Consider the following 105,917-nt stretch of genomic DNA (forward strand, 5'->3'; position numbering starts at 1 on the left):
TGCCACTGCCGCGCGGCTCGACCTGACAGCCAGTCAGGCGCTTCGCCACGCGGCAGTGGCAGCGCCCTTCCTGATTGTCATGCCGCCTACGTGTAATAGATCAGAGGGTCCTTAATGGCTGGCGCCGGACCCTCATACCCCCATTCCCAAGGAAAACCATGGCCAAGATCCTGATCAGCGGCGGCGAGCCGCTCCATGGCGAGGTCGGCATTTCCGGCGCCAAGAACGCTGTGCTGCCGATTCTCGCTTCCTGTCTGCTGGCCGACGAGCCGGTGGCGATCAGCAATGTGCCGCACCTGCACGACGTCACCACCTTCATCGAGTTGCTCGGTCGGATGGGCGTGCAGCTGGTGCTGGACGACCGCATGAAGATGCACGTCGATCCTCGCTCGATCGAGCATTGCGTGGCGCCCTACGACCTGGTGCGTACCATGCGCGCGTCGATTCTGGTGCTGGGGCCGTTGGTGGCGCGCTTCGGCCATGCCGAGGTCTCGCTGCCCGGCGGCTGCGCGATCGGTTCGCGTCCGGTCGACCAGCACATCCGCGGCCTGCAGGCGCTGGGTGCCGAGGTGAGCGTGGAGAACGGCTACATCAAGGCCAAGGCCAATCGTCTGAAGGGCGCGCGCATCGTGATGGACATGGTCACCGTCACTGGTACCGAGAACATCATGATGGCGGCAGTCCTGGCCCAGGGCACCAGCATCATCGAGAACGCCGCACAGGAGCCCGAGGTGGTCGACCTGGCCAACTGCCTGATCGCCATGGGTGCGCAGATCGAAGGCGCTGGCACCTCCACCATGATTATTCAGGGCGTCGAGCGTCTGCACGGCGCCGAGTACGAAGTACTGCCGGACCGCATCGAAACGGGCACCTTCCTGGTCGGTGCGGCGATGACTGGCGGCAAGGTGCGAGCTCGCAACGCGCGCGCCAATACGCTCGATTCCGTGCTGGCCAAGCTGGAAGAGGCTGGCGCACACATCTCCACCGGTCCGGACTGGATTGAGCTGGACATGCAGGGCCGGCGGCCGAAGGCGGTCAATATCACCACCGCGCCGTATCCGGCGTTCCCCACTGACATGCAGGCGCAGTTCACCGCGCTGAACTGCGTGGCCGAGGGCGTGGGCATCATCACTGAGACGGTGTTCGAGAACCGCTTCATGCACGCGCATGAGCTGCAGCGCCTGGGGGCGGATATCCGCCTTGAAGGCAACACCGCCATCATCCAGGGCGTGGCGAAGATGAGCGGTGCGCCGATCATGGCCACCGACCTGCGCGCTTCCGCGTGCCTGGTGCTGGCCGGCCTGGTGGCGGAAGGCGACACCACCGTTGACCGCGTGTATCACATCGATCGCGGCTACGAGAACATCGAAGAGAAGTTGGGCGTGCTCGGCGCGAAGATCCGCCGTCTGCCGTCGTAAGCAGCGAGGCGGTAAGAAGTAAGTCGACGCTTCGCGTCTCGAGTAAGGCCGCGGGCGTGCGGCCTTACTTCTTTACAGCCTGTGCGGTAGGCAACTTACCAGCCCGCAAAGCGGGCGCTCACTGGCCCTTGTAGCTCACCAGCTGCAGAGTGAGATTGCCGCCCTCGCTCTGCGCCAGTTTCACTGGCACCGGATATTTCTGCGGGACATACCAGGCGCTGAAAGCCTTGTCGGAATGGCTGCGCTCCACGCGTTGTGCTTTGAAGCTGCCCGCCGGTACTTGCACGTTGTCGCTGCCGGCCACCTTGAACTCCTGATTTTCCACATTGCGCCTCACCGCCACCGGCAGGGTGACGGCCTGCTTGCCGCCGCGCAACGCGAGGCCGATGGCGTAGGGAGTGGTATTGCGATCGACCAGGCCCGGTGTGGCGGCATAGGTATCCGCGCCCTTGCCCTCATCGACCGAGACCTGGTTGGTCGACCAGTTCACTTCGGTATGCCGCTGCTTCACTTTGAAGGCGTTCACGCGGGAATCGTAGGCGACGGTTTCCGGCGCGTTGTTGTTCCAGCGAAAGCGAGTGGTCTCGCTGGAGTTGGCTCCGAGGGCGGCGGCCAGCCCGGAGGTGCCGTGGGTCTGGTTGCTGTATTCCCATTGCCCGCTGCCTGCCGGCTTGAGGCTGACCACGGCTTCGCCAATGACTTGTCCGCCTTGCAGCACTTGATAGGTCGCAGTGAACGGCGAGGGCGTCGCGGCGAAGACTGCGGTGGTGGAAACGGCCAGTGCGAGACCGGCGATGAACTTGCGCGCGGGAGTGAAGGTAGCCATGGCGCCGCAGTCTACGCGACGCGGCTGAACGCGGAGAAGGCACATGGATGTGCCTGGCTTTGAGGAGCGAGGAACGCGGAGAAGGCACATGCATGTGCCTGGCTTTGAGGAGCGAGGAACGCGGAGAGGGCACATGGATGTGCCCGGCTTTGAGGAGCGAGGAACACCTCGTTGAAGGTATTCGATCAGCGCGTCAACGTATGGCCGCTGAGGCGTAGCGGCGCGGCCAGGCGTTGGCCGTCCAGCTCGACGCCATCCGGCGCGGCCAAGGCTAGTCGACCTGCAGCAATCAGCCGGGTAACGGCCGGGAGCAGGCGATGCTCCTGTACCAGCAGGCGCTGGGCGAGGCTGTGCTCATCGTCGCCGGCAAGCACGTCGATGCGTGCTTGCGCGATCACTGGTCCACCGTCCAGTTCCGCGGTGACGTAGTGGACGCTGACGCCATGTTCGCTGTCACCCGCTTCCAGGGCGCGCCGATGGGTGTGCAGACCGCGATACTTCGGCAGCAGGGAGGGATGGATGTTGATCATCCGCCCGACCCAGGGCTTCAGTGCATCCCCATCGATGATGCGCATGAAGCCGGCGAGTACCAGCAGGTCGGCGCCGCTGGCATTGAGGCGGGCGAATAGTTCGAAGTCGTAGTCGCGACGGGTGGGGAAGTCACGCGGATTCAACACGAAGCTGGGAATGCCCGCTCTTTTGGCCAGCTCAAGCGCACCAGCGCTGGCCTTGTCGCTGCCTACGGCCACGAACTCCACTGGCAGCTCGCCCGCATCGCGCGCAGCGATCAGCGCTTGCAGATTGCTGCCGCGTCCGGAGGCGAGTACGGCGATGCGTAGAGGTGAGGGCATGCTGTGTAGCGGGTCGTCTTCTGTGCCGTCATCCCGGCGCAGGCCGGGATCCAGTGCCGTGGTGCGGGTTTCGCGAATGAATGATGCGGGTGGCTGAGGCGCTTGAAGCGCCTCAATCGATATGCACGCGCTCTTCGCCCTTGGCTGGAACCACTTCGCCGATCACCGAGCTGGCCAGGCCATGCTTTGCCAGCAGCGCAGAGGCTGCCGGCGCCGCGTCGCGCGACAGGATCACGGTGAAGCCCACGCCGCAGTTGAAGGTGCGCCACATTTCTTCGCGTGCCACATTGCCTTCGCGCATCAGCCACTCGAACACCGGCGGCAGCACGATGGCCGAGGCGTCGAGCGTGATACCGAGCGAGTCGGGCACCACGCGGATGATGTTTTCCTTCAGGCCACCACCGGTGATGTGAGCCATGCCATGTACCGGTGCGGACTTCAGCAGTTCCAACATCGGCTTCACGTAGATGGTGGTCGGCGCCATCAGCGCATCGGCCAGCGTCACGCCACCAAGATCGAGATCCAGCGGACGGCCGGCGCGATCCAGAATCTTGCGGATCAGCGAATAGCCGTTGGAATGCGGGCCGGACGAGGCCACGCCGAGAATCACGTCGCCCGCCACGATGGCGTCGCCGCTGAGCAGCTGCGACTTCTCGACCGCGCCGACAGTAAAGCCGGCCAGGTCGTATTCGCCCGGCGGATACATATCGGGCATTTCCGCCGTCTCGCCGCCGATCAGCGCGCAGCCAGCCAGTTCGCAGCCCTTGGCGATGCCGCCGACGACGGCGACCGTGGTGTCAACGTCCAACTTGCCGGTGGCGAAGTAGTCGAGGAAGAACAGCGGCTCGGCGCCTTGCACCAGCACGTCGTTGACGCACATGCCGACCAGGTCGATGCCGATGGTGTCGTGCCGGCCCAGCTGCTGAGCGAGCTTGAGCTTGGTGCCCACGCCGTCGGTACCGGAAACCAGCACCGGCTCCTTATAGCGACCGGACAGATCGAACAGGCCGCCGAAACCGCCCAGGCCGCCCATCACTTCCGGGCGGAAGGTGCGCTTGACCAGGGGCTTGATGCGTTCGACCACGGCATTGCCCGCGTCGATATCGACACCGGCTGCGCGGTAGGTGAGAGCGTCGGACATGGCGGAAACCGGCGTGGAGAAACGCGTAATGATAGACGCTAGGGGACGGATTGGGCAGACTTCGGCCAGTTTTCCCTTGATGCCTCCGAGCTTATGCGCCTGTCACGCCTGCTGATCGTCGGCTTTCTGTTGGCTCTCTTGCTCCCTGGTGCGCATGCCCAGGGCCAGGTTTCGCCCTACACGGTGATCGTGCCGGTGAACGATACCAGCGAGGCACAGCGCGACGAGGCGTTCGGCGTGGCGCTCAGCCAGGTGCTGGCCCGCACCGCCGGTGGCCAAGACCTGCGTAGCAAGCCTGGCTACGCCGACGCCCTGAAAGGCGCGCCGGGCATCGTGCAGCAGTACCAATACCAGCGCGGCACGGCCGGAACTGGCCTGAGCCTGCAGGTCACTTTCGATCAGGGTGCGGTGCAACGCATGATTGCCCAGATGGGCGTGGCCGGCACGACCGGCAAGCCGCCCGTGCTGCTGTTGGTGCGCGACGAGGATGGCAGCGTGCTGACCAAGGATGCGCTGGAGCCCCTTGCCCAAGCCATGGTGGCGCGCGGCTACAACGTGGTGCTGGCCGATCCGGGCAAGGCCACGGAGGCACCCACGGTGGCTTCGGCCGACCTCGAGCAGATCTTCAATCTGGCGCGCCAGTACAAGACCGGCCTGGTTCTGCTTGGCCAGCTGCATGGCGACGGTGCGGATTGGAATCTGGTCTCCGGCGGTCCGCAGCAACGCTGGAGTGGTGTGGGTACCAGCAGCGCGACCCTGTTCGCCGATGCCGGCAATGCGCTGGCCGATCGCCTTGGCAAGCAGCTCAACGTGATCGGCTCAGGCAATATCGACGGCAAGCTATGGGTGAGCGGTGTGAATTCCGCCATGGATTACGCCAACCTGCTGGCCACCTTGCGTGCCGATCCCATGGTTCGTCAGGTGGTGACGTTGAGCGCGCAGGGTGATGGCATGTTGCTCGGCATGAAGACCGGCCTGCCATTGAACGCGCTGGCCAACAATCTCGCCGCGGGTGGCCGTCTGCTGGCAGGTGACGCCCACGCGGGTGCCGACGCCAGTCTGCGCTGGGTGCATTGAGGCCGGGCGCAGACACCCGGAGCCCGCGGTGATGCCTGCCACGCCACGCTCTCCCTGGCGTCACCTGCCCAACGCCATCTCGCTGTTGCGGATGGTGCTGGCGCTACCGATCGGTTGGGCCATCCTTGCTATGCAACCGCGCATGGCCTTGGGGTTGATCGCGGTAGCCGGCATTTCCGATGGACTAGATGGTTTTATCGCGCGTCGCTACCACTGGCAGAGCCGGCTGGGCGGCATCCTGGATGCGTTGGCGGATAAATTGCTGCTGGTCGCCTGCTTTCTGCTGTTGGCTTGGGTCGGTATGGCGCCGTGGTGGCTGGCGCTGTTGGTATGTGGGCGCGATGTGGTGATCGTGGCCGGCGCGCTGGCGTGGCGGCTGTTCATCGGTCCGATCCGTCCGGAGCCGAGCTCGCTTTCGAAGGCCTGCACCTTGCTGCAGATCGTGTATCTGCTGGCGGTGCTGGTCGCCGCCAGTGGCTGGCCATCGCCGCCGCTCGCGCCGCTGGCGATGCTTGCTGCGGTGCTGTGCATCGCCAGCGGTCTGGACTACGTGCTGCGTTGGTCGCGGCGGGCTTGGGTGACATGGCACGCGCGCGACCCGGATAGCCCGCGCTGACAGCGCCCCCCTGCATGGGTCACACTTGCATGTGGCCCAGCCCGCCCCGGCAGCTGCCCCTGGCCCCGCCCCGACGAGCCGTGACGATGACTCAAGATTCCTCCCGCCGCTGGCAGATGCTCGCGATCACCGCAGGCATCCTCTACGTGCTCTGGCTGCTGGCGCCGGTGCTGATGCCCTTCGCATTCGCCGCGACGATGGCCTACCTGGGCGACCCGCTCGCCGATCGCCTCGAGCGCATCGGTATGGGCCGCACGCTGGCGGTGAGCGTGGTGTTCATCGTGCTGGTGCTGGTCACGGTGGGCGCGCTGCTGCTGCTGATTCCGCTGATCTCGCGTCAGGTCGACAACCTGGTGCAGAGCTTGCCGCACTACGTGGACTGGGTGCGCAACATTGCCTTGCCTTGGCTGGAGGCCAAGCTGCGCCTGGATCCCTCCGCTTTCGATACCGACCGTTTGATGGCCGACATCAAAGACCACATCGGCTCGATCGGTAGCGTGGCCTCGTCGGTGCTGGGCAAGCTCACCCGTTCCAGCATCGGCGTGGTGATGTGGATGACCAACCTGGTGTTGATCCCCGTGGTGGCGTTCTACCTGCTGCGCGACTGGGACCGATTGGTGGCGTGGATCGACGACATGCTGCCGCGCTCGATCGAGCCGACCATTGCCCACCTTGCACACGAATCGGACCTTGTGCTCGGCGCTTTCGTGCGCGGTCAGCTGCTGGTAATGCTGGCGCTGGGCATTTTCTACGGTGCCTGCCTGACCTTCGTCGGCCTGTCGGTGGGACCGTTGATCGGCATGGTCGCTGGGCTGCTCAGTTTCGTGCCGTACCTGGGTTTCATCGTCGGCTTCGGTTCGGCCATCATCGCCGCGCTGGTGCAGTACGGCGACTGGAGTCATCTATTGATGGTGGTGGGCGTGTTCACCATTGGCCAGCTGCTGGAAGGCTACGTGCTGGTGCCGCGCCTGGTGGGCGAGAAGATCGGCCTGCACCCGGTGGCGGTGATCTTCGCCGTGCTGGCCGGGGGGTACTTGTTCGGTTTTCTGGGCGTTCTGCTGGCGCTGCCGGCCGCATCGGTGATCCTGGTGGTGCTGCGCTATCTGACGCAGCGCTATCGCCATAGCCGGTTGTACATGGAAGAGGGCAGGCAGGATCCGGTGATCGCCGATGCATACGTCACAGTCGCTACGGATGAGGGCACAGTCGAGGCGAATGGGGCGATGAATCGTCCGACGGACAAGGGCGACAAGCATCAGTCATGATTCCTCAGCTTCCTCTCGCGCTGCGCTGGCCGCGCCGCCAGCGCTTTGAACATTTCCACGCCGGCGCCAACGCGGCGACGGTAGCCGCCGTACAACGGCTGGCGACCACGCCCGGGACTGCCTGGCTTTATCTCAGTGGCCCGGCCGGCAGCGGTAAGAGCCACCTTTTGATGGCGGCCTGCCAGGCGGCCAGCGAAGCCGGGCGCACCGTGCAATACCTGCCGTTAGCCAGCATCGCCAACCGGGCTGCTGCCATCCGCGGTGTGGCTGGCAGCGAGTTTCTCGCGCTGGATGATCTCGGTGCCATCGCGGGCGACCGCGAAGCGGAGCACGCGCTGTTCGATGTGTACAACCAGGCCAGGGCCGAAGGTTCGGCTTTGCTGTTCGCCGCGGAAGCGACGCCCCTTCAACTAGGTTTGGTTTTGCCCGATCTGCGCTCGCGCTTGGGCGCGTGCCAGCAGGCCGTGCTGAAGCCACTGGATGACGCCGAGCGGCGGGATGTGTTGAAAGGCCAGGCCACGGCGCGCGGCATCGAACTGGACGACACCGTGCTCGACTGGCTGTTCGCTCGCTATGCGCGCGATCTGGGCGCGCTGCTCCATCTGCTCGACAAACTCGATCTGGCCTCGCTGGCTGCGCAACGCAGGATCACGGTGCCGTTTCTGCGCGGATTTCTACGCGATGCGGGCGAAACGCCGCCGGTTTGACGATTCCGTGCGATCGTCGTTCTGAAACGAAGAAGGCGCCCAAGGGCGCCTTCTCTATATCCCGCGATGGGGGCTGACTCAGGCCTTCAACAGCGCTGGTGTGGCCTGCGCACCGATGGCGTCCACCATCGCCTGCGCCACGTTCAGATTGCCGGCGACGATGTTGCCGCTGGCCGGGATGCCGTCGCGGCCGGCGAAGTCGCAATAGCGTCCGCCCGCCTCGCGCACCAGCAACACACCGGCAGCCATGTCCCACGGCTTCAGGCCGATCTCGAAGTAGCCGTCGTAGCGCGCGGCGGCCACATAGGCCAGGTCCAGTGCGGCCGAGCCGGAGCGGCGAATGTCCTCAGCCTGGCCGAGCAGGGCGCGGGTCATGTTGAGCTGCGATTCGAGATGACCGCGCTGGCGGTAAGGGAAGCCGGTGGCGATGATCGCGCCGCCGAGGTTCTCGCGTTTGCCGACGCGGAGGCGGCGGTCGTTGAGATAGGCGCCGTCACCCTTGCTCGCGGTGAACAGCTCGTCGCGCAGCGGATCGAACACCACGGCGTACACCGGCTCACCCTTGTCGAGCAAGGCGATGGACACGGAGAAGTGCGGGATGCCGCGCAGGTAATTGTGCGTGCCGTCGAGCGGATCGATCACCCACTGCAGCGGGCCCTTGCCGATGGCGCCGCTTTCCTCAGCGAGGATGGCGTGGGTCGGGTAGGCGCGGCGAAGCTCCTTGATGATCTCGGCTTCGGCCAGCTTGTCGACTTCGGAGGCGAAATCCATGCGTTGTTTTTCGACGACGTTGAGTCCGTCGATGCGGTTCATATAGCGCAGGATGATGTTTCCTGCGGCGCGCGCGGCGCGCACCGCGACGTTGACGGCGGGTCTTGGCATGGCTTCGGCTTTAGAAAAGAACGGGATGCGGCGCGGGATTCTAGCAGAGGGCGGCCGCAGGACGAAGCCAGCGCCTGGCGAGTCCACTATCCTTGCCGGCCAAACCCTGTCGGATCCGTCGCATGACCACCGCTGAAGACCTAGCCTCCCGCATTCGCTATGTCCTGGTGCGCACCTCGCACCCGGGCAACATCGGTAGCGCGGCGCGGGCCATGCGGACCATGGGTTTCACGCGGATGGACCTGGTGGCGCCGCACCGTTTCCCCGATCGCGAGGCCTCGGCCCTGGCGGCCGGCGCCGACGACGTGCTGGAAAGCGCGGGCGTGCATGAGGGGCTGATCGATGGCCTGGCCGGCTGCAGCCTGGCGTTGGGCTTGTCGGCTCGCCGTCGCGGAGTGGACCTGCCGGAGATCTCCCCGCGCGAAGCCGCCAGTCGCGCACTGGCCGCCGCCGCGCGTGGCGAGCAGGTGGCACTGGTGTTCGGCAACGAGCGCACGGGTCTGGAGAACGAGGAGCTGGCGCGCTGTCACGCCATGGTTCGTATCCCCAGCGTGGACGATTTCAGCTCATTGAATCTGTCCCAGGCCGTGCAGGTGATGGCCTACGAGTTGCGTGTGGCCTTGCTCGGTGGCGAGACGCCGGAACCGCCGGTACGTGCCGATGTGGAGCCGCCGGCCGATGCCGCGCAGATGGAGCGTTTCTACGAACACCTGGCCCAGACGTTGGATGACATCGACTTCCACAAAGGCCGCGCGCCGACCACGATCATGTTGCGCCTACGCAAGCTGTTTCAGCGTGCGCAGATGGATGAGCGCGAACTGCGCATGCTGCACGGGATTCTGGCGGACGCGCAGCGGATGGCGATGTTGGCGCGGCGGGATTAGTTGTTGCGCCAGGGATGGGCGGTGTCGCAAGGGCTTACCCCCTCCCAGCCTCCCCCTGCAAGCAAGGGGAGGAGCCAAAGCTTGCGATACCCTGCTCCCTCCCTCCCTTGCTTGCGACGCGAAGCTAGTCCCGTGGGACAGGGGAGGGCTGGGGAGGGGTAACGCTCTTGCGATAACCCTTCAACTATTCACTGCTCGTCGTCAGCCAGATCAATCCGTCGCGCCGGTGTAATCAGCAGCTTGTCGATGCGCGCCCCATCGAGATCCACCACTTCGAAACGGATGCCTTGCCAGGCGAACACTTCGCCGGTCTGAGGGATGTGGCCGAGCGCGGCCATCACCATGCCGGCGGCGGTGCGGTATTCGTGTTCCTGTTCGCCCGGCAGATGGTCCACATGCAGCAGTTCGCGCAAGTCGTCGGTCGAGATCGAGCCGTCGACCAGCCAGCTACCATCCTCGCGCGCCACGATCGGCGACGTTTCCTCTCGCCCTTGCCCCAGCTGCGTGGCGCCAATCACGGCAGCGAGCAGGTCGTTGATGGTGACCAGGCCTTCGATGTCGCCGTATTCATTCACCACCAGGGCCATCTGCGTTTCGGCGTCGCGGAATTCTTCCAGCAGGTCCAGCGCCCGCGCCGCGGCTGGCACGAACAGCGGCTTGGCCATGCGGCCGAACAGATCTGGCGAGCCGCGCCTGAAATTGCGCAGCAGGTTCTTTACCTCCACCACGCCGGCTACGTCGCTTTCGTCGCCGCGGTATACCGGATAGCGCGAATAGGGCGTGTCGCGCAGGATTTCGTCGTTATCTTCCTGCGTGGCGGACATGTCCAGCCACGCAATGCGTGTGCGCGGCGTCATCACGCTGTCCACGGTGCGGTCACCCAGGCGCAGTACACGATTGACCATGTTGCGCTCGTCGGCATCCAGCAGGCCCTGTTCGGCGCTTTCGGCCACCAGCAGGCGGATTTCTTCCTCGGTCACGGTGCTGCTGCCGCGTTTTCTCACACGCAACAGGCGCAGCAACAGGTCACTGGAGAGGTTGAGCAGCCACACAAAGGGAGCGGTGATGCGCGATAGCACCAGCATGGGCATGGCGACATAGCCGGCCAAGCGCTCCGGTGCCGACAAGGCCAGCCGCTTCGGCACCAGTTCGCCGATCACGATCTGTACGAAGGAAATCAACGCGAAACCGAGCACGAAGCCAAGTAGCTTGGCGTAGGGTTCCAGCCAAGCGGCGCGTTCACCGTGAATGACCTCGGCGAAATGGTCGCCCAGGGCGTCGCCGGCCAAGGAGCCGGTGATCAGGATCACCAGGGTCATGCCCACTTGTACGGTGGACAGGAAATGTTCGGGGGCTTCAGCGTGTCGCAGCGCAACACGGGCGCTGCGGCTGGTCTTGGCCATCTGCTTGAGGCGGCTCTTGCGCGAGGCCACCAGCGCCATCTCCGAGAGCGCAAAGAAGCCGTTGAACAGGGCGAGCACGAAGACAATCGCGATCTCAGTCAGCATCCGTGTCTCAGGGGGCAAAGGAGGGGCATAGCGCCCAGTGTAAGGCCTGAAGGTCTGTTCGATGGCCTCGGAAGAGACTGGAATCGCTACGTGGACGCGGCGCGGCCAGCCATCGATGACTTTGAGGTTTTCTGGGGGGGGCTCCCTGGTCAACGTGGCTTGGTGCGGTGCGGTGGGGTGGGGCGCTCCTGTAACATAGCCGTCATTTGGCTCATTCCCCCAGGCACTCTCCGCATGTTTTCACTGCAAACGATCTTCGGCAAAGGCGACAAGTTCTATGGCCTGCTTGAGCAAAGCGCTGAGGCCGCGAAGGAAAGTGCACGGGCACTGCATGAGCTGCTCACCCACACCGATCATGCCCCAGTGATGGCGGCGTTCGCCTCGGCGCGCGCGAGAGAGAAGGCGCTGGCGGGACAGATCAGCGAGGAGCTGGTGAACACGTTTGTCACCGCGCTGGACCGCGAGGACATCGAAGCGCTGAATTCAGCGCTGTACAAAATCCCCAAGACCATCGAGAAGTTCGCCGAGCGCTACGAGATCGTCGCTTCGCGTGTCAGCGACATCGACTTCGCCCAGCGCGCGCTGGTGCTGGAGCGCGCCACCGCGGTGGTGTCGGAGATGATCGGCGAGTTGCGCCTCGGTTTGCGCATCGATCCGGTGAAAAAGCTGCAGGACCGTTTGCAGACGCTGGAATCCGAAGGCGACCGCATGCTGCTGTCGCCGTACCGCACGCTGTATGTGGAAGGCAACGACGCCATGCGCGCGATGCTGGCGAAGGATCTGTTCGAGCTGCTCGAAAAAGCCATCGACAAATGCCGCGACGTCGGCAACATCGTTTATTCCATCGTGCTGAAAAACTCCTGAGGTCGCCGCGATGAGCATGGTTGTCGCGGTGGTGCTGATCGCACTCGTCTTCACCTATATCAATGGTTTCCACGACACCGCCAACTCCATCGCCACGGTGGTGGCGACCAAGGTGCTCACACCCAGCCAGGCGGTGCTGCTGGCGGCGGTGACCAACCTGATCGGCGCGCTGTGGGGCACGGCGGTGGCCAAGACGATCGCCGCCGGCCTGCTCGACACCCATGTGGTCGCCGCCGGTCCGCAGCTGCTGATCTGCGCTCTGGGCGCAGCCACGGTGTGGAATCTCATCACCTGGTGGCTGGGCCTGCCGTCCAGTTCCAGTCACGCCCTGGTCGGTGCACTGGTGGGTGCGGCCATCGCCGCTTCGGGCGACAACTTCCACTCGATCATCTGGATGCAGGGTGGCGATCATTGGTGGCTAGGCAAGGGTGTGATACCGAAAGTGATCGTGCCGATGGTGGTGTCGCCACTGCTCGGCTTCGTGATGGGCTTTCTGCTGATGGGCGCGCTATACGCGCTGCTCAGCTGGTTCTCCCATCGCGAAGGCTTCCTGCGCCGGTTCGGGCGCACGCCGTTCGTCAACAGCTTCTTCGGCAAGGCTCAGATCGCATCGGCCAGCGCCATGGGCCTGGCCCATGGCATGAACGACGCGCAGAAGAGCATGGGCATCATCGCGCTGGCGCTCGCTGGTGCGACGGCGGCCGGTCAGTTCGACCAACTGCCGGATTGGTTGGGCTTTCTGCGCATCGCGGGATCGAGCGATGGCGGTTTCAACGTGCCTGCCTGGGTGGCGGTCGTGTGTGCGTTGACCATGGCGGCCGGTACGGCCGGCGGTGGCTGGCGCATCATCAAGACGCTGGGCCACAAGATGGTCAAGCTGCATCCGATCAACGGTTTTGCTGCCGAAGGCAGTTCGGCGGCGGTGATCCTCGCCGCCTCGGCGTTCGGCGTGCCGGTGTCCACCACACACAACGTGTCCGCCTCGATCATGGGCGTAGGTGCGGCCAAGCGCTGGAACGCCATCCGCTGGTCGGTGGTGGAGCGCATGGTGTGGGCATGGATTCTGACCCTGCCGGTCACCGCGCTACTGGCCTACGGTGCGGTGCGCCTGGCTGCGCAGTGGTTCTGACGCCAGCGATAGGTTGGGGCGGTCACCCCGTCCCACGCATCTGAGAGACCCACGCATCTGAGAGACAGCGTTCTCAGAGGTCGTCGCCACCCGCGGCGACGACGCGTTCCAGCTGATCGCCCAGGGTGCCCAGTTCATTGATCAGCCGCCTGAGTTCGGCGGTATTGAGCAGTTCGTAAGGGCGGTTCTCGCAGAGATGCAGATAGGGCGAGCCGTCCAGATCGGCCACTGCCAGGAAGCCGGTGCGCTGCTCCCAGTTGAAACGCAGGCAGCGGCGTGCATCCGAGCCGGCCAACGGGCCGATAGGCGTGGAGATGCGCAGATAGCGCCCCCCCGTTTCGTCCTCCAGCTCGGTCAGGTAGATACCCTGGTGGCGTCCGTGCGGCAGCTGCAGATCGAAGCTGATCAGATAAGGGTCGTTGTGACGCAGCTCGTGCATGCTGCCGATGTGGGAACGCACGGCTTCGAAGTGACGCATGATGCGACTCCCATAATTATGAGCGCGCCCCATAGTCCGCACTCCCGCGCGAGGACAGGCTCCAAGGTCGATCCTTCGCTACTCTGCCACGACTTTGTGTCAACGTCTCGCCATGAACGAAGCCCAAGCCCGTATTTACGCCGCTATCGCGGCCATTCCGCCCGGCCGGGTCGCCAGCTATGGAGCAATCGCCGCCCGCGCCGGCCTTCCGGGGCGGGCACGGCTGGTCGGGCGCCTGTTGGGCGAAGTGCCCGACGGCATGGAGCTACCCTGGTTTCGGGTGTTGCGGGCCAGCGGGGAGGTTGCCCTGCCGGCCGGGAGTCGGGGCTTTCGCGAGCAATGCCGGCTGCTACGGGCCGAAGGCGTGGAGGTGAAGAACGGCCGGGTGCCGCTCTCCCGCTTTGGGCTGGACGCGGATGTCGATCGGGCGCTGTGGGGTATGCCGGGATCTTGAGTTTGCTGCCCCTTTCCCCTCTGGGGTGAGGGGCGGGTGCTCGCGACATCCTCTCCAACGCACATCTATCGGAGACAAGACGTACCCGATGGATCGCACTTCACCTGCAGGTAAGTCGATGCGCATTTGCTAGCATTCCGCAGATGCCTTCCACGCCCCTCGACATTCTCAACAGCATCTTCGGTTACACCAGTTTCCGCGGCCCGCAGCAAGCCATCGTCGAGCACGTGACGGAGGGTGGCGACGCGCTGGTGTTGATGCCGACCGGCGGCGGCAAATCGCTATGCTTCCAGATTCCCGCACTGCTGCGGCAGGGCACGGGCATCGTGGTGTCGCCGTTGATTGCGTTGATGCAGGATCAGGTCGACGCGTTGCGCGAAGCCGGCGTGGCGGCGGCCTACCTCAATTCCAGCCTGAGTGCGGAAGCCCAGCGCAACGTCGAGCGCCAATTGCTGGCCGGCGAACTGAATATGCTCTATGTGGCGCCCGAACGATTGCTCACTGCGCGCTTCCTGAGCCTGCTGGAGCAGACCGAGGTCGCGTTGTTCGCCATCGACGAAGCGCACTGCGTATCGCAATGGGGACACGACTTCCGTCCGGAATATCGCGAACTGGCCGTGCTGCACCAGCGCTTTTCGCAAGTGCCGCGCATTGCGCTCACGGCCACGGCCGATCCACGCACGCGCGAGGAGATCGTCGAGCGGCTTGCGCTGCAGGACGCGCGCCAGTTCGTGTCGAGCTTCGACCGCCCCAACATCCGCTACCGCGTCGGCTTGCGCCACAACGCGCGGCGGCAATTGATGGATTTTCTCGAAGGGCATCGCGGCGACGCGGGTATCGTGTATTGCCTGAGTCGCAAAAAAGTGGACGAGACAGCGGCGGCGCTGGCGGAGGCGGGCATGGAAGCGCTGCCCTATCACGCCGGGCTGGATGCGGCGACGCGCGCAGCCAACCAGCAACGCTTCCTGCGCGAAGACGGCGTGGTGATGGTGGCCACGGTGGCGTTCGGCATGGGCATCGACAAGCCCGATGTGCGCTTCGTGGCGCACCTGGACTTGCCGCGCAGCATGGAAGGCTATTACCAGGAAACCGGTCGTGGTGGCCGCGACGGCCTGCCGGCCGAGGCGTGGATGATCTACGGCCTGTCCGACGTGGTGACCATGAGCCAGATGATCGCCCAGTCCGAATCGGCCGATGAGCGCAAGCGCATCGAGCGGCAGAAACTGGAGCTATTGCTGGCTTATGCCGAGGCCACGCGCTGCCGGCGCGAGCTGCTGCTTGCGGCGTTCGGCGAGAACTACCACGGCCCTTGCGGCCACTGCGACAACTGCGTGGAGCCGCCCAAGACCTGGGACGCCACCGTGCCAGCGCAGAAGGCCTTGTCGGCGGTTTATCGCAGCGGCCAGCGTTTCGGCTCGGGCCATGTGATCGACATCCTGCGTGGCATCGACAGCGAGCGCATGACGCAGCTGGGGCATGATCGCCTCACCACCTTCGGCATCGGCGCCGACATGGACGACAAACAGTGGCGCTCGGTGTTCCGCCAGCTGCTGGCGGCCGGCCTGCTGGAAGCAGATGCCGAGGGCTTTGGCACATTGCGTCTCACCAAGGCCAGCCGTGATGTGCTGGTTGGCAACCAGCCGGTACGCCTTCGCGAAGACGTGCGTCCGGAGCGTCGCTCGCGCCGCCGTCGCGACAGCCAGATAGTGACCGGCAGCAGCCTTGGCATCGAGGCATACGAACAGCCGCTGTGGGACGCTTTGCGTGCACTGCGCTCGCAACTGGCCAAGCAGCACGGCGTGCCGGCCTATGTGATTTTCCACGACGCCACCTTGTTGGCGATGCTGCGTGCCCTGCCATCCAATGAAGATGAGCTGGCCTCCGTCAGCGGCGTGGGCGAGGCCAAGCTGAAGCGTTACGGGCGCGATTTCCTCGCCGTGATTAACGCGCAGGAATGAGCTTGGCGTCGGGCGCACGCTTGTGCTGATCGCCCGATGCACTTACAACGAGAGTTAGGGATGCCCTGATCTATTCAACGTAGGCATCCCTCGTGTAGCGCGTGACCAGCGTCGGATGACGGCGGTTTGCGTTCTCCCTATGCGTCGATCTAGGCGCACGGACTTCCTCTCAGCCGTTCAAGGACCGTTGCCATGCATGACGCCCCGCTTATCGCAACTGTAGTCGGCGGCATCGTGCTCGCCTTCGTGTTTGCGGCCATGGCGCATCGGCTGAAGCTGCCGATCCTGGCGGGCTATCTGCTTGCTGGCGTGGTCGCCGGGCCGTTCACGCCCGGCTTCGTGGCAGACGGACCACTGGCGCATCAGCTGGCCGAGCTTGGCGTGGTGTTGCTGATGTTTGGGGTGGGCCTGCATTTCTCGCTGAAGGATCTGCTGTCAGTGAAGGCCGTCGCGATCCCTGGCGCGCTTGGGCAGATGGCGGTGGCGACCCTGCTTGGCATGTTGCTGGCGTGGATGCTGGGCTGGCCGTTTGCGCAAGGCTTCGTGTTTGGCCTGGCCTTGTCGGTGGCCAGCACGGTGGTGCTGTTGCGCGCGCTGGACGAACGCCGCTTGATGGATACTGAACGCGGCCGCGTCGCTGTGGGCTGGTTGATTGTCGAGGACCTGGCCATGGTGTTGGCGCTGGTGTTGCTGCCGGCCATCGGTGCTTCCACCGCCGGTGATAGCGGCGCAGCGCTGTCGTTCGGCCAGATCGCCAGCACGGTGGGTTTGACCTTGGGCAAGGTGATGCTGTTCATCGCCCTGATGCTGGTGGTCGGCAAGCGGCTGATTCCCTGGATATTGAAGAACGTCGCGCATTCCGGTTCGCGCGAGTTGTTTCGCCTGGCCGTGCTCGCCATCGCGCTGGGTGTGGCTTTTGGAGCGGCTGGATTGTTCGGAGTGTCGTTCGAGTTGGGCGCCTTCTTCGCCGGCATGATGATGGGCGAATCCAAGTTGGCGCATGACGCCGCGGAAGAAACGCTACCGCTGCGGGATGCATTCGCGGTGTTGTTCTTTGTTTCCATCGGCATGTTGCTCAACTACCACATCTTGATCACCCATCCGCTGGTGGTGCTGGCGGCGTTGCTGATTATCCTGGTGGGCAAGTCGTTGGCAGCGCTGGGCATCGTGCGTGCCTTCGGTCATCCCATGCGCACCGCCGTGACCATCGCGGTCAGCCTGGCGCAGATCGGCGAGTTCTCCTTCATTCTGATTGGCGCCGGCGTGGCGCAGAATCTGGTGTCCCAGGAGGCGCAGGATGTTCTGCTTGCCGCGGCGATACTTTCCATCTTGATCAACCCCTTTCTGTTCAAGCTGCTCGACCGCGCCAAGCCCTGGCTGGATGCTTACGATGCGAGGCGCCAGCCCGCTGCTGAAGGCATGGCCGTGGGTGCTGCTCCCGTGGCGATGGGCGATCTGATCTCAGACGATGTGATCTGGCCGGTCAGCGGCTTGCGTGATCACGTGGTGGTTGCCGGTTACGGCCGTCTGGGCCAGCTTCTGGGTGAGGCCGTGCACGCGCGAGGCGACGCGTTGTTGGTGCTGGAGGAAGAAAAGGATCACGTCGAAGCTCTGCGACAGAACGGTATCGAAACCATCGTCGGCAATGCCTCGAGCGACGAGGTGCTGGCGGCGGCGAATCTTCCGCAGGCGCGCGTGCTGATGGTGACGGTGCCCCAGGCTTTTGAGAGCGGCGAAGTGGTGCGCGCGGCGCGGTTGTTGAATCCGAACCTCCGGATCATCGCTCGCGCCGATTCGGAAGAATGCCGCGAACACTTGCAACAACAAGGTGCGGATCTGGTGGTGCTTGGCGAGCGCGAATTGGCGCGCGCGATGGTCGATGGCTTGCGCCCCATCAGTGGCGACAGCCCTGCCTGAAAAGATCAGCCAGCCAGGCGCCAGCGGGTCGCCGGCTCGCCCGACACCCGGGAGTGGGCCAGCGCCAGTTCCGGCACATAACGCCAATCAGCGATTCGCGCTGGCAGTCGCGCATGCGGCCAGTTGAGACGCAGCGCTTCCAGCGCGGATTCGGCGCTGTCATGTCGATCGACTTCCTGCATGTCGAGCATGCTGCGCCAGCGACGACCATGGCGAACGATGCGGAACATGCCTATCTTGGCGGAGTAAACGTATTGGGCGAGCACGGCGGGGAACTTCAGGGGACGGTACCCGGAAAGCATGCGATCGGCAGATGACCGGATCGTGATCGGCTTGAGACGAGTTTGTGGCGGCGGGCTCGATCCAGGCGAGCATCCCCTGTTAGAGCCTGTGGTCAGCGATGCGACTGGTCGGGAAAGCTCCCTCGTGCGGCGGCATCCTTGAGCGTGTCAGGCAGGCGCCAGTGCAGCAGTTCGCCACCGCTCAGCGCCCACAGGTCGGCGCCGTTCCATGAGAACGCCAGCGCATGCAGTTCGCCGCGCTCCGGTGCGCTGAGCCGTACCGGCGTTTGCGCTTTGGCGATATCCCACAGCACGACCTTGGGGCCGCGCGGTTTGATGCCGTTGGAGCCGATGGCCAGCAGGCGTCCGTTGGCGGAACGTGCGGCGGCTTGCAGCGTGTCGGCGCGGCCGAGCAGGGCGGACAGGCGCACACGGCCGTCTTTCAGGTCGACCACGTGCATACCGACGAAACGGTCGCTGCGGTTTGTGGCGCCGTCGAGCTTGGGCGGCATGCTGCCGTCGTCGGTCAGCATGAGCACGAAGCCGCTGGCGATCCAGCCGGCCTCCGGCGAACCCAGCGGCGTGGGCACCCAAGCCGCCGCGCCGCCTGCGTCGTTGCGGTCGGGCGTGCCGAAGCGCTGGGGCAGGGGCAGGGCACGCAGTACGTGGCCGTTGGCAGCATCCAGTTCGGCGATGCCGGGCTGGTCTTCGGTCCAGAAGGTCTTGGAGCCACGCCAACGTACGGGCCAGATATCGGTATTCCCCTTCATCCGCACATTCATCATGGACTGGCGAGCGGACGAGACCGCCAGCTGGAACGACCAGGTGCCGCCGGCAGCGGGCGGCGGCGTGGCCGGTCGCATCACGATCAGTCGTTCGCCGCCGAGCTTGCTGGCGTCCGCTTTGTCGCGATCGAACAGTGGCGCGGAGCGATGATCGAAGATCACGGGCAGCTGATCGTCAGCCAGTTCCCAACGCCAGTTGTTGATACGGTTGTCAGTGTCGGGCAGGCCCAGGGTGTAGCTGGCGAGCTGGCGCGTCGCCACGTCGTAAGCGTGCATCTGCGTTGCATCGTCACGCGTGGTATTGCTGGCGAACCACACGGTGTGCCCATCCGCACTGAGCGCAAGCTGGCGGGCGCTTTGGTCGCCGCGCCAAACGCTTTCCACTTTCCACTCGCCGTTGGCGTCACGCAGGCGCAACACCCGCTGTGACCAGCCGCTGGTGTCCAAGATTTCAGCGCTCAGCATCAGATCGCCATCGGGCAGGGCGAGCAGGTCCTGCGGATGGCGCAGGTCGCGTCCGGCACCGATGAGGGTATCCCAGCGGATCGGCTGCGCCTCCAGCGTTGGCTGGTCGCTGCTTGGCGCGGCCAGCGTGAATGCCGGCACCAGTGCGGTCAGGTCGGCCGGTATCGCCCAGGCCATTGGCGTAGGCGCGATGCTCATAGCATGCCCATCGGCCGCTTCGACGAGAGCGTTGCGCACGGCTTCGAACACCGGTGCGGGCACCACGCTATCGCCCAAGGTAGGTGACCGGCTGCCGCTCAGCACATTGAAGTCGCGCCAGCTCGCCAGTACTCCGTACTTTGGGTTGGGATAGCTGTCTTCGCGGCTGATGTGCACACTGGTCGCCGGGTATCCGAAGGCGGCCGAGACATCGAAAACGCGAACGGATAGCTTGCTGCTTCGTTTACCCGTCAGCCCGTAGCTGCGCTCCTGTTCCGCGTAGTAACTCGGATAAGCGACACGGAACGCATCCATGGTGGTGGGATGCTGTGGTACCGAAGTAACCCCGGCACGTGCTCGGGCGAGCCGTCGCTCCATCTCGTCGGAGGTGAGTGCGCCTTCCTTCACCGCCAGTTGTAGACGGGGTTTCTCGAAGCGAGTGGCTAGAGCATCGCGAAGATCGGGCCGGCGCGACAGCAGCACCTGGGCCCAGTCATTGTCCAGGTAGGAAGTTTCAGTGTTGGAGGTGAATGCGCCAAGCGTAGCCAGCGCTTTTTGCACGGCCGGCTGGATTCTGTCGTACGGCGCCTCGACGAGCAGATCCACATCCGTGGCGACTTTCTCGCTGTCCTTGGTGCTCCACACCAGGATCGGCTCCTTGGCCTTGGCAGCCGGCCCGAGGTCTCTGAGGAACAAGTCGGCGGATTCAATCTTCCAACTCAATCCTTCGACGGCGGTGCTCTGTGCATGGGCGGTGTGGCCGAAGCCGAGGCTCGTGATGACCATGAGACCGGTGGCGATCCTCGCAAGATGTGCATTCATAGCGGCTTCCATTCGATGACGATGTCCTGATGCGAAGCGGCCCGCGCGAGGCGGGCCGTTCGCGAAGGGGCAGGACAACCCGCTTCTTACTTGCGCTCGGAGGCACTCGCATCGCGAGCCGCGCGGAACTCCGAATCCTTGCTCCAGTTCGGCCAGGTGTTTGAATTGGCCAGATCGCTGCCCAACGTGTAGAGGATCTGCAGGTCGCGCGCCATACCGGTGAACGGCCAGCTTGCCTCCCACTCGTCCGACGGCTGGTGGTAATGCTTGTCGGTGTACTCGTCCTCGGCCGCCTTGCCGGCCGCGAGGCCGCCATCCACCCAATCGTTGCCGGAATCGAAGGAGATCGCCGGCACACCGCGCTTGGCGAAGGAGAAGTGATCGGAGCGGAAGAAGTGGCCCGCTTCCGGCTTCGGATCCGGCGAGTAGACGAGATCCCACTTCTTCGCGGTGGCGATCAGTTCGTCGAGCAGGTCGAGCTTGGCGCTGCCGGAGATGGTGAAGTTGCGCGCCGGGCCGTGCGGATCGAGCGCATCCAGGTTGATCACGCCCACGGTCTTGCCCAGCGGGTACAGCGGGTTGGCGGCGTAATACTCCGAGCCCAGCAGACCTTTTTCCTCGGCCGTCACATTGAGGAACACGATGGAGCGCTCCGACTTCGGTGCCTTCTTGAACGCGCGTGCCAGTTCTATCAGCGCAGCGGTGCCGGTGCCGTTGTCCACGGCGCCGTTGTAAATGCGGTCGCCCTTCGCGTCCGGTGCGCCAACGCCGAGGTGATCCCAATGGGCGCTGTAGATCACCGTCTCGTCAGGACGCTTGCTGCCTTCGATGCGACCGACGACGTTGTGCGAGGTGATGACCTTGCTGTCCACCTTGTAGTTGGCGGAAAAAGTTTCGCCCTTCAGTACCACCGGCTTGAACTCGCGCGTCTGCGCCTGCTTCTTCAGCGCCTCGAAATCCAGGCCGGCGTGCTTGAACAGGTCGACGGCGACATCGCGCTGAATCCACGCCTCCACCTGCGGATGCACCGCCGAAGGCTTGTCGCGCACGATGTCGAACATCGCATTGGTGTTGGAGTTCTTCACCGTCGCCCAGCCATAAGAAGCCGGCTCGGTCTCGTGCACGATCAGCACGCCGGCGGCACCCTGGCGTGCGGCTTCCTCGTACTTGTAGGTCCAGCGGCCGTAGTAGGTCATGGCCTTGCCGCCGAAGTCGCCTACGCCGGTCTCGAAGTCCGGGTCGTTGATCAGCACCACAGCGATCTTGCCGTGCAGATCCACGCCCTTGAAGTCGTCCCAGTTACGCTCCGGCGCCTTCACGCCGTAGCCCACGAACACCAGCGGCGCATCGGTGATCGACACGGCCTTGGAGCCGTCCATTGCGGCGCGTACGGCGATCTGCTCGCCCTGGGTCAGCACCTGTGCCTTGCCGTCCACCTTCAGAGACAGCGATGGAGTGCCGGTGATCTCGGCACGCTGCAGCGGCACCGCCTGCGTCCAGGTGCGCTTGCCGTTCTTCAAGTCGCCGCCCGGCTGCAGGCCGGCGGCTTTGTACTGGGCAATCAGGTAATCGATGGTCTTGGTCTCGCCGGCCGTCGCCGGGCCGCGACCCTCGAAGGCATCCGAGGAAAGCGTCTTCACATCGGTGGAAAGGCGGTGTGTGTCGAAGCTGGGCGCATCCACCGCCATCACGGCAGCAGAGATGGACAGGGCGAGCACGGAGAGGGCAAGTCGTTTCACTGGCGGTTACCTGTGGGGGAGTCCGCCGCCGATAGTAGATAGCCGACGGGCCGCGGGTCCACTTTCTTGCCCGGGTTGCGCGGCGACAGTTCGCGAACGCCTACAATAACCCCCCATTAAGGCGGCAGCCCCCATGACCGATCCGGTTCGCTTGGCCAAACGCGTGATTGAACAGATGCACTGCTCGCGGCGCGAAGCCGAGCTGTATATCGAGGGCGGTTGGGTGCGGGTGGATGGCGAAGTCGTCGATCTACCGCAATTCATGGTGAGCGACCAGATCGTCACCATCGATCCCGATGCGGATCTGCAACCGATCGAACCTGCCACCATCCTGCTGCACAAACCGGTCATCGCCCAGGTCGGCCCGTGGCCGGTCACCGCCACCTCGCTGGTAACACCCGACACGCGCTGGGCGGAAGATGACAGCGGTATTCGCACGCTGAAACGGCACTTCGCGGCACTGACTTCACCGCTGCCGTTGGATCAGGACGCCAGCGGCCTGTTAGTGCTCACCCAGGACGGGCGTGTGGCGAGCCGCTTGAGCGAGGACGCCGATCGGATCGAACAGGAATACATCGTTGAGGTGTCCGGCACGATCGCGCCCGATGGCCTGCAGCGATTGAGTCATGGCCTGTCATACCAAGGCCGCGCACTTCCATCGTGCAAGGTCAGCTGGCAGAACGAGACCCATCTCCGCTTCGCCATCAAATTCGTACGTTCCGGGCAGATTCGATACATGTGCGCCCAGGTCGGGTTGACGGTGGTGTCCGCCAAGCGCATTCGTATCGGTCGCATTCCGTTGCGCAAGATGGCGCCGGGCGAGTGGCGCTATTTGCCGGCGAGCGAGCGGTTCTGAACCCGGTCTCCGGCGCGCACAATCAGTACACGCCAGCCGCGGTACGTTACTGCCATGGTCAAGACCCGAGACGAGCTCAAGCTAGCCCTCGACAGTCTGCTGCTGCAGGTGCAAGGGCTATTGCGCCAGTCTGGCGACAGCGATGAGTTTTGGCCGATGTTCGCCTCCCTGGCCGATCCCATTCTCGACTCGGCCGGTCCTGATGATTTCGACTGGGCCAGTTCCCAGATCACCCATATCCTCGAGGCGAACAAGCTCACGCCGCCAGAGGCTTGATCCTCGACGGTTGTGCATCGGCGAGGTTCCTGCAAAACGACGGGGCGATCCCGGGCCTTCACGGCCGCTACACAGCAGTGCATGGCCTCCTGAATATGGACGTTCCGCGCGTTGAATTTCCTTTCGGCACCAATGCTAGATTGGCCGGCGCAACGGAGTGACACCACCACCATCACCACCAAAGGGAGATCGACCATGCAGAAGCAAGTTGCTCGTGCCGTGTTTGCCGTCTTGGCTGTATTTGCTTCGGGAGCCGCTTTTGCTGCTTCACCGTCCACCGGTCTGGGGCAAGCCTGGCCCAACACGGCGGATGTCAGCGCCCATCCGAATTTTCATGTCTATGTGTTTACGCTGGGTGGCGTCCAATACCTTCAAGTCAACGATATGAACGGTAACGTCCTGGGCGCCGTCGGCACGGCGGGCGGACAGTTCATCACGCTGCCCATTGGCCGGTTTGCGCAGCTGGTCGCCACCGAGCAGCAGCCCGCCGCCGCAACCACCAATGCCACGCCTGCCGCGGTGCCGGCTACCGTTTACAACGATGGCGCAACGGCATTGACGGCCACGCCCATGAGCGATGGCACCGTGCAACTGCGTGCCACGGTTACACGGGCGGTGTGCGATCCAGTGGATTGCAATATCAAGGCTGAGTAATCCTGACGCCCACCTCGGCGGCATCAGTCGCCGGGGTGGGTGGGGTTGAGCAACAGAACGATCAGGCGCCGCCCCTTCCGCAGCTGCCGTTCCCGCACGTGGCCCTCGAAGGTGGCCGCTCGGTCGGTGATGGCCTTGTGACCCAGCCCACTCGTGCTGCGACGCAGCCGGGGCAGTAGTTCGCCCCACTGGATGTGGGGCAAATGAACGGGATTTGCCCGCGCATCTACTTGGACCACGGCCCACATCCTCCCCCGCACGCCACATCGGACCTTCACCAGGATGTCAGAGATGTCTTGCGAGACGCAGGCTTCGGCACAGGCTTCACCGATGATTCGATAGATCGCCATGTGGATCGACTGCGTGAAAAGGCTCAGAGGCCCGCGCACATCGCACCAGAAATGAACGCCGGCTTCTGCGAGTGTTCGGGCCAAAGCGCCTTCCCGGAGCGCCGCGGACAAACCGCGCTCCCGCAGCGTCAATGGGTAGAGGCTGTCGGCGACGCGGAACAGTTGATCCTGCGTGTTTAGCGCCTTGTGGCGATAGCTGCCATCGTCACCGGCCGGCTGCGGATGACGCGACCGGCCAAGCATGGTGTGAAACGCGCTATCGATAGTCTCGCGGATTTGCTCCAACGCCTGGGCGGTCACGCGCATTTGCGCTTCACCCATGTGGACATTGCGCTGCGCCAAGGCCAGCGCGAGGTGCATGTCGGCACGCACCTTTTCCGCCCGCCGATCCAATACGGCGATACGGGCGCCGACCAGCAACATGGTCGAGATCGCCATGGCAATCAGCGTTTCAGCTTGGAGCGTCGCGTGATCGTTGCGCGCCGGCATCATCACCATGATGGCAAAGCTCGCCAACGTCCCACCTACGGCGGCGCCTTGCCAGCCGTGACGCAGGGCGAGCCAAATGACGGGCAAGAACATCGCCATTTGAGTGGCCTCTCGGGCGTGGGCGTCACGCAGTCCTATCCACACGAGAAGCGGGAGTGCAGTCGTGGCCAGGAAGGCCGCTTCAAACAGCAATCGGCTTTCAACGACCTCATACGCCCATGATCGCCAGCGGCCATGGGCCTCGATGAAAAGCTGCCGGAACGCCAGGCTGATCGGTACGACGGTCAGGATGCCCAGGAAATTGCCCAAGATCAGCCGTGCAACCAGTTCGCCGTATTGCAGCACGTACCCCGGCTGGAGTGGCGTGAGCAAGATTTGGCCGATGGTCACCGCCGTGGCCAGACTCGCAACGATGAGCGAGCACAACAGCAGCGCTGGCATGTTCACGCTATTGCGAGCGGGGAAGAGATGCCAACGCTCGCGGAACCACCACACCACGGGGATGAAGTAGCAGATGGACGGAATGAGGTTGGCCAGCGACCACAGCAATCCGAACTGGGGATAGCAGGTGATGCTGACGTAGGCGAGGCGCGCCGCGTCGCCGACGATCAATGCTGGCCAATACTTGTATCGGGTCAGCAAGAGAACGCTGAGGTGAAAGCCCGTCAGGATGATCCAGTGCGGGATAGACAGCTGCCGAAACAGAATCAATGCAGCGCAATACGTGGCGGTTATCGCTGCGTTTCGTAAAAGGGCCTTCGCCCATGGTCCATCTTGCATCGCTCCACCCCTCATGGAATCTCTGACGCCAGACCAGCTTAAAATCTAGATCAAATCGAGCCGCGTGTGAAACCCCAGTGAAGCACACGCGACAGCGCGCATGTTGGCCAGCGGCGATGTCGGAGAGGAGCGGTTCAACGAACTGTGCGCCAGGGCGCGAACGCGATTTCTCGGTGGGGTTGTGCGACAGCCGGGTGGCTGGAGGCCCTTGGCAATAAGGCGGCTAAAAAGCATTTGAGCTCAACGGCTTCCACCTCTGAGGCTCGATGCCGGGCAAATTACCGGCGGCACCCGCATCGTCGAAGCCGGCGGGTATCGGGTTTACTTTGTGATGCGCCATGGCGCCATCGTGATCCTGCTTTGTGAAGGCGACAAGAAGTCTCGGCAGGCGGATATCAAAGCGGCAAAGGCGATGGCGAAAGAGGTGTGACATGACTATCAAGCTTTCCACATTCGACCTATCTGAATTCCTCGACAGCGAGGAAGCCATTGCCGAATACATCAGCCAGGTTCTCGCCGAGGGTGACCAGGATGAGCTTTTGCGCGCGCTCGGTTACGTCGCAAAAAGCAAAGGGAATGACGCAAATCTCCGAGCAAACCGGCGTTGGGCGTGAGAGCCTTTACAAGTCGCTGCGCCCTGGCGCTAACCCGGCCTTTTCAACCGTCAGCAAGGTCATGGCCGCGCTGGGGCTGCATATCGAGGTAAAGCCCGTTACGCCGGCGAAACTGCGCAAGACCGTCAAGAAGAAGGTTGTTGTGGCGGCGCATAAGCGAAAGAAAGTTGTAAAGCTCGCGCCGTCCGCATCTCGCAAGGCGAGGGCCACCGACTGACTTCGTTTCACTCGGCGGGCAGTGAAGGGCGGAGGTGGTTAAGCAGAGTTTGGGTTTAACAACCTCCGTCCCCGAAATACCCAAAGGCAGGGCGATTTCAGGCTTCCTTCGCCAGCGCAACCGATTGGCTGCCTGGGGTGATGGCAGCATCGCGGGCGGGCTGGGGGCTGGCGCTCGTATCGCGGGACAGGGACCACTTTGCGAAGCGACGGGCCAGCCGGATCGCAGGCAGGTCGACCAGGTTCCTGAAATGCGTCGACAAGCCGAGCGACGCCACCACGGTAAGCAGCGAAGCGAGCAACGCGGCGGTCTGGTAACCCACCGGCGTGAGAAGCAGGCCGAACGACGCCAGCCCGATGCTCGACAGTACGAAGCTGTGGGTCAGGTAGAGCGAGAACGAAATGCTGCCGAGCCATGCCAGCGGCTTGCTGGAGAGTGCCGCCGATATCGTCTTGGAGTGGAGCACCAGCCAGGTGAGTAGCAACGCGCCCAGCGAAGGAAACAGGAACGACGGCTCCGCCCGGATGCGCTGCTCGGCGAGCCAAGCGGCCAAAGCCTGCAACGGTTGGTAGGACGTGCTTAGAGCGTGGAACCCGCCAAGTACCAGTGCGAAAGCCAGCAATAGGTATCTGACGACAGGCGAGGAGGGCGGTTTCGGCCACGCGTGCAGATAGGCGCCACCAAGGAAAAGCGCACTCAGCAGATAAGGCGGCTCTCCTCTCCAGACCAGTGCGCCCGCACACAGCAGTGCATAGATGCCAGCGCAACGTGAGCTGCCAAACAGCGCCATGAAGGCAAACAAGCTGATCGAGCCGATGAACTCGATGTTGATCGTCCACAGGATGTAGTTGTAGCCCTGGTGCCCGTACAGCAGCGAGCCGAACAGCGCGTCCTTCAGCGCCAGGTAGATGCGCGGGTTGATGTGATACCAGTCACCTAGGAAGTTCCTGGCATTGGGCACCACATCGGGCACCAGGCCCAGCCGCATCACCGCATAGCCGAGCATTACCGAGGCGAACACCGGTATGCCCAGTCGCGGCAGCCGCTTCACCGCCGCCTCGTCCAGCCGCGCCGCATGCGGGTGTGCGAAATACTTGCGCGTCAGCACGTAGCCGCTCATGGCGAAAAAGATAGCCACGGAAAAGGTGCCGTTGTAGAGCACCCGCAACGGGCTTTCCTGTAGCCAGGGTTCCCAGCCGGCCACCTTGTCCGCCATCACCCCCGACTGCAGGTACGGGAAAAACGCCCACGCGCAATGCGACAACACCACCACCAGCGCCGCGATGCCGCGCAAGCCTTCCAATGCCTGGTTCTTGCCGTGATGGTCCATGGGGGGGCGAAAGGATGAGGTGAAGGAGAGGCCTGCGCACAACGCACTAAGCCAGGGCAACGAAGCGGCCAGCCTGCGGCCGCTTTCGTCGAGTTCAAGCGTTGAAGTGTTGCAAGCCAGGCTGGCGCGGGCAATGGACGAAGGTCACGTTGCCCCGCGCGCCAGCACCGGGCCACCAGCCAAAAAGAAAAAGCCCCGCATCGCTGCGAGGCTCTTGAAATGGTGGCCGGGGACGGAATCGAACCGCCGACACGGGGATTTTCAATCCCCTGCTCTACCAACTGAGCTACCCGGCCAAGGGTGGACGACCGCTACGGTCATCGATACTGCGTGGAGCCGCGCATTAAACCGGATGTCGGCTTACGCGTCAAGATTCGGCGTCCGGGGCGACGTAGCCTTCGGGCTGCTTTACGTCCCCGCCGAACAGGAATTTTTCCATCTCGCCGCCCAGGAACTGGCGGGCCTTGGGGTCGAGCGGGTTGAGACGGTATTCGTTGATGAGCATGGTCTGGTGGGCCAGCCATTGCTGCCATGCGGGCTTGGAAATCTCGGCGTAGATGCGCTGGCCGAGCGGGCCGGGCCAGGGGGCGAATTCCAGGCCTTCGGCGTCGATGTCGAGCTTGGCGCAGTGAATGGTGCGACTCATCGTGGTTCCTTAAAGACTCTGCAGCAGGCTGCGTACGGGCGCGGGGAGGCCGAGTGCGGCGATCTCGCCGGTATCGCACCAGCGTAGCGAGGGATTATCGGCGATGGCGCGGTGTGCTGTCGCGTCGTCGAACAGCAGCGGCTCGATCTGCAGGCGGTAATGGCTGAAGACGTGGGTGAACGCCGTGAGCGCCTGTGCGTCGTCGATGCGCGCGAGTTGCTGCGCGGCGCGCCAGGCGTCGTCGTGGTCGCTGGCTTCGGGCAGGCTCCATAGGCCCGACCACACACCTTGCGGGCCGCGCCGTTCGAGCAGGATGCGCTTGTTCGCATCGCGTAGCACCAGCATCACGGTGGCGCGGGTGGGTATGGCCTTACCGGGCTTGGCGCTGGGCAGTTGGGCGGTGAGGCCGTCGCGATGCGCGACGCAGCCGCCGGCTAGCGGGCAGCTGTCGCATAGCGGGCGTGAGCGCACGCAGGCGGTGGCGCCCAGATCCATGATGGCCTGGGTGTAGTCGGCGACGCGTTTGGTCGGTGTGTGTTCGTCCGCGTGTTGCCACAGCACTTTCTCGACGGCGCTTTGCCCGGGATGGCCATGGATGCCGTGATAGCGGGTGAGTACGCGTTTCACGTTGCCATCGAGAATGGGGAAGCGCAGGCCGTGCGCTTGGGCGAGGATGGCGCCGGCCGTCGAACGGCCGATGCCGGGCAGGGCAGTCAGCGCTCCGACATCGCGTGGCAGTTCGCCGCCATGTTGTTCAACGCAGAGTTGCGCGGCGCGATGCAGAAAACGTGCGCGCCGGTAATAACCCAGGCCGGACCACAGCGCGAGCACGGTGTCTTCGTCCGCCGCGGCAAGGGCGCGCAAGGTCGGCAGCTTGTCGATGAAGCGCTGGAAGTACGGAATCACCGTAGTCACTTGCGTCTGCTGCAACATCACCTCCGACAGCCAGACGCGGTAGGCGTCGCGCGGATGCTGCCAGGGCAGGTCGTGGCGGCCATGGCGATCGAACCACGCCAGCAGGGCCGTGGCGAAGGCGTTCTTGGTGGCGGCGGTCATTTCGTCTTGCGTGCCGGTGCGGGCTTGGTGGTGTTTTTTGCAGGCGCGGGTGCTGGCGGGGGCAGCGGCTCGACGCCAGCTTTGATACTGAGGCCTTCGATGGTGATGCTGCCCGCTTCAATCTTCGCGATATCGGCGGTGCCGGTGCCGGGCGGTACGGCGAGACGCGGCCCTTGCGGATGGTTGAGCTGCGACCACCAGTCGGCCAGTGCCAGCGGCGGCAGGCGCAGGTCGGCGTGGTTGTCGGGGCCGTCGAGTTTCACGGCGAGCAGCAGCGGATCGATCTGGTTCGCGGGCGTGAGTATGAGCGTGGTGTTGTACGTGCCCGCGTCGGCGTGGTCGAGCTTGCCGTCGAGTTTGAGCGATGCATCGGCGGCGCCATGCCAGCGCGCCTCACCGGTAAGTTGCAGGGTGAACGTGCTGCCCTGGGAAAGATGCAGGGCGATATCGTCCAGTCGCAGGGCGTCGCTCTTGATGCGCGGGGTGGCCGAAAGTCGCAGCTGCAGCGGCGTGCCTTCCGCATCCTTCGCCGAGATGGTGAGTGGGAACGGCTGGCCCGAGATGAGGCTGCCGGCGTCGAGCGACACATCGCTGAGCAGCATCTCGTTGCCGCGCACCAGGCTGCCACGGGTGATGCGTACACCGGCGTCGATGCGTGGAATTTCTGGTGGCGTACTTTCCTGGCGCGGCGGCAGCGCCGCCAGCCAGGCCTGAAGGGCGTCGAGGTCTACGCGGGGCGAGTCGATTTCCAGTCGCGAAATCGCCGTTTCATTGCCGAGCAACGCGCGCCATGGCAACTGCAGGCGACCGCGAGCGGCGAGCAGGATCGGCATGCTCGCGCCCTTCGCACTCAAGGTGAGCCCCTGCAGTTCGAGCGCGGGGCGCGGGAACAATGTAGGACTGGCTGGGCTGGCGAGGTTGAGGTCCAACCCGGCCTGGCCAGCCTGCGATTGCAGCATCGCAGTGAAGCGGCTGGGCTGCAGCAGCAGATAGAGCGAGATCACCGCAGTGATGATCATGACGAGCGCGACACTGCCAGCGCTCCACAGGCTGATGCGTAGCCAGCGTGGCATCGCGCTAGCTCCGTTGTCGCTGCGGGCGGCGCTCAGCCATGGCCGATGTTGGCTGGCAGCAGGCCGTCGACATAGGCCTCCGCGTCGAACACGCGCAGGTCGGTAGCGGTTTCACCCAGGCCGACATAGCGGATCGGCAACCCGAATTCGCGCGCCAGCGCGAACACCACGCCGCCCTTGGCCGTGCCGTCGAGCTTGGTGACGACCAGGCCGGTGACGCCGACGATCTGGCGGAACTGGCGTACCTGGCTCACTGCGTTCTGGCCCGTGGTGCCGTCGATCACCATCAACACTTCATGAGGCGCTTCGGCGTCGAGCTTCTTCATCACGCGGGCAATCTTGCCCAGCTCATCCATCAGGCCGCCCTGTGTGTGCAGGCGGCCGGCGGTGTCGGCGATCAACACGTCGGCGCTGCGCGAGCGCGCGGCCTGCAGGGCGTCGTAGATCACGCTGGCGGAATCGGCGTCCTGGCCCTGCGAGATCACCGGCACGTTGTTGCGCGCACCCCAGGTCTTGAGCTGCTCCACCGCAGCGGCGCGGAAGGTATCGCCCGCTGCCAGCATTACGTTATGGCCTTCGTCGCGGTAGCGGCGGGCGAGCTTGCCGATGGTGGTGGTCTTGCCCACACCGTTGATGCCGACGGTAAGCACCACGAAGGGTTGGTGGCCGGTCACCTTCAGCGGCTGCTGCACGGGCACCAGCAACGTCACCAGCGATTGGCGCAGTGCATTCAGCAGGGCGCCGGCATCTGCGAACTCGCGCTTGTGCATGCGCTTGCGCAGGTCTTCCACCAGCATCGTGCTGGCTTCGACGCCTACATCGGCGGTGATCAGCGTGGTTTCCAGCTCGTCGAGAAGGTCATCGTCGAGCTTGGGGTGACGTATAAACAGTGAGGAGAGGCCGCGAGCGAACGCGCTGCCGGAGAGACGCTCGCGCCAGCTGCGCTTGGCCGGGGCGGCTTCAGCAGGCGGGACTTCGAAAGGACTTTCCTCGCCCGGCGCTTCGGCCGGTGGCGTGGCTTCGGACAGCGCTTCGCTCAAGGTGGTGGCGGCGTTGTCCAGGGAGGTGGCATCGGCCTCGTGCGGAATCGCCGCTGCCGGGGCGGATTCCGTTGCAGTCGGAGCGGCGGCGGGCTGCCCCGAAGTCGTTTCAGCGGGCTTCTTCTTCCAGAACTTGAGCATTGCGGCAGCGATTCAAAGACAATGGTGCGCATGCTAACACCCCCACCTGCACTGGCCGCTGAGCCAAGACGTCCCGTATGAGCACCGGCTCTGGTCGCATCCGCATCATCGGCGGCCATCTGCGCAACTCCCGCCTCGACGTGCCTGACCTGCCCGGTCTGCGGCCCACCGCGGAGCGGGTGCGCGAGACCTTGTTCAACTGGCTGGCGCCCGTGATCGTCGGCGAGAGCTGCCTGGACCTGTGCGCTGGTACTGGCGCACTCGGCATCGAAGCGTTGTCGCGCGGCGCGGCGCGGGTGCAATTTGTGGAACGCGATCCGAAGGCAGTGCAGGCGCTCCGCGACAACCTGGCCAGGCTCAAGGTGACGACTGGCCAAGTGGTTACGGCCGACGCTGGCGCGTTCCTGCAAGGGCCGGCGCAGCCGCATGGTCTGGTGTTTCTCGATCCGCCGTTTGCGCTTGACCTGTGGGCTTCGCTGGCGCGACGGCTGGAGCAGGGCGGATGGCTCACCCCGGCAGCGTGGATCTACGTGGAATCGCCGCGCGGCAACGCGCCGGCATTGCCGGAAAACTGGCAGCCGCACCGCGAAGGGCAGGCCGGTGAAGTGCGCTATGCGCTCTATCGCCGGGTTCCGCTAAGCTAACGCTCCTTTTCTTTGCCGCAGCCGACAAGCCTCGTGAACAAGCCGCCGGTCAATACGCGCCTTGCCGTCTACCCAGGCACCTTCGATCCCATCACCAACGGTCATGCCGACTTGGTCGCGCGCGCCGCGCCGCTGTTCGAGCGCATCGTGGTGGCGGTGGCCGATAGTCCGAACAAGGGGCGCGGTCCGGGCTTCAGCCTCAATGAGCGCATCGCCCTGGCGCGGTTGGCGTTGGCCGATCTGCGCAACGTAGAAGTGCGCGGCTTCGATTGCCTGCTGGCGGATTTCGTCAGCGAGATCGGCGCCGGTGTGATCATCCGCGGCCTGCGCGCGGTGTCGGATTTTGAATACGAATTCCAGCTGGCCAGCATGAACCGCCATCTGATTCCGCGGGTCGAGACGCTGTTCCTCACCCCGGCCGAGCAGTACAGCTTCATCTCCTCCTCGTTGGTGCGCGAGATCGGCCGCCTGGGCGGCGACATCTCCGGCTTCGTGCATCCGGCCGTGCAACAGGCCATGCGACAGCGCCGCCAGTAGTCCCGGCACCGCCGCGATCGGCGGCGTCTAAGAGCCTTTCGTGTAGTGAGACCCAGGCTCGGTCGTGTATGCTCGCCGCCATCCTGCGGACAGGACAGGCATGGCCGCTGCGCGGGGCGCACGCAGGCTTTGCAGGGTCTCGTCTTCCGGGGGATCCGTGTCCAGACTCCACCACTCAGGGTGACCACTATGTACAAGTACGCACTCATCGCCGCCATCGCCCTTACCGGCTCGCTGGCCCTCACCGGCTGCGGCAACAACGGCGACGAAAGCGCCAAGCAGACCACCGCGCAGGTCGCCCAGCTCGCCAAGCCGACCGATCCGAACGACGGCAAGGCGTGGAACGCCTACCTCGGTCAGATCGTGCAGAAGAACATGCAGGGCATGACCGCTGACCGCCCCTTCCCGTACCTGGTGAACGCCGGTGATACCGAGGAAGACCAGGCCAAGCGCCAGCGTCAGCTCGAAAACGTGCAGGACACCGTCGCCCGCGGCGTACTGCCCGGCAACATGCTGGTGTTTGCCGGTCCGGATTCCACCAAGACCGGCGACCTGATCATTGCCGCCTTCAAGGACGCCAAGCCGGGTTCCTTCAAGGACGTGATCGTGCTCTTCATCGGCGACAAAGCCGACCAGGAGCGCGTCACCAGCGCGCTGCAGCCGACCGGCGCCAACGTGCGCTTTGTGGCGATGTAAGCCACGCGTAGCGATGTCGATAAGGCCCGCGATGCGTGAGCGTCGCGGGCTTTTTCTTTTGGGGTTTCTGGGGAGGGGTAAGCCCTTGCGGCAACCTCTCCCGCAAAGCCTTTGCCCACCCCATTCCCACCACTTTGTGCGCCGCAGCATGCGGCGCCACCATGTACACTCGCCCAATGTCCCTGAAAATCCTCGACACCTGCGTCAACTGCGACGTTTGCGAACCGGTTTGTCCGAACAAGGCCATCTCGCTCGGCGAGGAGTACTACGTGATCGACCCCGCGTTATGCACGGAATGCATTGGGCATCATGACGAACCGCAGTGCATCGAGGTGTGCCCGGTCGAATGCATCATCGTCGACCCCGAGCACACCGAAACGCACGATCAACTCGAACTCAAATACCGCCAGTTGATGAAAGAGGGGTAGCGCCCTTTCTGGATATCATGCTGCCTATCTGGAATAGATCAGAGGATCCCTGCGCATGAGGTTTTGGTTGAAGTGGCCGGCGCTGAACGGTCGCGCTCTGTTGCTCGGTCTGTTGCTCGCAAGCAGCGCTGCCTACGCCGACGATCCCCGCACACAAACCGCTACGCACAAAGGTCCGGTCGCCCTGCGCGGGCCGGGTCGCGCCGCGATCGCCAGTGCTAATTTCCACGCCACCGAAGCCGGCTTCGAAGTGCTCGCCAAGGGCGGCAACGCCTTCGACGCCGCAGTAGCCGTGGCTTCCACGTTGTCGGTGGTCGAGCCAGAAAGCTCTGGCATCGGCGGCGGTTTCATGGCGGTGTTGCATCGCGCCTGGGACGGCAAGGATTTCTTCATCGACGCGCGTGAGACCGCGCCGGCCGCGGTGAACGTCAAGGACTACCTCAACAAGGACGGCACGCCCAATCGCGACACCGCGCTCAACGGACCGCTCTCGGCCGGCATTCCCGGTCAGCCGGCCGGCCTGGTGTGGTTGTCCAAGCACTACGGCAAGCTGCCGCTGCAGGCGTCGCTGGCGCCGGCCATCCGTATTGCACGCGATGGCTTCGAGCCGGACAGCCGTCTGATCAACGCCATCACCGAACGTCAGAAAGACATCAATCGCTGGCCAGCCGCCGCCGCCAAATTCCTGCCGGGCGGCAAGCCACCCGTGGCGGGGGCGACTTGGCGCGATCCCGATCAGGCCCGCACGCTGGAGCTGCTCGGCGAGAAGGGCTTCGACGGTTTCTATCGCGGCGAGACCGCACAGAAGTTGGTCTCAGCCGTGCGCGCGGCCGGCGGCAACTGGATCGCAAAGGACCTGGAAAGCTATCAGGTGAAGGAGCGCGAGCCGATCACGGTGAACTACCGCGGCTACCGCATCGTCACCGCGCCTCCGCCGTCCTCGGGCGGTGTGGCCGTGGCGGAGATCCTCAACATCCTGTCCGGTTTCGACCTGACCAAAATGGATGCCGCGCACCGCACGCATCTGATCATCGAAGCCATGCGCCGCTCATTCCGCGATCACAACGATTACCTCGGCGATCCCGATTTCGTGAAGATGCCGCTGGACATGCTGCTGTCGCCTTACTACGCCGACGGCCTGCGCCAGACCATCCTGATGGATAAGGCCACGCCGTCTTCGATGCTGCCCTCCAGCGCCGGTGCTGAGCCCGGCATGCACACCACGCATTTCTCCATTGTCGACGGCGAAGGCAACATCGCCTCGATCACGCTGACGGTGAACTATCTGCTCGGCTCCACCTTTGTGGCGCAGGGTACCGGCGTGCTGCTCAACGACGAGATGGACGACTTCGCGCTGGTGCCGAACAAGCCCAACGTCTACGGTCTGCTCGGCAGCAAGGCGAACGCGCCGGAGCCGGGCAAACGCATGCTGTCGTCGATGACACCGAGCATCGTGTTCGGCGCCGATCGTATCGGCGTGATCGGTTCGCCCGGCGGCTCCACCATCATCACCCAGGTACTGGAAGGCATCCTGGCTTTCATCGATGGCAAGAATGCGCTGGGCATCGCCGGTCAAAAGCGCTTCCATCACCAGTTCATGCCGGACCGCGTGGACATGGAAGACGGCGTGTTCGACCAGGCCACCGCCGACGAACTCACCCGCATGGGCCATACACTCAAGCCGCGCGAACCGTGGGGCTATATGAATGTGGTGACTTGGGATCTGAAGACCGGCACGCTCGATGCGGCCAGCGATCCGCGTCGTCCGTCGGGTTTAGGCAAGGTGCAATAAGAGGTCATCCATGCAGCTATGGTCGATCATCGGTAACTCCCAACAGCTCGACGGCGGCGCCATGTTCGGCAATGCGCCGAAAGCGCTCTGGTCCCGCTGGATCACGCCGGACGCGCAGAACCGCATTCCGCTCGCCTGTCGCTGCCTGTTGGTGAAAGACCTCGACGGCCGCAATGTGTTGTTCGAAACCGGCATCGGTGCGTTCTTCGAACCCTCGTTGCGCGAGCGCTACGGCGTGGTGGAAGACCGTCATGTGCTGCTCGAATCGCTGGCGGCCGCCGGTCTTTCGCACGAGCACATCGACGTGGTGGTGTTGTCGCACCTGCACTTCGATCATGCCGGCGGTCTGCTGGCGGCGTGGCAGGAAGGCCAGTCGCCGCGTCTGCTGTTTCCCAAGGCGACGTACGTTGTCGGTGCCGAGCATTGGCGCCGCGCGGAACATCCGCATCCGCGCGACCGCGCTTCCTTCATCCCCGAGTTGCAACAGCTGCTGGTAGACAGCGGCCGGCTGGAGCTGGTCGAAGGCGAGCATTCGAAGGTGCTCGGCGACGCGGTGCGCTTCAGCTATTCGGACGGCCATACGCCCGGACTGATGCTGGCCGAAGTCGGCGGCGTGGTGTTCTGCGCCGACTTGATCCCCGGCCGCTTTTGGGTGCATCTGCCGATCACCATGGGCTATGACCGCTGGCCGGAGAAACTGATCGACGAGAAGCGTGCCTTCCTCGACGACAAGCTGGCCCGCGACATCCATCTGTTCTTCACCCACGATCACGACTGTGCGCTGGCTCGCGTCACGCGCGACGAGCGCGGCCGTTACGGCACCGCTGACGAGCAGCGCGAACTGGCCGGATGGGTGCACCCATGAGTCGGGGGAGCGGGCTGCGACAGCTGGCTTTCGGCGTTGCAGGCAGCTTGCTGGTGTTGGCCGGCGTGGGCCTGGTCGCGATGACCGAGCAGGCGGCGATCCAGCATCGCGTGGCGGCCGACCGGCACGGAGGCCAGGTGCTGGATATCGCCCCGGACAGTCAGCCGGAAGCGGGGCAGCATGGCTACATGGTGCGCGTGAGCAGCGCGATCAATGTGGTGGAGGCGCCGCACGACGCTGAGTTCAACCAGCATGTGAAGACGCCCGTATTGATCCGCCACGTGGAGATGTTCCAGTGGCGCGAGGTGCGCATCGGTTCCGAGGTGCACTACGAGCAGGACTGGGTGGATCGCCCGCTCGATGCCAACCGTTTTGAGCACCCCGCCGGGCATGCCAACCCCGGCGCCTTTCCGGTCAAGGGCAAACAGTTCGATGCCGGGCTGACCAAGGTCGGCGGCTTCGCGCTGTCGCCAGTGTTGCTGCACGCCTTGCCGGGCAGTGATCGGATCGAGCCGGACACAAAGTCGTTGCCCACCAATCTGGCGGCGAGCTTTTCGCGCCATGGAGATTACCTCTCCACCAGCGCCAACCCTAACCATCCGCGCCTGGGCGATCTGCGTGTGAGTTGGGAAGCCGTGCCGCTCCAGGTGGTCACGGTTTTCGCGCGACTGGACGGCGATCAACTGGTGCCGGCCAGCGAGGCTGCCGACGGCAAGGGCTACGACGTGCAGGTCGGCGACCGCCGTCTTGTCGATGTGCTACCGGACGTGCCGGAGCCGCCCGTATTCGCCATGCCGCGACGCGTGCTGGCGGTGCTGCTGGCGACGCTCGGGGCGCTGTTGCTGTTGCGGGATCGGTTGCCGATGCCGGGCGCTGCGCCGATTTCTCTGGGGGCAGGGTTGTTGCTCATCGGGGCGGTGGCTGGGGTGATGTGGCTGGGGAATGATTTGCAGGCGAGTGCTTATTGGTTCGTGCTCGCGGTGCTTGGTCTCGCAGTTGCGGTGTGGCGCTTGCACGCTCGCACTGAGTGACGGCTCCCTCTCCCCTCCGGGGAGAGGGTTGGGGGGAGGGGCGGGTGCTCGCGATAACACTCCCTACTTCGTCACCCCGGAGCAGGCCGGGGTCCAGCGGCGGTGACGTTCGATGTTCGCGTTGTCGCGACCTGGCTCGCCTGCCGCGGGCTTCCGTTCTCCTGCCGGAGGCCGGGTCACTTTCTCTTGCTTGCCCAAGAGAAAGTAACCAAAGAGAAGGGCACCCCGGTTCCGCGCCCTCCGGCTTCGCCTGCGGGTCCGTGAGGTCTGGCCGGGCTGACATGGGGACACGACGTCCCTGTCGTGTCGATGCCCCCTTCGGGGCCTGATCGTCCAGCCCTCACCTCTGCACAGGGGGCCCATGTACGGCTCGCTGACGCATCGCTTTGCTCTTGCTCCCTCTCCCCATCGGGGAGAGGGTTGGGGTGAGGGGTGGGCGCTCGGGATGGCGTTTCTAGAGCATCACTGCGACAGCGCGCGTAAGCCAAAAAGCACAGTCGAACTACGTAGCCTTATAGCCATCAATTCGGCCGCTGCTCCGCAAACGAATACACATGGTCGGCCCAGCGGAGTGCTTCGAGGTAGGCGGTGGCCATGCGGCGGATTTGCTGGGGCTGGATGTCGCCGCTGCGCAGTTCTCCGGCTTCCCACTGCTGAACTTGTTCCAGCAGCGGCGCGAACGGCCCCTGCTGCTCAAGCAGGGCACTGCGGATATCGGGTGCCAGTGGCAGGTGCTGCAACAGCAACGCCATCGGCGCGCACATCAGGCTTTCCAGCAGCGAGAACAGGCCGGTGGTGAAGGCCATCTCGCGTTGTTCGCGCGGCATGCTCTGGGCGAGTTGTTCGCACATGTGCGCGCGAATCAGGGCGGCGCGCAGCAGTTCCGGCGGACGGTCGTCCATGCCGGTCAGCGTCATGGTGCTGATCCAGTTACGCATGCGCGTGAGGCCGAAGAAGATCGCCGCCTGCTCCACCGACTTCAACTGGCGGGGCAGCGCGAAATACGCGGAGTTCACGCAGCTCAGCAATTTGTAGCTGAGGATGACGTCATTGCGGATGACCTGGCCCAGTTCGACCGGGCCGGTAGCCTCTTCTTCCAGCGCGCGCAGCAGGCGCAGCACGCTCAGCCGGTTTGCGCTGAGCACGGCCACGTCGACCTTTTCCGGGCGAAGCAGGTAGCGGCCCTGGATGGCGTGGAACGGCAGTGCCTGGCAGCGATGCCAGGTGTCGTGATCCTCGACGTTGCCGGCGATCACCTGCAGACCACGCGCATGCAGCATTTCGCAGCGTTCACGCAGGGCGTCGGGAGCGAGCTTGCTGGCATCGATGCGTACAAAGCGCACCAGGGTCAGCAAAGCGGAGAGCGCCACGCGCGATTCACCCGCGTCGATGTCCATGTCGCCCAGATCGAGCAGCAGGCTGCCACCGCGTTGCGCGACCTGCTGCAGGCTCTCCATCAGCGGCGGGTCGAGGGCGGCGGACAGCTCCACGATCACGCCGAGCCGGCGATGGTGCTGCAGCACGTCCGCCCTTTTGAGCAACAGCTCGCGCGAAAAGCGCAGGAACGCATAGTTGTCGCGCACCATCCGGGTAATCGCACCGTCGGCGATGGTAGCGAGCACGCGCTGCATCAGCGTGGCTTCGTCGTCGACGTCGTGATTGAAGATCAGCTCGTAGGCGACCAGTTGGCGTTCGCGATCCAGCATGGGGATACGCACCACCGGTAATGGGGCTTCGCCAAGAACGATCTGTGACTGTTCGCTGGAGACCATAGAGGCTGCAATTTCACTCATATCGATCACAGTGCGTGGCTGATTTTCGCGGCCAGCGCGTGGCGCTGGGGCTGGGGTCATCGGGTCTGGGGTGATGCGGAGCGGGGTAATGAGGGGCGGGGGCGTCAGGACGGCTGTCGCCGCCCTTTGCAGTTAGCTGGTGTGGAGGGCTCAGGCTTGCGCCAGTGGTTGCGAACGTTGTGGCGAATGGAGCAAGCCGGCGGGATCGTAGACAGGCTCGTCGCGCTCACCGGTCAGCGCGGACAGAGCTCGCCGAACCTGCGCCAGGCGCTGGTTGACCAGGCCGCCATTGCGCTGATTGTGCAAGCGACACTTTTCAAGCGACTGCAGCACCTGCGTCCATGCCGGCTTGAGCCTGTCGGCGGCCTGCGGTGCGGCGTTGCTCAGCTGCACCCGCTCCGCGTCCAACCGATCGAGCTTGCGCATCTGGATCAGCTTGGTTGCACCGGCGCGATCGAGCGCGGGCGTGTCGGCATGTTCCAGTGCTTGATGCTCCTCGCCCAGCGTCGCCACCAGCGCATCGACCGTTTCGCGCATCTCCGCGAGGGTAGCTGCCAGTGCTTCGCTGAGCTCGGATGACATCGGCTTGTTCATGCCTTGCCGTCGATCTTGCCTTCGAGGGAGATCAGGCCGTCGGCGATCTTGCTGGCGTTGACGCGGTAGCTGCCGTCCGCCAGCGACTGGCGAATCTGTTCCACGCGCTTGGCGTCGAACGAGCTGCTACCGCCGCCGCGTGCTGCCTGCAAGGCGCGAGCGGATTCGGTCAGCTGCACGCGGTCGCCGCTGACGACGGGCGCTGCCGTGGCTTCGCTGCCCGTGGTCTGGCCCGCGCCGGCCGTGCCGGTGCTGGTCTGGCCGTTCTGCGGCTGCGGAAGCGCCGGAAGACCTTTGGATGTGATGGTGGTGTTCATGGGGTTCGTGTCTCGGAAGGTGCCGACTCTGTGAAGGTATTTGGCCCTGTGATCAAAGCTATCGGCGTTAGATCGGCAAACTTGAGAGCCAGGGATAGATCAGAGCATCCCTTGCAGAGGGTAATGTCGCGTGGGTGTCTCAAGGAAGCGCCTCCACCTGGCCTGCGGTAACCACCACGGCGTCGACCACCTTGCCCGAGCTGCCGTTGCGAACGCGAAGGCGGGCGCCGGTATCGCCGCCACCCAGGGCCACGCCGTCGGCACGGACCTCGATGCCGTCCAGCCGGGCCAGCATCTGCACGCTGTCGCCAGGGCGCACCAGTTGGCGGCCGGTAAACGTGGCGGGGGTCAGTACGCTGCCTGCGGGCAATGGCCGGGCGAGCGAACGGCCGCTTGCCTCTGCCACGTTGTCCAGGTAGCCGTAGCCGAGCCGGGCGATGTCGCGCTCTTCGGCACGCACGTCAGTAACGGCCAGGCCGTCGCCGCGCAGCAGAGGGCGGGTGGTCACCAATACCTGACGATAAATTTCCAGGCGCACCACCACGCGTGCCGTCCAGCCGCCCGGCACGGGACAGTGCAACTGCACACTGAGGCGAGATGTGGGTTGGGTGCGCGTGGGGAGTTGTGCTTGTGCCGCCGCCGGGCAGGGCGCCAGATGCAGGTGCGTGTCCAGGGCCTCGACGGAGGCAACGACACGCGTGCCTGGTTGTTCGTAGCGCTGGCGCACGGCCCGCTCGGCAAGTGAGCGCCACTCAGCGCCCGCATCATCGGCCGGCGCCGCGGTGGCGCCGGCGCTGAGCAGGGCCAGCGCCAACCAAGGGGCCACGCATGAGCGCATCAGTCCTCACTCGCCAACAGCAGGGCGAGCTGGACACCGATCGACTCGCGCTCGCTGTCCACCCGCGGTGGCAAGTGCGAGGCCTGATCGATCAATCCATCGCAGAGCAAGCCCACAAAGGTGTTGCCTTGTTCGCCAAGCCGCACGCCCACGTCCAGCAGCGTTTGCGCCGCAGGATGTCCGGGATGTTGCGCGGCCAGGCGCTGCAGCGAGCGGTTCAGCGTGCTGGTATCGAACCAGCGGCGGTCCAATGACGTAGGTTCGCGCAGCGCAAGGTCCATGGCTTGTCGGATGCCTTGCACGGTTTCGCGCACGGTGAGGCTGAGGCTGGCAATGTCCTCGCCGCTCTCATGCTCCAGCCAGCCCAGGCTGAGGCGATGGGCGAGCACGGCGGCGCGCTGTACGCCTTCGCTCTGGCGGCGGGTCTCCAGCATGCGCCGCTGCAGGGCGCCAAGCGCGGCTTGCGAGGCCGCGGCACGGACCTGCTGCGTGTCCAGTCCTTCCTGCAGAGTGGTAACGCGCTCGCTAGCCGTGCGCAGCGCATCGGTGCCGCGGCGCAACGAGCCTTCCGTCTGGGTGATGCCGTTCTGCGCGCGCTCCAGGCGCTGCAGTCCATGCTGCACGTCGCCGTCCAGTTGCACGGAGAACTCGCCGATCGATCCGGTGACGGCTTCGATCTCGGCGGTGGCCTGTGTGGTCTTCTCGGCAAGCTGCTTCACTTCGTCCGCCACCACCGCGAAACCGCGGCCGGCTTCACCCGCTCGCGCGGCTTCGATGGCGGCGTTCAGCGCCACCAGGTTGGTCTGGTGCGCGATCTCCTGCACCGTGGCGGTGAGCTTGCGGATCTGCGCCACCTGCTCGGCCAACTTGCTCTGGTTGCGATTCATGGCCGACAACGCCGTACGCAACAGGCGCAACTGACCGTCCAGTTCGCTGACGGTCGCCTCGCTCAGTTCGCCGGCGGAGCGGGCGGTGCCCAGGCCGCTGGCGGCCTGCATCAGCGCCGTCGAAATCCCGGCGCCGCCCTCCGTCAAGCGACCGACGCCGTCACGGCTCTCGTGAATCGCCTGTTCGAGCGCCTGCTGTTCGCGTCCCAGCGTCTGCGCCGCGCCCAGCAGCAGGCTCTGTTGCTCGATCGCCTGCAAGGCCACGGAGGCCGGCGCACGTGGTTCGATGCGCGCCAGCAATGGCGTCAGGGCCAAGGCCACGCGAGGATGGCGGCGCGACAACAGATCGAGCTGGGCGACGTCGCCGTTTGCTGCGGCCTGTGCCAAGGCGGCGAGATGCTGGCTCCAGATGAGACTCATGGATGTGGCGATTCCTGGATGAAGTGGATGACCGCAGATCGTCGGATGCTTCGAAAACTTGAGGAAGCAAGGGCTGTGCCATAAGCGAATGGCGAGCAAAAGCGAGGTTGCGATGCCCTGGCCGTTCCCCGCTAAAGCTCCCCTCCCCATCCGCCGATACCCCTCGGGTGCCGTCCATACGACGGCGAGATCTCGAGGAAGCGAAATGGCAGGGGCGTTGCTGGAGAGTGTTGAGCGCTATACCCGTCTGGCCGGCCACAACCGGGTAGCAATGATGTTGTTCCGCCTGGGCGATGCGCAGCTCTTCGGTATCAACGTATTCAAAGTGCGCGAAGTGCTGCGCCGACCGCCGCTGGAGCGCCTGCCCGAGGCGCATCCGCTTTTGGCGGGCTGCTGCGACTACCGCGGCCAGACCATTCCGGTCATTGATCTCGCCGCTGCGCTGGGCTATCCCTCATTGCTTGGCGAACCGACGGCGCACCTGATGGTCACCGAGTTCAATCGTACGGTGCAGGGTTTCCTGGTGGCCGATCTGCAGCGCATCGTGCATTGCGAAGGCGAATCACTGGCGGCGCCCAGCGCGGCGCTGGGTTTCGGCGCCCGCGTGAATGCGGTGACCCGTGTCGATGGCGCGCTGCTGGCGATCATCGATGTGGAGCATGTGCTGGCCAGCATCGAGGGCGCACCTGAAGAGCTATCCGAGCGTGTGCAGCAGGCAGCACAGCTGCATGCCCTGTCTTCGCACCGAGTCATGGTGGTCGATGATTCACAGCTCGCGCGCGGACGCATCATCGGTTTGTTCAAGCAGATGGGTATCGATTGCGTGGTTGCACAAGACGGCCGTGAGGCGCTGGAACGGCTGCACGAACTGGCGGAGGCGTCGCCCGACGAGGGTGTGCGCCTGGTGGTGTCGGATATCGAGATGCCGCGTATGGACGGCTATGCGTTGACGCGTGCGATTCGAGAGGCGCCTGAGTTGCGGGGGTTGAAGGTGTTGCTGCATAGCTCGCTGAGTGGGGTGTTCAATACGGCGATGGTGGAGGAGGTCGGCGCCGATCGCTTCGTCGCTAAGTTTCAGCCGGATGTGTTGGCGCAGGCTGTGCTGGACTTGTTGCCAGCCTGACGCTTCTGCATCTACTCCCTCTCCCCCGTTTACAAGTTGTGGACGGGGGAGAGGGTTGGGGTGAGGGGTGGGTGCTCGCGATACCGCTCCCTACTTCGTCATTCCGGCGTAGGCCGGAATCCAGTGGCGTTGTCGCTTCGACTATCGCGTTATCGCATTCTGGTCGCCTTCGGCGTGTTCCGTCCTCCTGCCGGAGGCCGGGTCACTTTCTCTTGCTTGCCCAAGAGAAAGTAACCAAAGAGAAGGGCACCCCGGTTCCGCGCTCTCCGGGCTTCGCCCTCCGAGTCCGTGAGGACTGGCCGGGCTTTTCGACACGACATCCCTGTCGTGTCGAAAAGGCATGGGCATCCTTGCCCATGCCCCTGCGGGCCTGATCGTCCAGCCCTCACCGCTGCACAGGGGACCCCGAACATCAAGAGCAAGAGCTGAAGAGCAAGGGCGCGCCCCTGTAGGAGCCCACCTTGTGGGCGACCGTTGTGGCGTCGCGCTCTATAGGGTTGTCGCGCACAGGGTGCGCTCCTACTGTCTCGTGTTCGCGCGACAGAATGCCGTCCATCGGCGCGTCGGGATTTTGTCTTTCATCGTTGCGCGCTTCTTTCTCCATGCCGCAAAACCAGCTGCCATGCGCTTTCCGAGGCGTGGCACGCTAATTGCTGATGTGCTCCTGCGGTCAACACCGCATGGAGCGACAGCGATGAGTATTAGCAACGACAACTTGTTCGGCGTGCATACGCAGGCACTTGGCTTGTGGCAGCGGCGTGCTGAGGTGCTGGCGAGCAATCTGGCGAATGCGGATACGCCGGGTTATCTCGCGCGCGATGTCGATTTTCGTACGGCGCTGGCGCATGCCGGTGGTAGCGACGGCGACAAGCTGGCGCTTGCCACACCTAGCGCGGGCCAGATCGATCCTGCGGCGCAGGGCGCGGCTCAGGCGAATGAGCAGCTTGCGTATCGCGTGCCGATGCAGCCGAGCATGGACGGCAATACCGTGGATGCGCAGGTGGAGCAATCGAGCTTCGCGCAGAACGGTGTGCACTATCAGGCGAGTCTCTCTTTCATCACCGCGCAGATCCGCATGATGCGAACGGCGATTACCGGAACGTCGAGCTGATGAGTCTCTCCAAGATTTTCGATGTGGCAGGTTCGGGCATGGCGGCGCAGTCACTGCGCTTGAATACGGTAGCCAGCAACTTGGCGAACGCGGAGAGCGTGGCCTCCAGTCCCGAGTCGGCGTATCGCGCCAAAGAGCCGTTGTTCGCGGCTGTGCAGCGTTCGCTTGCCGGTCAGGCGAGTAGCGAGCAGGGCGCCACGGCGTCGGTGCAGGTGAAGGGCGTTACCGAGAGCGATGCCACGATTCCGAGCCGCTACGAGCCAGGCAATCCCATGGCCGATGGCAATGGTTATGTCTATGCCAGCAACGTCAATCCCGTGGACGAGCTGGTCAACATGATTTCCGCCTCGCGTTCGTATCAGAACAACGTCGAGGTGATGAACACCGCGAAACAGCTGATGTTGAAAACCCTCGAGCTCGGCAAGTGAGCCCAGAGTGACTAAGTCATGAGGAGCAAGCCGTGAGCACGATTCCAAGTACGAACAACACCAGTAACAGCAGTTCGGGCACTGGCTCGTCGGTCAATTCGGCCATGTCCAAGAGCATGAGTCAGGCCGATTTCCTGAAGTTGATGACGACCCAGCTGCAGGCGCAGGACCCGACTCATCCGGTGGACAACTCGCAGTTCGCCTCGCAGATGGCGCAGTTCAGCCAGCTGTCGGCGACACAGGATCTGCTGACCTCGATCAATGCCTTGAGCACCAGCGTCAACAACGCGATGCAGACCTCGCAGGTACTGAATTCATCGAACCTGATCAATCGCTCGGTGATGGTGCCTTCCACCAGCGTCGGCTACAGCGGTACTGCGCTCACCGGTGCGGCCAACGTGGTCAGCGCGGGTGCCGTGACGGTGCAGGTGAAGGATGCCAGCGGCAATGTGGTGCGCACGCTGCCGCTGGGCAACCAGGGAGCAGGGCTGGCCCAGTTCACCTGGGACGGCAAGGACGATAACGGCAACACGGTGGCGACCGGCAATTACACGCTCAGTGCCAGCAGCGGTGGCGCCAAGCTCGATACCTATGTGTCCGGCAAGGTCACCGGTGTCGGTTACGGCGGCGGCTCGCTGGGTACCTATCTGCAAGTGGCTGGTGTGGGCGGCGTCGCGCTCAGCCAGGTGGCCCAGATTCTCTGAACCCTTCTCACGAGGAACCGAAATGGCACTGAACACAGCGCTCAGCGGCATCAATGCTGCCCAGTCCGATCTCAACGTCATCGCCAACAACATCTCCAACGCGAACACCACCGGCTTCAAGGGGTCGCGCGCCGAGTTCAAGGACATCTACGCCGTCACCGGCCTCAACCTCAACTCCACCGCCATCGGTAGCGGCACGCGTTTGCAGGATGTGGCGCAGCAGTTCACTCAGGGCGACATCGAAACCACCAACAACAGTCTGGATCTGGCGGTGAGCGGCAATGGCTTCTTCACCATCAACAACGGCAATGGCGTGACCTACACGCGCGCCGGCAATTTTCATCAGGACAACAACGGCTACGTGGTCACCAACTCGGGTGCCCGCCTGCAGGTTTATCCGCCCAATGGCATTGGTGGTTTCGACGGCAGCACGCTGACCGACCTGCGCCTGGTTACCGCGCAGAGCAGCGCGACCGCTACCAGCAAAATCACCATGACCTCGAACCTGCCGTCGAGCGCGACGATACCGCCCACCGCGCCGTTCAACCCTACCGATGCGACCAGCTACAACCAGGCGCAGCCGGTGACGGTGTACGACTCGCAGGGCGGCTCGCACCAGGCCACCCTCTACTACGTAAAGACCGCGACCAACACCTGGAACGCGAACCTCTACGTCGACGGCCAAAGCGCCGGTACACAGCCGATGACGTTCGACACCAGCGGCAAACTGGCCACGCCGGCTAGCGGCAACCTCACTTTCACGCCGGTGGCGCTGGGCAACGGTTCCAATCCGTTGGCGCTCACGGTGAACATGACCAACACCACCCAGTTCGGTACCGATTACGCCGCCGGCACCATCGCGCAGAACGGCTTCGAGGCCGGCACGCTGTCGAAGATCGACATCAACAACAAGGGCGTGGTCACCGCCTATTACTCCAACAACCAGAGCACGCAGATCGGTCAGCTCGCGATCGCGAACTTCGCCAACTTGCAGGGCCTGCGTCAGGTCGGCGATACCACCTGGGCGGCCAGCACCGATTCGGGCGTGCCGGTGATGGGCACCGCCGGTGCCGGCCAGTTCGGCACCATCCAGGCGGGTGCGCTGGAGTCGTCCAACACCTCCGACACCACCGCGCAGCTGGTCAATATGATCAAGGCGCAGCGCGACTACCAGGCCAACGCGCAGGTGCTGTCCACCGACAACACGCTGGCGTCGGCGTTGTTCACCGCCGTCTCGCGCTGATCGCTGAGCCATGGATCGTTCCGTTTACCTATCGATGACCGGGGCGACGCAGATCATGCGCGCCCAGGACGCGGTGAGCCACAACCTGGCCAACGCTTCCACCGTCGGCTTTCGCACCGAACTCAACGCGTTCCAAAGCGTGCCGGTGCTCGGCGACGGCGAGGCCTCGCGCATCAACGCGGTGGCGCAGGGCGTGGGACAGGATCTGCGCCAAGGCTCGTCCATCACCACCGGTAATCCGCTGGACGTGGCGGTGCAGGGCGCAGGCTGGATCGCCGTGCAGACACCGGACGGAACGGAGGGCTACACCCGCGCCGGCGATCTGCAGCTCACCGGCGACGGTCAGCTCACCGATTCGCGCGGCAACGCGGTGCTCGGTGGATCGGGGCCGATCACGCTGCCGCCCGCGGCACAGGTAAGCATCGGACAGGACGGCACGATTTCGGCCGTGCCACTGGGGCAAGGGCCGAGTTCGGTGACCACGCTGGAGCGTATCCGGTTGGTCAATCCGGACCCGACTCAGCTGCAGCAGGGCGCCGATGGCCTGATGCACATGGCCGACGGCAGCCAGGCGCCGGCCGATACCGGAGTGAAGCTGGCCTCGGGCGTGCTCGAAGGCAGCAATGTGAATCCGTCCGCTGAGCTGGTGCGCATGATCGCGTTGTCGCGCCAGTACGACATGCAGGTGAAGTCCATCAAGAGTGCCGAGGACAACGCCGATTCCGCCAACAAATTGCTGCAGGCCAATTGAACCGCAAGCTCGCCTTTGGAGTGACCGATGTTTTCATCCTTGTGGACCGCCAAGACCGGCCTCGATGCGCAGCAGACGCGCATGGACGTCATTTCCAACAACCTGGCCAACGCCAACACCACCGCATTCAAAAGTTCGCGCGCGTCGTTCCAGGATCTGATGTACCAGAACAAGGGACAGCCAGGCGGCCAGACCACGGAGCAGACACTGTCGCCATCGGGCCTGATGCTGGGCACCGGCGTGCGCGTGGTCGGCACCGAAAAACTCTTCACCGAAGGCAACATCTCGCAGACGGGCAATTCGCTGGACGTGGCGATCCAGGGCCGCGGCTTTCTGCAGGTAAGCATGCCCGACGGCACCGTGGCGTATACCCGCGATGGCTCGCTGCACACCGATGCGAACGGGCAGGTCGTCACCGGCGACGGCTATCCGCTGGAGCCGGCGATCACCCTGCCCAAAAACGTGCAGAGCGTGAGCATCGGCAGCGACGGCACCGTATCCGCGACCACCACCGGCACCGCCGCGCCGGTCGTGGTCGGCACCATCCAGCTCGCCGATTTCGTTAACCCGGCCGGCCTGCAGCCGCAGGGCCAGAACCTGTATCTGGAGAGCGCCGCCAGCGGTTCGCCGCAGACCGGGCAGCCGGCCTTGAACGGCATGGGTTCGTTGGCACAGGGCTCGCTGGAATCGTCGAACGTCAACGTAGTGGCCGAGATGGTCAACATGATCGAGACGCAGCGCACCTACGAGATGAACTCCAAGGCGATCAGCAGCACCGACCAGATGCTGCAGACCCTGACCGACAAAATGTGAGCACGCCGATGTCGCCGAAACTTCCATTGCGCACCGGCCTGCTGCTGGCCGTCGCCATGCTCGGCGGCTGCGCCATGCCGATGCCGCGCGACGATGCCGCCTGGGCACCGACACCGCCGCAAGAACCGGCCGTGGCGCCGCCCTCGGATGGCGCGATCTACCACGCCGATCAAGGCATGGAATTGTTCGCCGATCCGCGCGCGCACCGTGTCGGCGACATCCTCACCATTGCACTGGTGGAAAGCACCCAGGCCAGCAAGAAGGCCACTACCAGCACCAGCAAGAAAGATAAAACCAGCATTGGCGCGCCGACGCTGCTTGGGCAGAGCGTCACGCTCGGTGGCAAGCCCGTGGACATCACCACGAACGGCGATCGCACCTTCGACGGCAGCGGCAACAGCAGTCAGAGCAATCAGCTGACCGGTCAGATCACCGTCACCGTGGCGCAGCGCTTGTCCAACGGCAACCTGCTGGTGCGCGGCGAGAAGTGGCTGACCATCAATCAGGGTCAGGAGTTAGTACGCATCTCCGGCATCGTGCGGCCACAGGATATTGGGCAGGACAACAGTGTGCCTTCGACACGTGTGGCGGATGCGCGCATTGCTTATACGGGGCGCGGGACGCTGGCTGAGGCCAACACTAAGGGATGGTTGTCGCGGTTCTTCAGTTCCAAGTGGATGCCGTACTGATGGAGGGTTTGCGGTCGCCGCACGCCACCGCTCTAGCTCCCTCTCCCCTCCGGGGAGAGGGTTGGGGTGAGGGGCGGGTGCTCGCGACGCCGCCTCTACTCCGTCATTCCGGCGAAGGCCGGAATCCAGTGCGTTGTCGCTTCGATTGTCGCGTTGTCGCGACCGGGCTCGCCTGCCGCGGGCTTCCGTCTCGCTGCCGCGAGCCGAGTCACTTTTCTTTGCTTGCCCAAAGAAAAGTGACTCGGCCTCCGGCAGGAGGACGAAAGCCCGCGGCAGGCGAACCAGGCCGCGACAACGCGAACATCGAAGCGCTCCACTACTGGGTCCCTGCCTACGCAGGGACGACGATAGCAACGCTGACGCAAGCACCCACCCCTCACCCCAACCCTCTCCCCAAAGGGGAGAGGGAGCACTCACTTATGCAACGGGTACGCAACATGCGACTCAAAGCAATCACGTTATTGGCGACCCTCGTGCTGGCAACGGGCCTCATCGCGCGCCCAGCCCACGCCGACAAAATCCGCGATCTGGCCCAAGTCGCAGGCGTCCGCAGCAACCAACTCATCGGCTACGGCCTCGTCGTCGGCCTCGACGGCAGTGGCGATCAGACCACGCAGGCGCCGTTCACTACGCAAAGCCTGGAGAACATGCTGCAGCAGTTCGGCATTACGGTGCCGGCGAATGTGCGGCCGCAGTTGAAGAATGCGGCGGCGGTGACGATCACGGCGCAATTGCCGCCGTTTGCGAAACCGGGGCAGCAGATTGATGTCACGGTGGCTTCGATCGGTAACGCCAAGAGCATTCGGGGTGGTGAGTTGTTGATGACGCCGCTGCGCGGTGCCGATGGCAATGTCTATGCGATGGCGCAGGGCAGTGTGGTGGTTGGAGGCATCAGTGCGCAGGGCAAGAGCGGCTCCAGCGTGCAGGTGAATATTTCCGCCAGCGGTCGCGTGCCGAACGGTGCGACAGTGGAGCGCAGTGTGGCGTCATCGTTTGGTGGCGGCACTGGCAGCAATAGCGATCTGGTGTTGAATCTCAACACGCCAGACTTCGTCACCGCTGGCCGCATTGCCGATGCGGTGAATCGCGCTTACGGCACAGGCACGGCGCAGCCGCTCGATGGCGGTTCGGTGGCGGTGCGTGCGCCGCTCGATCCCAGTCAGCGCGTGTCCTGGCTGGGCGCCATCCAGTCGTTGGATGTCACGCCAGGCGATGCGCCGGCGCGTGTGGTGGTCAATTCCCGCACCGGCACGGTGGTGATCGGCTCGGATGTGCGGGTCAGTGCCGCGGCGGTGGCGCACGGTTCGATCCAGGTCACCATCGGCGAGCAGCCGCTGGTCAGCCAGCCGGCGCCGTTCGGTCAAGGCCAGACGACGGTGGTACCCAGCAGCTCCGTGCAGGTGAGTGAGAACGGTGGCCACATGTTCAAGTTCGGGCCCGGTGCCAGCCTGGATGCAATCGTGCGTGCGGTGAATCAGGTGGGTGCTTCGCCCAACGATCTGATTTCGATCCTGCAGGCGCTGAAACAAGCCGGTGCGCTGCATGCGGAATTGGTGGTGATCTGACATGACGCTGCCCGGCGACGTCATGCGCAGTGTGGATACCTGGACTGATCTGTCCGGGTTCAAGACGCTGCAGCAATCCGCGCAAGCGGATGCGAAGTCTGCGCTACCGGTGGTGGCGAAGCAGTTCGAGTCGATCTTCACCCAGATGATGCTCAAATCCATGCGCGACGCGAGCGGCAGCGACGGGCTGTTCGATAGCCAGGCCAGCAACACCTGGCGCGAGATGTTCGATCAGCAGCTGTCCCTCAATCTGTCCCAGCACGGCAAGGGCCTCGGTATTGCGCAGATGCTGGTGCGCCAGCTTGGAGGCGCATCGAGCGGCACGGATGCAGCGGCCACCCCGACAGCCGACGATTGGCAACAGCGTCTCGGCTCGGTGATGCATGCCGCCGGCTCGGTCGCGGAGAAAGCCGTGAGCTGGCTGCCGGAAGATGCGCAAGCGTTCGTGCGCGATCTTGCGCCGCAAGCGGCGAAGGTGGCCAAACAGCTCGGCGTATCCGTACGTGCTGTGCTGGCGCAGGCTGCGCTAGAGACGCAGTGGGGTCAGCACATGCCGCAAAGCCAGGGCAAGAGCAGCAACAATCTGTTCGGCATGAAGGCCGGTTCGAGCTGGGACGGGGCCAAGGTCAACGTGCCGACGTTGGAATTCGAGGATGGCGTGGCGGTGCGCCGCAACGCGCAGTTCCGCGCTTACAAGTCGCCGGCAGATTCGCTGGCCGACTACGCGCGGCTGATTACCGACAACCCGCGCTACGCCCAGGCGCTGGGTCACGGCGACGACGTGCTGGGTTTTGCCAAGGGCCTGGTCAATGGCGGCTACGCCACTGACCCGTCGTATGCGCACAAGCTGGCCGCCATCGCGAACAGTCCGCAGATGCGCCAGGCGCTTGATGCGCTCAAGAAAGTGATCGGTGCGCCGATCCCCTCAGAGTGATGTATCCAGGAAAACCCTACGTGATGAGTGTCGAGTCTCGGCTAGCGCGATTTTCTCCTCCCCTTGCTCGCAGGGGGAGGCCGGGAGGGGGTGAGCACTTGCGAAAGCCTCTATCGAAACGCTTTCTCAAGTACTCACCCCTCCCCAGCCCTCCCCTGCAAGCAGGGGAGGGAGCAGTAACTCGCGAAGCTGAGATTCGGTGCGAATCAGGAAAACCCCATGGCTAACCTACTCAGTACCGCGGTGTCGGGACTCAACGCGGCCCAGGTCGCGCTGAATACCGTCGGTAACAACATCAGCAACACGAACACCGACGGCTATAGCCGCCAGATCGTGCAGCAGGTGGAAAGTGTCACCCAGCCCGGTCCTCAGTACACCATCGGCACCGGCGTGGACGTGGTGTCGGTGCAGCGCGCTTATAGCGATTATTTGACCCAGGCGGTGTGGAGTAACAACTCCAGCCTGCAGCGCGCGACCGCCTACAACGGTCTGGCCGGCAGCTTGAACAGCCTGCTCAGCAATGGTGGCGATCTGCAAGGTTCGCTGGATGGTTTGTACGGCGGCTTCAGCGCGGTGGCGAATACGCCGGGCGTGTCGTCCACGCGTCAGGCCTTGCTCGGCAGCGCCAGCGCATTGACCACCGTATTCAACACGCTGGGCCAGCAGCTGGCTTCGCAGCAGAGCCAGGTCAACGGCAAGATCGGCAGTACGGTGCAGAGCATCAACTCGGCGGCCAGCAGCATCGCCGATCTCAATGCGCGCATTGCCCAATCCGGCACCACCGGTGTGCCCAACAATCTGCTCGACCAGCGCGATGCGATGGTGAAGACGCTCTCCGGTTATCTGGGGGTTTCCAGCTACAACCAGCCCGACGGCACCGTCAGCGTTTACTCCAGCAACGGCCAGGCGCTGGTGGTCGGCGGCAAATCGTATGCGCTGTCGACCGCGAGGGACGCCTACGATACGAACCGCACCAACGTGCTCGACAGCAGTGGCACGGATGTCACCAGCAAGATCAGTGGTGGCTCGCTCGGCGCGTTGCTGGATTTTCGCGGCAATGTGCTGGACAACGTGCAGAACCAGTTGGGCCGGGCTGCGGTGGCACTGTCTTCCAGCGTCAATGCGCAGCAGGCCAAGGGCCTGGACATGAATGGCCAGCAGGGCGGGCCGATGTTCAGCGTGCCTTCCCCGGCGGTGCTGCCCAACGGTGGCAACCAGGGCAGTGCGACGATCGCGGCCAGCGTCAGCGATGTTTCCAAGCTGACCAGCGCCGACTACGTCATGCGTTACGACGGCAGCGCGTGGAACCTCAAGACCACGGCGGGCCAAAACGTGGCGTTGACGACGAATGCCGACGGCAGCCTGTCGGCCGATGGGTTGACCCTTGCGCTCTCGGGTACGCCGAAGGCAGGCGACAGCTATCTGATCGAGCCGACGCGCCAGGCAGCGAGCGGCCTCACCATGACCATGACCGATCCGAACAAGATCGCCGCGGCCGCCGCGCTGACGACCTCGGCCAGTGGCACGAACACGGGCAGCGCCAAGGTCGCCGGCATCAGCGTGCAGGATGCGTCCAATGCAGCGCTGCTCAGCAATGCCAAGGTGAGCTTCCCTACGGCAGGCACGTATCAGGTCGCCAACAGCGCAGGTACGGTACTCGCCAGTGGCAGCTACACAGCGGGCCAGACGATCTCCGCCAACGGTTGGAATATGACGCTGTCGGGCACGCCGGCTGCCGGCGACAGTTTTGCCGTGAGCGCCAACAGCAATGGGCTCAAGGACAACAGCAACGCCCTGGCGCTGGCCGGGCTGGCCGACAAGGGTGTGCTGGATGGCGCGGCCACGTCGGTGATCGCCGCCTACGGCAACCTGACAACCCAGGTCGGCACCGTCGGCAGCCAGGCCGCGACCGGTCTCACCACGCAAACCAGTCTCTACAACCAGGCAGTGTCGTCCCAGCAAAGCGTGTCCGGCGTCAATCTCGACGAAGAGGCCGCGAGCATGGTGCGCTATCAGCAGGCCTATCAGGCTTCGGCCCAGGTCATTTCCACGGCGCAGACCATCTTCGGAAGTCTGCTCAACGCCATGCACGGGTGATCGCGATGCGCCTTTCCACCAGTTGGATGTACCAGCAGTCGCTGAGCAGCATGCTCAACCAGCAAAGCTCTGTGGCTGCTTCGCAGAACCAGGTCACCACCGGCAAACGCATCAACGTGCCTTCGGACGATCCGGCCGGGGCGGGGCAGGTGATCAGCCTCAACCACATCATGGCGGCCAATACGCAGTATTCGAGCAACATCGACAGCGCGACCACGCGACTCAACACCGAAGCCAGCGTACTCACTTCGGTCAACGGTTTGCTGGACCAGGCGCGCACGCTGGGCCTGCAGGGCATCAACAGCACGCTGGCGCCCGCCGACCGCGCCAGCATGGCCAGCCAGCTCAGCCAGATGCGCGATCAGCTGGTGCAGCTGGGCAACAGCACCGACAGCAACGGCAACGCACTGTTTGCCGGAACGGCCACTACCACGGCGCCGTTCCAGGCGGGCGCGGGCGGCAATGTGAGTTATGTCGGCAATGGTGTGCAGCAAATGGCCGCGATTGGCGCGGGTCTGCAGCTGCCGACGGGCGACTCCGGTGCCGGCTTGTTCATGAATATTCCGGCCGGCAACGGCAGCTTTGTCGCCGCGGCGGGCAGCACCAATACCGGCTCGCTGCTGGTGGGCGCCAACAGCGTGGCGGATCTATCGGCGTGGAACGCCGCGCTGCCAGCCAGTGGCGGCGGCTACACCATCACCTTCGGTGCGGGCGGCGCATGGACTGCGGCGGATGCGCATGGCAATCCGGTGTTGAACAGCAGCGGCAGCCCGGTGGGCGGTACCTACACCGACGGCGGCAGCATCAGTTTCAACGGACTCACCGTTGCCATGAGCGGCACGCCGGCAGCGGGCGACACCGTGTCGGTGAAGGCCGGCACCCAACAAGATGTTTTCACCACGCTCAACACCATGATCGCCACGCTGCAAGGCGGCGGCAGCGAAGTGCAGATCGCCAACGGCTTGAGTCGCCAACTGGAATCGTTGGATCAGGCGCAGTCCGCCGTGGCCAATGTGCAGGTATCGGTCGGCGGTCGGCTCAACACCTTGCAGACGCAGCAGAACACCTATACCGACCTCAACGTCACCTACAAGGCGGCGCTGTCGGGCGTGCAGGATGTCGACGCCTATACAGCGATCAGCAACCTCAGCCTGCAGTCGGCCTCGCTGCAGGCATCGCAGCAGGTGTTTGCGCAGGTGAAGTCGATGAGCCTGTTCAACTATCTCAAGTGATCTGTTGCGCGGGCCAGTGGTTTTGTGACCTGCGCCTAATGCATGCGGGCGAACGACGCAAGCAAAGCTCTCAAGTAATTCCGATCAGAGCCGAAACACTCCTTGAGGCGGATGGCACTCCGAGACAAAGGAACCTTGCCGCCGGGATGAGTAAGGCCCAAACAATCCGGCCAATGGTTCCGTAGGAGATATCCATGTCACTTGTTATCAATACCAACGTTTCTTCGCTGACCGCCCAGAACAACCTGACGAAGTCGCAGAGCGCCCTGGCCATGGCCACCCAGCGCTTGTCCTCGGGCCTGAAGATCAACAGCGCCAAGGACAACGCCGCGGGCTACGCGATCTCCACCCGCTTCACCACCCAGATCGGCGGCATCGGCCAGGCCAGCTCCAATGCCAGCGACGCCATCTCGCTCTCGCAGACCACGCAGTCGGCACTGGACCAGGTCACCTCCAACCTGCAGGCCATCCGCGACCTCGCCGTGCAGTCGGCCAGCGGCAACTACACCACCACCGACCGTCAGGCGATCGACACCGAAGTGCAGCAGCGCCTGTCGGAAATCACCCGCATCGCCAACCAGACCGACTTCAACGGTAAGAAGGTGCTGGACGGTTCCACCGGCACGCTGACCTTCCAGGTCGGTGCCAACGTGGGCCAGACCATCAGCGTGTCGATGAACCAGGGCGTGAAGACCAGCCAGCTGGGCGCGATCTCCGAGGTCTCCACCGGCGACATCGCTGCGGCCACCTTCAACACCACCACCACGCCGGCCACGGCGGGCTCGGTCGTCGGCAGCATCGCCGCTCCCACCGACTACAGCGTCACCTCCGCCGCATTCACGGTGGACGGCCATGCCGTGAACCTCAATGCCAACTACGGCACCGCCGCCGCCACGGTAGCGGCAGTCCAGACCCAGTTGAACGCAGCCGCTCCGGGCACCTATTCGGTCTCCAGCGCGGGCGGCAAGCTGAGCATCGCGACCACCGCTACGGGTGCCGGCGCCGCCGCCCCGGTGCTGGCGGGTGCCGGTGTGGCCACTGCCTTCGGTGGCGCTCCGGTGTCCACCGCAGGTGCAGCGGCGGTGACCACCCCTGCGCCGATCGCCAGCGAAGGACTCACCGTCAACGGTACCGCGATCGATACCAGCAAAGTGAAGACCGTGCAGGACCTGTCTGACGCCATCAACGCCTCCAATATCAGTGGCGTGAGCGCGGCGGTCAGCTCCGACGGCAAGGGCATCAACATCTATTCCAGCGATACCACCAATGGCTTGAAGGTCGGCGATACCGGCGCTGCGGTCATCACGGGATCCTCCACCGGCAACGGTGCTGCCTACACCGCCAATACCCAGCTGACGGCAGCGGGCTCCCTGGCCACTGGCAACGTGCAGACGGTGGATTCCTCGAACGATCTGATCTCGCGCGTCGACGTTGCGCTGAGCACGGTGAGCAACTTGAACAGCACGCTGGGCGCGGTGCAGAACCGCTTCCAGTCCACCATCTCCACGCTGAGCTCGATGTCGACCAACTTGACGGCTTCGCAGTCCACCATCCGCGACGCCGACTTCGCTACCGAAACGGCGAACCTCAGCAAGGCCAACATCCTGCAGCAGGCCGGTATCTCGGTGCTGTCGCAGGCCAACTCGCAGCCGCAGCAGGTGCTGAAGCTGTTGCAGTAACAGAGGACGGCCGGCCGGGACTCTCCTGTGTCCCGGCCGTCTGGCCGCTGGTTTTTCCGTTCGACGGCATCGCGACAAACGATGCCGCCGAGCGCAAACAGGAGCCGCCGGCAAAGTCCTTGCGTCCGGGCGAGGGTTTTGCCGGCGACTCGCGCAGTCCGCTTCGCGCAGGAGCGGTATGGATTGAATACTGACGAGGGTCGCCATGACGACTACCAGCGCTACATCCGGCAATAGCCTGAGCTCCTTGCTCAGTTCACTGACATCGGGCGGTTCGTCGGGCTCGTCCTCGAGCGGCGGGTCATCGTCCACTTCGGGGACCGGCACGCTCAGCTCGGCGGGTATCGGCTCGGGTCTCAACGTGACCCAGATCGTGACTGCGCTGGTCAATGCCAGGCAGGCGCCGCAGCAGGGACAGATCAACACACACACCAAGCAGACCAACGATCTGCTCAACGGCCTGTCATCGCTCAGTTCCGCGCTGACCCCGCTGCAGGCCGCGCTTACCAAGCTCGCCGCCGGCAGCACCTTCAGCAGCTATGCGGCGAGCCTGAGTACGTCCAGCGTCGGCACGGCCAGCACCTTGAGCAACGCCACGCCTGGCAACTACGCGCTCAATGTCACCCAGTTGGCCACCGCGCAGAAGCGCACCAGCGATTCCTATGTCAGCGGCACCGCGGTGGGCGCGGGCACGCTGAACATCGCGGTGGGCAGCAGCAGTGTGAGCATCAGCGTGTCGGCCACGGCTTCGCTGTCGGACATCGCCACGGCGATCAACCAGGCATCCGGCAATCCGGGCGTCACCGCCTCGGTGGTCAACGGTAGTGCCGGCTCGCAGCTGATGGTGAGCTCCAGCAAGACCGGCATCGCCAACGGTTTCTCGATCAGCGCCGGCAGCGGCAGCAGCGCGGGCCTTGCCACGCTGGCCAACAAACTCAACACCGCCGGCAGCAATGAGGCGCTGGACGCGCAGCTGACCATCGACGGCATCGCCGTCGACAGCGCCACCAACACCGTGACCGGCGCCCTGAACGGGGTGACGCTCAACCTGGCGGCCACGGGCAGCACGCGGCTCGTGGTGACACAGGACAACAGCGGCCCGCAGGCGGCGGTACAGGCCTTCGTCGACGCGTACAACGGCTACGCCGGTACCGTCGCGCAGCTGTCCAGCTACGACAAGACCAGCGGCACCGCTGGCGTGCTGCTCGGCGATACCACCCTTGGTTCCTTGCAGCGCCAGATGTCAGGCGTGCTGGGCAGCGCGGTTCCCGGCAACAGCATCGGTACGCTGGCCAGCCTGGGCATTACGCGCAAAGCCGACGGCTCCATGGCGCTCGATACCGGCAAGCTCACCGCGGCGCTGAATGCGAACCCGAATGCCGTAAGCAGCCTGTTCGGCGGTAACAACGGCTACGCGACCCGGCTCAATACGGCGCTCAATGGCTATACCTCGCCCAACAGCATCATTCCGTCGCGGATCAAGAGCCTCAATGCCGCACTGACCAAGCTGAGCGGCCAGCAGACCGATCTCAATGCGCGCATGGCGACGTATCAGAAACAGTTGCAGACCCAGTACACCAACCTCGACTCGCTGATGTCGCAGTTGAACAGCACCAGCAGCTACCTGACCACGGTGCTGCAGCAAATGACGTCCAGCAATTCGAAGAACTGATCGCTGAGGAACCGAGATGAGTTACGGATACATGCGCAACGCTAGCGCGATCTACCAGGAAAACAGCGCCCGTGGTGGCGTCGAGGGTGCCGATCGCCATCAACTGACCGCCATGCTGTTCGACGGCTTGATCGATCGTATCAATCAGGCCCGTGGCGCGATGATGTGCGGCAATGTGGCGACCAAGGGCACCAATTTTTCTCGCGCGCTCGCCATTATCGGTGAGCTGCGCGATAGCCTGGATCACGAGGCCGGCGGCGAACTGAGCGCACGCCTCGACGCGCTGTACGACTACGTCGCACGCCGTCTGCTGCACGCACAGCTCCATGACGACGTGCGTGCCATCGACGAGGCTTTGCGGTTGCTTGCGCCGGTGCGGGAAGCCTGGCTGCAGATTCGCGATACCTATTTGGCCTCGCAAGATCAGGCACAGGGCGCGGCGGCGTGAGCGGGCTGGCCCATGCCCTGCAGCTGAGCACGCAGATGCTGGAGTGCGCGCGGCGCGGTGAATGGGAGCGAGTGGCGGAGCTGGAAGCCGAAAGAGCGGCTGCGTTGACCTCGCTGGTCGAGGCCGAGCCGGCGGCCGTGCACACGTTGTTGGAGCAGAATCGCGAGTTGACCCTGCTGACGGCGGCGGCTCGGGGTGAGATAGGCCGCGCGATGGGCGAGCAACGTCATGCGCATCGGGCGCTGAACGCTTATCTTGGCGCCGGTGTTGAGGCCTGACGCGGAGAAATTCACTGCGGACGGCGCTGCGCGAATGCACCATTCCCGACGGCGACGCCCAGCCCCGGCGTCGAGGCTCCGTCGCCTGACGGGGTAGATGGCGGCATGCGCCGCCCATGGCGAGGGGCTTATGCGAGACGAATCCTGGCAGGCGTTTTCCGAACGGGTCGACTACGAGGACCGCCTTCACGTCGATTGCATGGCACTGAGTGAGCCCATGCACGAGGCCGAGGCCACTGCGTTGCGCGAGCGGAACCTGAACGTGCTTACGACGTTGACGGCATTCGATGAGCGTCGCAGCGATGCCATCGAAGACGAAACGCCGCTGATGCAGGAGCTGGCGCGCATCGACAGCAAGTTGAATGTGTTGATGGCGGTGGTCGATCGTCTGTTGTTGCCGGAAGTGAATCTTCCCGCGCGCCAACCCATTCGCTTCAACGCCGTTGGCGCCTTGCTGCCCGGCGCATTGCTACCGCCTGGCGCAGCTTCCATTCTCCTGCGTATCCATTTCGACGCTTGTCGCGCTTTGCCACTGGAATTGCCGGCAAATATCACCGCGCATCGCATCGACGACATGGCTTTCGTTGCATTCGAAACCGTTGGCGAATCGGTCGGCGAAGGGCTGGAACGGCTCGTGTTTAGACACCACCGACGCAAAGTGGCAGGTGCGCGTCAGTCTGCGCAGTGACATTTCGACAATGTGCTCTTCACAAATGTGAATAGCGTCGTTAACGCATGTGATCAACATCACAAATTCGACGGCTTGTCTCGCGAGATCGTGACAGGTGGCACGATTTTTATGCGCGTCCGCTCAAGTTAGGAATGTTCGTAAACCTTAGAAATTCATGTGTTTGTGGTTTCTTGCGATGCCGCATAGTCGCTTTGGATCGAGCGAAGTGACGCATTTGGTACGACGAAACAGTGATTGCCTTGGCCTCTTTTTTGCTGAACAGTTCCCAACGGGCGACAAGGATTTGTCGCGACCGGATTAGGGGGGCCCGTCCTCAGGTACAGGTCCGGAATCAGCAGTGCTTGCAGTACGAGTAGAGACACGCCAATGCATACCTTCGATATCCCCGTCATCGAATCTGATGCCATCCGCGCCGACGCTGTCGTGTCGGCTCTCCAGTTTCTTGGTCACCGCCCTCAGCTTCGCGACGATTGCTTGACGGCCCGCGGTGCGGCGCAAGATTGGCGCGCGATCTATATCGGACACGTAACCGATATCGACACCTTCCATCGGCAGCTCAATCAGCTGGGTGAACGCGAACGACAGCTGCCGATCCTGCTTGCATCGGACTCGCCGCTGGTCGGTGTTTTGACGGCGATGGATTCCCGTCACGCCAGCCGGGTCGAACTGATCGAATTCCCGTTGCGCTATGAGCGCGTCGCCGAGGCCATGCGCAGCCTGCTCGCGCGCGCATCCGCCAGTCATCAAGGCCAGGGGCGTTTCGTTGGCAGCTCAAACACCATGAGTCGCGTGCACTCGCTGGTGCGACAGGTGGCGCCCTTCGATTCCAGCGTGCTGGTGTTGGGCGAATCCGGCACCGGCAAGGAAATGGCTGCGCGCATGATCCACGATTGCTCGACGCGAAGGGATCAACCGTTCATCGCCATAAATTGCGGAGCGATTCCGGCGGAGCTGCTTGAGAGCGAGTTGTTCGGACACGAAAAGGGCGCATTTACCGGTGCGATCAGCTCCCGCAAAGGGCGGTTCGAGCTGGCTGAGGGGGGCACGCTGTTCCTCGACGAAATCGGCGACATGAGTCTGTCGATGCAGGTGAAGCTGCTGCGTGTGTTGCAAGAGCGCGTGTACGAACGCGTCGGCGGCAATCGCACACAGCGCTGCGATGTACGCATCATCGCGGCGACCCATCGCAATCTTGAGCAAGCCATCGCCAACGGCCAATTCCGCGAAGACCTTTTCTATCGTCTCAGCGTGTTTCCGTTGGAGATGCCCTCGCTGCGTCAACATCTCGACGATCTGCCCGAGCTGATCGGCGAATTCAATCAGCGCCTGCTGCGTCGTGGACTTGGCGGTGTGCGCCTGAGTGTCGGTGCCATGAACGCGCTGCGCGGCTATCCGTGGCCGGGCAATGTGCGCGAGCTGTCGAATCTGATCGAGCGTCTGGCGATCCTGTATCCCCACGGCGAGATTCGCGTCGGCGATCTGCCGGAAAAATATCGCGGCGCGCTTCCGACCGATGAGGTCTGCGGCGCAGCCCTCATCGCCCTGATGGAAGATCGCGCAAACACATCGTCGATGGCGCTGCCGGAGCTGGCGACCGAATCACTGGTCTTGCTGCCCGAAGGCGGTCTCGATCTTAAAGATCATCTGGCTGACATCGAGGTGGGCTTGATCCGTCAAGCGCTCGACGCCACCGGCGGTGTGGTGGCGCATGCGGCGAAGTTGTTGCGCATGCAACGCACGACGTTGGTGGAGAAGCTGCGCAAGTACGGCTTGCAGGCCAGCTTGCAGGTTTCGTGAAGCTTCGCTCCCTCTCCCTTTTGGGGAGAGGGTTGGGGTGAGGGGCGGGTGCTCGCGACAACCTCTCATTAGTCGTCACCCCGGCGCAGGCCGGGGTCCAGTGGCGTTGCCGTTTGATGTTCGCGTTGTCGCGACCTGGCTCGCCTGCCGCGGGCTTTCGAACCGCTGTCGCGGTCCGAGTCACTTTCTCTTGCTTGCCCAAGAGAAAGTAACCAAAGAGAAGGGCACCCCGGTTACGCGCCCTCCGGCTTCGCCTGCGGGTTCGTGAGGTCTGGCCGGGCTTTTCGACACGACGTCCCTGTCGTGTCGAAAAGGCGCAGGCATCCATGCCTACGCCCCCTTCGGGGCCTGATCGTCCAGCCCTCACCGCTGCACAGGGGACCCGTGCACGGCTCGCTGGCGCATCGCCGCGCGTTGCTCACCGCTGCACAGCGGCACAACGTCAAAAGCAAACCTGTAGGAGCGCACCCTGTGCGCGATTCGGCCCGACAGGGCCGCGCTCTTTCGACTCACTACTACCGGGCACTGCTTTGCAGAGCCTTCGCGCACAGGGTGCGCTCCTACCGATGCGTGATGCGCGTGCATTGCCACGTCGACAACACATGGCACGCCTCGTGCATCTACCCACTTATTCGTGGTCACGCGTTGGAAATCCGTCATGAGTCAGCCGTCATGAGTCAGCCGTTATGAGTCAGCCGTTATGAGTCAGATCGATATCAACAGCATGTTGTCTCAGATGCGACAGCTCTCCACGCAGGTGCGCATGCCGGAGACTTCGTTCGCTCGCGCGGCGAATGCGGCGCAGGGTGAAGACTTTGGCGCGCTGTTGCGTCAATCAATCATCGCGGTCGGACAGACTCAGATGGAAGCCGGTCGGCTCGCCGCGTCGTTCGAGCGCGGCGATGAAGGTGCTGATCTGGGTCGCACGATGGTGGCGGTGCAGAAGGCCGGTCTCTCGCTGAGCGCGCTGACGGAAGTGCGTAACAGGATGGTGGATGCCTACAAGGACATCATGAATATGCCCGTTTGAGTGAGGCGTAAGGAGTGATGAGTGAGAGCGCGAAAATCGAGGCGCTCCGCGTGCTGGATGTGCCCAGCAATCCCACGTCCTGATCTCTTACTCCTCACTCCTCATCACTCACTCCTGGCTCCATACCTTTCCCGCGTCTACGAACGCCTCCCGACCCTGAGCGACCTAAATGGCCGAGAACGCCCTCGCGCAGTCCGACAACGGTACGCGCCTGGACCCCCTGAAGAATCTCGCGCAGAGCCCCGCCGCAAGGCAGCTGCTGTTGCTGATCGGCGTGGCGCTTGCGGTGGCGTTCGGTGTGGCTGTGGTGTTGTGGTCGCGCGGTCCGAACTTTGCGTTGTTGTATGCAGGGCTCGATCAGAAAGATGCCGCCGCGGTAACGCAGGCGTTGCAGGCATCCAATACGCCGTATCAGTTGGGCACGGATGGCTCGTCGATCTCGGTGCCAGCGGCGAGTCTCGCCGCCGTGAAGTTGAAACTCGCCGCGCAGGGCCTGCCGCAGGGCAGCGTCGGCAGCACCAGCGTGCCGGGTGCCGACTCGCCATTCGGTATGAGCGATCTGGCTGAGCGCACGCGTTACCAGCAGATGCTGGAGACGGACCTGGGTAACACCATCGCCGGGCTGCAGTCGGTGCGCGCCGCGCGTGTGCATCTGGCGCTGCCCAAGCCCTCCGCCTTCATTCGCGACAATCATCAGGCCAGCGCATCCGTGCTGGTCACGCTTTATTCGGGACGCCAGCTGGATGCCAGCCAGGTGGCGGCGATCGTGCATCTGGTGTCGTCCAGCGTGCCCGAACTCGATCCGAAGCAGGTGTCCGTGGTCGATCAACAAGGCCAGCTGCTCACCACCACCGATCCGGATAACGCCGCCGCGGTGGGCGACAGCCGGCTGCGTCTGGCTACGCGTATCGAGAACACCTACGCGCAGCGTATCGAGGCATTGCTGACGCCCTTGGTGGGGCCGGGCAAGGTGCGCGCGCAGGTCTACGCGGATCTTGATTTCAGCCAGACCGAGAAGGCCACCGAGACCTACGATCACGAACACCCCGCGCTGCGCAGCGAGCAGACCAGCAGCCAGCAACACAAGGACGGCGCGGATAGCGGCGCCGTGCCCGGCGCCCTGAGCAATCAGCCGCCGAACACCACGGCGCAGCCCACCGCGGCGAAGCCCGGAGCCGGTGGTGCGGGCGCCGCCAAGACGACGGCCACCGCTTCATCGGGCAGCGGCGAAAACTCCAGCAGCGCCACGCGCAATTACGAACTCGATCGCACCATCAGTCACGTCACCGACCCGGCAGGCCGCCTCGCGCGTCTTACCGTGGCCGTGGTGGTCGACAACAAACTGGCGAGCGGGGACAAGGGCCCCAGCAGCGTGCCGTTCACGCCGCAGGAGCTGGGGCACCTCACCGAACTGGCCAAGAACGCCGTGGGCTATAGCGAAGCGCGCGGCGACAGCGTCAGCGTGATCAATCAGCCGTTCCACAACGCGTCGGGAGAAGAAACGCCGGCGGAGCAACCGTTCTGGCAACGCCCCGGCATGATCGATCTGATCAAGCAGGGCGGTGGCGTGTTGATCGCACTGGTGATCGCCTTCGGTCTGCTGCGGCCGCTGCTGCGCGGCGTATTCAAGGGACCGGTTCCGGCCATGCAGGCGGCGCTGCCGTCGCCGCTGCCCACGGTGTCGGTGCGCATCCAGGACGAACCCGAGAATGAAGGCGACGCGCGCATGCGGCTCAATGCGCTGTCGGCGACGTCGTACGAACAACGTGTCGGCTTGGCCAGGCGCATGGTCAACGACAACCCCAAACAGGTGGCGCAGGTCGTGAAGAATTGGGTGGGCGAGGATGGCGGCTGATCAATCCCATATCAACGGCGCGCAGCGCGCGGCGATCCTCCTGCTGACGCTGGGCGAGCAGGAGGCGGCCGAGGTGCTCAAGCACCTGTCCGCGCGCGACGTGCAGGCGGTGGGGCAGGCGATGGCCGCCCTCACCAACGTGTCGCGCGACCAGGTGGAGTTCGTGCTCGGTCGTCTCGATGAGGACATGGGGCGCCATACCTCGCTCGGTGTCGGCACCGAGGAATACATCCGCAAGATCCTGGTCAACGCACTGGGCGAGAACAAAGCGGGCGGCTTGATCGATCGCATCCTGCTCGGCCGCACGAGTAAGGGGCTGGAGTCGCTGAAGTGGATGGAGAGCCGTGCCATCGCGGAGATGATCGGCCAGGAGCATCCGCAGATCATCGCGCTGGTGCTGGCGCATCTGGAGCCGGACCAGGCCGCCGAAGTGATCGGCTACATGCCGCCGCGCGTACGCAGCGATGCCGTGATGCGCATCGCCACGCTCGACGGTGTGCAGCCGCATGCCTTGAACGAGCTGGACGAGATCATGGAGCGCCAGTTCTCCGGCAACACCAACAAACTCAAATCCGCCAACGTGGGTGGACTGAAGGCGGCGGCGGACATCCTCAACGCGATGGAGTCCAGCCGCGAAGCCGAGCTGATGGCATCGATCCGTGGCCACGACTCGTCACTGAGCGGCCGCATCGAAGAACTGATGTTCGTGTTCGAAGATCTGGGCGACCTGGACGACCGCAGCATGCAGGCGCTGCTGCGCGAGGTGCCGTCGGCACGCCTGGTCACGGCGCTGAAGGGCGCAGAAGCGAGCGTGCGCGAACGCATCTTCGCCAACATGTCCAAGCGCGCCGCCGACATGTTGCGCGACGATCTGGAAGTGAAGGGGCCGGTGCGTCTCAGCGAAGTGGACGCGGCGCAGAAAGAAGTGCTGCAGATCGCACGCAAGTTGGCCGATGCCGGGCAGATCAGCCTGCAGGCCGGCGGTGACGAGTTCGTCTGATGGGAGTCATGCTCACGCGCGAGGAGATGGCCGACTACCTGCGCTGGGAGCCGCCGCAGGTAGGCGCCATGCCCGCATCGGCGGCAGAGCCCGTGGCCGCGTCCGCGCCGCCCACGGTGGCCGATCTGGAAGCGCTGGAACGCGAAGCGCATGACGAAGGTTATGCCACCGGCCTCGCCGAAGGACGTGCCGCAGCGACGCATGAGCTGGCCGCGCAGCAGGCGCGCCTGGAGAGTTTGTTCGCCTCTGCCTCGCGTCCGCTGGAGTCTCTGGACGATCTGACCGAGCTGGAACTGGCGCGGCTGGCGATGGTGGTGGCGCGTCGAGTGGTAGCACGCGAGCTGCAACTCAGTCCCGATCTGATCGTGCAAACCGTGCGCCAGGCTGCGATGGCGTTGCCGTCGGCCACGCGCAGGGTACGCGTCTATGTGAATCCAAGCGACTTGGTATTGATCCGCGCGCAAGAAGCCACCGAAGCCCATTGGGAATTGCACGCCGACCCCACCCTGCAACCTGGCGATTGCCGCCTGGAAAGCGAGCACTCTCGATTGGATGCGCGCGTCGACGTGCGTCTGGCCGCCGTGATCGACGCCGTGCTTGGCGACGAAAGCGCCGATCTCTACAACGAACTGGATGGCGTCGTGCCATGAGCACACAAGGCGCCGCACCAGCGTCACGCCAGCAACGCTGGCAAGAGCGCTTGGCGCGTCGTCGACGCCGCGCCGAAGCAGCCGAGCCACTGGTCGTGGAAGGGCGCTTGCGTCGTGTGGTCGGACTGACGCTGGAAGCCGAAGGCTGTGAAGCGCCGCTCGGTTCGCGCTGCATGGTCGCCACGGCGAACGGCGCCGAACTGGAAACCGAAGTGGTCGGCTTCGCCGATGAGCGCCTGTTGCTGATGCCGGTCACCGAGATGCACGGCGTGCTGCCGAATGCTCGCGTGCGGCCCAGCGGCCAGGCCGGTGGCTTGCCTGTGGGCGCAGCGTTGCTGGGCCGCGTGATCGGCGCCGACGGCGTGCCGCTCGATGGAATGGGGCCGCTGGAAGTGGACGATCAGGCCGTGCTGAAAGGCGCGCCGATCAACCCGATGGAACGCAAACCCATCGACACGCCGCTCGATACCGGCGTGCGCGCGATCAACGCCATGCTCACCGTGGGGCGCGGTCAGCGCCTCGGCCTGTTTGCCGGTTCCGGCGTGGGCAAGTCGACCTTGCTGGGCATGATGACGCGCTATACCGATGCCGACGTCGTCGTGGTCGGCCTGATCGGCGAGCGTGGCCGCGAAGTGAAGGAATTCGTCGAACATACACTGGGCGCAGAAGGCCGTGCCCGCGCGGTGATCGTCGCTGCGCCAGCCGACGCGCCGCCACTCAAACGCCTGCGTGGTGCGCAATACGCTACGGCGATTGCGGAATGGTTTCGCGATCGTGGGCAACGCGTGTTGTTGCTGATGGATTCGATTACCCGCTATGCGCAGGCACAGCGCGAAATCGCCCTGGCGATCGGCGAGCCGCCCGCCACTAAGGGCTACCCGCCGTCCGTGTTCGCCCTGTTGCCGGCCCTGGTCGAGCGCGCCGGTAACGATGCCGAGGGGCGCGGTTCGATCACCGCGTTCTACACCGTGCTGACCGAGGGCGACGACTATCGCCACGACCCGATCGCCGATGCCTCGCGCGCGATTCTTGACGGCCACATCGTGCTTTCGCGCGACTTGGCCGAAGCCGGCCATTACCCGGCCATCGACATCGAAGCCTCGATCAGCCGCGTGATGCCGGCCGTGGTGGCGCGCGACCATCTGCGGGCGGCGCAGCGCTTTCGTCAGGTCTATTCCGCGTATCGCCAGCAACGCGATCTGATCGCTGTGGGTGCGTATCAGAAGGGCTCCGATCCCGCGGTGGACCAGGCCATCGCCCTGTGGCCACGTTTGCGCGGCTTTCTGCAGCAAGAGGTCGACGAACCCACATTGCTGGACCAGTCGGTCGCGATGCTCCAAAACATCGCAGCCGAGGTGAACGGATGAAGTCGCGCGCCAGCCAACTCACTCCGGCCGTGGATCAGGCGCGCCAGCATTGTGAGGATGCCGTGCAGCGTCTGGCCGAACAACAGCGACGCTTTGCCGACGCCGAGCGCCAGCTGGCCGAATTGCGCCGCTACCACGCCGAATACGCCATCGGCGCCAAGAACGGTGGGCTCAGCGTGACCGCGCTGCTCAATCAACAGCACTTTGCGGAAAAGATCGATCGCGCGATCGGCCAGCAGATCCACGAGGTAGAGCGTCAGCGCCGCCTGCTGGAACAAGCCGGCGGCGCCTGGCGCGCGGCGCATGCACGCGAGAAGGCGCTCGACAGTGTGGTCGACCGCTATCGCGAGCAGGGGCAGCGGAGCGAAGAGCGCCGCGAACAGAACGACATCGACGAACGCATGCAAAACCGCCGCACGCCGCCACGCGTGTCCAAGGCCTGACCGGAGTTAGTCACCATGAGTCTCTCCATTCCCATGCCCGCCAAAACCGCCGCCATCTCCCATGCGAGCGATCCGGTACGGAGCTTGTCGCCGGACACCGCCGCGCAAACAGATCATGGTGCTTTCGGCCGTCAGTTGCATGCGGCGAAAAGCCAGGCGGGCAATGCCCCCGCACCTGCGCGGCCAGCGTCGAAGACGACGGCCGTGCGGACGCGTTCAACGACACACGCCACGCAGCCGTCCACGGCTTCGCAGAGTAAGACGTCCGCCGACGCGCCACCGTCTTCCGCGTCCGCATCGTCAACCGGATCGACAGACGTCTCGATGCAAGCATCAGAGACCTCGGGCAAGAATCCGGACACTGCCAAGACGGACAGCAACGCCAGCAAGCAGGCACCGCTGGCGGTGATGTTGAGCATGTTTGGTCCTATCCCGTTGGCGGCGACACCCGTGGTTGCCGCCGCGCCGGTCCAAGGCGATGGCGCGCTGGGTGGTGTGGCAGCGCAAGCGACCACATCCGGCCTGCCGGCGTCGATCCTCGCCGGCATCAAGGCAGCGACGGCCGCCGTCGCCACGGTCGATCCGGCCATGACCAATTCAGCGGGCGCAAAGCCAGGAACCGCCAATGGCGACGGCGATACGACGGAGACCGTCGACGCTTCGTCGGCGAACATGGCGATGACCGCGGAAAAATCGGTGATCCAGGCCCTGGCCGCAGCGACTCATGGCGATGGCGCGTCGAACCAGCAGAGTGGCGAGCGCAAAGACGATGCGCAACCAAACATGCTCAGCGGTCTGATCCCGCTCAGCGGCAACCTGTCGACACCCGCCACGTCAGCCGCGCATGCGCTCACCATGACAGCACCGGCCGGCACGCCGACCTTTACTCAGGAACTGGGCCAGCAGGTCGCGTGGCTGGGCGGTCAACAAGTGAAAGAGGCCCGCATCCGGTTGCAACCGCAAGAGCTCGGCACGTTGGACGTCAAAGTCAGCGTCGAACACAACCGCGTCGACGTCAGCTTCACGGCGCAACATTCAGCCGCCGTCACCGCCGTGCAGCAAAGCCTTGGTCAATTGGATTTGATGTTGGCCGGGCAAGGCTTGTCATTAGGGCAGGCGCACGTAGGGCAGCAGGATCGTGGTCGTGCAGGGCAGGGCGGCACAGGCGCGACGGCGAGTCAGGCAGACGAGGCAGAGCCGGTCGCTCAATCCGCGGCAGTGGCCGTGCGCACCGTTGCACTGGGTTTGCTGGATACCTTTGCCTAGCTCCGTGCGCTGGCAAGTTCGTATCACCCACTCTTGGCTTCTATCGGGCGCTGCGATTGAACCGGCAGATGGGCAAGTTGGGGACGTCTGCTTTTGAACCGGACGTTGGATGTTAGGCGTTATCCCGACAAGCCAGCCGGCCGTACTCGGCTAATCCGTTTTCCCTGAGGCTGGTCAGCTTCTTGCCGAATTTGTTCGCGGGAATTTCGACATACCTATGCACAAGGAATGCAAGGAAGATGGTCAAGCCCAAGCTGATCATCCATGCAAACGTGAAGGAAATGCCCTTGCTGATCAGGATGGGCATGGCGACATACCCGATCATGGAATGAATCAGATAGAGCGGAAAGCTGATGTCGGCCAGGAAGTCGATGAGCTTGTTTTCCTTGAACCTTTTGCGTAGCAGATAGCACAGGGAAAACAGCATCAATGCATAAGTGTAGTTTTTCGTCAGCGCCCCATAGAGTCCTGTTTCATAGAAGGAATTAATGGTCACGAACAAGGCGTAGATGATGATCCCGTAACCAAGCGCGACCTTTGCGCTGAGCTCGCGATAGAGAACGTAATAAAACAGGCAGCCAAGGAACATGAACGTGATGTACTTCATGTCCGATACCGCATATGAAATAAAGGATTCCGAATTCAGCCCGTGAGTCGAGAAGAAGGCAACGACGCAACACAAGGTCAGAATGCTAATAGACAGCATCATGACTTGATGGGCATTTTTTCCGGCCAGGCTTAGTAGTGCAAAAACCACATAGAACTTGAGCTCCACAGCCAGTGACCAGCTCACGAAATCCAGTGAAGGCAATCCTGCCGCACTGTGCACGAGCGGGAGATTTTTCGCCAGGAATGGCATGCTGATTCTGTCCGACAACGGTGTCGACCAGTACCACGAGCAGATGAAATACATGGCGATGCTTATCAGCAGACAGAACCAGTAGACGGGATAAATGCGGAAAAACCGCCTCGTCAGAAACTGACCAGTCGAAATATTTCTCAGGCTGATCGGGATGACAAATCCGCTTATCAGAAAAAATACGGCGACACCGAAAACGCCGTAGAGGAATCCGCCCCATGCGGGTGACAATACATGCTGCGTGTATTCCGGCTTCAATGGCACAAAACTCGCCGGCGTCCCGATCACCGCGCGCACGACGGGCGAGAAGAAGATCCCCCAATAGTGGTTGATGACGACCAGTAGCGCCGCAATCGCGCGCAGCTGATTAGCGAACCTGAGCTTCATGCTTGTTGTCGATTGCTCGACGCGTTCAACATCTCGCGATCCGAACGGCGAGCTTGAAACCCGGATGAGTCCGCATTTTCAACTTCCTCCCAAGATGAGCACGGCGACACCGTCCATCGATACGGCTCGCGACAATGAGCCAGCCTTATCGATTCGCTCTGTTAGTGCCTGACAATGCCGAATGCGTTGCCATGCCGCTCTAAGTCAACCATATGTGTACGCCCAAACGGCACCCGTTTGAGGGTTTTGGTCGCGGTAGATCCTTCGCGGGTTGAGCTTCCTCATGATCAGCCGGAAAGAAAGTCTCGCCAGAAAGTGATCTCAAGTCCGCATGATGCGTCGGTTAACCAGGGATGGGAAATCACATCGGGCGCAGGCGTACGCCTACCCAGGCCCGATCCAGGATGGGCGGTGACTCTGTCATTGAGCCGCGAATGGCCCCCCTCAAGGTCTGCGACCTGGCGCGCGAGGGTGGCCTGGGCGCTAGGGCTCAGATCATCCAGCGCAAGACAGGGAAAGCAGTTCAGTTCGAGCTAACCGAGCAAACCAGGCAGGCAGTCATGGACTGGATCAACAAGAAGGGGCTTGCCCGGGAGGACTATCTATTTCCCAGTAGGCAGCGGCCAGGATTCCACCTGTCCGCCGTCAGTACGCCCGGATTGTAAAGCGCTGGGCGGCAAGTGTCGGGCTACAGCCCGCCGACTACGGCACCCATTCGATGCGGCGCACAAAGCCGACCCTGATCTATCGGCGTACCCACAATCTGCGAGCCGTCCAGCTATTGCTTGGCCACACGAAGCTCGAGAGCACGGTGCGTTACTTGGCCATCGAGGTTGAAGATGCCCTTGCGCTGGCCGCCACTAAGGGCAGAGAAGGAGACGCGGGCTGCGCTACTTACGATGGCGCGCGGCGAGTAGATGAATGTGCAAAGGGTCAGCTGCTCAACTCAGGGTGGGCTTTGGGCCTGCTCAAAATCTCTGGTTCGGTATTGAACCGCTCGCCCTCTGCGGGGGGTAAGCTTTTGGTTCCCGGTCGCTTACTTTGGTGTTGGGTTATCGCGACCTGGCCGCTTACGCAGCGGGCGTTCCACCTCGCTGCCGCGAGCCGGGTCACTTTCTCTTTGCTGGCCCACCCAGCCGCAGGAGCGGGTGCGAACATCGCAGCTGGCCCGAAGGGCGGAGGGTGTGGATGCCCGGAGTAAAGAGAAAGTATCCAAAGAGAAATGGCCCAAGAGCAGGCGGTGTGCTCTGTAGCTGTGTCTTATCCAGTGTCAGGCGTAGGGATGGTTTCCAGATGTATCGCCTTCGCCTTTTGCATAGACGCCGCACGCTCGCCTAGCAAGCGCTCTTCGCCGAATACCCATCCATCCTCCAGCCGGGCGTACGCTTCCAAACCGCGCCGAAATAGTCGAGAAATACGCGCACCTTGGCTGGCACGTAGGCGCGCTTGGCCATCACCGCGTAGATGCCGAGATCCGCAAACTTCCAATGTGGCATAACCACTTCGAGCCGGCCGGACGCAATGTCGTCGGCGACGGCGAATTCCGGAATGCGGACGATGCCCGCGCCGGAGAGCGCCGCTGCGCGCAGCGCGATCGACGAATTCGCCTCCAGGCGCGTGGTCAGTGCGATGCGCACCATTTCTTCCCCTTGTTGGAGCTCCCAGGCCCGGCCCAGCGGAGTCAAGGAAAAGTGCAGGCACGCATGCGCGTGCAATTGGCTCGGATGAGTCGGCTTGCCATGCTTATCGAGATACTCGGGCGCTGCGCACAACAGCACGTGTGTGCCGCCGATGCGCCGCGCAACCAGACTCGATGCATCGAGTTGCGCAGCGATGCGCAGGGCGACGTCGAGCCCTTCGAGGACGATGTCCCTTGGCCGGTCGTCGAACTGCAGATCGAGGTCGATCTGCGGATACGCCTTGAGAAAGCCGCCAACCCAGGGCGCAACGTGCAGCAGACCAAACGTCATCGGCGTGGTGACTCTTAACCGCCCTCGCGCGACGGTCTGCGTGCCGGCCACCGCGTCCTGCGCGGCGCGCGCCGCAGCCAGGGCGGTTTGCGCATGCTGCAGATACGCCTGTCCCGCTTCCGTAAGGCTGAGTTGACGCGTGGTCCGTTGCAGCAGACGCGCGCCGAGTCGCCGCTCCAGCGTCGACACTTGCTTGCTCACGGCCGCCTTGGACAACTCAAGGCTTTCGCTCGCCCGCACGAAGCTGCCGAGTTCGGCCACGCGCACGAAAGCAATCAAGCCGGTCAGGTCGAGCATGGAGTCATTGATTGTTGACATGAAGAAACAGTGTGTCAGCGCCGCGGCGGATTATGGCACGCGGTCATATTGCTATTTTCCCCGCGCTTGCTCGAAGGGAATCCGGTATGAATTACACGGTGCTCCAACGCATCGCACTGACGCTCCTCACGGGAGGATTGACGGGCACGAGCTTCGTACTGACCAAGATGCTGCTCGGCGCAGGTGTCGACCAGATCACGGTTTCGTTCGTGCAGCTCGCTGGCGCAAGCGCGGTGCTGCTGACCGCACTGCGGTTTCGCGGCACTGCACCGACGTTGAACGGCGGGGTGCTGCGCTATTTCTCGATCGCTTCACTGATAGCCCTCGCGGCTGGGCCATTACTGGGTAACTGGGTGCTGGGCCGGATTCCGGCCGCGATCTTCACGGTCGTGGTGACGTTCTCTCCGATGTTCACCACATTGCTGACGGCTTTGATCGAGCGCCGCCTTCCTTCGATCAATGCATTGATCGGTGTGCTGCTCGGCCTGAGCGGCGCGCTGCTGGTGCTGCTGCCGCGAGTGCGCGTTGCCCCGCACGGCGAGGCTTTCGCTCTGTGCCTCGCGCTCGGCGTGCCGATGCTTCTCGCCGTTGGCAACATCTATCGCTCGCGCTACTGGCCTCCGCAGCTCGCCCCTGCCGCCGCTTCCGCGGGCGCGCTTGCCGTGCAGGGCGTGCTGCTGGCGCCAGTGTTTGCCGTCAGGCCTCACGTCGCCGCCGCGACCATATGGTCCGCCGCGCCGCTGTTCGCGCTGTCGATCCTTGTCACTGTCGCCGCGAACGTAAGCGGCTCCACCCTGCAGCGTGTCGCTGGCGCTACCGCCTACAGCCAGATCGGTTATGTGATCGCCCTCACCGGTGTGGTCGCAGGCACCATCCTCTTTCACGAATCGCTCGACGCCACGTTCTGGCCAGCCCTTGCGCTGGTCTTCGCAGGCATTGTGCTCACCAATCGCGCGTGGCGACCCGCGCACGCTGTTCCGCTCGTTCCGTTGACCTTTCGCAGGAGTGATTCATGAAACGCAGATTTTCCGCGGCTGTCCTCGCCATCGCCCTGGCCTTCATCGGGCACGCCGCCCATGCCAGCCAGCTCGACCCTCTCACGCCGGAGAACAGCGTTGTGCTGATGGTCGACTATCAGCCGCAATTTGTGTTCTCGGTGCAGTCCATCGACGTGAATAAGTTGATCAACAACGCCGAAGGTCTGAGCCTGGCGGCTAAGGTGTTCAACGTGCCGACGTTCTACGCCACGGTCAGCGCGAACCAGTTCGGCGGGCAATTCTTCCATCAACTCACCGACGCGCGGCCGGACGTGAAGCCCTTCGACCGTAGCGTGATCGACCCCATGCAGTACGCCCCACTGCACGACGCCATCGCCAAGAGCGGACGCAAGAAGCTACTTGTCAGCGGATTGTGGACGGATTCGTGCGTGACCTTGCCGGTGCTTTCCGCGCTCAAGGAAGGCTATGAGGTCTACGTCGTCGTCGACGCCAGCGGCGACGTGTCGAAAGAGTCCCACGACATGGCCGTGCAGCGAATGATCAAGGCCGGTGCCATTCCGGTAACGTGGCTCGCGGTGATGCTCGAGTGGCAGGGGGACTGGAAGCGCCACGACAGCGCAGTCCAGGTGCAGAAGATTGCGCAGACCCACGGCGGCGCGTGGGGTCAGGGCATCGACTATTTCCAGACCATGGTCGCGCCGAAACGCTGATTGCCCGCAGCCGCCAGCGGCGCCGATGGCCGATCCGGGGATTCTCACCGGATCGGCTATTGAAACGAAATCGACATCAAAAAAAGTAAAGTTGTCGGAACGACACATCAAGGATAGCCAACGCATGTCATCGAACAAAACCTGGTTCATCACCGGCGCGTCGTCGGGCTTCGGCCGCGCCTTCGCCGAGCACGCGATCAGCCGTGGGTACAACGTCGTCGCCTCCGCGCGCAATGTCGACAGGCTGCAGGACCTCGTCGCTCTTGCGCCCAGCCGTGTTCTTACCGTGCGCCTTGATGTCAATCGGACTCAAGACATCCAGCCCGCCATCGATGCGGCCGTCACACGCTTCGGCCGCATCGACGTGCTGATCAACAACGCCGGTTATGGCGTGGTCGGCGCGGTCGAGGAGACTCCGGAAGCGGAATGGCGCGCAATCATGGACACCAATTTCTTCGGTGCCATCGCCGTGACGCAGGCGGCGCTGCCCGTGCTGCGTGAGCAGCGTTCGGGGGCCATCGTGAACATCTCCAGCCTCGGCGGCCAGTTGTCGTTCGCTGGCTTCAGCGCCTACTCGGCGTCGAAGTTCGCGCTCGAAGGCGCATCGGAGGCACTGGCCATGGAGTTGGCGCCGTTCGGCATCAAGGTGCTCGTCGTTGAGCCCGGCGCGTTCCGCACCGAACTCATGGGCGATGCCACGCGCCGCATGACACCCATGCAAGCTTATGAGACGACAGTCGGCGGCACGCGCGCGCTGGCCAGCGGGATGCACGGCACCCAGCAGGGTGACCCGCGCAAGGCGGCTGCCGCAATCGAAAAAGCACTCGATGCACCGGTAACGCCGCTGCGTCTGCAGCTCGGTGCCGACGCCGTTGAGGCCGTGCGCAATCACGCCGAAGCGCTGCTGCGCGACCTGGCGCAGTGGCAGGACGTCGCGGTAGCCACACGCATCGACGACGCTGAGATTTGAATCGCCTAAGTGCAGCGAGCCCATGCACTTCCGTCTTTCAATGACCATCTGATAGGGTCCGCCTCGCTTTGTTCAAACGGAACAACACGAGGGGACTTTTATGACGGTAGTTGCACGACCGCTAGCAGGGAAGGTTGCACTTATCACGGGTAGCGCTCGGAATATGGGGCGAGCCTTTGCGGTGGCACTTGGGCGCTTGGGTGCCGACATTGCCGTGCACTACCACGGGGCGTCGGCAAAAGACGATGCGGAGGAAACGGCTCGTCTCGTAAAGGAACATGGAGCTCAGGCGGTCGTCGTCCACGGGGACCTCGCTGAGCCGCAAGTGGTGCGGCAGATGTTCGACGAAGCACTAGGTGCTTTGGGGCGCGTTGATATTGTGATCAACAATGCCGGCCTGGTCATCAAGAAGCCATTCGTGGATATCACCGAAGCTGACTTCGACCGCTCCTTCGGCATCAATGCGAAGGCGGCGTTTTTCGTGATGCAAGAGGCCGCGCGTCGCATTTCGGACAATGGCCGGATCATCAACATGGGCACGACGATCTTGGGCGCGACGATCCCGTTCTATTCGATCTATGCAGGCGCGAAAGCAGCGTTGGAGGATTTCACGCGCTCCCTTGCCAGAGAGATCGGTCATCGGGGCGTCACTGTGAATGTCGTCGCGCCGGGACCCATTGATACGGCGTTCTATCATGGCGCGGAGACGCCCGAATCGGTCGCGCGCGCCACGGGCGCCAGTGTTGCCGGCCGCCTGGGACGTGTTGAGGATGTCGTTCCGTTGATCGAATTCCTTGCCTCGCCGCAGTCCCAATGGGTTACTGCACAGACGCTCTTCATCAACGGCGGATACCTGGCCCGCTGAATCCTGTTCTTTTGTGTTGCCCGGCGGGTCTTCAGAAGGGGACCTTAGCGTCGAAGCTCAGCTGGCGCGATGTTCCCCTCCCCCTGCTCGCAGGGGGAGGTCGGGAGGGGGTGAGCACTTGCGAAAACCTCTCCCGAAACGCTTTCTCAAGTACTCACCCCTCCCCAGCCCTCCCCTGCGAGCAGGGGAGGGAGCCCAAAGCTCGCGCCAGTTGTGATTCGACGCTAGTCAGGCAGGAAGATCCCGTGGCTCGACTTGGTCAAATTTATTCTCGAGACCTCCCTGCACGTTCCTAAGAGCGAACGCGCCGCCATACGACCTCGCCATGGGCGCCCTCGGCCGCACCGCTCGACGGCTTGGCCACGCTATAGGTCAATTCGTCGCCATGGATGGTGTAACTTGAGTCTCCGCTCTTGCCATCCCAATTCGGGAACGATGCGCGCAAGATGTGACTGTGCATGACGTTGGCGTCGGCACTGACGTGGCCGAAATGGGCATTGCTATCCATCGAGGCGGCACGGTATTCGTCTGCCGTTCCCTTGGATTTGTCGTTCACCGCGAATGGCATTCGCTTCGCCCGCACAATCTGCATCATGTAGTCGCCCTGGGCATCGATAAGCCACATGCCCTCTGGGTGAGGGCCATATAGCTCTACGCGGTGGCCATCGGGGTAGACATTGTCGCAGCGGACGAGCGTCCAGGCGCCAATCAGTTCCTTCGGCACCACAGCGTGATCACTGACTGTTTCACTGTGTCTCATCGCCTTATCTTGGGCGGGCGCGGCGGCCAGGATCGGCGATGCGATCGTCGGGGCGAGGAAAGAGACGAGCAGCAGGAGTTTTGCGCGTGACATGGCGGCACCTTGGGTGAGGGGAGGTGGCATCGTCTCCCGCGCTTTCCGTTTTGATAATAGGCTTCGATCTTCATTGACCTTCAAATACCATTTGAAGATCATCCCACCCGCGCTTTCCGCACCCAGGACCGGACCTCATGAACCGCCTCAGCGACATGCAGCTCCTCGTTGATGCGGCTGACCTCAGCAGCCTGTCGGCTGCCGGGCGCCGGGCGGGGCTCTCGCCTGCCGCCGCCAGCGCCTGCGTGCAACGAGTCGAGGCCATGCTCGGCGCGCGGCTCTTCGAACGTACGACCCGTCAATTGCGCCTGACCGATGAAGGGCGCATCTACATCGCGTCCTGCCGGGTCGCTATCGAGACCATGAGGGAAGCCGAGCGCGCGGTTCGCAGCGGCACCGACGGTATGAGCGGGACGCTGCGTATATCGGCGCCTTCCGATCTGGGGCGCAACCTGCTGGTCTACATCCTCGACAGTTTCATGGACCTGCACCCGAAGGTGCGCATTGTCCTGACGCTATCGGATTCGCTCTCACGTTTCGTGCCGGATGACATCGACGTAGCCATCCGCGTCGGCCCCTTGGAGAACAGCGACCTTGTCGCGCGTCACCTTGCCGATAGCTGGCGCGTGGTGTGCGCTTCGCCAACGTGCATAGCGACCCATGGGATGCCAAAGCATCCCGAGGATCTCGTCGAATTGCCGACACTGGTACTAACCACAAGTGCTGGACCACGAAATGAGTGGCGTCTTGGGGAAGTCGTCGTGCGGGTTCAGCGATATCACGAGTGCACCGACAGCGAAGTGATACGCAACTGGGCTGTTCTCGGTCGCGGGTTCGCCTATCGGCAGCTTTGGGCGGTGGCGGCGGATGTACGCGAAGGACGGTTGATGCTGGCCAATGCACCAGCGTGGTCCGCGCCCACGCCCATCCATGCGGTGTACCACCCGAACGTCTTTCAGCCGCCGCGCATCCGTCGGTTCGTCGATTTTCTACACGCCGAGATGACGCGGCGGCTTCCGCCAAATGCCGACGATGCCATCGCGTTTTCAGCGACAAGGTGATCGCGCCGATGGCCGCTGGAAAACGGGACGGAAGTAGCTAGTTGGACGGGGGCAGCGCTTAACTGTCTCCATCCCGTTTTTTGGATGCACTACACCGAAAGCCAGAAGACGCTGATGTGGGGTCGGAGCCGCGTGTGCTGATGGTCTGCACGAATGACTACAGCCCCTTGCTCTTCTCGACCATCTTCTCGATGGCCTCGACGACGAGATCGGGTTTGTCGATCATCACCTTATGCGAGCTGCCGGCGGCGAACAGGTATTCGCGGTGCGGGTTGTTCGCGGTAAACGCCATGTGCGCGCCACGCCATATTTGCGTGCTTTCCGGGTCGTTCTGTCCTTTTTCCGCCACGATATCCACGATCGGGATCGTTGCGGAAACTCGGATGCTGTCCACTTTTTTGGCCGTCTCCGGCATGGCTTCAGCCCAAGGAATGGCTACTTTGGCGAGGCCCGGAGCCTGCGCGCGGACTTCCGCGTACTGCGCGCGCATCATTTTCAGGTTCTTGTCGACTTCGCTTTTGGGCCAGACCCCGGGAACCACGGCGTCGAGCAGCACAAGTCCCTTGATGCGCTGGTCTTCGGACGCTGCCAACAGGCTGATGGCGCCGCCGTACGAATGCCCGACCATCACGACCGGGCCCTTGATCCCGCAGTCCGTCAGCGCCTTTCTCAGTATGTGGACGTCATGGTCGAGACTGTAAGGCACGGCGGTATCGATGGTGCTCTTGCCCATGCCGGCCCGGTCATACACAAATGTCTGCGTACCTACGGCGCGGATCCTCGGCGCGATCTGCGACCACACGCCCGAATCGTTGCCAAAGCCGGACTCGAAGACGACGGTGACGTTTCCGGCTCCTTCTTTGTTCACCCAGATCTGGTTGCCATCGATGCCCAGCAGCGACGATGAGCAGGTGTCAGCAGAAATGGGCTTGCCCTGCGCCCGGACAGATGAGGCGAACACAATCAAAGAAAGGGCGGCAAGCGCAGCTATAAACGGGATGCGTTTCATGGATCGATGACCCTCCTGTGAGGCGAGATAACGCCGTTGCCTGCAGGTTGTGCAAGCGAAACGACAACATCCGTCAACAGACGCAACTCTTCCGTTCGTTCCCTTTGGGTTGGCGCTCGCGTCCCCAGCAAGCCCCATGGATCGGACAACGGTTGATCCATCTTGTAGCCGGGTCTCCCAGGACCGCATGTGCCACAACTCATGGCGCCCTATGTCATATACGGCGCTTGTCATCGTGTGCCGCTCATCAGCTCGGTACTGGCGACGGACAACGAGAAGGTGCTAAACACCCATGCCGGCGAGCGCCGGAATCACCGTCGGCACTCCTGCAACGCATGGCTCGAAATGCGGCGCAGGCCATGCCAGCCTTATCTACTTACTCCGCGACTCTCAAGCCGTTAGGGATGCGTATGTCAGATTCGAATCAGCAGGCGGCGCAACGCATCATTGCCTCGATGCGGCGCTCGTACGGTAGTGAGTTCACCTATCTCGAGGTCAAGGAAGGGGACTTCACGCATTTGGATCTCCGAGCCTATCGCGACTTCCAGATCCGGCACGAAGCTCAGGGTTTCCGCCATCTGCGCGACGTCGAAATCGCTGAACTCACAGCCTCGCCCACGACGCTGCTCGCTCGCACCTTCATCCGCAGCATGGTTTCCGCCGATGGTGGCATCGTGGCCGACTATTACCAGGTCAAGCCGCGTATGGCGCGCCTGATGCGCTTGCTACTGCGCGGCCTGGGCAACGGCCGCTGGCTGGACTCACCGAAATTCTTTCTCCGCACATTGAAGACTAAGCACTGCACGGGTTACGAGAGCGAGCTTAGCAACGGCGATTTCATCACCACCAGCAATGCCGAATCCGCCGGCAAGCTGTCGCTGCCGCCCTCCATCGATAGCGAATTCCATCCTTATGGCACCTTGCCAGCAGTACTGGCCAGTCGCCAACTTCAACGCCTGAAGGCACGCCTCGCTGCGGCACCCGACCTACACCCGTGCCCCGTGCGTACGGCGGAAGACCTGATGCAGATGCAACGCCGACTCAAGCAACAGAAAAATGCGTATCGCGCCGCCGTGAACTGGGTGACGCAGGCCGAGCTGGAGAAAATGTCTCCCGGCAATCCGCAGCTTGCGGCTGTCATCTATGAAGAAGTGCGAAGACAGCTGCGCGCCGGCGACTGAAGAAGGAGAATCTTTCGTGCGCCGAAAAGCATATTCGAGCTTTCCTTCAACCGTGCCGGTATCGAAGACTACGGTAGTGGTGGGCGCTGGCAGCAGTCACGGATTGGCAGTCCTTCCATTGGCGAAGATGGAGACGCCGACTTAGAAGATAGGTGATGCTTCTACCAAGTGTCCCGTACCTTCCTCCACCAGAAGCGTGGTGATAGCCCACTTCGATGGGCATGGCTACAAATAGCTCGCCTTGACGCTACCCAGCGCCCCTTGGCGGTACCGTTGAGAGCCTGGCTAAGCTTGAGGCCAGCGATGTGCGCTTTCGTTCGTTGGCATCTGTAGACTTAGCCTCATTTGCCAAAGTGGCTAGCCTCTACCAACAGTTTCTTGGACAGAACTATATGATTAGGATATTCGCCAACCTCGCTTTTGCGTTGTTGATCTTGACTTTAGCTGCCTATTCCCCGGCAACTAAGGCACAAATGACTGATGTGTCGGGCGGTTCTTTCGTATTTTTAAGCGCGGCGAAGAGCTGTCCGTACGCAGGAGCCCCAAACTGCTATCTCGATGATCCAGTTGGGGCAGTGGCCGTTGTTACTGCACTGAGGCAGGCAGGGGGATTTTTCTTCTTACTACCTTCTGCGTCCAGCGCGCAGATGAGTGTTATGGGAAGTGCCATAAGCGCTCAGGGAGGCAAATTTTTGACATACGAGGAATGGGCATGGAAAGCTGCATCTACCTCCGGGCAGTTCAATTGTGATCAATACACCAGTAACCGCATCATCCCTGATCTTTTGCCACTGAAGGCTGCCTATCCCGACGCATTCTACGGATTCCAGCTTGCTGACGAGCCTGCAACACCGGAGCATCAATCTTTGGGGAAGCTCAAGGCCTGCCTGATGAGCCAGCCCGCTTTTGCAGGCATGAAGGTATTTCTCAATCTTGTGCCAGTAAACGCCAACGATGCGGCACTAAACATCCCAGGATCCGCGCAAGCCGATGCTATGCAACCATCGGAATACGGAGTGGACTGCACAAGCAATGCCTTGGTTTCCCGTGATCTTGCGACCAGTATGGTGAACAAGTACACGACGTATGTTCTATCTGCACTTGACAACATTGCGCCAGATGTCCTGGCGTTCGATCTATACCCGTTTACCGCGCAGTTTGACGGCTGCTCGGCTGCCCGGGATCTGGTTATGAGCGAGAATATGAGCATAATCTCGTCGCAGGCCCTGCGACGTAACATTGCTCCTGTTGCGTATCTACAGAACGTTCGAGCGTCGCCTCTCGCTGCGAATCCAGGGCCCACTTCATATGAGTACGCAAATTTCTACCACTTGCGTTGGTTCTCAAGTTGGCATTTTGTGTTTGGAGGGCGCGGATTCGCGAACTTTGTCAGCCATGATGTGGACGACAAAGCTGGATCTCCTCAATTCGAAGGCTTGTTAACTTCTGATAATAAGCCCCGCGACCTCCTGAGCGACCAGCAGAGCACCTACGGGATGACCAGTCAGGTAGAGATCGCACTTACTCACTACCCATTCCAACAATTCGTTGCCCCCTTTCTGGGTGTGCCAACGGGCTCTATCGTAGGGTGGATGCCGTCCAATGATCTTATGGCGGGAGAGTATGGTGACGCCTCCAGTGGACAAGTTATGCTTTTCGTTGCGCGTAGGCCAACGGATTCGACTGTAGCGGCCACCTTGGGACTCAACCAATGGTGGGTCAAGATCGAGCAGCTGAATTTCACCACTGGTGTATGGGAAGTTGTCGGGCGAAGCACGAACGCAATAAACGTGAATCTTGGAAGTTTTCCGGGAGCTCTCTTCCGTTTATCCAGTCAACCATAATGCAGCGTTTTATCGGCGTGGATGAAGGGCGTTCACTGAGTTACCGATACTACGGGAAGGGAGCTGTTTCTCGGTATGGCTGGCCTTTGCAAATCTGCGCAACGTAATCTGGATTGAGAAGGAGCCTCCCCAATGTCCAACTCGCCACCCGATGGTCTTCCGCGATATCGATTGCTCACAGGCAAGGACGACGCGGTGTTTTGTCACCGCGTCTCGGAAGCTCTGGACCTTGGCTACACGCTGTATGGGTCTCCAGCGGCGACGTTCAACGGTGAGCATGTGGTCGTTGCTCAGGCACTACTTTGGCCGGAGAAAGACTAGCCATCTGGTTGTCGGCGAGCGCTACTCCTTGATGCCGTGTGCGCGCAGCACGTCGGCGATATCCACCCGCCAGATATTGCGTGAGCCGTTGAGCGGGCCGCTCAGTCGCTGCTGCAACGAGGCCATGGTGTCGCGGGGCTTGGGGAAGTGCACCTCTTCCTGGCGGTTGCTGGACACATAGAGTTCGCCGAACTTCGGGCCCAGCGTGGGCGCGTTCTCCAGGCTCTTGGTATTCACGTCGCCGCCCAGGTGCTCCGGCTTGCTCCAGCTGCCGTCGGCCTGGCGGAAGGCAATGTAGATATCGGCGCTGCCTAGCGAATCACCTTCATTGCCGGCAAACAGCAGGAAGCGGCCCCGCGGATCGACGCACGGGTCCATGCGGTTATGCGAGAGGTCGCCCAACTCCACGCGCTGAGGTACGGAATAACCGGTGCCGGCGGGGTGTACCACATAGATCTGGTAGGCCTCGCCGGAGTCCGGGCGGTGGGCGGAGAAATAGATGTCGCCGTTGGCTGCCACGGACGGGTTGTAGAGCATGGAGCCTTCGTTGAGCGCGCCTTCCACATGCACCGGCTCGCCCCAGTGTCCGTCCTTCCGGCGTTCGACGTACCAGAGGTTGGTGCCGGGGAATGTCCGGCCGCTCATCTTGGCCACCACGGGTGCGTCGCCCGGATGCGCAGGGCGGTTGGAGACGAAGTACAGGCGCTTGCCGTCCGGCGCAAAGGCCGGTTCGGAGTCGTGCCATTGCCCGGAGAACGAAGCCACCTCCGGCGTAGACCAGCTATTGCCGCTGCGATGCGAGACCATGATGGTGTCGTCTGCCTCGGCGAAGTCGGAGCGCAAGAAGTACAGCGTCTGCCCATCCGGCGATAGCGCGGCAGTGGTCTCTTGCAGGCCGGTGGAAATGACACCGGGACCCAGCAGCTCGGCGGCTTTCACCGGTGCGACGCAACCCAGCGCGAAAGCGATGGCCCAGGCGAATGTATGCAACCTCATGCGTGCTCCTTGTTGAATGACGGATCGATACGACCTGCCTCATTGTCCGCAAGGAGCGAGATGCGCGCCGCTGTTTTGTGACGAGCGGTTGCTCTTGCGTGGCGAGCGGCTGTCCACGCGTGCGGGTGGCTGGGAGGCTGGTCAAACTACTGAGGCGATGCGCCGCGCAGGTGTTTGTGGGCGCTATGCGGAAGTCGCGAATGGGCGCTCGGACCCATCCCTTTCATGGTGCTCCCCCTCTGCTTCCTCTCCCCGGTTACCAATGTGCGCACGAGGCGAAGCTGTGGCTTCCTCTCCCCTCCGGGGAGAGGACTGAGGTGAGGGGCGGGTGCTCGCGATCACGTGCATCGAAACCCGCTTCGAATCTGCCACGTCGCAAGATTGCCCCCTCACCCCAACCCTCTCCCCCGTGCACAAATTGGTGAAAGGGGGAGAGGGAGCTAAAACCACGCCGCCTCTAGCTTCTCGAACACCTTGAAAAGGATGGCTCTCAAACCATACCCAGCGCACGCCGCGCATGCGTACGAAAGCGGCGACTCAAATTGAGGCGGGTGCCGTTGTGCAGCACTACTTCGGCGTTGCCCTGGAACAGCGGATGGATTTCGCGGATGCGTTCCACGTTGACCAGTGTGCCGCGATGGATGCGCAGAAAGCGCGAGGAGTCCAGCGTTTCCAGTAGACGCCGTAGTGTTTCGCGATGCAGGTAGCTGGCGTTGCCCGCGTGGATCTGCACGTAGTTGCCGTCCGCGCTGATCCAGTCGATGTCCTCGGTGGCGATCACGCGGATGCTTTCGCCGATGCGCACGCTGATGCGTTGCGCATGGGCCGGCGCAGGAGGCGAGGGTGCCGCCACCGGCATGGTGACGGCGTGCGCATGCATGCCCAGCCACTGCTGCCGTACGCGCGCTATCGCCTGATCGAAGCGCGCCTGGTCGATTGGCTTGAGTACGTAGTCCAGCGCGTTGGCGTCGAATGCGCGCAGCGCGTGCTGGCCGTAGGCGGTGGCGAACACCACCATGGGCAGCGTATCCGGCTTCAGCCGGTGCAGCAGTTTGAAGCCGTCCATGCCGGGCATCCGGATATCCAGGAACAGCAGCGCCGGCTTCAGTGCGGCGACGGCTTGCATGGCCTCGGCGGCGTTGCCGCATTCGCCTACGATCTCGACATCCGGATGCGCGGCCAGCGCCTGGCGCAGGGCCAGCCGCGCCAGCACTTCATCGTCCACTAGCAGGGTGCGGATCGGCGGTGGGTTCATGCGGTGGGCGCCGTGACGTATTCGCGGAAGGGAAAGCGCAGCTCCACGCGGGTGCCGCCCTCGGCCTTGCGCGCCAGCGCAACGCTGGCGCCTTCGCCGAACAGCACCTGCAGGCGCGCACGCGTATTGCCCAGGCCCAGCCCTTCGGAAACGCCCTCCGGCAGGCCCAAGCCGTCGTCGTCGACGCGCAGATACAGTTGGCCGCCTTCGCAGCGACTCACGATCTGCAGCTGGCCGGGCTCGGGCTTGTCCAGCAGGCCGTGGCGCAGCGCGTTCTCCACCAGCGGCTGCAGGATCATGCTGGGCACGGCAGCGTGCATCGTATCCATCGCCACATCCCAATGCGTGCTCAGCCGGTCCTGGAAACGCACTTGCTGGATGTCCAGGTAGCAGCGCAGCAGTTCCAGCTCGCGCGAGAGCGGCACTTCCAGTGCATGGCGTTCCTCCAGGGTCAGGCGCAGCAGGTCGCTGAGCCTGGCGATCATCAGACGCGCCTGGATCGGGTCGGCCAATGCCAGTGCGGAGATCGCATTGAGTGTGTTGAACAGGAAATGCGGCTGCAGCTGCACACGCAGCGTGCGCAGCTGTGCCTGCGCCAATTGTGATTCCAGCTGGGCATTGCGCAGGCGCTCGTCACGCAGGCGGCGCTGCGAGTCCAGGCCGCGCAGCACTACCAGGATCATCCAGTAGATCAGCAAGGCGAAGTGGTAACTGAAGGCGAACTCCATGCGCAGGTAGCCGCCGAGCGTGTTCACCGGTGCGCGCCCTGGCCCGCACGCAATCCAGAAGATGGCCAGATGCGTCGCCATCTGCGCCAGTGCCACGCCCAGGCTGGCTGGTATGTGCAGGGCGGCGAAGCGTCGCCAACCCTGGCCGGCGCTCCGGTGGCCCAGCCAGGCGATCAGCGGTACCAGCGCCATCCACAGATAGAAATCGACGAAGTTCCACACCAAAATCCGCGACCAGTTCGTGTCCTGGCCTTCGCTGATCGAGGACAACCCCGCGCTGAGCGTGTACGACAGCGCGATCAGGGTCCAGAACCCCAGTATCAGAGCCGGCATGCTCAGCCGGTGTGACGTAATTCGTGTGGACACCCCAACCTCTTCGGCGACAGCGGCAAGCTTGCGCCGGGGCAGTGTGTGGCGATGGACGGGCGCGGGAAAGTGCCTCACGACCTAGTGTGGTGTTGCTGCCGCCAAGCGCTCAGCGGAAAGCTGTGGATGCGCTTGTCCGCGCCGTTGTAGTACAGCGTGGCGAGGTCCGGCGAGAGCCGTGCTTCGGTACCCATCGGGCCCAGCGGTTGCGGTGTGCTCCAGCCTCCGGCTGTGGCGAAGGCGATGAACAGCGCGTTGTCATTGGCGGTCGAGGGCGGACGATCCGAGCTGAAGACGATGAAGGATTGATCAGGCGCCACCGCCGGGTCGAAATCCGCCGTGACGCCGTCGCTGAAGCTCAGCGCCTGCGGTGGCTGATATTGGTCGCCCTTTCGGTGGCTGAGGTAGAGCCGGAATGCGCCGCTGGCCGGCTCGGGCTTCATGAAGTAGAGGCTGCCGTCCGCGGCCACTGCGGGCGCGTAGATCGAGCCGCCTGCGTTGATGGCGTCGGGCAGGCGTTGCGGCGCGCCCCAGCCGTGAGCGTTACGCGCCACCCGCCACAGGTTGCCGCCGCGTCCCGGTTGAGGCTTGCCGTTGAAAAAGCCGTCGAGTGCCACGCCGCCGGCCTGCGCGGGTCGGTTGGAGACAAACACCAGATACGAACCATCCGGCGACATCGCCGGTTCAAGATCCATCCATGCCTGCGAGAAAGGCACAGGCACGGCCTGCGACCACTCCGCGCCTGCGCGCTCGGCGAGATAGAGGCGGCGCGCAATGCCTTTGCCGCGAGCAAACATCACGGTCTTGCCGTCTGGCGCGAAGGCGGGCGAGGCATCGTTGTCCTGTTGCCATGGGCCTTCCGCAACGGCACCGGCTCTGGCGTGGGCGTCCAGCCATGGCGCCAGCGAGACCTGCCAGATATTGTCGTCGCGCTGATTCGAATCGGCCCGATTCGAATTGGCCTGATTCGAATCGGCATGTCCGCCGGGCACGCGACGGTCGCTGTTGAAGTAGAGCGTGCGATGGTCGGGCCCGAGCTGCGCACCCATGGAGTGGGTGCCGGCGTTCACTTCGTCGCCAAGGTCCAGCGGCGTACTCCATCCTTGCGGCGTAGCGAAGCTAATGGCAAGCCGGTACGGCTGCTTCGGCGCGCGCGCGACGCTTACCACCATAAAGGATTGATCCGGTGCGATCGCGGGATCGCGGATCTGCGCGTCGGCGTCGCCCACGCCCAGCATGACCAGCTCGGGCGTCTGGTAGCGGCCATCCCGATACGCGGCGCGCTTCAGGCGCGTGCTGTCGTTCGGCCCGCAGCCGATGTAGTACAGGCTGCCGTCGGCGGCGATGCTGGGCGCGAAGTTCCTCGAGCAGGTGTTCACCGTGTCGGGCAGGCGCTCGGGCGTACCCCAGCCATTGCCCTGGCGTGCCACGCGCCACAGGTTCGAGCCCTGGCCGGGGTCGCGGCGCGTGCCGCGCACCGCATCGATGGGCGCGCCTTCGCCCGAAGCCGGGCGGTTGGAGCCGAATACAAGATACGAACCATCCGGCGCCATCGCTGGATCGAAATCGCCCCAGCGCCCGGAGAACGGCGCAGTGCGCGGCATCGACCACTGCATGCCGCTGCGATGCGATTCGAGAATGGTTGGGGCGTCGCTCACGCTGCGTGTGAAGTACACCGCAGCGCCATCCGGTGCGAAAGCCGCAGCCCATTCGTTGTCCGGACCCGAAACGACGCCAGGCGCAAAGATGGTGGGTGTGGTGATGTCCGTGGCGGCGACGGCGCCGATGACGGCGAACATGATGGCGAGCATCGGCAAGCGACTCATGGTGCTTCCTTGTTGGCGGATGGCCGCGAGGCTAGGCCAGGTTCACACCGTGGTCGCGCATCGTGTGATGACCGGTGCTTGAGCGGTGACAAGCGGTGCGACCGCGTGGGTGACTGGAGTGAGGCAAGGGCTGTGACGCCGCTGCTCCCTCCCTTGCGTGAAGCAGGGGAGGGTTGGGGTGGGGTGAAGCCCCTCAAGTTTTGTAGCGTCGTCGCAAGGGCTTACCCCCTCCCAGCCTCCCCCCGTCCCACGGGACTAGCTTTGCGTCGCAAGCAAGGGGAGGGGCAAAGGCGTGCGACGGTCAGTTCCCTCCCTTGCGTGTAGCGGGGGAGGGCAAAGCGGTGACGCCATGACGTCGTCGCGACCATCCGTCGACACGCGTCAAGAAAACGCCGTTACGCGACGAATGCACGCTTCAACCCGCAGCACTAAGCCATTTCCATCGATGGCATGCGGATTGCTTCAAGGCTTGTCAAAGCCCGCCGCCCCTGGCGTTCGGGCACTCCCGATCCAAGCCTGAGGTTGTGCATGTCCACTGCAGAAGCGAGTCCGGTCGAAGCTCCCGTCATTCCCCCGCGCAGCCACAAGGGGACCATGTTGATCCTGCTGGTGGCGTTGCTGGTGGTGTCGGCGGTGTGCGGCTACGCCTTGTTCACGCTGCGCAGCCATGCGGCCGGGACGGAGGCCAAGGTCGACGCCAAGGCCGCGGAAGCCAAGCCCAAGCAGCCGGAGCTTTATCTCGCGCTGGATCCGGCCTTTGTGGTGAATTTCCACAACGAGCAAGCGTTGAGCTATTTGCAGGTCGGCGTGACCTTGATGTCGCACGACGCCGCCGCACTCCAGGCGGTAAAGGATGCCGACCCGGTGATCCGCAACGCGCTGGTGATGCTGTTCAGCAACCAGAACTACGTTGAGATCAGCGACGCCGCAGGCAAGCAAAAGCTGCAGGCGAAAGCGTTGCAGGCGGTGCAGAAGATCCTGCAGGACCGCACTGGCAAGCCCGGCGTAGACGCGCTCTATTTCACCAGCTTTGTGATGCAGTGATGAGCGACCTTCTCTCCCAGGAAGAAATCGACGCGCTGCTCAACGGTGTCGATGGCGGCGCCATCGAGACCGGTAGCGACGAACCGCCGCCGTCGGATGCCGTGCTGGACTACGACTTCACCCAGCAGGACCGCATCGTGCGCGGCCGGCTGCCGACGCTGGAAATGGTCAACGACCGCTTCGCGCGCTACTTCCGCACCAATGTCTTCGGTGTGTTGCGCAAGACCTGCGAGGTATCGGTAGCCGGCGTGCGCATGCTTAAGTTCACCGAGTACGTGCATGGCCTGGCCGTGCCGACCAATCTCAACCTGGTGCGCGTGAAGCCGCTGCGCGGCACAGCCTTGGTGGTGATGGAGCCGCGGCTGGTCTTCACCATCATCGACAACTTCTTCGGCGGCGACGGCCGCTACCACGCACGCATCGAAGGCCGCGATTTCACAGCGACCGAAAGCCGCGTGATCCAGATCGTGCTGGCCGAGATATTCACCGCGATGGTGGAGGCCTGGGCGCCGGTGATGCCATTGCAGTTCGAGTTTCTGAACTCGGAGATCAATCCGCAGTTCGCCAACATCGTCAGCCCCACCGAAACCGTGGTGGTGTCTCGTTTTCATGTGGAGCTGGACGGCGGCGGCGGCGAAATTCACCTGACCTTGCCGTACTCGATGATCGAGCCGATTCGCTCGCTACTCGACGCGGGCGTGCAGAGCGACCGCGTCGAGCGCGATGAGCGCTGGCTCGAATGCCTGCATCAGGAAGTGCTGGACGCCGAGGTGGAGCTGAGCTCGCTGCTGATCGAGTCGAGCATCCACATCGGCGATTTCCTGAAGCTGCGTCCCGGCGATGTGATCCCGATGAACATGCCCGATCTGTGCACGGTATTCGCTGAAGACGTGCCGATCTTTCGCGCCCATTACGGGCAGACCAACGGTCGCAACGCCGTCCGTTTTCAGACCCTGGCCGGGCGCCGCACTGTGCGCGCACCGGGTGAATTTTCTATTGGGAAGACCCACGCATGAGCCAGAGCCAAGAAGCCTTCGTCACCGACGAGCCGGTCCATCCGTTTGAAATACCCACGACCGTGGCGGGCGAGGGCGCCGACGTCAATCTGGATCTGATTCTGGATGTGCCGGTGACGCTGGCGATGGAAGTCGGTCGCACGCGCATCAGCATCCGCAACCTGCTGCAGCTCAACCAGGGCTCGGTGGTGGAGTTGGATCGCGCTGCCGGCGAACCGCTGGATGTGTTCGTCAACGGCACCCTGGTCGCTCATGGCGAAGTCGTGGTGATCAACGAAAAGTTCGGCATTCGCCTGACCGACGTGATCAGCCCAGCCGAACGCGTCCGCAAGCTGCGCTGATGATCGCCACACTCCTTGCCATCGCTGTGCCGGTCGCGACGCCGGATATCCCTGTGGGTGCCGAATTGCTGCGCGTATTGCTCAGCCTGGTTGCGATTATTGCGTTGATCGTCGCCGCGGGCTGGCTGAGCCGCCGCTTGCAGGCGCGCACGCAGCCGGGTGGGCGGCGCATCCGTTGCGTGGAGTCCTTCGCGGTGGGCACGCGCGAGCGTGTGTTGCTGCTGGATGCCGACGGCAAGCGCCTGCTGGTAGGCGTAGGCCCCGGCGGTTTGCGCACCTTGCATGTCTATGACGGTGCGGCGCCGGTGCTGCCCGAGGTTTCGCCGCTGCCGGTGCCGGCCTTCGGCGAGTTGCTGGCCCGCTGGAAGCGCAAACCATGAAGTCGCTTTTGATGTCTCCGCGCTATCTCGTCGCAATGCTTCTGTTGCTCCTACCCGTCGTGGCCTCCGCCGAGCCGGCCGGTATTCCGGTGCTGACCGTGCAGAACGGTGCCGGTGGCGTGCAGAACTGGACCTTGTCGCTGCAGTTGCTGGCATTGATGACGATGCTCAGCCTGCTGCCGGCGATCCTGCTGATGATGACCTCGTTCACACGCATCATCATCGTGCTTGGCTTTCTGCGTCAGGCGCTCGGCACGCAGTCGACGCCGCCCAATCAGGTGTTGTTGGGGCTGTCGCTGTTCCTCACCCTGTTCGTGATGTCGCCGGTGTTGAATCACGCATATCAGGATGGCGTGAAGCCGTATATGGATGGTCAGCTCAGTGCGGAGCTGGCGATACCCGCGGCCTCCGCGCCGTTCAAGCGCTTCATGCTCGACCAGACTCGCGACGCTGACTTGCAACTGTTTACGCATCTGGCTGGTGAGCAGCCGTTTGCCGACAAGGCGGCTGTGCCGTTTCGGGTGGCGATGCCGGCATTTGTCACCAGCGAGTTGAAGACGGCGTTTCAGATGGGCTTCTTGTTGTTCATTCCATTTTTGATCATCGATTTGGTGGTGGCGAGTGTGTTGATGTCGATGGGCATGATGATGGTGTCGCCGATGATCATCTCGCTGCCGTTCAAGATCATGTTGTTTGTGTTAGTGGATGGGTGGACGTTGTTGTTGGGGACGTTGGCGGGGAGTTTTTACTCGTGACTGCGCAGCCGGCTTTTGCTCCCTCTCCCTTCTGGGGGGAGGGGTGGGGTGAGGGGCGGGTGCTCGGTTCACCGCTTCTATTTCGTCACCCCGGCGTAGGCCGGGGTCCAGTGGCGTTGACGTTTGGTGTTCGTGTTGTCGCGACCTGGCTCGCCTGCCGCGGGCTTTCGAACCGCTGCCGCGGTCCGAGTCACTTTTCTTTGCTTGCCCAAAGAAAAGTAACCAAAAGAAAGGGCACCCCGGTTACGCGCTCTACGGGGCTTCGCCCCTTCGAGTCCGTGAGGGCTGGCCGGGCTTTTCGACACGACGTCCCTGTCGTGTCGAAAAGGAACCGCCATCCATGGCGGCCCCCCTGCGGGCCTTTTCGTCCAGCCCTCACCGCTGCACAGGGGACCCGTGCACGGCTCGCTGACGCATCGCCTAGCGAAACTGCTCCCTCTCCCCGTCGGGGAGAGGGTTGGGGTGAGGGGCGGGTGCTCGGGACAGCGTCTCTAGTCCGTCATTCCGGCGTAGGCCGGACAAGCGCGAAGCGCGCAGAACGTCCGCAGGACGGCCCCGAAGGGGTGAGCGAAGCGAATCATCCAGTGACGTTATCGCTCGGTTGTCGCGACTACGCGAACATCAAACGTCAACGTCACTGGACCCCGGCCTACGCCGGGGTGACGACAGTGAAAGGTTATCGCGAGCACCCATCCCCTCTCCTCAATCCTCTCCCCCTGCTCTTATTTCATTTGGGGGAGAGGGAGCAAGCGATCGAGGCGCGCCTATGACTCCTGAATCCGTCATCGAATTCGGCCAGCACGCGCTCTATGTCGCGATGCTGATCGCAGCCCCGCTGCTACTCACCGCACTGGCCGTCGGCCTGCTGATCGGTGTGATCCAGGCGGCCACGCAGATCAATGAGATGACACTCAGCTTCATCCCCAAGTTGATCGCGATGGCGGTGGTGGGGTTGATTGCCGGTCCGTGGATGTTGCGCACGCTGGTGCAGTTCACCCGGCATTTGATCGAGGGATTGCCGGGGGCGATTCGGTGACGAGCATCGACCTCGCCCAGTTGCCGGTCTGGCTTGGTGGTCTGCTGTGGGCGATGGCGCGCACGGGTGGGTTGTGTCTGATGGCGCCGGTGTTGGGTGCGACGGTGATTCCGGCGCGGATTCGCGTCAGTGTGATCTTGATTCTGAGTTTGGTGCTGGCGCCGCTGGCGCCGACGACGATCGATCCGCTGAGTGCCGATGGCATCAGCACGATGGCTTCGCAGGTGTTGGTCGGTGCGGCGGTGGGTTTTGTGTTGAAGCTGAGTTTTGAGGCGGTGGCGTTCGGCGGGCAGTTGGTGGCGCAGAGCATGAGCCTGGGTTTCGCGGAGGTGGTCAATCCGCAGGGGGGCGGCAGCTCGCCGGTGCTCAATCAGTTTTACCTCTTGCTGGTGACGTTGTTGTTCCTCGCGATGGACGGCCATTTGCGTTTGATCGAGTTGCTGGCGGACAGCTTCACCACGTTGCCGCCGGGGAGCGAGGCGATCTCGACGAATGGCCTGCATGCGGTGGTCGCTTTCGCCAGTCAATTGTTTGCGGGGGCGGTGCGTGTGGCGCTGCCGGCGATGACGTCGCTGCTGGTGGTGAATATGGGTTTTGCGGCGATCAGCCGCGCGGCGCCGTCGATGAATCTGTTCGCGGTCGGTTTTCCGATCACGCTTTGCCTTGGTTTCATCACGTTGTGGATGGCCATGCATAGCTTGCCCGGCGCGTTCGGGTCGCTGCAGGACCGGGCCTGGTCGTTGATGCACGAACTGTTCGGGGGCTGAGCCGATGTCCGAACAAGACGATCAGGAACGCACTGAAGAACCTTCCGAAAAACGCCTTCGCGAGGCGCGTGAGAAGGGCGATCTTCCGCGTTCGCGTGATCTCTCCGGCGCGATGGTGGTGCTGGCCGGCGTCGCCGCGCTGATGTCCGGTAGCGAAGATGCGTTTCGGCATGCGCAGCGCATCTATGGGCTGGGTCTGAGTTATGGCCGCGATGCACTGTTTTCCGGCGAATTGCCGGCACGCGTGCTGGGCGGTGCTTTGCACGAAGGGCTGTTGCTGTTCGCTCCGGTGGCGCTTGCCACGGTGCTGGCCACGCTTGCCGCGCCGGTGATGCTCGGTGGTTTGAGTTTCAGCAGCCAGGCGCTGGAGCCGAAGTTCGACCGGCTCGATCCCGTGGCAGGCCTGGGCCGTGTGTTTTCGATGCGTGGCCTGGTCGAGCTGGGCAAGTCGCTACTGAAACTCGCCTTCATCGGTACCGCGCTGGTTCTTCTACTGCGTCATTCGCAGCAGGCCATGTTGGCGACGGGGCGTGGCGAGGTGACGGCCGGCATCGCCATGGCGCTGTCCACGCTGGGGCGTGCCGCGCTGGTGTTTGGCGCGATGCTGGCGCTGATCGGCGGCATCGACGCGTTGTATCAGCGCTTCGACTACAGCAAGCGCCAGCGCATGACCAAGCAGGAATTGCGCGACGAGTCGAAAGAGACCGAGGGCAACCCGGAGCTCAAGGGCCGCATCCGCCAGATGCAGCACCAGATGGCGCGCAAGCGCATGATGCAAGAGCTGCCGAAGGCCGACGTGGTGGTGGTCAATCCCACCCACTTCGCTGTGGCGTTGCGTTACGACGATGGCCGTATGCGCGCGCCGCGCGTTATCGCTAAAGGCGTGGACGTACTGGCGCAGCAGATCCGCCTGGTGGCTGGCGCGCACCGCATTCCTTTGGTCGAAGCGCCGCCGCTGGCGCGTGCGCTTTACGCCACCACCGAACTGGGCCGCGAAATTCCCGCCGCGCTCTACGTCGCGGTCGCCCAGGTGTTGGCTTACGTCTACCAGTTGAAGCAAGCCACGACGCAGGGCCATGCGCCGCCCCCCACACCCAACCCGGAGATCGATCCCGATCTGATGGGCCCCTATCGTGAAACCTGAAGGACCTGAGCATGTCGGGCGTTAGCGCATTCGAGACCTTCAAGCAGGTAAGCCGGCGCGGAATGGGTGCGCCGATCATCATGCTGGCGATGCTGGCGATGATGATGTTGCCGCTGCCGCCGTTTCTGCTGGACATGCTTTTCAGTTTCAACATCGCGTTGTCGCTGGTGATCCTGCTGGCGGTGATCTATGTGATGCGGCCATTGGAGTTTGCCGCGTTTCCCACCGTGGTGCTGATGGCCACGCTGCTGCGCCTGGCGTTGAATATCGCCTCTACCCGTGTGGTGCTGTTGAACGGCCATGAGGGTCCGGGCGCGGCGGGCAAGGTGATCGAAGCGTTCGGCGAGTTTGTGATCGGCGGCAATTTCGCCGTTGGTCTGGTTGTGTTCGCCATTCTCACCATCATCAATTTCGTGGTGGTGACCAAGGGCGCCACGCGCGTGTCGGAAGTGACCGCGCGCTTCACCCTGGACGCGATGCCCGGCAAGCAGATGGCGATCGACGCCGACCTCAATGCGGGCTTGCTGACTCAGGACCAGGCACGCGACCGTCGCCAGGAGGTGCGCGAGGAAGCGGACTTCTACGGCTCGATGGACGGCGCGTCCAAGTTCGTTCGCGGCGATGCCACGGCCGGCATCCTGATTCTTATGATCAATATCGTCGGCGGTTTTATTGTCGGCGTGATGCAGCACGGCTTGTCGGCCGGCGAGGCGGCCAAGACCTACACCTTGCTCACCATCGGCGACGGCTTGGTGGCCCAGGTGCCGGCGCTGATGCTGTCGATCGCCACGGCGGTGATCGTCACGCGCGCCACGCGCTCGCAGGACATGGGCCAGCAACTCGTCGCCCAGGTGTTTGGCCAGCCCAAGGCGCTGGCGGTGGCTGGCGTGGTGCTGGGCGTGATGGGTTTGATTCCCGGCATGCCGAACATGGCGTTCCTGTTGCTGGGTGCAGCCTGCGGTGGTGCGGCGTGGCTGATGGTCAAGCGTGAGCGCGAGCGCAAGGCGGCGCTGATCGCCCAGGCGGCGGTGGAGCCGGTGGTGCAAGCGGCGCCGGCCGAGCGTCTGGAGCTGGGTTGGGAGGACGTCGCCAGTGTCGATCCCGTGGGTCTGGAAGTCGGCTACCGACTGATTCCGCTGGTCGACAAGAACCAGGGCGGCGAGTTGATGGCGCGCATCAAATCCGTGCGCCGAAAACTCTCGCAGGAGCTGGGCTTCCTGGTGCCGTCGGTGCATATCCGCGACAACCTCGACCTGGGCCCCAACGCGTATCGCATCACATTGATGGGTGTGCCGATGGGTGAGGCGGAGATCCATAGCGAGCGCTTGCTGGCGATCAATCCCGGTCGCGTGCACGGCACGCTGCAAGGCATCGCCACGCAGGATCCGGCGTTTGGTCTGGAAGCGGTGTGGATCGAATCGGGACAGCGTGATCACGCGCAGGGACTCGGCTACACCGTGGTCGATCCGGCGACGGTGATGGCCACGCATCTGTCGCACATCCTGCAGGGACACGCGCACGAATTGCTCAGCCATCAAGACGTGCAGCAGTTGCTGGATCGCCTGTCGGCGACGGCGCCGAAGCTGGTCGAGGATCTGGTGCCCAAGCGTCTGGCGCTGGGCGCGGTAGTGAAGGTGCTGCAGAACCTGCTCGCCGAGCGCGTGCCGATTCGCAACATGCGCGGCATCGTCGAATCCTTGGCGGAGCATGCAAGCCAGAGTCAGGATCCTGGCGCGCTCACCGCCGCTGTCCGTGTCGCGCTCGGCCGGCAAATTGTCCAGGAAATCACGGGTTTGGGGACGGAGGTGCCGGTTATCACGCTGGCCCCCGAGCTGGAACAGATCTTGCTCAGCTCACTTGCAGGCGGTGGCTTGGCCGGTGCGGCAGTAGAGCCCGGGTTGGCCGATCGCTTGCAGCAGGGTGTCGCCGAAGCGGCGAAGCGTCAGGAAATGCTCGGCGAGCCAGCGGTGTTGCTGGTCGCGCCGCAGCTCAGGACCTGGCTGGCGCGCTTCACGCGGCACGTAGCACAGAACCTGCATGTGCTGGCCTACAACGAAGTGCCTGATAACCGCCAGGTGCGCCTGGTGCAGGCTCTGGGGCGATAGCGAGGAATGAGTGATGAGTGTTGAGAAACAGGGGCGATGGATGAGTTGCGAGCGCGACTTCGGCGAACGGTTGCCGGTTCCCGCACCTAGGCTCGGACTGGCATATCGATCATCGGGCCCTCGCTACTCGTTCATCGCCCCTGACTCTTTGCTCTTTCCCATCCATCAGTCCGCGACGCGGAGTATCACCGCATGAAGATCAAACGTTTCGTTGCTCGCGACATGCGCCAGGCGATGCGCGAAGTACGCGAAGAGCAGGGGCCGGATGCGGTGATCCTGTCCACTCGCCGCTTTGCGGACGGCATCGAAATTATCGCCGCGATCGACTACGACGAAGCGCTGGTGCGTGAGGCGGCCCGTCATGGCGCACCGCTGACGGTAGAGCCGGCTGGCGTGACAACCCCGGAAAGCGTCCCCGTGGCCATCAAACCCATGGCCATCAAACCTGCCGAGACGCCGCCCCCTGCGCGCAGCGAGCCTGGAGGGATGATGTCGGCGTTGCGTTCGCTGATTACGCCGTCGGCGTTTCGTGCGAGTGAGAACGCTGCAGCGGTGCGTACGGCACATGTCGCGCCCGAGAGATATACCGCGCCTGAGATCGCGCCGGTGCAGAAGGTCGAACGTGCTTCGGTGGAGCCGGTTGCCGCGCCTGTGGCGCGGAAGCTCGCTCCTGTCATCGCTAATACGATCCCCGATGGCGTGGAGCCTTCGGCGGTGGCCGCGCATCTGGAAGCGGTGCGCGTTGCACGCGAGCGTGCCCGTATCAACGAGGAAGCCGCTGTTTCGTCGGCGAAAGCCGAACCGCCGGTGGCGGAAGTGCCGCAGCTGCGCACGATGGTGGAACAAACCGCACTGGACACGGCGCGCATGCGCACCGAACTCGGCAGCCTGCGCGAGCTGTTGGAATCGCAGCTCTCCAGCCTGGCCTGGAACGACATGGAGCGCCGCCATCCCTTGCGCGGGCGCGTGCTGCGCGACATGACCCGGTTGGGCATCGAGCCCGACGTCGCGCGCCGCCTTGCCGACGGCCTGCCCGAGCAGTTGAGTGCGGATCAGGCGCGCTATCTGCCGTTGGGCGTGCTCAGTCGCAGCCTCAGCATCAGCGCGCACGATGCGGCCTTCGGCGGCGTCACCGCGCTGGTCGGCCCCACCGGCGTGGGCAAGACCACCACCATCGCCAAGCTGGCCGCGCGCGCGGTACTGCGCCATGGTGCCGGCCAGGTGGCGCTGGTCAGCACCGACAATTACCGCATCGGCGCGGCGGCACAGCTGGAGCACTACGGTCGTTTGCTCGGCGTGCGCGTATTCCCCGCGCACGACGCCGATAGCCTGCGCGAAGTGCTGCAGGTATTGCGCGGCCGGCGCACCGTGCTGGTCGACAGCGCCGGTGCCAGCGGCAATGACGCGCGCCTGCAACAGCAGATGGCCTTGCTGCGCGAGGCCGGTGAACTGCGCACCTGCCTGGTGCTGGCAGCGAACGCCCAGGCCATGTCACTGGATGAAGCTGTGCGTGCTTATCGTCCGCTGGAGCCGCAGGCCTGCATCGTTACCAAGCTCGACGAGGCACCCAGCCTGGGCGGCGTGCTGTCGGTGCTGATCCGGCACGGCTTGAGCCTCGACTACACCACCGATGGCCAGCGCGTGCCCGAAGACATCGCCGCCGCCGATGCACGCACGCTGGTGTGCCGCGCCGCGCAAGTATTGAAGACCGTCTCCGGTGAACCGGACAACGACATGATGGCCGAACGTTTTGGCCTCGCCCGGGCGATGGCGTGATGGAGATGCTCTCGATGAATCAGGCCTGGGGTTTGAGAAATCTGTTTGCGCCGCTGAACATGCTCACCGGCAGTGGCAGCGATGTATTGGGTCAGGCCTCCGGGCTGGATCAAAAGCCACGGCGTCGCGTGAGAACGATAGCGGTGGCGGGCGGCAAGGGCGGCGTGGGCAAGTCCACCGTCGCGGTGAATCTGAGCATGTCGCTGGCGATGAGCGGCCGGGAGGTGATCCTGCTGGATGCCGACATGGGCCTGGCCAATGTCGACGTGCTGCTCGGGCTCAGCCCGACGCGTCATCTGGGTCATTTGCTGGATGGCAGCTGCGCTCTCGAAGACCTGCTGATGCGGGCGCCGCACGGACTCAAGGTGATCCCCGCCAGTTCCGGCGGACGCCGGCTGGCGCAGCTCGGCAGTGGTGAGCCGGCGGCGGTGATCCGCGCGTTCGACGATCTGCCGTCGCCGCCGGAATTTTTGCTGGTGGATACCGCGGCCGGCGTCTCCGACAGCGTGACGATGTTTGCCTCCGCGGCCGACGACGTAGTGCTGGTGGTGTGCGACGAGCCCGCTTCGCTGACCGACGCCTACGCGATGGTGAAGGTGCTCAGCCGCGAGTTTGGCGTACGTCGCTTCCGGGTGGTGGCGAACATGGTGCGGCATGCCGGCGAAGCGCGGCAGCTGCACGAAAAGCTCGCGCGCGTATGCGATCGGTTTCTCGATGTCGTGCTCGATTTCATGGGCATGGTTCCCTACGACGAACATCTGCGACAGGCGATTCGACGCCAGGCCGCGGTCGTCGACGCATGGCCGTCGAGCCGTTCGGCGCAGGGATTCAAGCAACTGGCTGGTGTGGTCGATACATGGGGGGAACCCGATTCTCCGGGCCGTGGCCGCATCGCATTTTTTGGTGGGCAGATGGCGCCGGTGGTGGGGTGGTGAGATGAGTGTGGCTTCCGAATATCTGCAACTGCAGCGCGAAAGCACTGAAGAAATGGTCAAGCGGCATGCGCCGCTGGTTCGCCGCATCGCCTACCACTTGATGGGGCGATTGCCGCCCAGCGTGGATGTCGATGACCTGGTGCAGGCGGGAATGATCGGCTTGATCGAGGCGGCGCGTAACTACGCGACCGACCGCTCGGCGAGTTTCGAGACCTACGCCGGCATCCGGATTCGCGGCGCCATGCTCGACGAACTGCGTCGCACGGACTGGACGCCACGCTCGGTGCACCGAAAGGTGCGCGAAGTGGCCGAGGTGGTGCGACAGATCGAGAACGAAACCGGCTCGGACGCCGAGGACGCCGAAGTGATCCGGCGACTGGGCATCACCGCGGCGGAGTACCACCAGATATTGGCCGATGCGACCAGCGCGCGGCTGCTCAGCCTCACCGCGCCGGACGACGCGGAAGGCGGGCCCTCGCTGGACGTGATCGATCAGGAGAGCCTGGGGCCGCAGGAGCGCTTCGAGCAGGAAGGGATGCGCGGGGCGTTGATCGAGGCCATCGGCGGCTTGCCGGAACGCGAGCAGCTGGTGATGTCGCTGTACTACGAGCAGGAGCTGAACCTGAAGGAGATCGGCGCGGTGCTGGGCGTCACCGAGTCGAGAGTTTGCCAGATACATGGTCAGGCGCTGATCCGCCTCAGGGCGAGGATGGATGCCTGGCGCGAACGGGAAACCGGGCAGGCGGAGCGGAAGAAGAGCGGTCGGAAATAGGCAAGTGATGTCTTGATGCGTGTCGAATCCTAGCGACGTGAGCTATTAGCTCCCTCCCCTGCTCGTAGGGGAGGGCTGGGGAGGGGTGAGTACTTGAGAAAGCGTTTCGGGAGAGGTTTTCGCAAGTGTTCACCCCCTCCCAGCCTCCCCCCAGTCCCACGGGACTAGCTTTGCGTCGCAAGCAGGGGGAGGGGCGCGCCTGCTGAGATCCGACGCTAATCACGAGTGAGTAACGCCGTTCCTTATTGCCAGTTCCCCATTCCCCAAGAAACGGAGAGGTTGTTTTGGACAAGAACATGAAGATCCTGGTGGTGGACGACTTCTCCACCATGCGGCGCATCGTTCGCAATCTGCTGGTCGAACTGGGCTTCAGCAATCCGCTGATCCAGGAGGCCGATGACGGCGAGAACGCGCTGACCATGCTGCGCAGCATGCCGTTCGACCTGGTCGTTACCGACTGGAACATGCCGAACATGACCGGCATCGACCTGCTGCGGGCGATCCGCGCCGAGCCGAACCTGAAAGGGCTGCCGGTACTGATGGTCACCGCCGAGAACAATCGCGATCAGATCATCGCCGCCGCGCAGGCCGGCGTGAACGGCTACATCGTCAAGCCGTTCACCGCGATCACGCTGAAAGAAAAACTGGACAAGGTCTTCGAGCGGCTCGCCGCACAAGGAGCGACCGCATGAGTGCCGTCATGAACCCGTTGAGCAACACCGCCATTCCGCCGGAACTGCAGCAACTCCTCAACAGTCCGGAAGGTCCGGCGTTCGAGCAGGCCTTGGACGGCATCGTACGGCAGCGCGAACAGACCCTGTTTCGTGCGCTGGGCGTGCTGGCCCGCGAGCTGCATGTCGCCGTGAGCCGTCTCGGTAGCGATCTGGCGCTGGAAGGTGTGCCCGATAGCGTCGCCGACGCGCGCAAGCACCTCAACGACGTGCTGGACATGAGCGCCAAGGCCGCGCATCGCACGCTGGATTTCGCCGAGCGCATGCGCCCGCAGGCCGAAGCGCTGCAGCACAACGCCGCCGAGGTGTTGTCGCACAGCGAGCAGTCGCACAATGAGAGCGGCGAAGCCGCCGCCGTACTCGCGCGCCAGGCCAGCCAGTTCGCCGGCGATTGCCGCGACGGCCTTTCCGACATGGTGATGGCGCAGTCGTGGCAGGACTTGTCCGGCCAGCGCATCAAGAAAGTGGTCAACTTCATCGGTAGCGTCGAATCGTCGTTGCTGGAACTCGTGCGCCTCACCGGTGCGCTGGCCGGTGGCGAAGCGCCGGTGGCCGCGGCCAAGGTGACGAGCCAGGACGAGGCCGATCGCCTACTCAGCGAATTCGGTTTCTGAGCGCGGGCGGCACGATGGACCCCGCGCTGGACAGCGAGCTGCGAGACGATTTCCTGGTTGAGGCCGGGGAGTTGGTCGAGCGCCTGAGCGAACAGCTGATCGCCTTGGAGCAGTCGCCGCGCGATGCGGAACTGCTCAATGCCGTGTTTCGCGCCTTTCATACGGTGAAGGGTGGCGCTGGCTTTCTCGCCATCGATCCGATGGTGCAGATGTGCCATCACGCCGAGGACCTGCTCAACGAAGCGCGTAACGGTGCGCTGGTGCTGGACAGCGAGCAGATGGACGCGCTGCTGGAAGCGCTCGATCTGCTTAACATCATGATGGACGCGCTGCGCGGCAGCCAAGCCGTGCCGCACGCGCCGGCTTCGTTGCTGCAGCGTTTGCAGCCTGCTGGCCGTGTCGTTGCGCCCGTGGTGGCGACGACCCCCGCACCGGCGCCGGCCGAGGAGGGCGGCAGCATCGACGACAGCGAGTTCGAGGCGCTGCTGGACAATCTGTATGGGCAGGGCGGTGCACCCGGCAAGCCGGTGGCCGAGTCCAAAGCCAGCGGCAGCATTGACGACAGTGAATTCGAGGCGTTGCTGGACACGTTGTACGGCCAGGGTGGCGCGCCTGGCAGCTCGCCAACGCCTGCCGCTCCGGCGCCGAAGAGCGGCAGCATCGGCGACGATGAATTCGAAGCCTTGCTGGATAGTCTGCATGGCAAGGGTGCGGCACCTGGTGCAGTTGCTGCGCCGTCCGCGCTGGCACCTGCGCCGGCCGCGGCTCCCGCAGTCGCCGACAAGAGTGCGGCGCCGCGCGCAGCCGCCGCGCCGGAATCCACTGTGCGTGTGGATACCGGCCGCCTGGATGCTTTGGTGAACCGTGCCGGTGAACTGGTGCTGGTGCGCAACCGTTTGCTGAGCCTCGCCGCGCGCAGCGGCGACGAATCGCTGGCCGTGGCGGCGAGCGAGCTGGATCGGGTCGCTGACGAATTGCAGGGTGCGGTGCTGGGCATGCGCATGCAGCCGGTGGGCCGGTTGTTTCAGCGCTTTCCGCGCATCGTGCGCGATCTCGCCCGTCAACTCGGCAAAGAAATCGATCTGGTGCTGGAAGGCGAAGACACCGATCTCGATCGCAGCCTGGTCGAAGCGTTGGCCGATCCACTGGTGCATCTGCTGCGTAACGCCGTCGACCATGGTCTTGAAGGACCGGCGGATCGCGAGCGCGCCGGCAAGTCGCGCAAAGGCAAGGTCACGCTGGCCGCCAGCCAGCGTGGCGAGCGCATCGTGATCCTGGTGTCCGACGACGGTCGCGGCATGAATCCCGAGGTGCTCAAGCGCAAGGCGGTCGAGAAGGGGGTGATCGACGAGGCGCAGGCCGCACGGCTCAGCGAGGTCGAATGCCTGGAGCTGATCTTCCGTCCCGGCTTCAGCACGGCCGCGAGCATCTCCGATATTTCAGGCCGCGGCGTCGGCATGGACGTGGTGAAAACCCGCGTCGCCGAACTGGGCGGCACGTTGCAGGTGCGTTCGCGCCTGGGGCATGGCAGCGAGCTGGAACTGACGGTGCCGCTGACTCTCGCGATCGTGCGCGTGCTGATGGTGCGCGTGGGCGAGCGGTTGTTCGCCTTGCCGCTGAGCAACGTCGATGAAGTGTTCGAACTCAGCGCGGGCCAGGACCGCCTGCTGGACGGCCGTGTGGTGGCGGCGCATCGCGGTCGCGCCTTGCCGCTCGGCGATCTCGCCACGTGGGCCGGTGTGGATGGTGCCGCCAGGCGCCATGTCGTGGTGCTGCATGTAGGGCACCTGCGCGTGGGTTGCCTGGTGCACGACGTGCTGGGGCGCGAAGACGTGATGGTGAAACCGCTGGGTCCGTTGTTCGACGGTGTGCCCGGTGTCGCTGGCGCCACCGTGACCGGCGACGGTCGCCTGGCGCTGGTGCTGGATCTGGCCACGCTCGCGGACGAGGGCGGCCAGCTGTTATCGAGTACATCGTTATCGAGTACGTCGTTATCGACTGCATCGCTATCGACCTTGGGAGCGTGTGCCTGACATGGATTTGGTAAGCCTGATCGGGACGATCCTGGCCTTCGTGGTCATCATCCTCGGCACCGTCTTGAAAGGTTCCACGGTAGGCGCGCTGTGGAACCCGGCAGCGTTCGTGATCGTGTTCATGGGCACCATTGCCGCGGTGATGGTGCAGAACCAGGGCAAGGTGCTGAAGCGCGCCATGAGCATGGCGAAGATGATCTACATGCCGCCGAAGCACCAACCCCACGACCTGGTCAGCCGGGTGGTGGGCTGGAGCGAGATTTCGCGTCGCCAGGGCCTGCTCGGCCTGGAGCCGCAGATCGATGCCGAGGCGGACACCTTCGTGCGCAAGGGGCTGCAGTTGCTGGTGGATGGCAGTGAGCCGGACGCGATCCGCAACGCCATGGAGGTGGAGCTGGAAACCCGCGAACACATCGACCTGGCCGCCACCAAGGTGTACGAGAACGTCGGCATCTACTCGCCGACCATGGGCATCATCGGCGCGGTGATGGGTTTGATGGCGGTGATGCAGAACCTCGCCGACCCCAGCAAGCTCGGTCATGGCATCGCCGCCGCTTTCGTCGCCACCATCTACGGCGTGGGTCTGGCCAACCTGATCGCCCTGCCGATGTCGTCGCGACTGAAGGGGTTGGTCGGCAAGGAGACGCGCATGCGCGAAATCCTGATCGAGGGCCTGGTGTCGATCGCACAGGGCGACAACCCGCGCCAGATCGAATCGAAGTTGCAGGGCTACCTGTCATGAGGCGCAAGCACCACGAAGACCACGTTAATCATGAGGCGTGGGCCATCCCCTATGCCGATTTGATGACGCTGCTGCTGGCGTTCTTCGTGGTGATGTATGCGGTGTCCGTGGTGAACGAAGGCAAGTACCGGGTGATGTCGCAATCCATCATCGAAGCCTTCAACGGCAACAACAAACATATCGCGGCGATGCAAAGCAGCAGCGCCGCGCCGGTGCACCCGGTGCCCGCCACCAAGTCCACCACCAGCACGCCGCCGACGATCGCGCCGCGGCTGACCATGCCACTGCCTTCGCGCACGTTGCCGCCGCCGATGACACCGCCCAACGCACTCAGCAACCGCAGTGCCGGTGCGGGGCAGGACAATCTCGAACGCATCCAGGATCAGGTGCAGCGCGCCATGCAGCCGCTGATCGACAAGGACCTGGTGGTAGTGCGCCGCACATCGAGCTGGCTGGAGATCGAGATTCGCACCGATATCCTGTTTCCCAGCGGCGTGGCCAAGCTTTCCGAGCCGGCGGACAACACCCTGCGCAGCCTGGCGGACGTGCTCTCGCCGTTTCCGAATCCATTGCGGGTCGAGGGCTATACCGACGACAAGCCGATCAACACGGCTGTGTTCCCCTCGAACTGGGAACTGTCGGCCGCGCGCGCGGCCAGCGTCGCCAGGTTGTTCTCCGAGAACGGCGTGGACCCGAACCGATTGGGCATCATCGGCTGGGGCGAGTATCGGCCCACGGCCGACAACGTCAGTCTGGAAGGACGCAATCGCAATCGTCGCGTGCTGGTGGTGGTGCTGAGCGATCAGCATGCACCGGCACGTTTCTACAGCGATGCGGATCGGGGCGGTCAGTTGGCGGATAACGTGCCCGCTTCGCCACCGCCCAAGCCACAGGCACCGACGCCGAGGGCATCGCCTTCGACGCCGTCGCCGCCATCCGGCATGTTGCCGGTCGCCGCACAGCTGGAACCGGCACCCGTCACCACGCCCGTCACCTCCAGCGCCCCACTTTGAGCCGGCCGAGTTGGCCGGTTCGACCCATCCAGAGTTGCCTCATGAATCAAGCGCACCTTGCTACGACCACTACCGAGCGCAGCTGGCTGATTTTTTACCTGGCCAGCCAGGCTTACGCCGTGCCGTTGACGCAGGTGAGCGAAGTGATCCGCGATGGTGAAGTGACGCCCGTGCCTGGCGCGGCAGCCGACCTGCTGGGCATCCACCATCTGCGCGGACGCATCGTGCCGGTACTCGATGGCCGTTTGCGGCTGGGCTTGTCCGGTGATGTCGTGGTGGATGTCGCTGGCACGCGCATTGTGGTGCTCTCTTATCGGGGGCATCTGGTGGGTTTGCGCGTGGATGCTGTGGGTGATCTGTTGGATGTGGGTGGCCAGACTGAGGCGCCGCCACCTGGGCGCGCTGTGCGTAGCGACGATCCGGTGAAGGCTGTGGTGCCTTGGCGGGATGGGTTTGTTGCGCTGCTTGATGTGCGGCGGATGTGTCGGTTGTCGGAAGAGTTGGAGTTGGTGGCTTGAGTTTGGTGTGTGGGCTCGCTTGAGCGTGGCCCTTTGCTTTCGCCTCCTCTCCCCTCCGGGGAGAGGATTGAGGTGAGCAACTGTGTTGGCAGTCAAGCGGATGTCGCATGTTCCAGATGCCACGAGGCGTTGTCGCGAACCATGGCGTTGAGCACGGTTAATAGCTTGCGCATGCAAGCGACG

At 63.7% G+C, this 105,917-nt stretch carries 105 protein-coding genes and 1 tRNA gene; 76 read left to right on the plus strand and 30 right to left on the minus strand.

The genetic code is table 11. The features are described 5' to 3' along the window. Window positions 1-158: 158 nt before the first annotated feature. Entirely contained in the window at window positions 159-1,418 is a 1,260-nt protein-coding gene (gene murA, locus OUZ45_RS16430) for a UDP-N-acetylglucosamine 1-carboxyvinyltransferase (RefSeq protein ID WP_266171238.1), read from the plus strand. Between the two features lie 118 nt (window positions 1,419-1,536). On the opposite strand, the gene OUZ45_RS16435 is transcribed toward murA, so the two are convergent. The 3 genes from OUZ45_RS16435 to purM all read right to left on the minus strand — a co-directional run bounded on the left by OUZ45_RS16435 (window position 1,537) and on the right by purM (window position 4,236). After that, entirely contained in the window at window positions 1,537-2,244 is a 708-nt protein-coding gene (locus OUZ45_RS16435; protein WP_266171239.1) for a DUF3108 domain-containing protein, read from the minus strand. Window positions 2,245-2,429: 185 nt separating this feature from the next. Then, window positions 2,430-3,095 (minus strand): phosphoribosylglycinamide formyltransferase, encoded by a 666-nt coding sequence (gene purN, locus OUZ45_RS16440; protein WP_266171240.1) that lies wholly within the window; start codon window positions 3,093-3,095, stop codon window positions 2,430-2,432. Window positions 3,096-3,207: 112 nt separating this feature from the next. Beyond that, window positions 3,208-4,236 (minus strand): phosphoribosylformylglycinamidine cyclo-ligase, encoded by a 1,029-nt coding sequence (gene purM, locus OUZ45_RS16445; protein WP_266171241.1) that lies wholly within the window; start codon window positions 4,234-4,236, stop codon window positions 3,208-3,210. A gap of 93 nt (window positions 4,237-4,329) precedes the next feature. Here purM and OUZ45_RS16450 point away from each other — a divergent pair, with 93 nt between their 5' ends. From OUZ45_RS16450 to hda, 4 genes are all read left to right on the plus strand, one after another. Further along, window positions 4,330-5,313: a DUF2066 domain-containing protein gene (locus OUZ45_RS16450; protein ID WP_266171242.1), complete on the plus strand. Its 984-nt coding sequence runs from the start codon at window positions 4,330-4,332 to the stop codon at window positions 5,311-5,313. Between the two features lie 31 nt (window positions 5,314-5,344). After that, on the plus strand, window positions 5,345-5,929 hold the full coding sequence (locus OUZ45_RS16455; protein ID WP_266171243.1) for a CDP-alcohol phosphatidyltransferase family protein: 585 nt from the start codon (window positions 5,345-5,347) through the stop codon (window positions 5,927-5,929). A gap of 86 nt (window positions 5,930-6,015) precedes the next feature. Next, a complete protein-coding gene (locus OUZ45_RS16460) occupies window positions 6,016-7,194 on the plus strand; it encodes an AI-2E family transporter (RefSeq protein WP_266171244.1) in 1,179 nt (392 codons plus the stop codon). Continuing rightward, window positions 7,191-7,901 (plus strand): DnaA regulatory inactivator Hda, encoded by a 711-nt coding sequence (gene hda, locus OUZ45_RS16465; protein WP_266171245.1) that lies wholly within the window; start codon window positions 7,191-7,193, stop codon window positions 7,899-7,901. The genes OUZ45_RS16460 and hda overlap by 4 nt, the downstream gene beginning before the upstream one ends. A 78-nt stretch (window positions 7,902-7,979) precedes the next feature. Here hda and OUZ45_RS16470 read toward each other — a convergent pair whose 3' ends face one another. Next, entirely contained in the window at window positions 7,980-8,783 is an 804-nt protein-coding gene (locus tag OUZ45_RS16470; RefSeq protein WP_266171246.1) for an inositol monophosphatase family protein, read from the minus strand. Between the two features lie 122 nt (window positions 8,784-8,905). Here OUZ45_RS16470 and OUZ45_RS16475 point away from each other — a divergent pair, with 122 nt between their 5' ends. Beyond that, complete coding sequence (locus OUZ45_RS16475; protein ID WP_266171247.1) at window positions 8,906-9,667, plus strand: RNA methyltransferase; 762 nt, start codon at window positions 8,906-8,908, stop codon at window positions 9,665-9,667. Between the two features lie 188 nt (window positions 9,668-9,855). On the opposite strand, the gene OUZ45_RS16480 is transcribed toward OUZ45_RS16475, so the two are convergent. Further along, window positions 9,856-11,175, minus strand: coding sequence for a hemolysin family protein (locus OUZ45_RS16480; RefSeq protein WP_266171248.1), 1,320 nt, complete (start codon window positions 11,173-11,175; stop codon window positions 9,856-9,858). 234 nt (window positions 11,176-11,409) lie between these two features. On the opposite strand from OUZ45_RS16480, the gene OUZ45_RS16485 reads away from it, so the two are divergent. Together OUZ45_RS16485 and OUZ45_RS16490 are read left to right on the plus strand one after the other, a co-directional pair. Beyond that, window positions 11,410-12,039, plus strand: a complete 630-nt coding sequence (locus OUZ45_RS16485; protein ID WP_266171249.1) for a DUF47 domain-containing protein — start codon at window positions 11,410-11,412, stop codon at window positions 12,037-12,039. Between the two features lie 10 nt (window positions 12,040-12,049). Further along, on the plus strand, window positions 12,050-13,168 hold the full coding sequence (locus OUZ45_RS16490; protein WP_266171250.1) for an inorganic phosphate transporter: 1,119 nt from the start codon (window positions 12,050-12,052) through the stop codon (window positions 13,166-13,168). 73 nt (window positions 13,169-13,241) lie between these two features. Here OUZ45_RS16490 and OUZ45_RS16495 read toward each other — a convergent pair whose 3' ends face one another. Further along, a complete protein-coding gene (locus OUZ45_RS16495) occupies window positions 13,242-13,646 on the minus strand; it encodes a hypothetical protein (protein ID WP_266171251.1) in 405 nt (134 codons plus the stop codon). 112 nt (window positions 13,647-13,758) lie between these two features. On the opposite strand from OUZ45_RS16495, the gene OUZ45_RS16500 reads away from it, so the two are divergent. From OUZ45_RS16500 to OUZ45_RS16510, 3 genes are all read left to right on the plus strand, one after another. Beyond that, window positions 13,759-14,100 (plus strand): MGMT family protein, encoded by a 342-nt coding sequence (locus OUZ45_RS16500; protein ID WP_266171252.1) that lies wholly within the window; start codon window positions 13,759-13,761, stop codon window positions 14,098-14,100. A 143-nt stretch (window positions 14,101-14,243) separates the two neighbouring features. Beyond that, on the plus strand, window positions 14,244-16,058 hold the full coding sequence (gene recQ / locus OUZ45_RS16505; protein WP_266171253.1) for a DNA helicase RecQ: 1,815 nt from the start codon (window positions 14,244-14,246) through the stop codon (window positions 16,056-16,058). A gap of 192 nt (window positions 16,059-16,250) precedes the next feature. Then, the gene (locus OUZ45_RS16510) at window positions 16,251-17,975 is read left to right on the plus strand and encodes a cation:proton antiporter domain-containing protein (RefSeq protein ID WP_266171254.1); all 1,725 of its coding nucleotides are present in this window, start codon (window positions 16,251-16,253) and stop codon (window positions 17,973-17,975) included. A 5-nt stretch (window positions 17,976-17,980) separates the two neighbouring features. Here OUZ45_RS16510 and OUZ45_RS16515 read toward each other — a convergent pair whose 3' ends face one another. The 3 genes from OUZ45_RS16515 to OUZ45_RS16525 form a co-directional block, all read right to left on the minus strand. Continuing rightward, entirely contained in the window at window positions 17,981-18,241 is a 261-nt protein-coding gene (locus OUZ45_RS16515) for a hypothetical protein (RefSeq protein WP_266171255.1), read from the minus strand. A gap of 128 nt (window positions 18,242-18,369) precedes the next feature. Next, window positions 18,370-20,526: a WD40 repeat domain-containing protein gene (locus tag OUZ45_RS16520; protein WP_266171256.1), complete on the minus strand. Its 2,157-nt coding sequence runs from the start codon at window positions 20,524-20,526 to the stop codon at window positions 18,370-18,372. A gap of 86 nt (window positions 20,527-20,612) precedes the next feature. Continuing rightward, window positions 20,613-22,265, minus strand: coding sequence for a M28 family metallopeptidase (locus OUZ45_RS16525; RefSeq protein WP_266171257.1), 1,653 nt, complete (start codon window positions 22,263-22,265; stop codon window positions 20,613-20,615). 133 nt (window positions 22,266-22,398) lie between these two features. On the opposite strand from OUZ45_RS16525, the gene OUZ45_RS16530 reads away from it, so the two are divergent. The 3 genes from OUZ45_RS16530 to OUZ45_RS16540 all read left to right on the plus strand — a co-directional run bounded on the left by OUZ45_RS16530 (window position 22,399) and on the right by OUZ45_RS16540 (window position 24,051). Then, window positions 22,399-23,121, plus strand: coding sequence for an rRNA pseudouridine synthase (locus OUZ45_RS16530; RefSeq protein ID WP_266171258.1), 723 nt, complete (start codon window positions 22,399-22,401; stop codon window positions 23,119-23,121). Window positions 23,122-23,175: 54 nt separating this feature from the next. Next, window positions 23,176-23,397 carry a hypothetical protein gene (locus OUZ45_RS16535; protein WP_266171259.1) on the plus strand — a complete coding sequence of 74 codons (222 nt, stop codon included), beginning with the start codon at window positions 23,176-23,178 and terminating at the stop codon, window positions 23,395-23,397. Window positions 23,398-23,592: 195 nt separating this feature from the next. Continuing rightward, window positions 23,593-24,051: a hypothetical protein gene (locus OUZ45_RS16540; RefSeq protein WP_266171260.1), complete on the plus strand. Its 459-nt coding sequence runs from the start codon at window positions 23,593-23,595 to the stop codon at window positions 24,049-24,051. 23 nt (window positions 24,052-24,074) lie between these two features. Here OUZ45_RS16540 and OUZ45_RS16545 read toward each other — a convergent pair whose 3' ends face one another. Together OUZ45_RS16545 and OUZ45_RS16550 are read right to left on the minus strand one after the other, a co-directional pair. After that, a complete protein-coding gene (locus tag OUZ45_RS16545) occupies window positions 24,075-25,685 on the minus strand; it encodes an MASE1 domain-containing protein (RefSeq protein ID WP_323137573.1) in 1,611 nt (536 codons plus the stop codon). 208 nt (window positions 25,686-25,893) lie between these two features. After that, window positions 25,894-26,103, minus strand: a complete 210-nt coding sequence (locus OUZ45_RS16550) for a hypothetical protein (protein ID WP_266171262.1) — start codon at window positions 26,101-26,103, stop codon at window positions 25,894-25,896. Here OUZ45_RS16550 and OUZ45_RS16555 point away from each other — a divergent pair. Together OUZ45_RS16555 and OUZ45_RS16560 are read left to right on the plus strand one after the other, a co-directional pair. Then, window positions 26,102-26,284 (plus strand): helix-turn-helix domain-containing transcriptional regulator, encoded by a 183-nt coding sequence (locus tag OUZ45_RS16555; RefSeq protein ID WP_266171263.1) that lies wholly within the window; start codon window positions 26,102-26,104, stop codon window positions 26,282-26,284. The two genes, OUZ45_RS16550 and OUZ45_RS16555, sit on opposite strands and share 2 nt — an antisense overlap. Then, the gene (locus tag OUZ45_RS16560; protein WP_266171264.1) at window positions 26,247-26,501 is read left to right on the plus strand and encodes an addiction module antidote protein; all 255 of its coding nucleotides are present in this window, start codon (window positions 26,247-26,249) and stop codon (window positions 26,499-26,501) included. The genes OUZ45_RS16555 and OUZ45_RS16560 overlap by 38 nt, the downstream gene beginning before the upstream one ends. A gap of 97 nt (window positions 26,502-26,598) precedes the next feature. Here OUZ45_RS16560 and OUZ45_RS16565 read toward each other — a convergent pair whose 3' ends face one another. The 6 genes from OUZ45_RS16565 to ftsY form a co-directional block, all read right to left on the minus strand. Beyond that, window positions 26,599-27,831 carry an acyltransferase family protein gene (locus OUZ45_RS16565; RefSeq protein ID WP_266171265.1) on the minus strand — a complete coding sequence of 411 codons (1,233 nt, stop codon included), beginning with the start codon at window positions 27,829-27,831 and terminating at the stop codon, window positions 26,599-26,601. Window positions 27,832-28,051: 220 nt separating this feature from the next. After that, window positions 28,052-28,127 (minus strand) — tRNA-Phe (locus tag OUZ45_RS16570). Window positions 28,128-28,198: 71 nt separating this feature from the next. After that, entirely contained in the window at window positions 28,199-28,477 is a 279-nt protein-coding gene (locus tag OUZ45_RS16575; RefSeq protein ID WP_266171266.1) for an oxidative damage protection protein, read from the minus strand. A gap of 9 nt (window positions 28,478-28,486) precedes the next feature. Then, on the minus strand, window positions 28,487-29,533 hold the full coding sequence (mutY, locus tag OUZ45_RS16580) for an A/G-specific adenine glycosylase (RefSeq protein ID WP_266171267.1): 1,047 nt from the start codon (window positions 29,531-29,533) through the stop codon (window positions 28,487-28,489). Beyond that, window positions 29,530-30,606: an AsmA family protein gene (locus tag OUZ45_RS16585; RefSeq protein WP_266171268.1), complete on the minus strand. Its 1,077-nt coding sequence runs from the start codon at window positions 30,604-30,606 to the stop codon at window positions 29,530-29,532. The genes mutY and OUZ45_RS16585 overlap by 4 nt, the downstream gene beginning before the upstream one ends. 32 nt (window positions 30,607-30,638) lie before the next feature. Next, the gene (ftsY, locus tag OUZ45_RS16590) at window positions 30,639-31,787 is read right to left on the minus strand and encodes a signal recognition particle-docking protein FtsY (RefSeq protein WP_266171269.1); all 1,149 of its coding nucleotides are present in this window, start codon (window positions 31,785-31,787) and stop codon (window positions 30,639-30,641) included. A gap of 77 nt (window positions 31,788-31,864) precedes the next feature. Here ftsY and rsmD point away from each other — a divergent pair, with 77 nt between their 5' ends. From rsmD to OUZ45_RS16625, 7 genes are all read left to right on the plus strand, one after another. Beyond that, window positions 31,865-32,431, plus strand: a complete 567-nt coding sequence (gene rsmD / locus OUZ45_RS16595) for a 16S rRNA (guanine(966)-N(2))-methyltransferase RsmD (protein WP_266171270.1) — start codon at window positions 31,865-31,867, stop codon at window positions 32,429-32,431. A 33-nt stretch (window positions 32,432-32,464) separates the two neighbouring features. Then, window positions 32,465-32,968 (plus strand): pantetheine-phosphate adenylyltransferase, encoded by a 504-nt coding sequence (gene coaD / locus OUZ45_RS16600; RefSeq protein ID WP_266171271.1) that lies wholly within the window; start codon window positions 32,465-32,467, stop codon window positions 32,966-32,968. A 189-nt stretch (window positions 32,969-33,157) separates the two neighbouring features. After that, window positions 33,158-33,664: a hypothetical protein gene (locus tag OUZ45_RS16605; RefSeq protein WP_266171272.1), complete on the plus strand. Its 507-nt coding sequence runs from the start codon at window positions 33,158-33,160 to the stop codon at window positions 33,662-33,664. Window positions 33,665-33,840: 176 nt separating this feature from the next. Then, window positions 33,841-34,092, plus strand: a complete 252-nt coding sequence (locus OUZ45_RS16610; RefSeq protein ID WP_266171341.1) for a YfhL family 4Fe-4S dicluster ferredoxin — start codon at window positions 33,841-33,843, stop codon at window positions 34,090-34,092. A gap of 55 nt (window positions 34,093-34,147) precedes the next feature. Next, window positions 34,148-35,884 (plus strand): gamma-glutamyltransferase, encoded by a 1,737-nt coding sequence (gene ggt / locus OUZ45_RS16615; protein WP_266171273.1) that lies wholly within the window; start codon window positions 34,148-34,150, stop codon window positions 35,882-35,884. Between the two features lie 10 nt (window positions 35,885-35,894). Then, entirely contained in the window at window positions 35,895-36,749 is an 855-nt protein-coding gene (locus OUZ45_RS16620; RefSeq protein WP_266171274.1) for an MBL fold metallo-hydrolase, read from the plus strand. After that, on the plus strand, window positions 36,746-37,780 hold the full coding sequence (locus OUZ45_RS16625) for a TMEM43 family protein (protein WP_266171275.1): 1,035 nt from the start codon (window positions 36,746-36,748) through the stop codon (window positions 37,778-37,780). The genes OUZ45_RS16620 and OUZ45_RS16625 overlap by 4 nt, the downstream gene beginning before the upstream one ends. A 521-nt stretch (window positions 37,781-38,301) precedes the next feature. Here the strand turns inward: OUZ45_RS16625 and OUZ45_RS16630 are convergent. The 5 genes from OUZ45_RS16630 to OUZ45_RS16650 form a co-directional block, all read right to left on the minus strand. Next, complete coding sequence (locus tag OUZ45_RS16630) at window positions 38,302-39,573, minus strand: EAL and HDOD domain-containing protein (RefSeq protein ID WP_266171276.1); 1,272 nt, start codon at window positions 39,571-39,573, stop codon at window positions 38,302-38,304. Window positions 39,574-39,723: 150 nt separating this feature from the next. Beyond that, a complete protein-coding gene (locus OUZ45_RS16635) occupies window positions 39,724-40,155 on the minus strand; it encodes a flagella synthesis protein FlgN (RefSeq protein ID WP_266171277.1) in 432 nt (143 codons plus the stop codon). Between the two features lie 8 nt (window positions 40,156-40,163). Continuing rightward, a complete protein-coding gene (gene flgM / locus OUZ45_RS16640; protein WP_266171278.1) occupies window positions 40,164-40,484 on the minus strand; it encodes a flagellar biosynthesis anti-sigma factor FlgM in 321 nt (106 codons plus the stop codon). 139 nt (window positions 40,485-40,623) lie between these two features. Continuing rightward, the gene (gene flgA, locus OUZ45_RS16645) at window positions 40,624-41,322 is read right to left on the minus strand and encodes a flagellar basal body P-ring formation chaperone FlgA (RefSeq protein ID WP_266171279.1); all 699 of its coding nucleotides are present in this window, start codon (window positions 41,320-41,322) and stop codon (window positions 40,624-40,626) included. Further along, complete coding sequence (locus OUZ45_RS16650) at window positions 41,322-42,629, minus strand: methyl-accepting chemotaxis protein (protein WP_266171280.1); 1,308 nt, start codon at window positions 42,627-42,629, stop codon at window positions 41,322-41,324. Before OUZ45_RS16650 ends, flgA begins: the two co-directional genes overlap by 1 nt. A gap of 205 nt (window positions 42,630-42,834) precedes the next feature. Here OUZ45_RS16650 and OUZ45_RS16655 point away from each other — a divergent pair, with 205 nt between their 5' ends. The 25 genes from OUZ45_RS16655 (at window position 42,835) to OUZ45_RS16780 (ending at window position 69,495) form a co-directional block, all read left to right on the plus strand. Next, entirely contained in the window at window positions 42,835-43,752 is a 918-nt protein-coding gene (locus OUZ45_RS16655) for a chemotaxis protein (protein WP_266171281.1), read from the plus strand. Between the two features lie 694 nt (window positions 43,753-44,446). Continuing rightward, the gene (gene flgB, locus OUZ45_RS16660) at window positions 44,447-44,863 is read left to right on the plus strand and encodes a flagellar basal body rod protein FlgB (RefSeq protein ID WP_266171282.1); all 417 of its coding nucleotides are present in this window, start codon (window positions 44,447-44,449) and stop codon (window positions 44,861-44,863) included. Continuing rightward, the gene (gene flgC / locus OUZ45_RS16665) at window positions 44,863-45,291 is read left to right on the plus strand and encodes a flagellar basal body rod protein FlgC (RefSeq protein WP_266171283.1); all 429 of its coding nucleotides are present in this window, start codon (window positions 44,863-44,865) and stop codon (window positions 45,289-45,291) included. The genes flgB and flgC overlap by 1 nt, the downstream gene beginning before the upstream one ends. Before the next feature lie 32 nt (window positions 45,292-45,323). Continuing rightward, window positions 45,324-45,995, plus strand: a complete 672-nt coding sequence (locus tag OUZ45_RS16670; RefSeq protein ID WP_266171284.1) for a flagellar hook assembly protein FlgD — start codon at window positions 45,324-45,326, stop codon at window positions 45,993-45,995. 22 nt (window positions 45,996-46,017) lie between these two features. Then, a complete protein-coding gene (gene flgE / locus OUZ45_RS16675; protein ID WP_266171285.1) occupies window positions 46,018-47,238 on the plus strand; it encodes a flagellar hook protein FlgE in 1,221 nt (406 codons plus the stop codon). 10 nt (window positions 47,239-47,248) lie between these two features. After that, complete coding sequence (gene flgF, locus OUZ45_RS16680) at window positions 47,249-47,989, plus strand: flagellar basal-body rod protein FlgF (RefSeq protein ID WP_266171286.1); 741 nt, start codon at window positions 47,249-47,251, stop codon at window positions 47,987-47,989. Window positions 47,990-48,016: 27 nt separating this feature from the next. Then, window positions 48,017-48,802: a flagellar basal-body rod protein FlgG gene (flgG, locus tag OUZ45_RS16685; RefSeq protein ID WP_266171287.1), complete on the plus strand. Its 786-nt coding sequence runs from the start codon at window positions 48,017-48,019 to the stop codon at window positions 48,800-48,802. A gap of 8 nt (window positions 48,803-48,810) precedes the next feature. Further along, window positions 48,811-49,491, plus strand: coding sequence for a flagellar basal body L-ring protein FlgH (flgH, locus tag OUZ45_RS16690; protein ID WP_266171288.1), 681 nt, complete (start codon window positions 48,811-48,813; stop codon window positions 49,489-49,491). A 437-nt stretch (window positions 49,492-49,928) separates the two neighbouring features. Next, window positions 49,929-51,056 (plus strand): flagellar basal body P-ring protein FlgI, encoded by a 1,128-nt coding sequence (locus tag OUZ45_RS16695; protein ID WP_266171289.1) that lies wholly within the window; start codon window positions 49,929-49,931, stop codon window positions 51,054-51,056. A 1-nt stretch (window position 51,057) separates the two neighbouring features. Next, window positions 51,058-51,990, plus strand: a complete 933-nt coding sequence (gene flgJ / locus OUZ45_RS16700; RefSeq protein WP_266171290.1) for a flagellar assembly peptidoglycan hydrolase FlgJ — start codon at window positions 51,058-51,060, stop codon at window positions 51,988-51,990. Between the two features lie 219 nt (window positions 51,991-52,209). After that, a complete protein-coding gene (gene flgK, locus OUZ45_RS16705) occupies window positions 52,210-54,087 on the plus strand; it encodes a flagellar hook-associated protein FlgK (protein ID WP_266171291.1) in 1,878 nt (625 codons plus the stop codon). Between the two features lie 5 nt (window positions 54,088-54,092). After that, window positions 54,093-55,319, plus strand: a complete 1,227-nt coding sequence (gene flgL, locus OUZ45_RS16710) for a flagellar hook-associated protein FlgL (protein ID WP_266171292.1) — start codon at window positions 54,093-54,095, stop codon at window positions 55,317-55,319. 194 nt (window positions 55,320-55,513) lie between these two features. Then, entirely contained in the window at window positions 55,514-56,998 is a 1,485-nt protein-coding gene (locus tag OUZ45_RS16720) for a flagellin N-terminal helical domain-containing protein (RefSeq protein ID WP_323137574.1), read from the plus strand. 205 nt (window positions 56,999-57,203) lie between these two features. Beyond that, window positions 57,204-58,670, plus strand: a complete 1,467-nt coding sequence (gene fliD, locus OUZ45_RS16725; RefSeq protein WP_266171293.1) for a flagellar filament capping protein FliD — start codon at window positions 57,204-57,206, stop codon at window positions 58,668-58,670. Window positions 58,671-58,686: 16 nt separating this feature from the next. Next, window positions 58,687-59,118 (plus strand): flagellar export chaperone FliS, encoded by a 432-nt coding sequence (gene fliS / locus OUZ45_RS16730; protein ID WP_266171294.1) that lies wholly within the window; start codon window positions 58,687-58,689, stop codon window positions 59,116-59,118. After that, window positions 59,115-59,396, plus strand: a complete 282-nt coding sequence (locus tag OUZ45_RS16735; protein ID WP_266171295.1) for a flagellar protein FliT — start codon at window positions 59,115-59,117, stop codon at window positions 59,394-59,396. The genes fliS and OUZ45_RS16735 overlap by 4 nt, the downstream gene beginning before the upstream one ends. Before the next feature lie 130 nt (window positions 59,397-59,526). Further along, on the plus strand, window positions 59,527-60,084 hold the full coding sequence (locus tag OUZ45_RS16740; RefSeq protein WP_266171296.1) for a PilZ domain-containing protein: 558 nt from the start codon (window positions 59,527-59,529) through the stop codon (window positions 60,082-60,084). Window positions 60,085-60,453: 369 nt separating this feature from the next. After that, window positions 60,454-61,884, plus strand: a complete 1,431-nt coding sequence (locus OUZ45_RS16745) for a sigma-54 dependent transcriptional regulator (RefSeq protein ID WP_266171297.1) — start codon at window positions 60,454-60,456, stop codon at window positions 61,882-61,884. Window positions 61,885-62,584: 700 nt separating this feature from the next. Further along, window positions 62,585-62,914, plus strand: coding sequence for a flagellar hook-basal body complex protein FliE (gene fliE / locus OUZ45_RS16750; protein WP_266171298.1), 330 nt, complete (start codon window positions 62,585-62,587; stop codon window positions 62,912-62,914). Window positions 62,915-63,083: 169 nt separating this feature from the next. Beyond that, window positions 63,084-64,769 (plus strand): flagellar basal-body MS-ring/collar protein FliF, encoded by a 1,686-nt coding sequence (fliF, locus tag OUZ45_RS16755; protein WP_266171299.1) that lies wholly within the window; start codon window positions 63,084-63,086, stop codon window positions 64,767-64,769. Window positions 64,770-64,779: 10 nt separating this feature from the next. Beyond that, a complete protein-coding gene (gene fliG / locus OUZ45_RS16760) occupies window positions 64,780-65,769 on the plus strand; it encodes a flagellar motor switch protein FliG (protein ID WP_266171343.1) in 990 nt (329 codons plus the stop codon). Continuing rightward, entirely contained in the window at window positions 65,769-66,419 is a 651-nt protein-coding gene (locus OUZ45_RS16765) for a FliH/SctL family protein (RefSeq protein ID WP_266171300.1), read from the plus strand. Before fliG ends, OUZ45_RS16765 begins: the two co-directional genes overlap by 1 nt. Further along, window positions 66,416-67,786 (plus strand): flagellar protein export ATPase FliI, encoded by a 1,371-nt coding sequence (gene fliI / locus OUZ45_RS16770; RefSeq protein ID WP_266171302.1) that lies wholly within the window; start codon window positions 66,416-66,418, stop codon window positions 67,784-67,786. Before OUZ45_RS16765 ends, fliI begins: the two co-directional genes overlap by 4 nt. Continuing rightward, window positions 67,783-68,229 carry a flagellar export protein FliJ gene (gene fliJ, locus OUZ45_RS16775; protein WP_266171303.1) on the plus strand — a complete coding sequence of 149 codons (447 nt, stop codon included), beginning with the start codon at window positions 67,783-67,785 and terminating at the stop codon, window positions 68,227-68,229. Before fliI ends, fliJ begins: the two co-directional genes overlap by 4 nt. 15 nt (window positions 68,230-68,244) lie before the next feature. Further along, complete coding sequence (locus OUZ45_RS16780) at window positions 68,245-69,495, plus strand: flagellar hook-length control protein FliK (protein WP_266171304.1); 1,251 nt, start codon at window positions 68,245-68,247, stop codon at window positions 69,493-69,495. A 112-nt stretch (window positions 69,496-69,607) separates the two neighbouring features. Here OUZ45_RS16780 and OUZ45_RS16785 read toward each other — a convergent pair whose 3' ends face one another. After that, window positions 69,608-70,741 carry an acyltransferase family protein gene (locus OUZ45_RS16785; RefSeq protein WP_266171305.1) on the minus strand — a complete coding sequence of 378 codons (1,134 nt, stop codon included), beginning with the start codon at window positions 70,739-70,741 and terminating at the stop codon, window positions 69,608-69,610. Between the two features lie 434 nt (window positions 70,742-71,175). On the opposite strand from OUZ45_RS16785, the gene OUZ45_RS16790 reads away from it, so the two are divergent. Both OUZ45_RS16790 and OUZ45_RS16795 read left to right on the plus strand, forming a co-directional pair. Beyond that, window positions 71,176-71,406 (plus strand): site-specific integrase, encoded by a 231-nt coding sequence (locus OUZ45_RS16790; protein WP_266171306.1) that lies wholly within the window; start codon window positions 71,176-71,178, stop codon window positions 71,404-71,406. Beyond that, window positions 71,400-71,942: a tyrosine-type recombinase/integrase gene (locus OUZ45_RS16795; RefSeq protein WP_266171344.1), complete on the plus strand. Its 543-nt coding sequence runs from the start codon at window positions 71,400-71,402 to the stop codon at window positions 71,940-71,942. The genes OUZ45_RS16790 and OUZ45_RS16795 overlap by 7 nt, the downstream gene beginning before the upstream one ends. 133 nt (window positions 71,943-72,075) lie before the next feature. On the opposite strand, the gene OUZ45_RS16800 is transcribed toward OUZ45_RS16795, so the two are convergent. Next, entirely contained in the window at window positions 72,076-73,029 is a 954-nt protein-coding gene (locus OUZ45_RS16800; RefSeq protein WP_266171307.1) for a LysR family transcriptional regulator, read from the minus strand. A gap of 86 nt (window positions 73,030-73,115) precedes the next feature. Between OUZ45_RS16800 and OUZ45_RS16805 the strand changes: the two genes are divergently transcribed. The 4 genes from OUZ45_RS16805 to OUZ45_RS16820 all read left to right on the plus strand — a co-directional run bounded on the left by OUZ45_RS16805 (window position 73,116) and on the right by OUZ45_RS16820 (window position 76,572). After that, complete coding sequence (locus tag OUZ45_RS16805) at window positions 73,116-74,045, plus strand: DMT family transporter (protein ID WP_266171308.1); 930 nt, start codon at window positions 73,116-73,118, stop codon at window positions 74,043-74,045. Beyond that, a complete protein-coding gene (locus tag OUZ45_RS16810) occupies window positions 74,042-74,737 on the plus strand; it encodes an isochorismatase family protein (RefSeq protein ID WP_266171309.1) in 696 nt (231 codons plus the stop codon). The genes OUZ45_RS16805 and OUZ45_RS16810 overlap by 4 nt, the downstream gene beginning before the upstream one ends. Before the next feature lie 25 nt (window positions 74,738-74,762). Continuing rightward, entirely contained in the window at window positions 74,763-75,707 is a 945-nt protein-coding gene (locus OUZ45_RS16815) for an oxidoreductase (RefSeq protein ID WP_266171310.1), read from the plus strand. 100 nt (window positions 75,708-75,807) lie between these two features. Beyond that, entirely contained in the window at window positions 75,808-76,572 is a 765-nt protein-coding gene (locus OUZ45_RS16820) for an SDR family oxidoreductase (protein ID WP_266171311.1), read from the plus strand. 292 nt (window positions 76,573-76,864) lie between these two features. Here the strand turns inward: OUZ45_RS16820 and OUZ45_RS16825 are convergent, their stop codons facing one another. Continuing rightward, a complete protein-coding gene (locus tag OUZ45_RS16825; RefSeq protein ID WP_266171312.1) occupies window positions 76,865-77,425 on the minus strand; it encodes a lipocalin-like domain-containing protein in 561 nt (186 codons plus the stop codon). A gap of 137 nt (window positions 77,426-77,562) precedes the next feature. Between OUZ45_RS16825 and OUZ45_RS16830 the strand changes: the two genes are divergently transcribed. Continuing rightward, entirely contained in the window at window positions 77,563-78,486 is a 924-nt protein-coding gene (locus tag OUZ45_RS16830; RefSeq protein WP_266171313.1) for a LysR family transcriptional regulator, read from the plus strand. A 157-nt stretch (window positions 78,487-78,643) separates the two neighbouring features. On the opposite strand, the gene OUZ45_RS16835 is transcribed toward OUZ45_RS16830, so the two are convergent. Further along, window positions 78,644-79,495 (minus strand): alpha/beta fold hydrolase, encoded by an 852-nt coding sequence (locus OUZ45_RS16835; protein ID WP_266171314.1) that lies wholly within the window; start codon window positions 79,493-79,495, stop codon window positions 78,644-78,646. Between the two features lie 410 nt (window positions 79,496-79,905). On the opposite strand from OUZ45_RS16835, the gene OUZ45_RS16840 reads away from it, so the two are divergent. The 3 genes from OUZ45_RS16840 to OUZ45_RS16850 all read left to right on the plus strand — a co-directional run bounded on the left by OUZ45_RS16840 (window position 79,906) and on the right by OUZ45_RS16850 (window position 82,841). After that, on the plus strand, window positions 79,906-80,676 hold the full coding sequence (locus tag OUZ45_RS16840; RefSeq protein ID WP_266171315.1) for a hypothetical protein: 771 nt from the start codon (window positions 79,906-79,908) through the stop codon (window positions 80,674-80,676). Between the two features lie 392 nt (window positions 80,677-81,068). Next, on the plus strand, window positions 81,069-82,520 hold the full coding sequence (locus OUZ45_RS16845) for a hypothetical protein (RefSeq protein ID WP_266171316.1): 1,452 nt from the start codon (window positions 81,069-81,071) through the stop codon (window positions 82,518-82,520). A gap of 132 nt (window positions 82,521-82,652) precedes the next feature. Further along, window positions 82,653-82,841: a DUF1737 domain-containing protein gene (locus OUZ45_RS16850; RefSeq protein WP_266171317.1), complete on the plus strand. Its 189-nt coding sequence runs from the start codon at window positions 82,653-82,655 to the stop codon at window positions 82,839-82,841. 21 nt (window positions 82,842-82,862) lie between these two features. On the opposite strand, the gene OUZ45_RS16855 is transcribed toward OUZ45_RS16850, so the two are convergent. The 4 genes from OUZ45_RS16855 to OUZ45_RS16870 all read right to left on the minus strand — a co-directional run bounded on the left by OUZ45_RS16855 (window position 82,863) and on the right by OUZ45_RS16870 (window position 88,012). Beyond that, window positions 82,863-83,837 (minus strand): TolB family protein, encoded by a 975-nt coding sequence (locus OUZ45_RS16855; RefSeq protein WP_266171318.1) that lies wholly within the window; start codon window positions 83,835-83,837, stop codon window positions 82,863-82,865. 490 nt (window positions 83,838-84,327) lie between these two features. Further along, window positions 84,328-85,092: a LytR/AlgR family response regulator transcription factor gene (locus OUZ45_RS16860; RefSeq protein WP_266171319.1), complete on the minus strand. Its 765-nt coding sequence runs from the start codon at window positions 85,090-85,092 to the stop codon at window positions 84,328-84,330. Further along, window positions 85,089-86,153, minus strand: a complete 1,065-nt coding sequence (locus OUZ45_RS16865) for a sensor histidine kinase (protein WP_266171320.1) — start codon at window positions 86,151-86,153, stop codon at window positions 85,089-85,091. The genes OUZ45_RS16860 and OUZ45_RS16865 overlap by 4 nt, the downstream gene beginning before the upstream one ends. Window positions 86,154-86,260: 107 nt before the next feature. Next, a complete protein-coding gene (locus tag OUZ45_RS16870; RefSeq protein WP_266171321.1) occupies window positions 86,261-88,012 on the minus strand; it encodes a TolB-like translocation protein in 1,752 nt (583 codons plus the stop codon). A gap of 528 nt (window positions 88,013-88,540) precedes the next feature. Here OUZ45_RS16870 and OUZ45_RS16875 point away from each other — a divergent pair. The 18 genes from OUZ45_RS16875 to OUZ45_RS16960 all read left to right on the plus strand — a co-directional run bounded on the left by OUZ45_RS16875 (window position 88,541) and on the right by OUZ45_RS16960 (window position 105,734). Continuing rightward, a complete protein-coding gene (locus tag OUZ45_RS16875; protein ID WP_266171322.1) occupies window positions 88,541-89,056 on the plus strand; it encodes a flagellar basal body-associated FliL family protein in 516 nt (171 codons plus the stop codon). Next, window positions 89,056-90,072: a flagellar motor switch protein FliM gene (gene fliM, locus OUZ45_RS16880; RefSeq protein ID WP_266171323.1), complete on the plus strand. Its 1,017-nt coding sequence runs from the start codon at window positions 89,056-89,058 to the stop codon at window positions 90,070-90,072. The genes OUZ45_RS16875 and fliM overlap by 1 nt, the downstream gene beginning before the upstream one ends. Next, window positions 90,069-90,413 (plus strand): flagellar motor switch protein FliN, encoded by a 345-nt coding sequence (gene fliN / locus OUZ45_RS16885; protein ID WP_266171324.1) that lies wholly within the window; start codon window positions 90,069-90,071, stop codon window positions 90,411-90,413. Before fliM ends, fliN begins: the two co-directional genes overlap by 4 nt. After that, the gene (fliO, locus tag OUZ45_RS16890) at window positions 90,413-90,793 is read left to right on the plus strand and encodes a flagellar biosynthetic protein FliO (RefSeq protein ID WP_266171325.1); all 381 of its coding nucleotides are present in this window, start codon (window positions 90,413-90,415) and stop codon (window positions 90,791-90,793) included. The genes fliN and fliO overlap by 1 nt, the downstream gene beginning before the upstream one ends. After that, window positions 90,790-91,548, plus strand: a complete 759-nt coding sequence (gene fliP, locus OUZ45_RS16895; RefSeq protein ID WP_266171326.1) for a flagellar type III secretion system pore protein FliP — start codon at window positions 90,790-90,792, stop codon at window positions 91,546-91,548. Before fliO ends, fliP begins: the two co-directional genes overlap by 4 nt. A gap of 766 nt (window positions 91,549-92,314) precedes the next feature. Continuing rightward, window positions 92,315-92,584: a flagellar biosynthesis protein FliQ gene (gene fliQ / locus OUZ45_RS16900; RefSeq protein ID WP_266171327.1), complete on the plus strand. Its 270-nt coding sequence runs from the start codon at window positions 92,315-92,317 to the stop codon at window positions 92,582-92,584. Beyond that, the gene (gene fliR, locus OUZ45_RS16905; protein ID WP_266171328.1) at window positions 92,581-93,351 is read left to right on the plus strand and encodes a flagellar biosynthetic protein FliR; all 771 of its coding nucleotides are present in this window, start codon (window positions 92,581-92,583) and stop codon (window positions 93,349-93,351) included. The genes fliQ and fliR overlap by 4 nt, the downstream gene beginning before the upstream one ends. Before the next feature lie 4 nt (window positions 93,352-93,355). Then, window positions 93,356-94,495: a flagellar biosynthesis protein FlhB gene (flhB, locus tag OUZ45_RS16910; protein WP_266171329.1), complete on the plus strand. Its 1,140-nt coding sequence runs from the start codon at window positions 93,356-93,358 to the stop codon at window positions 94,493-94,495. An 11-nt stretch (window positions 94,496-94,506) separates the two neighbouring features. Continuing rightward, a complete protein-coding gene (gene flhA, locus OUZ45_RS16915) occupies window positions 94,507-96,600 on the plus strand; it encodes a flagellar biosynthesis protein FlhA (protein WP_266171330.1) in 2,094 nt (697 codons plus the stop codon). 192 nt (window positions 96,601-96,792) lie between these two features. After that, window positions 96,793-98,376, plus strand: coding sequence for a flagellar biosynthesis GTPase FlhF (gene flhF, locus OUZ45_RS16920; protein WP_266171331.1), 1,584 nt, complete (start codon window positions 96,793-96,795; stop codon window positions 98,374-98,376). 14 nt (window positions 98,377-98,390) lie between these two features. Further along, window positions 98,391-99,311: a MinD/ParA family ATP-binding protein gene (locus OUZ45_RS16925; protein ID WP_266171332.1), complete on the plus strand. Its 921-nt coding sequence runs from the start codon at window positions 98,391-98,393 to the stop codon at window positions 99,309-99,311. 1 nt (window position 99,312) lies between these two features. Next, a complete protein-coding gene (locus tag OUZ45_RS16930) occupies window positions 99,313-100,083 on the plus strand; it encodes an RNA polymerase sigma factor FliA (protein ID WP_266171333.1) in 771 nt (256 codons plus the stop codon). A gap of 284 nt (window positions 100,084-100,367) precedes the next feature. After that, window positions 100,368-100,775 (plus strand): chemotaxis response regulator CheY, encoded by a 408-nt coding sequence (locus OUZ45_RS16935; protein WP_266171334.1) that lies wholly within the window; start codon window positions 100,368-100,370, stop codon window positions 100,773-100,775. After that, complete coding sequence (locus tag OUZ45_RS16940) at window positions 100,772-101,428, plus strand: protein phosphatase CheZ (RefSeq protein WP_266171335.1); 657 nt, start codon at window positions 100,772-100,774, stop codon at window positions 101,426-101,428. The genes OUZ45_RS16935 and OUZ45_RS16940 overlap by 4 nt, the downstream gene beginning before the upstream one ends. Window positions 101,429-101,442: 14 nt before the next feature. Further along, complete coding sequence (locus tag OUZ45_RS16945; protein WP_266171337.1) at window positions 101,443-103,461, plus strand: chemotaxis protein CheA; 2,019 nt, start codon at window positions 101,443-101,445, stop codon at window positions 103,459-103,461. Between the two features lies 1 nt (window position 103,462). Then, window positions 103,463-104,203 carry a flagellar motor protein gene (locus tag OUZ45_RS16950; protein WP_266171338.1) on the plus strand — a complete coding sequence of 247 codons (741 nt, stop codon included), beginning with the start codon at window positions 103,463-103,465 and terminating at the stop codon, window positions 104,201-104,203. Further along, window positions 104,200-105,216 (plus strand): flagellar motor protein MotD, encoded by a 1,017-nt coding sequence (gene motD, locus OUZ45_RS16955; RefSeq protein WP_266171339.1) that lies wholly within the window; start codon window positions 104,200-104,202, stop codon window positions 105,214-105,216. The genes OUZ45_RS16950 and motD overlap by 4 nt, the downstream gene beginning before the upstream one ends. Window positions 105,217-105,257: 41 nt before the next feature. Continuing rightward, on the plus strand, window positions 105,258-105,734 hold the full coding sequence (locus tag OUZ45_RS16960; protein ID WP_266171340.1) for a chemotaxis protein CheW: 477 nt from the start codon (window positions 105,258-105,260) through the stop codon (window positions 105,732-105,734). Window positions 105,735-105,917 lie beyond the last annotated feature (183 nt).

The sequence above is a fragment of the Dyella subtropica genome (assembly GCF_026283965.1).
Classification (GTDB): domain Bacteria; phylum Pseudomonadota; class Gammaproteobacteria; order Xanthomonadales; family Rhodanobacteraceae; genus Dyella_D; species Dyella_D subtropica.

What these genes read in the sequence shown, in the direction of transcription:
- OUZ45_RS16455 (WP_266171243.1), top strand. Translation starts at nt 5,345, where the DNA reads ATGCCTGCCACGCCACGCTCTCCCTGGCGTCACCTGCCCAACGCCATC.
- fliP (WP_266171326.1), top strand. Translation starts at nt 90,790, where the DNA reads ATGAAGTCGCTTTTGATGTCTCCGCGCTATCTCGTCGCAATGCTTCTG.
- OUZ45_RS16950 (WP_266171338.1), top strand. Translation starts at nt 103,463, where the DNA reads ATGGATTTGGTAAGCCTGATCGGGACGATCCTGGCCTTCGTGGTCATC.
- OUZ45_RS16450 (WP_266171242.1), top strand. Translation starts at nt 4,330, where the DNA reads ATGCGCCTGTCACGCCTGCTGATCGTCGGCTTTCTGTTGGCTCTCTTG.
- OUZ45_RS16620 (WP_266171274.1), top strand. Translation starts at nt 35,895, where the DNA reads ATGCAGCTATGGTCGATCATCGGTAACTCCCAACAGCTCGACGGCGGC.
- fliO (WP_266171325.1), top strand. Translation starts at nt 90,413, where the DNA reads ATGATCGCCACACTCCTTGCCATCGCTGTGCCGGTCGCGACGCCGGAT.
- OUZ45_RS16575 (WP_266171266.1), bottom strand. Translation starts at nt 28,477, where the DNA reads ATGAGTCGCACCATTCACTGCGCCAAGCTCGACATCGACGCCGAAGGC.
- OUZ45_RS16650 (WP_266171280.1), bottom strand. Translation starts at nt 42,629, where the DNA reads ATGAGTCTCATCTGGAGCCAGCATCTCGCCGCCTTGGCACAGGCCGCA.
- OUZ45_RS16785 (WP_266171305.1), bottom strand. Translation starts at nt 70,741, where the DNA reads ATGAAGCTCAGGTTCGCTAATCAGCTGCGCGCGATTGCGGCGCTACTG.
- OUZ45_RS16530 (WP_266171258.1), top strand. Translation starts at nt 22,399, where the DNA reads ATGACCGATCCGGTTCGCTTGGCCAAACGCGTGATTGAACAGATGCAC.
- flgA (WP_266171279.1), bottom strand. Translation starts at nt 41,322, where the DNA reads ATGCGCTCATGCGTGGCCCCTTGGTTGGCGCTGGCCCTGCTCAGCGCC.
- flgK (WP_266171291.1), top strand. Translation starts at nt 52,210, where the DNA reads ATGGCTAACCTACTCAGTACCGCGGTGTCGGGACTCAACGCGGCCCAG.
- ggt (WP_266171273.1), top strand. Translation starts at nt 34,148, where the DNA reads ATGAGGTTTTGGTTGAAGTGGCCGGCGCTGAACGGTCGCGCTCTGTTG.
- OUZ45_RS16495 (WP_266171251.1), bottom strand. Translation starts at nt 13,646, where the DNA reads ATGCGTCACTTCGAAGCCGTGCGTTCCCACATCGGCAGCATGCACGAG.
- OUZ45_RS16720 (WP_323137574.1), top strand. Translation starts at nt 55,514, where the DNA reads ATGTCACTTGTTATCAATACCAACGTTTCTTCGCTGACCGCCCAGAAC.
- OUZ45_RS16865 (WP_266171320.1), bottom strand. Translation starts at nt 86,153, where the DNA reads ATGCCGGCTCTGATACTGGGGTTCTGGACCCTGATCGCGCTGTCGTAC.
- ftsY (WP_266171269.1), bottom strand. Translation starts at nt 31,787, where the DNA reads ATGCTCAAGTTCTGGAAGAAGAAGCCCGCTGAAACGACTTCGGGGCAG.
- hda (WP_266171245.1), top strand. Translation starts at nt 7,191, where the DNA reads ATGATTCCTCAGCTTCCTCTCGCGCTGCGCTGGCCGCGCCGCCAGCGC.
- OUZ45_RS16625 (WP_266171275.1), top strand. Translation starts at nt 36,746, where the DNA reads ATGAGTCGGGGGAGCGGGCTGCGACAGCTGGCTTTCGGCGTTGCAGGC.
- OUZ45_RS16780 (WP_266171304.1), top strand. Translation starts at nt 68,245, where the DNA reads ATGAGTCTCTCCATTCCCATGCCCGCCAAAACCGCCGCCATCTCCCAT.
- flhF (WP_266171331.1), top strand. Translation starts at nt 96,793, where the DNA reads ATGAAGATCAAACGTTTCGTTGCTCGCGACATGCGCCAGGCGATGCGC.
- fliM (WP_266171323.1), top strand. Translation starts at nt 89,056, where the DNA reads ATGAGCGACCTTCTCTCCCAGGAAGAAATCGACGCGCTGCTCAACGGT.
- OUZ45_RS16480 (WP_266171248.1), bottom strand. Translation starts at nt 11,175, where the DNA reads ATGCTGACTGAGATCGCGATTGTCTTCGTGCTCGCCCTGTTCAACGGC.
- fliF (WP_266171299.1), top strand. Translation starts at nt 63,084, where the DNA reads ATGGCCGAGAACGCCCTCGCGCAGTCCGACAACGGTACGCGCCTGGAC.
- OUZ45_RS16605 (WP_266171272.1), top strand. Translation starts at nt 33,158, where the DNA reads ATGTACAAGTACGCACTCATCGCCGCCATCGCCCTTACCGGCTCGCTG.
- OUZ45_RS16840 (WP_266171315.1), top strand. Translation starts at nt 79,906, where the DNA reads ATGTCAGATTCGAATCAGCAGGCGGCGCAACGCATCATTGCCTCGATG.
- OUZ45_RS16945 (WP_266171337.1), top strand. Translation starts at nt 101,443, where the DNA reads ATGGACCCCGCGCTGGACAGCGAGCTGCGAGACGATTTCCTGGTTGAG.
- fliI (WP_266171302.1), top strand. Translation starts at nt 66,416, where the DNA reads ATGAGCACACAAGGCGCCGCACCAGCGTCACGCCAGCAACGCTGGCAA.
- OUZ45_RS16510 (WP_266171254.1), top strand. Translation starts at nt 16,251, where the DNA reads ATGCATGACGCCCCGCTTATCGCAACTGTAGTCGGCGGCATCGTGCTC.
- OUZ45_RS16825 (WP_266171312.1), bottom strand. Translation starts at nt 77,425, where the DNA reads ATGTCACGCGCAAAACTCCTGCTGCTCGTCTCTTTCCTCGCCCCGACG.
- OUZ45_RS16960 (WP_266171340.1), top strand. Translation starts at nt 105,258, where the DNA reads ATGAATCAAGCGCACCTTGCTACGACCACTACCGAGCGCAGCTGGCTG.
- flgM (WP_266171278.1), bottom strand. Translation starts at nt 40,484, where the DNA reads ATGAACACCACCATCACATCCAAAGGTCTTCCGGCGCTTCCGCAGCCG.
- fliE (WP_266171298.1), top strand. Translation starts at nt 62,585, where the DNA reads ATGAGTCAGATCGATATCAACAGCATGTTGTCTCAGATGCGACAGCTC.
- OUZ45_RS16655 (WP_266171281.1), top strand. Translation starts at nt 42,835, where the DNA reads ATGGCAGGGGCGTTGCTGGAGAGTGTTGAGCGCTATACCCGTCTGGCC.
- OUZ45_RS16460 (WP_266171244.1), top strand. Translation starts at nt 6,016, where the DNA reads ATGACTCAAGATTCCTCCCGCCGCTGGCAGATGCTCGCGATCACCGCA.
- OUZ45_RS16925 (WP_266171332.1), top strand. Translation starts at nt 98,391, where the DNA reads ATGAATCAGGCCTGGGGTTTGAGAAATCTGTTTGCGCCGCTGAACATG.
- OUZ45_RS16745 (WP_266171297.1), top strand. Translation starts at nt 60,454, where the DNA reads ATGCATACCTTCGATATCCCCGTCATCGAATCTGATGCCATCCGCGCC.
- OUZ45_RS16850 (WP_266171317.1), top strand. Translation starts at nt 82,653, where the DNA reads ATGTCCAACTCGCCACCCGATGGTCTTCCGCGATATCGATTGCTCACA.
- flgG (WP_266171287.1), top strand. Translation starts at nt 48,017, where the DNA reads ATGTTTTCATCCTTGTGGACCGCCAAGACCGGCCTCGATGCGCAGCAG.
- OUZ45_RS16765 (WP_266171300.1), top strand. Translation starts at nt 65,769, where the DNA reads ATGGGAGTCATGCTCACGCGCGAGGAGATGGCCGACTACCTGCGCTGG.
- fliS (WP_266171294.1), top strand. Translation starts at nt 58,687, where the DNA reads ATGAGTTACGGATACATGCGCAACGCTAGCGCGATCTACCAGGAAAAC.
- flgL (WP_266171292.1), top strand. Translation starts at nt 54,093, where the DNA reads ATGCGCCTTTCCACCAGTTGGATGTACCAGCAGTCGCTGAGCAGCATG.
- OUZ45_RS16490 (WP_266171250.1), top strand. Translation starts at nt 12,050, where the DNA reads ATGAGCATGGTTGTCGCGGTGGTGCTGATCGCACTCGTCTTCACCTAT.
- purM (WP_266171241.1), bottom strand. Translation starts at nt 4,236, where the DNA reads ATGTCCGACGCTCTCACCTACCGCGCAGCCGGTGTCGATATCGACGCG.
- OUZ45_RS16635 (WP_266171277.1), bottom strand. Translation starts at nt 40,155, where the DNA reads ATGTCATCCGAGCTCAGCGAAGCACTGGCAGCTACCCTCGCGGAGATG.
- OUZ45_RS16470 (WP_266171246.1), bottom strand. Translation starts at nt 8,783, where the DNA reads ATGCCAAGACCCGCCGTCAACGTCGCGGTGCGCGCCGCGCGCGCCGCA.
- flhA (WP_266171330.1), top strand. Translation starts at nt 94,507, where the DNA reads ATGTCGGGCGTTAGCGCATTCGAGACCTTCAAGCAGGTAAGCCGGCGC.
- flgC (WP_266171283.1), top strand. Translation starts at nt 44,863, where the DNA reads ATGAGTCTCTCCAAGATTTTCGATGTGGCAGGTTCGGGCATGGCGGCG.
- OUZ45_RS16835 (WP_266171314.1), bottom strand. Translation starts at nt 79,495, where the DNA reads ATGAAACGCATCCCGTTTATAGCTGCGCTTGCCGCCCTTTCTTTGATT.
- fliD (WP_266171293.1), top strand. Translation starts at nt 57,204, where the DNA reads ATGACGACTACCAGCGCTACATCCGGCAATAGCCTGAGCTCCTTGCTC.
- purN (WP_266171240.1), bottom strand. Translation starts at nt 3,095, where the DNA reads ATGCCCTCACCTCTACGCATCGCCGTACTCGCCTCCGGACGCGGCAGC.
- mutY (WP_266171267.1), bottom strand. Translation starts at nt 29,533, where the DNA reads ATGACCGCCGCCACCAAGAACGCCTTCGCCACGGCCCTGCTGGCGTGG.
- OUZ45_RS16940 (WP_266171335.1), top strand. Translation starts at nt 100,772, where the DNA reads ATGAGTGCCGTCATGAACCCGTTGAGCAACACCGCCATTCCGCCGGAA.
- OUZ45_RS16520 (WP_266171256.1), bottom strand. Translation starts at nt 20,526, where the DNA reads ATGAATGCACATCTTGCGAGGATCGCCACCGGTCTCATGGTCATCACG.
- OUZ45_RS16560 (WP_266171264.1), top strand. Translation starts at nt 26,247, where the DNA reads ATGACGCAAATCTCCGAGCAAACCGGCGTTGGGCGTGAGAGCCTTTAC.
- OUZ45_RS16845 (WP_266171316.1), top strand. Translation starts at nt 81,069, where the DNA reads ATGATTAGGATATTCGCCAACCTCGCTTTTGCGTTGTTGATCTTGACT.
- OUZ45_RS16475 (WP_266171247.1), top strand. Translation starts at nt 8,906, where the DNA reads ATGACCACCGCTGAAGACCTAGCCTCCCGCATTCGCTATGTCCTGGTG.
- fliJ (WP_266171303.1), top strand. Translation starts at nt 67,783, where the DNA reads ATGAAGTCGCGCGCCAGCCAACTCACTCCGGCCGTGGATCAGGCGCGC.
- motD (WP_266171339.1), top strand. Translation starts at nt 104,200, where the DNA reads ATGAGGCGCAAGCACCACGAAGACCACGTTAATCATGAGGCGTGGGCC.
- OUZ45_RS16695 (WP_266171289.1), top strand. Translation starts at nt 49,929, where the DNA reads ATGCGACTCAAAGCAATCACGTTATTGGCGACCCTCGTGCTGGCAACG.
- OUZ45_RS16790 (WP_266171306.1), top strand. Translation starts at nt 71,176, where the DNA reads ATGGCCCCCCTCAAGGTCTGCGACCTGGCGCGCGAGGGTGGCCTGGGC.
- OUZ45_RS16540 (WP_266171260.1), top strand. Translation starts at nt 23,593, where the DNA reads ATGCAGAAGCAAGTTGCTCGTGCCGTGTTTGCCGTCTTGGCTGTATTT.
- OUZ45_RS16500 (WP_266171252.1), top strand. Translation starts at nt 13,759, where the DNA reads ATGAACGAAGCCCAAGCCCGTATTTACGCCGCTATCGCGGCCATTCCG.
- OUZ45_RS16545 (WP_323137573.1), bottom strand. Translation starts at nt 25,685, where the DNA reads ATGAGGGGTGGAGCGATGCAAGATGGACCATGGGCGAAGGCCCTTTTA.
- recQ (WP_266171253.1), top strand. Translation starts at nt 14,244, where the DNA reads ATGCCTTCCACGCCCCTCGACATTCTCAACAGCATCTTCGGTTACACC.
- OUZ45_RS16820 (WP_266171311.1), top strand. Translation starts at nt 75,808, where the DNA reads ATGACGGTAGTTGCACGACCGCTAGCAGGGAAGGTTGCACTTATCACG.
- OUZ45_RS16555 (WP_266171263.1), top strand. Translation starts at nt 26,102, where the DNA reads ATGACTATCAAGCTTTCCACATTCGACCTATCTGAATTCCTCGACAGC.
- flgH (WP_266171288.1), top strand. Translation starts at nt 48,811, where the DNA reads ATGTCGCCGAAACTTCCATTGCGCACCGGCCTGCTGCTGGCCGTCGCC.
- OUZ45_RS16585 (WP_266171268.1), bottom strand. Translation starts at nt 30,606, where the DNA reads ATGCCACGCTGGCTACGCATCAGCCTGTGGAGCGCTGGCAGTGTCGCG.
- flgJ (WP_266171290.1), top strand. Translation starts at nt 51,058, where the DNA reads ATGACGCTGCCCGGCGACGTCATGCGCAGTGTGGATACCTGGACTGAT.
- flgB (WP_266171282.1), top strand. Translation starts at nt 44,447, where the DNA reads ATGAGTATTAGCAACGACAACTTGTTCGGCGTGCATACGCAGGCACTT.
- OUZ45_RS16610 (WP_266171341.1), top strand. Translation starts at nt 33,841, where the DNA reads ATGTCCCTGAAAATCCTCGACACCTGCGTCAACTGCGACGTTTGCGAA.
- OUZ45_RS16740 (WP_266171296.1), top strand. Translation starts at nt 59,527, where the DNA reads ATGCGAGACGAATCCTGGCAGGCGTTTTCCGAACGGGTCGACTACGAG.
- rsmD (WP_266171270.1), top strand. Translation starts at nt 31,865, where the DNA reads ATGAGCACCGGCTCTGGTCGCATCCGCATCATCGGCGGCCATCTGCGC.
- flgE (WP_266171285.1), top strand. Translation starts at nt 46,018, where the DNA reads ATGGCACTGAACACAGCGCTCAGCGGCATCAATGCTGCCCAGTCCGAT.
- OUZ45_RS16830 (WP_266171313.1), top strand. Translation starts at nt 77,563, where the DNA reads ATGAACCGCCTCAGCGACATGCAGCTCCTCGTTGATGCGGCTGACCTC.
- flhB (WP_266171329.1), top strand. Translation starts at nt 93,356, where the DNA reads ATGTCCGAACAAGACGATCAGGAACGCACTGAAGAACCTTCCGAAAAA.
- OUZ45_RS16485 (WP_266171249.1), top strand. Translation starts at nt 11,410, where the DNA reads ATGTTTTCACTGCAAACGATCTTCGGCAAAGGCGACAAGTTCTATGGC.
- OUZ45_RS16855 (WP_266171318.1), bottom strand. Translation starts at nt 83,837, where the DNA reads ATGAGGTTGCATACATTCGCCTGGGCCATCGCTTTCGCGCTGGGTTGC.
- OUZ45_RS16800 (WP_266171307.1), bottom strand. Translation starts at nt 73,029, where the DNA reads ATGTCAACAATCAATGACTCCATGCTCGACCTGACCGGCTTGATTGCT.
- OUZ45_RS16875 (WP_266171322.1), top strand. Translation starts at nt 88,541, where the DNA reads ATGTCCACTGCAGAAGCGAGTCCGGTCGAAGCTCCCGTCATTCCCCCG.
- OUZ45_RS16805 (WP_266171308.1), top strand. Translation starts at nt 73,116, where the DNA reads ATGAATTACACGGTGCTCCAACGCATCGCACTGACGCTCCTCACGGGA.
- OUZ45_RS16870 (WP_266171321.1), bottom strand. Translation starts at nt 88,012, where the DNA reads ATGAGTCGCTTGCCGATGCTCGCCATCATGTTCGCCGTCATCGGCGCC.
- OUZ45_RS16860 (WP_266171319.1), bottom strand. Translation starts at nt 85,092, where the DNA reads ATGAACCCACCGCCGATCCGCACCCTGCTAGTGGACGATGAAGTGCTG.
- OUZ45_RS16550 (WP_266171262.1), bottom strand. Translation starts at nt 26,103, where the DNA reads ATGTCACACCTCTTTCGCCATCGCCTTTGCCGCTTTGATATCCGCCTG.
- OUZ45_RS16810 (WP_266171309.1), top strand. Translation starts at nt 74,042, where the DNA reads ATGAAACGCAGATTTTCCGCGGCTGTCCTCGCCATCGCCCTGGCCTTC.
- OUZ45_RS16815 (WP_266171310.1), top strand. Translation starts at nt 74,763, where the DNA reads ATGGCCGATCCGGGGATTCTCACCGGATCGGCTATTGAAACGAAATCG.
- OUZ45_RS16930 (WP_266171333.1), top strand. Translation starts at nt 99,313, where the DNA reads ATGAGTGTGGCTTCCGAATATCTGCAACTGCAGCGCGAAAGCACTGAA.
- fliQ (WP_266171327.1), top strand. Translation starts at nt 92,315, where the DNA reads ATGACTCCTGAATCCGTCATCGAATTCGGCCAGCACGCGCTCTATGTC.
- fliN (WP_266171324.1), top strand. Translation starts at nt 90,069, where the DNA reads ATGAGCCAGAGCCAAGAAGCCTTCGTCACCGACGAGCCGGTCCATCCG.
- OUZ45_RS16435 (WP_266171239.1), bottom strand. Translation starts at nt 2,244, where the DNA reads ATGGCTACCTTCACTCCCGCGCGCAAGTTCATCGCCGGTCTCGCACTG.
- OUZ45_RS16630 (WP_266171276.1), bottom strand. Translation starts at nt 39,573, where the DNA reads ATGAGTGAAATTGCAGCCTCTATGGTCTCCAGCGAACAGTCACAGATC.
- OUZ45_RS16565 (WP_266171265.1), bottom strand. Translation starts at nt 27,831, where the DNA reads ATGGACCATCACGGCAAGAACCAGGCATTGGAAGGCTTGCGCGGCATC.
- murA (WP_266171238.1), top strand. Translation starts at nt 159, where the DNA reads ATGGCCAAGATCCTGATCAGCGGCGGCGAGCCGCTCCATGGCGAGGTC.
- flgF (WP_266171286.1), top strand. Translation starts at nt 47,249, where the DNA reads ATGGATCGTTCCGTTTACCTATCGATGACCGGGGCGACGCAGATCATG.
- OUZ45_RS16535 (WP_266171259.1), top strand. Translation starts at nt 23,176, where the DNA reads ATGGTCAAGACCCGAGACGAGCTCAAGCTAGCCCTCGACAGTCTGCTG.